This window comes from Methylorubrum sp. SL192 (assembly GCF_026672325.1).
Classification (GTDB): domain Bacteria; phylum Pseudomonadota; class Alphaproteobacteria; order Rhizobiales; family Beijerinckiaceae; genus Methylobacterium; species Methylobacterium extorquens.
The window spans coordinates 1,694,900-1,808,640 of sequence record NZ_JAPPQV010000003.1 but is presented as its reverse complement, the minus strand read 5'-3'; the positions used below and the strand labels follow the sequence as shown (position 1 = coordinate 1,808,640).

Genomic DNA, 113,741 nt, shown 5'->3' with positions numbered 1-113,741 from the left:
CCTTCTGGTGCATCAGGCAGGAGGAATCAGCCGAGACCACGTATTCGGCGCCCGCGCGGGCCTGATCGGTCACCTTGTCGTAGCCCATCTTGGCCGAGACCGCGGGCTCGAACACCGAGAAGGTGCCCCCGAAGCCGCAGCACTCGTCGGGCCGGGTCAGATCGACGATCTCCACCCCCTTCACCTTCTTCAGAAGGTTGAGCGGCTTTGAGAAGAACGGCTGGTTCAGTTCGGTCGGCCGGGCATGGCCGATGCCGCGCAGCGCGTTGCAGTTCGAGTGGTAGGCGACCTTGTGCGGGAACTCCGCCCAGGGAAGATCCTCGATCTTGAGCACGTCGTGGAGGAATTCGACGAGCTCGAACGTCCTGGCCCGCACATGCTTGACCGCATCGGTCTGCGGGATGGCGGTGAGGTGCTCGCGCACCTGATGCACGCAGGAGCCGGACGGGGCGACGATGTAGTCGAACCCGGAAAAATTCTTGACGAACAGCGCCTCGGTCGCGGCGGCCTCCTGATGGCAGCCGGTATTGGTCATCGGCTGGCCGCAGCAGGTCTGATCGTAGGGGTATTCGACGGTGAGGCCGAAGCGCTCCAGCAGTTCCAGCGTGGCGATGCCGACCTCGGGCTCGAAGGCATCGACGTAGCAGGGGACGAACAGTCCGATCCGCATGGCGCTCTTCTGATCGTGATTTGAGACGGTTGCCCTGCTTCTCCACCTTGGAACGGTTTCAAGCGGACAGGGGCTGCATACGCCTCCGATCCCCGGTTTCCAAGCGTGCCGCCTTGTCCCGGTCAGTTGGTCACGGGGGCGGTCCGTCCGGCGGCGCGAATACGCTCCAGCACGCTCGCGTAGTTTTCCGGCGTCAGGATTCCGACGAGCTTGTCGCGGATGCGGCCGTCGGGACCGATGATGAAGGTCTCCGGCACGCCGTAGACGCCGAGGTCGATTCCGGCCCGGCCGCTCCCGTCGGCGCCGACCGCCGCGAATGGCAAGCCGTTGCGCTCCAGCCAGCGCCGTCCGGCGTCGCCGGGATCCTTGTAGTCGATGCCGACGAGGCGGATGCCGGGCTCCTGCGCGAGCCGCATCAGCATCGGATGCTCGATCTGGCAGGGGGCGCACCACGAGGCGAAGATGTTGAGGACGGTCACCTGCCCCTTGAGGTCCGCACTCGACAAACCGGGCACGGGCCGGCCGGCGGCCTGAAGGCCCGGCACCGGCTCCAGCGCGAAAGCGGGAACCGGTTTGCCGATCAACGCCGAGGGCAAAGCCGCAGGATCGGCGCCCGAGCGCAGCCGGACCAGGAAGGCGACGGCCAGGATGGCGAAGACGAGCACCGGCAGCAGCGCGAGCAGCGAGCGGCGGGGGCGCTCCCCGGTGCCGGGCGGGGTCGCTTGCGGGGTCTGCGCGTTCACGGGCGACTTCCCCGCTCGTCCTGCAGCTCGGCGAGCGCGCGGCGCTGCGCCCGCCCGTCCCACCAGCCGTTGAGGGCCAGGGCGCCGAGCACCAGGGCCGCGAAGCCGTAGGAACCGACGATGAAGGGGGCGTAAGGTCCGAATTCCATGGCAGGTCTCAGAGTGATCGTCCCATCGATCGTCCTAGAGCCGTATCCGACTTGATTGCATCAGGCCGGCGTCTCTAGGTCTTAGTGTCAACGCGCTTTCTTCCGCCGAACCGGCGTCCACTTCGTCGGAAAGCGCTCTAGATCGCTTGGCCCACGGGAAGGGTCGTCGCCGCGCGCGTCATCGGTGCGGCATCCTGCACGCCGGCATCGAGCCGCTCCGCCTGCCGGATCAGCAGCGTGCGCACCCGGCGGCGGTAGATCTCGGTGCGCATTGCCTGAAGATGCAGCGTGATGCCGAGCAGGGTCATCGCGAGAACCATCTCGAGCAGCGGGTAGAGCATCGAGGAATCGATGGACGAGCCGCCCATGCGCAGGATCGAGGCCGGCTGATGCAGCGTCGACCACCAGTTCACAGAAAATTTGATGATCGGCAGGTTCACCGCGCCGACCAGCGTCAGGATCGAGACCGCGCGCGCCGCCCGGCTCGGATCCTCGATGGTCCGCCATAGGGCGATGATGCCGCAATAGATCAGGAACAGCACCAGCATCGAGGTCAACCGCGCGTCCCAGACCCAGTAGGTCCCCCACATCGGCTTGCCCCAAAGCGAGCCGGTGACGAGGCAGATCAGGGTGAAGGCCGCACCGATCGGCGCGGCGGCGCGCTGCGACACGTCGGCGAGCGGGTGGCGCCAGACCATCGTGCCGATCGCCGAGAGCGTCATCGCCCCATAGAAGCCCATGCCGAGAATCGCGGCAGGGACGTGGACATACATGATCCGCACGGTGTCGCCCTGTTGGTAGTCGGGCGGCACGACGAAGAAGGTCAGGTACAGCCCGGCGGCAACGAGCAGGGCTGACGCCGCCGCGAGCCAGGGCATGGCCGCACCCGACCAGCGCAAGAAGTGGCCCGGATGGGCGAGGCGGTTCCAGAGAGCGGTCCACATGGACGCCTCCATACCGCCGAGTGCGCTGCAGCAGCAATGCGCGCCAACGTCCCGTCCGGCGTCCGCTTTTTGTGCGGGCGGACTGCGAAACATTTGTGCAACGCGATAACGGAACGCGTGGTAATCATAAGAATTAACGCTTGGTCCCGCTCAGTCTCTATTTTCGGGGATTGAAAATCGAAGTCACGAGCTGCCGCATGCTGATCAAGGCCGGTTACGACATCACCTTCGAGACTGATGCTGCAACGCCGATCTCGCTGCTCCTCAGCCTTCACCCCTCCCGCGAGGGCGATCTGCGCAGCCCGCAAGACATCGTCTTCGATCCGCCGATTCCGCAGCGGCAGACGCTCGATTCCTTCGGCAACGTCTGCACCCGCATCGTCGCGCCGCCGGGCCGCCTTTCGATCTCGGCGGATTTCCTGGTCGCCGATTCGGGCCTGCCCGACGCGGTCGCGCCGGAGGCCGCCCAGATTCCGGTGGAGGCCCTACCCGACGACGTGATGCTCTACCTGATGGCGAGCCGCTACTGCGATACCGATAAGCTGGCCGGGATTGCGTGGCCGCTCTTCGGCCAGACGCCGCAGGGTTGGGCGCGGGTTCAGGCCATCGTCGATTACGTGCACGAGCGCATCCGCTTCAATTATATGCAGGCGGATGCCACCCGCTCGGCCTTCGACGGCTACCAGCAGCAGGTGGGCGTCTGTCGCGATTTCGCGCATCTCGCCGTCGCGTTCTGCCGCTGCATGAACATTCCGGCGCGCTACTGCACCGGCTATCTCGGCGATATCGGCGTGCCGCCCGTGCCCGATCCGATGGACTTTTCGGCGTGGTTCGAGGTCTATCTCGGCGGGCGCTGGTACACCTTCGACGCCCGCCACAACACGCCGCGGATCGGCCGCATCGTCATGGCGCGCGGTCGCGACGCGACGGATTGCGCGATCTCCACGAGCTTCGGCGCGGCGCGGCTGATCAGCTTCGCGGTTCACACCGATGCGGTGGCGGATGGGACGAAGGCCGATCTGGTGCGGGCTGCGTAGCCTTACGCCATCACCTGATCGGCCACCGCCTCAGCCAGCGAGAGCGCGGAGGTGAGGCCCGGACTTTCGATCCCGAAGAGTTGCACCAAGCCTGGCCATCCGTGCTCGCCGGGGCCGTCGATGCGAAAATCCGCAGCCGGCTCGCCGGGGCCGCTGAGCTTCGGTCGGATGCCCGCATAGTCCGGCATCAGGCGTCCATCCGGCAGGCCGGGCCAGTAGCGCCGGATTGCCGCCTCGAAGCGCTCGGCGCGTCCCGGATCGACCGCGTAGTCGGGGGCGTCGACCCACTCGACATCGGGCCCGAACCGCATGCGTCCGGCGAGGTCCAGGGTCAGGTGGATGCCGAGGCCTCCCTCGACGGGGGCCGGGTAGATCAGCCGCGTGAAGGCCGGCCGGCCGCTGCATCCGAAATAGCTGCCCTTGGCCAGAACCTGCCGGGGGATGCCGTCCGCCGCCATTCCCTCGATCCGGCGGGCGATGGCCTGCGCGCCGAGGCCCGCGGCGTTGATGAGACAATCGACCTGCAGCACGTCCGGTGCCTCGCCGCAGAAGCGGACCTCCCAACGACCATCCCGGCGCTCGGCCGCTTCGATCGGGGTACTCAACGCCAGCACGCCGCCCGCATCTTCGACATCGCCGAGGAGTGCCAGCATCAGAGCGTGGCTGTCGACGATGCCGGTGGCGGGGGAATGGAGCGCGGCGACGCAGGACAAGGCCGGCTCCAGAGCCACAGCCTCGGGGCGTTCGAGCCAGGTCAGGCCCTCGACCCCGTTCTCGGCCCCGCGGGACAGGATCGTTTCGAGCGCCGGGCGCTCCGCCTCCTGCGTCGCCACGATCAGCTTGCCGCACAGTCGGTAGGGCACGCCGTGGCTCTCGCAGAATTCGACGAGACGGCGGCGCCCCTCGACGCAGTGGCGGGCGCGCAGCGAACCGGGGGGATAATACATCCCGCCGTGGATCACCTCCGAACTGCGGGCGGACACGCCGGTGCCGATCGCCGCGGCGGCCTCAGCCACGATCACCGCGGTGCCGCGCAGCGCGAGGGCCCGCGCGATCGCAAGCCCCACCACCCCCGCCCCGACGACAAGTGCCTCCATGCCTCCGGCCTGCCTCACGAACGTTCGGGCCGCCGCACCACGACGCGAATTCGGCGGCCTCCGGAAAAACAGGCCTTACGGCCAAGAGGCGGACGAGCTTGCTCGCCTCAGTTCTTGCTGTCGAGCGGGCGTCCGAGGAGGCGGGCGAACTCGGCCTCGATCTCCTCCACCGAGAACGGGTTCTGCGCCTGAGCGGCGGGCTCCGGCGGCTCGGCCTTCGCCGGCTCCGGCTTGGACGGCTCGGGTCTGGCGGGCTCCGGCCTCGGCGGCTCAGCCTTGAAAGGTTCGGACTTCACCGCATCCGGCTTGGGCGGCGCCACGAACGGCGGGGGTGCGACGGGCTTGGCGGGGGCCGCAGGCTTCGGTTCGGGCCGGGGCGCTGCCACCACCGGGGTGGGAGCCGGCTGCGGCCGAACTGGCGGCGGCGGGGCGGGCATGGGCGGGGCCGGCTCAGCTGCCATCGCCGCGGCGACCGGATCGATCGGCGCGGGCGCCGGCTCGGCCGGTTTCCGTGCCGGAGGGGGCACCTCGACAGGGTCCGCAGGCGGGGGCGTGACCGCGGACGAGGGCCGCTTCAGCGCCACCTGAAGCTGCCGGGCCATATCCGAGAGAACGGCCGGATCGACCGAGCGCGGCCCACGGCTGGCCATGACCGGCGGCTCCGGCACCGGTTCCGGCACCGGCTCGACCGAGGCCGGTTCCGGTCGCGCGGAGCGCTCGGACGCGACCTCCGGGCGGGGGGAGACCACCGGCGGCGCCGTGCGTCGCATCAGGCGGCTGACCGGCGAGACCGGCCGCGCCGGAGCGTCGGCGGGCAACACCTCGGGCTCGAACAGGCCGGGATCGAGCGGCGGCGCCCGGTCGAGGGCGGCCTGGGCGCCGGACACCGCCGAGGGCACCACCTCCGGCATGGCGAAGGTCGGGGGCATCGGAGAGTCGAGGAAGGGATCGGTGCGCGGCTCCAGCGCCGGATCGCTGATGCCGGCCTCGCCGCCGGGCCGGGCGCTCCCGTCCGGCGCATAGCGGCTGCCCGCGCCGCGCTGGATGTGGCGCTCGATCACCACGTCGTTGGGGCCACCGACCAGCAGCAGGTGCTCCACGTTGTCCCGCCGCAGCAGGATGAGTTGGCGCTGCCGGTCGAGTTCGTAGATGTCGACGATGCCGAGCCGCGGCTGGCGTCCGCGCTGGCCCGCATTCGCGGAGAGCGTGAGCCCGCGCCCGGACAGCCGCATGAACAGCAGCGCGGCAATCAGGAACAGCACCAGGATGGCGAGGAAGATCACCAGGAACTGCAAGGCGTAGGAGCCCTCGGAACTGAAGAACGCTTGCAAGACCCGCGTCTTTCTAAGTCGGGGCTCCGACGCCGCCGCGCGACGTCCGGCGGTGACCGAAGCCGGCGGAGACGCAATCTCGGCCCCACGCATTACACGGCCCGATTATCGCCGCCGCTTCACGCCCCGGCAACGTATGTTGACACTCCGTTAACAACTCGGTGCAGCCGGCCGCGGCCATTCCGGCATCCGCGGCGGCGTGCGGCCTCACGGGCACCCGGCAGGTTTTGCCGAGTTAACGGCTCCTTAACCATGTCAGCGGCAGATTCTGCCGGGTTCGGACCTGTGGCTTTCCGAAATCCATCACCGGCCCCGCCGACCCCGAGGCACCATGTCGCTCACCGACCTGCCCCTGCTCGGCATGCTGCGCACCCGGATGCACTGGCATCAGGCCCGCCAGGCCCTGCTCGCCGAGAATGTCGCCAATGCCGACATGCCGGGTTTTCGCCCGCGCGATCTCGCCGAGCCGTCCGCGGCCTCGATGAAACTCGCGACGCCGGTCGCGGCCTCGGTCGGCGGCGACGGGATCGCCCGCACCGATTCCACGCATATCGGGATGACGGCGAGCGCCGGACCGAACGCCGACCCGCGCCGTTTCAAGGGCTTCGAGGTCCGCCCTTCCGGCAACGGGGTGAACCTGGAGGAAGAGATGATGAAGGCCGGCGACAACCAAGCCGATTACCAGCTCGTCGCCTCGCTCTACCAGAAGAGCCTCGACGCCCTGAAAATCGCCGTCGGCAAGCGCTGACATCGCTCGCTGACATCGCTGAACGGGGACCGTCATGGATTTCTTGAAGAGCCTCGGCATCGCCGCCTCCGGCCTGAAGGCGCAGTCCGGCCGGATGCGCATCATCGCCGAGAACATCGCCAACGCCGATTCCACCGCCCAGACCGCGGGCGGCGATCCCTATCGGCGCAAGATCCCGACCTTCACCAGCCGCTTCGACAACGAACTGAACGCCAGCGTCGTCGAGGCCGGCCGGGTGCGGCGCGATCCCACCCCGTTCCGCACCAAGCACGATCCCGGCAACCCGGCTGCGGATGCGCGCGGCGAGGTGCGCTTGCCCAACGTCAACGGGCTGATCGAGAACATGGACATGCGCGAGGCCCAGCGCTCCTACGAGGCCAACCTCAACATGGTGACCGCCACCCGGCGGATGATCTCCCGCACCCTCGAGATCCTGAAGGCGTAGCCCCGATGACGACCTCCGCCTTCGCCGCCGGCGCCTACGGCGCGGCCCAGAGCCTCGCCCGCCCCGGCGCTGTCAAACCCGTTCAGGGCATGGCCCAGGGCCTGACCGCACCGGGCGGCTTCACCGGCTTCCTGCAGCAGAGCCTCGACAACGTCGCGCAATCCGGCGCGCAGGCCGACCGCGCCGCCCTCTCGGCGGCCACCGGCAAGGCCAACGTGGTGGATGTGGTGACGGCGGTGGCCGAGAGCGAAACCGCCCTCCAGACCCTGGTTGCCGTGCGCGACCGCGTGATCTCCGCCTACGAAGAGATCATGCGGATGCCGATCTAGTTTTTCGGCCCCTCGGCCCGCAGGCGGGACGAGGGGAGGCCGTCGATGCCCCGCAGAGCAGACGAAAAGTCCAAAGCCCCATGACCGGCCTCGCCATCCTCGACATCGCCCGCGACGGCATCTTCGTCTTCCTGAAGGTGGCGGGGCCTATGATGATCGTCGCCCTCGTCGTCGGCTTGATCGTGTCGCTGTTCCAGGCGCTGACGCAGATCCAGGAGCAGACGCTCATCTACGTGCCGAAGATCGTCGCGGTGTTCGGGGTGATGCTCTTGATGCTGCCCTTCATCGGCGACGCCATGGCCGCCTACATGGCCCGGATCGCCGCCCGGATCGCCGCGGGCGGATGATGCGGCGGCAGCGCCGACCGGCCCAAGCGTGTAGGATGAGCCGGCATGACCACGCCGCTCGACTTGCTGCTGCCCGGCCTCGCGGCGGCCTTCCTCATCACTTTCGCCCGGGTCGGCACGCTGATGATGCTGATGCCGGGATTGGGCGAGCAGCTCATCGCGAGCCGCCTGCGGCTCGCCCTCGCTCTACTCGTGACACTGGTCCTGTTCCCGACCGTGCGACCGATGCTGCCGACCGGCAATGCGGCCTTGGCGGCGCCCTCCCTGATCGGACTGCTGATCGGCGAGATCCTGATCGGGCTGATGCTGGGCCTCTGCGTGCGCATGATCGTCGCCGCGCTCCAGACGGCGGGCGTGGTGATCTCGCAGCAGCTCGGCCTGTCCTACGCCATGACCGTCGATCCGACGATGGGCGGCCAGCAAGCGGCGATCGGCAATTTCCTGGCGATGCTCGGCGTCACGCTCATCCTGGCGACCGATCTGCACCACGTCGCCCTCGAAGCGATCGGGCGCAGCTACCTCCTGCTGCCGCCGAGCGGCGTGCCGGCGATGGCGGATGCGGCCAAGCTCGCGCTCGATGCCTTCAGTCGCAGCTTCGCCCTGGCGGTGCGGATCTCCGGGCCGTTCATCGTGTTCGGCATCCTGTTCAATCTCGGCCTCGGCGTGCTCTCCCGGCTGATGCCGCAATTGCAGGTGTTCTTCCTCGCGGTTCCCGCTTCGGTGATCATCGGCATGATGCTGCTGGTCGGAGCGCTCGGCCTCATCATGGGGCTGTTCCTCGACGATCTCGGCCGCTATCTCGGCGCGTTCCTCGGGCGCTGATGTTTCAGGCGCCCGCCTCTTGTGTCCGCATCGTCTTTCTCCGAAAGCCGGAGACCACCTTTCGGGACGATGCGCTGATCCGGAACCGGGGAGCCTGAGCCGGTGTCCGACGAGACCGACGACGAGGACAAGACCGAAGACCCGACGCCACGGCGCATCGAGCAGGCGATCGAGCGCGGCGACGTTCCCAACTCGCCTGAGATCAACACCTTCTTCATCCTAGCGGCCTTCACCCTCGCCCTGATGCTCTCGGCCCGCCCGGTGGCGGAGGGACTGACCCGCGACATGCGCGGCTTCCTCGAACATGCCGGCGGCCTGCCCTCGGATTCGGGCACCTATCTCGGCGTGGCTTTGCGCGCGGCTTGGGTCTGTGCCAAGGCGCTCGCCGTGCCGCTGGGCATCGCGATGCTCGCGGCCATCGCCGCCGGCCTGATCCAGCACCGGCCGATCTTCACCGCCGCGAGCCTGATGCCGAAATTCGCGCGCATCTCGCCGATGGCGGGCGCCAAGCGCCTGCTCGGCATGGATGCCTGGGTGAATTTCGGCAAAGGGCTCGCCAAGATCATCGTGGTGGGCACCATCGCCGGGACGATCCTGTGGAGCGAGCACGACCGGGCGGAATCCTTCGCCCAGCTCGATCCCGGCGTCGCGCTCCAGGGCACCCTGACGCTCGCCCTCAAGATGATGGGCGGCATGCTCGCGGTCTACGCGGTGATCGCGCTCGGCGACGCGCTCTACCAGCGGAACCGCTGGCACAAGCGCCTGCGCATGACCAAGGAGGAGATGAAGCAGGAGCACAAGGAGAGCGAGGGCAGCCCCGAGGTGAAGGCCCGGATCCGGCAGTTGCGCCAAGCCCGCGTGAAGAAGCGGATGATGGCCGCCGTGCCCACCGCCACCGTGGTGGTGACGAACCCGACCCACTTCGCTGTGGCCCTGCGCTACGAGGCCGGGATGGCCGCACCGATCTGCGTCGCCAAGGGCGTCGACTCGCTGGCGCTGCGCATCCGCGCCGTCGCCGCCGACCACGACGTGCCGGTGATGGAGAACCCGCCGCTCGCCCGCGCCCTCCACGCCACGGTCGAGGTCGATGAGGAGATTCCCGCCGAGCACTATCGCGCAGTTGCGGAGGTCATCGGTTTCGTGCTTCGCCTTCGCCGAGCCGCCTGAGGCTCGATGCGGTTCCGCATGGGACGGCGAAGTCGTTCAGGCGCCACGGTTTATGCACCATTGTCCGGCAATGCTCCGGCAAAAGGCGCGGCATTTGACGACCCACAGGGCTCGCAGCAGCCATGTGCCGTCCGTGTGCGAGGGATGGGTAGGGCCTGATGGCTGAGGTCAGCGGACCAGCGGTGCCGGCGTCCGGTTCGATCGATCGTTCGGAACGGCCCGGCCGGGTCGGCCTGCTGCTGATGCTGGCGGGCCTGCTCGTCGGCGCGGTGGTGGGCTTGTCTTTCGTCGCCAACGAGCAGGCGCAGCCGCTCATCCTCGCCCTGCTGGCGCTGCTCGCGATGGCGGGCGTGTTCTTCCTGTTCGCCCTGGCGATCGGCGCGCTTCAGCTCGCCGGCCCGGCCTCGCGCGACGACATCACCCGCGCCATCGTCGACGCTGCCCCAGAGGGCAAGCTCGTCGTCGAGGATAACGGGCGGATGATCTACGCCAACGAGGCCTATATGCGCCTTGCCGGCGGCGACAGCTTCTCGAATCTCCGCTCCATCGAGCGCATCTTCGTCGGCGCGCCGGAAGTCTCGGAGGCGGTCTATCGGCTCGCGCAGGCATCCCGCGACGACCGCGCCTATGCCGAAGAGATCCGGATGTCGCCGCCGCCGGGTGGCGCGGCGGACCGCGACTTCGCGTGGTACCGCATCGCAGTTCGGCCGATCCCACGCCACCGCGGCTCCGCCGCGCTCTGGACGGTGAGCGACATCACCCACGAGCGCGAGCGCCAGGAAAACGTCTTCCAGGAACTCCAGCACGCGATCGACTATCTCGACCACGCCCCCGCGGGTTTCCTGTCGATCGATGCGGCCGGCTCGATCGTCTACATGAACGCGACGCTCGCCTCCTGGCTCGGCTACGACCTCGCCACCGTCGGCTCCGGCGGGCTGAAGCTCCTCGAGATCGCACCCGGCGCCGACATGCTCACCGCCTCGCCGGGCCTGCCCGGCGAAGTGCGCACCGACCGCTACGATATCGACCTGCGCCGCCGCAACGGACAGCCGCTGCCGACGCGGCTCTACCATCGCGTCGCCTACGGGCAGGACGGGGCGCCCGGCCCCTCGCGCACCTTCGTGCTCAACCGCTCCGCCGGATCGGATGCCGACGAGCCGCAGCGCGCGGCCGAGGTGCGGCTCGCCCGCTTCCTCAACAATAGCCCGATCGCCATCGCCACCCTCGACCGGGACGGCCGCGTGATCCGCGCCAACACCTCGTTCGTTCGCCTGTTCGCCGGCATGCCGCGCCAGCCCGCGGCGGAGGGTGGCCGCGACGCACCCGATCCGATGATGCGCGACGCGGTGCTGGAGCGCGACCGTGGCGTCATCGAGGGCGCGCTCGCCCGCGCCGCCAACGGCTTCGGCGGCCTCGATCCGATCGAGGTCGGCCTGTCCGGGCCGGGTGATCGCTCGGCCCGCGTCTGGATGAGCCCGGCGGATTCCGACGGGACACCGAGCCCCGATGCCGAGGCCCGGGCCGGCAGCGATGGCGACCATGAACGGGTGATTCTCTACGCCCTCGACACGACGGCTCAGCGCCAGCTCGAACAGCAGGTCGCCCAGACCCAGAAGATGGACACGGTGGGCCAGCTCGCCGGCGGCATCGCCCACGACTTCAACAACGTGCTCCAGGCGATCATCGGCTACTCGGACCTCCTGCTCGCGAGCCACCGGCCGACGGACCACGCCTTCCAAGACATCATGCAGATCAAGCAGAACGCGAACCGGGCCGCATCCCTGGTGCGCCAACTGCTGGCCTTCTCCCGCCGCCAGACTCTGCGTCCGGAGGTGATGGATGTCGGCGAGGCGCTCTCCGACCTGACGCTCCTGTTGAAGCGCCTGCTCGGCGAGCGCGTGCAGCTCGATTTCCGCCACGGCCGCGAGATCTGGCCGATCAAGGCCGACGTGAACCAGTTCGAGCAGGTGATCGTGAACCTCGCGGTCAACGCCCGCGATGCGATGCCGGGCGGCGGAAGCCTGACGATCCGCACCGCCAACTGCCCGGTCGATGGCGAGCGGCCGGTCGGTATCCCGGCGGGCGATCACGTCATGATCGAGGTGACCGATACCGGCGAGGGCATCCCGCCAGAGGTGCGTCAGAAGATCTTCGAGCCGTTCTTCACGACCAAGGAGATCGGCAAGGGCACCGGGCTCGGGCTCTCGACGGTGTTCGGCATCGTCAACCAGTCCGGCGGGGCGATCGACGTGCAGTCGACGGTGGGCGAAGGCACCACCTTCCGCATCTACCTGCCGCGCCACGAGCCCGGCATCGAGGCCCTGCCCGAGCCGCTGCCGCCACCGCGAACCGCCTCCGGATCGACGACGATCGGCGCTTCCGAGCGTTCCGAGCCGAAGCCCGCTGCCGGCGACGAGACCGAACCGAAATCGGCGACGGAGTCCGGCTCTCCCGCCACTCGTCCCCCGGAGCCGCCGCCGAAGCCTGCGGCGGACCATACCGGCCAAGGCACCGTCCTGCTCGTCGAGGACGAGGACCCGGTCCGTGCGGTCAATTCCCGGGCGTTGTCGGCCCGCGGCTACACGGTGCTGGAGGCGGCCTCCGGCATCGAGGCGCTGCGCCTGATCGAGGAGCATGCCGACGGCATCGACGTGGTGGTCTCCGATGTCGTGATGCCGGAGATGGACGGGCCCACCCTGCTGCGCGAGCTGCGCAAGCACATGCCCGACCTCAAGGTGATCTTCGTCTCCGGCTACGCGGAGGACGCCTTCCGCAAGAACCTGCCCGAGGGCGAGACCTTCAACTTCCTTCCCAAGCCGTTCAGCCTCAAGCAGCTCGTCGAGACGGTGAAGCAAACGATGGCGAGCTGATCGCGGCGGGGGAAGTTCCACTTTTCGCGACAGGCGATCGGCCCCCGAATTCGCTCAAGGCGACATCCGGGCGGGGCGTTCAACGGTCGGCGTCGTCGCGGTCCATTGCGACCGACGGGCTCGCTTCCACGTTCTCTTCATCGGTGCGTAAGCCGCAACGACGGGCTTGCGCATTGAGAACAAAACAAGTACGAAATCCATCAGCTCCGGCGGATTGAGCGCCGTGCCCCTCCCATGCATAAGGAAGCCTTGCGATGGCCCAGCCTGCGCTGAAGATGGTGGATTCCTCGACAATGGCAGCAGCCGACAAGGACAAGTCCAAGGCGATCGAGGCTGCGCTGACGCAGATCGAGCGGGCCTTCGGCAAAGGCTCGATCATGCGCCTCGGCAAGTCCGACAAGGTGCAGGAGGTCGAGACCATCTCCACGGGCTCGCTCGGCCTCGACATCGCGCTCGGCGTCGGCGGCCTGCCGCGCGGCCGGGTGGTCGAGATCTACGGGCCCGAATCGTCGGGCAAGACGACGCTCGCGCTCCACACAATCGCCGAGGCCCAGAAGAAGGGCGGCGTCTGCGCCTTCGTGGATGCGGAGCACGCCCTCGACCCGGTCTATGCGCGCAAGCTCGGGGTCAACCTCGACGACCTGCTGATCTCGCAGCCCGATACCGGCGAACAGGCGCTCGAAATCACCGACACGCTGGTGCGCTCCGGTGCCATCGACGTGCTAGTGGTCGATTCGGTCGCCGCGCTGACGCCGCGTGCCGAGATTGAGGGTGAGATGGGCGAGAGCCAGCCGGGCCTCCAGGCCCGCCTGATGAGCCAGGCCCTGCGCAAGCTGACCGGTTCGATCTCGCGCTCGAACTGCATGGTGATCTTCATCAACCAGATCCGCATGAAGATCGGCGTGATGTACGGCAGCCCCGAGACGACCACCGGCGGCAACGCGCTGAAGTTCTACGCCTCGGTGCGCCTCGATATCCGTCGCGTCTCGACCCTGAAGGATCGCGACGAGGCCATCGGCAATTCGGTGCGCGTCAAGGTCGTCAAGAACAAGGTCGCGCCACCGTTCAAGCAGGTCGAGTTCGACATCATGTTCGGCGAGGGCGTGTCGAAGGTCGGCGAGCTGATCGATCTCGGCGTGAAGGCCGGCATCGTCGAGAAGTCGGGCGCGTGGTTCTCCTACGACAGCCAGCGCCTCGGCCAGGGTCGCGAGAACTCGAAGGGCTTCCTTCGCGACAACCCCGACATCGCCAACAAGATCGAAGCCTCGATCCGCCAGAACTCGGGCCTCGTCGCCGACCGGATTCTCGAGACGGCCAAGCCGACCGCCGACGATCTCGATGAGGGTGAGGCCTAAAGCGCCTCGCGTCACGGGTAGAACGACAAAGCCCGCCGCGAGCGATCGCGGCGGGCTTTCTTCTGCGCCGAAGGCGAGCGGTCAGGCCGCCGCGTGCCTCGCGTCGAACTCGGCCGCGAAACGGGCGCCCGGCCGGTCCGTGCAGCGATCGACCCAGGCATCGATGGTCGGCTCGCCGGGCTTGCCGAACCAGGCATAGGGCGAGTGCAGAAGGAGGTCGGCGGCACTGAAGTGCTCACCGAGCAGGAAGGGCCTGTCCTTCAACGTTTCCGCGAGCCGTACCTTGATGTCGGCGCTCGTGCGGAAGGTGCGCGCGATGGCGGGATGATCGAGCCCGATGGCCTCCAGCGTCAGGACCGGCTCGACGACGCCGGCGTACCATGCGAGCCAGCCGAGATAGGCACCGCGCTGCGGGTGGCCGGCGGGGATGCTGAGGCCGGTCTTCGGAAACAGCTCGGCCAAATACTGGATGATGGCGCTCGACTCCCGCACCAGGACGCCGTCGTGGTCGAGGAGCGGCACCTTGCCTTCCGGGTGCGGGTTGCGCGGGTCGCGTGCGCCCGAGCCGTCCATGCGCGGGATCGTGACGGTTTCGATCCGCACGGCATCGAGCGCGTCGAGGTCGTTGAGGAGCGCGACGATGCGGGTCGAGCGGCTCTGCGGGGCGTGGAACAGCGTGATCATCGGTGGCCTCTGGCTGGCGGGTTGCCGAGCCAGGGTTTAGTCCAGGGCACCTGCCAGTTTCCGTCAGTTGGGCGATGGCGCGAACCGATCGACTGTTCCGGCTGCTGCACGCGATGCGCGTCCTGCCCTCGCCGGTCACCGCCGCGCGGCTGGCCGAGGAAACGGGCGTGTCGCTGCGCTCCCTCTATCGCGATATCGACAGCCTGCGCGCCGCCGGCGCCCGGATCGATGGCGAGCGCGGCTACGGCTACCGTCTGATCGAGGACGTTGCCCTTCCGCCGCAAACCTTCGATCGAACGGAGATCGAGGCCCTGGTTCTGGGCCTCGCCGAGGTCTGTCATATGGGGGACCCGGCCCTGGCCCAGGCCGCCGTGTCGGCGCTGGCCAAGGTCGCTGCCACCCTGCCCGACCGGGCCGAGCAGCACCTTCTCCACGCGGTCTCGCAGGTTCGCCGCTCCGAGGCCCGTTTCTCCAAGATCCCCGACATGGAGACGATCCGGGCCGGGTGCTGGCGGGAGGAGGCTCTGGCGCTCCGCTACAGCGACAAGGACGGTGCGGTCACCGAGCGGCAGATCCTGCCGCTCTCCATCGTCTACCTCGACAGCAAGATGACCCTGCTGGCGTGGTGTTGCCTGCGCGAGGCGTTCCGCATGTTTCGGCTGGATCGCATCGAAGAGGTGCGGATGGCGGGCACCAGCTTCCGCCCGCGGCGGGTCACGCTTCTGCGCAGCTACCTCGCCGAACTGAGGGGTCGCGCTGGGCCGCGCAATGAGCCGACGTGACTCGCAAAGCTTGGGCCCGTATGAGGGCGCGAGACTGACCGCCGTGCTGTCCTCAGCCGGCTCCCCGACGCGACATGATGTTCGAGCCTATCCGATGAGCGGCGTCAACGAGATCCGATCGACCTTCCTGGACTACTTCCGGGATGCCGGGCACGCGGTGGTACCCTCGTCCTCGCTCGTGCCGAAGAACGACCCCACGCTGATGTTCACCAACGCCGGCATGGTGCAGTTCAAGAACGTCTTCACGGGGGTCGAGAAGCGTCCCTACGTCAAGGCGACCTCTTCGCAGAAATGCGTGCGCGCCGGGGGCAAGCACAACGACCTCGACAATGTCGGCTACACCGCGCGGCATCACACCTTCTTCGAGATGCTCGGCAACTTTTCGTTCGGCGACTACTTCAAGGCCGATGCGATCGAGCTGGCCTGGACGCTGATCACCAAGGAGTTCGGCCTCTCGCCGGAAAAGCTCCTCGTCACCGTCTATGCTGACGACGAGGAGGCCGCGGGCCTGTGGCGGAAGATTGCCGGCTTCTCGGATGAGAAGATCATCCGGATCGGCACCTCCGACAATTTCTGGCAGATGGGCGATACCGGCCCCTGCGGCCCCTGCTCGGAAATCTTCATCGACCAGGGCCCGACGCTGGCGGGCGGACCGCCCGGTTCTCCGGATGAGGATGGCGACCGCTTCCTCGAATTCTGGAACCTCGTGTTCATGCAGTATGAGCAGGTCGAGCCGGGTGTACGGAACTCGCTGCCCCGGCCCTCGATCGATACCGGCATGGGCCTGGAGCGGATGGCCGCCATCCTTCAGGGCGTCCACTCGAATTACGACACCGACCTGTTCCGCGCGCTGATCGATGCGGTGGCCCACGCCGTGTCGCGGGCGCCGGAGCCGTCGACGCGCGCCTCCTACCGTGTCATCGCCGACCATCTGCGCTCGACCTCGTTCCTGATCGCCGACGGCGTGCTGCCGTCGAACGAGGGCCGCGGCTACGTGCTGCGCCGGATCATGCGCCGTGCCATGCGCCACCTCGAACTGCTCGGCGCCCGCGATCCGGTCATGTGCCGGCTCGTGCCGACCCTCGTGCGCGAGATGGGGCAGGCCTTCCCCGAACTCGCCCGCAGCGAAGCGCTGATCTCCGAGACCCTCCGGCTGGAGGAAGGCCGCTTCCGCAAGACCCTGGAGCGCGGCCTCGCCATCCTCGACACCGAGACCCGCGATCTCGCGGCCGGCCAGAACCTGTCCGGCGAGACGGCCTTCACGCTCTACGACACCTACGGCTTCCCGCTCGACCTGACGCAGGACGCGCTGAAGGCGCGCGGCATCGGCGTCGATACGAAGGCCTTCGACGCGGCGATGCTGCGCCAGAAGCAGGCGGCGCGGGCCGCGTGGCAGGGCTCGGGCGAGGCCGCGACCGAGACGGTCTGGTTCGGCATAAAGGAGCGAACCGGCGCTACCGAATTTCTGGGATACGACACGGAAGCGGCCGAAGCCGTCGTCGGCGCCCTGCTGCGCGACGGCAGCGAAGTCGAAACGCTGAAGGCGGGCGAGAACGGCATCGTCGTCGCCAACCAGACCCCGTTCTACGGCGAATCCGGCGGTCAGGTCGGCGATACCGGCACGATCTCCGGACCCGGCCTCCGGGCGCGCGTCACCGGTACGGAAAAGAAGCTCGGCGACCTGTTCGTGCATCACGTCACGGTCGAGGAGGGTACGCTCGCCGTAGGTGCGGCGGTGGAGCTGAAGGTCGATCACGCACGCCGCGCCGCGATCCGCGCCAACCACTCGGCGACCCACCTCCTCCACGAGGCCCTGCGTCAGGTGCTCGGCGACCACGTCGCCCAGAAGGGCTCGCTCGTCGCGCCCGAGCGCCTGCGCTTCGACATCAGCCACCCCAAGCCCATCGACGAGGCGGAGCTGAGCCGCGTCGAGGAGATCGCCAACGCGGTGCTGCTCCAGAATGCGCCCGTGGTCACGAAGCTGATGGCCGTGGACGAGGCGATCGAGTCGGGCGCCCGCGCCCTGTTCGGCGAGAAGTACGGCGATGAAGTCCGCGTCGTCTCCATGGGCCGGCCCGTGGACGACGAGGGCCGTGAGGTCGAAGGCCGCCTGCCGAACTTCTCGATCGAGCTGTGCGGCGGCACCCATGTCTCGCAGCTCGGCGAGATCGGCCAGATTACTGTGCTCGGCGAGAGCGCGGTCGGCGCCGGCGTGCGCCGGATCGAGGCGATGACCGGCACCGCCGCCCGTCGCCACCGCGCCACCGAGAGCCGCACGCTGAGCCAGCTCGCCGGCCTGCTCAAGGCGCCGGTCGCGGACGTGCCGGAGCGCCTCTCCACGCTCATCGAGGAGCGTCGCCGCCTCGAAAAGGAGCTGGCGGATGCGCGCAAGAAGATCGCCATGGGCGGAGCCTCGGGCGGCGGCGACGAAGCCCGCGAGATCAACGGCGTGAAGTTGATGGCCCGGGTGGTCGAGGGCGTTGAGATGCGCGACCTGAAAGGTCTCGCCGACGAGGGCAAGACCCGCCTCGGCTCGGGCATCGTCGCCCTCGTCGGCGTCTCCGCGGACGGCAAGGCCGGGCTCGTGGTCGGCGTTACCGAGGATCTGACCGAGCGCTACGACGCGGTCGGGCTGGTGCGCGCCGGTGCCGGCCACCTCGGCGGCAAGGGCGGCGGCGGACGGCGCGACATGGCCCAGGCCGGCGGCCCGGACGGCGCTGGAGCGGACGCCGCGCTTGCCGCGATCGGGGAGGCCTTGGCCGCGGGCTGACCGGCCTCCGCGCACACGGCGGTCGGGGGGAAGAAAAACATCGTCGCTCGCGGAACGGTGAGCGTGTTCGCGGCTTGGTTGGCGGCCAATCCCCGCCGCCTCCGAGCCTTGTGCCCGGCGCGTCCCGTTTCCCGATCCGGCCCGCACCGGATTCGGGACAGGACGTCAATGTCCTGTGAGCCGATGAAACTCTTTCGCTGCCAGTCCTGCGACAACGTCCTCTATTTCGAGAACCGCTCCTGCGAGCGCTGCGGCCATCGGCTCGCCTACCTGCCGCAGCTCGGCCGTATCTCGGCCCTCGAGCCTGCGGGGGACAACACCTGGACGCCGCTCGCTGCGCCGGATCGCCCGGGCTTCTTCTGCACCAACGCCGCGCACGACGCCTGCAACTGGATGGTGCCGCCGGGTACGACCGACGCCTTCTGCCTCGCCTGCCGCCATAACGGCACCGTGCCGGATGTGAACGACCCGGTGAATCTGGAGCGCTGGCGCGAGATGGAGCATGCCAAGCACCGGCTGTTCTACACTCTGCTGCGCTGGAACCTGCCGCTGAAGACCCGCGCCGAGGATCCCGAGCACGGGCTGATCTTCAACTTCCTGGCCGACTCGCCGGATTCGAGCGGCCCCAAGGTGATGACCGGCCACGAGAACGGCATCATCACCATCGCGCTGGTCGAGGCCGATCCGGCCGAGCGCGAGAAGCGCCGCACCTCGATGGGCGAGCCCTACCGGACGCTCCTCGGCCATTTCCGCCACGAGGTCGGCCACCATTACTGGGACATCCTCGTGCGCGACGCCGGCAAGCTGGAGCCGTGCCGGGCGGTGTTCGGAGACGACTCGCAGGATTACGGCGCTTCGCTCCAGCGCCACTACAATCAGGGTCCGCCGCCGAACTGGCAGGAGAACTTCGTCTCGGCCTACGCCACCACCCACCCGTGGGAGGACTTCGCCGAGACCTGGGCCCACTATCTCCACATCGTCGATACGCTGGAGATGGCGAGCGCCTTCGGCATGCAGGTGAAGCCCAAGGCCGATGTCGAGGGCGAACTCGCCACACGGGTGGATTTCGATCCCTACGCGGCCGAGACGGTCGAGCAGATCATCGATGCGTGGCTGCCCTTCGTCTTCGCGATGAACAGCGTCAGCCGCACCATGGGCGAGGGCGACCTCTATCCGTTCGTGCTCGGTCCGGCGGTGGTGACGAAGCTCGGCTTCATCCACAACCTCGTGCACGGTCGGGTGTAGAAACCCCTCGCAACGATCGCCGACGGACGGGCCTCGCGTCAGGCTCGCCCGGCTTCCGCCGACAGCATGGCGGGATCGATGCCGATCGCCTTCAGGACCTGATCGTACTTGGTGCCGAGCCCCGGATCGAAGATCAGGTCGGGATCGGCCGGGCAGTTCAGCCAGCCATTGGCCAGAATCTCGTTCTCCAGCTGGCCCGCCTGCCAGCCGGCATAGCCGAGCGCCAGCACGGCGTTCGAGGGTCCGCGCCCGTCGGCGATGGCGCGCAGGATCTCCACCGTCGCCGTGAGGCACACGCCCTCGTCGATCTGCAGCGTCGATTGATCGATGTGGAAGTCGGCGGTGTGGAGCACGAAGCCGCGCTTGGCATCGACCGGACCGCCCATCAGCACCGGCATGTGACCGACGCGCTCGCGCAGGCGGATCGCATCGGACTCGCTGGCGATATCGAGCTGGATCAGGAGATCCGGCATGCTCAGATCCGCGACCGGCTTGTTGACGATGATGCCCATCGCCCCGTCCGCCGAGTGCGCGCAGAGATAGATCACCGAGCGCGCGAAGCGCTCGTCGCCGATCCCCGGCATGGCCACGAGGAACTGGCCGTCGAGATAGGCCGTGTCTTTGAGCGAGGGATCGGGCGTCTGCATGGGACTATGCTACTGCGCTGGCCGTCATTGATCCATAAGGCAAACGCGCACGCGGCGCGGCCGTGCCTCGACAGTCGCGCGAAGCGCGTCTAACGGTTCGTGGCTTTTGCGAGGAGAGCACGGATGACGATTCAGGTTGGCGATCACCTGCCCCAGGCCACCTTCCGGGTGAACGGGCCGGACGGTCCGCAGGCCAAGACGACCGACGACGTGTTCAAGGGGCGCCGCGTCGTGCTGGTCGGCGTGCCGGGCGCCTTCACCCCGGCCTGCCACCGCAACCACCTGCCGGGCTTCGTCGCCAAGCGCGAGGAGATCCTGGCCCGCGGCATTGATGCGATCGCCGTGACCTCGGTCAACGACATCTTCGTTCTCAACGCGTGGCAGCAGCAGAGCGGCGCCGAGGGCATCGAGTTCCTGGCCGACGGCAATGCCGAATTCGCCAAGGCGATCGGCCTGGAGATGGACGGCTCGGGCTTTGGCCTCGGCCCGCGCTCCCAGCGCTACGCGATGCTCGTGGATGACGGCGTGGTGCGGATCCTCAACGTCGAGGACACCCCGTCCAAGGCCGAGGTCTCGGGCGCCGAAGCCCTGCTGAAGGTGCTCTGAGCCACCCGACATGAGCCCTCCCCGGCACCGGGGAGGGTTCGAACCGTCTTACTTCTCCCAGCCGTAATCCCGCGCATCGGTCGCGGTGCGGTGGAAGGCGAGACGGCGGTCGTATTCCAGCGGGTCCTTGGGCTGCACCAGGGCGCCGGGCGGCACGTTGAGCCAGTCCACGAGGCGGGTCAGCATGAACCGCATGGCCGCGCCCCGCGCCAGAATCGGCAGCGCTGCGATTTCGGCCGGTTCGAGCGCCCGCACCGCATCGTAGCCCGCGATCATCGCACCCGCCTTGTCGCGGTGGAACGTGCCGTCGGCATCGAAGCACCACGCGTTGAGGCTGATCGCCAGATCGTAGGCGAAGGCGTCGGTGCAGGCGAAGTAGAAGTCGATCAGGCCCGACACGGCGTCGCCGATGAAGAACACGTTGTCGGTGAACAGGTCGGCGTGGATGACGCCGGCCGGCAGCCCTTGCGGCCAGGACGCCTCGAGCCAATCGAGGTCGCCGCGGGTGCGGGCCGCGAGGCCGGGTGCCACGGTGTCAGCCTGCGCTTCGGCCTGCACGAAGAGCGGACGCCACGCTTCCACCGACAGATTGTTCGCGCGCACCATCGGAAAATCGCGGCCGGCGGCATGAAGCCCGGCCAGCGCGGCTCCGAGCGCCCGGCAATGCTCGGCATTCGGGCGGCTCAACGACACGCCTTCGAGGAAGGTGACGATCGCCGCAGGCCGGCCGCAGAGATGCCCGAGGGCCGTACCGGCGCGGTTGCGGACTGGTTGCGGACAGGCGAGGCCGGCCCGTGCCAGATGGCTCATCAAGTTGATGAAGAATGGCAGATCCGCCGCGTTCACCCGCTTTTCGTAGAGGGTGAGGATGTAGTTGCCCGTGCTCGTATGCAGGAAGAAGTTCGAGTTCTCGACGCCTTCCGCGATGCCCTTGTAGGAGAGCAATTCGCCGAGTTCGTATTCTCTGAGGAAGGCGCGCAGCGCCTCGTCGGATACGTCGGTGTAGACCGCCACGGTGCCGCTGCCGGTTTCAGACAAGAGAAAGGGGCGCCATGGGCGCCCCTGGAGGTCGTTCGGCCGGCCTCCGCTCGGGGGCCGGCGTGTCGTCCGCCCTATTCGGCGGCTTCGCTGCGCAGCTCGCGCGGCAGCGGGAAGGACATGTCCTCGACGGTGACCGACACCTGATCCACCGTCACGTCGAAGCGCGCGGCGAAGGCGTCGATGATCTCTTCGACCAGAACCTCCGGCGCGGACGCGCCGGCGGTGAGACCGAGGCGGCGGATGTCCTTGAAGGCATCCCAATCGATCTCCTCGGCACGCAGGACGAGGCGGGTGATGGGACAGCCGGCCCGCTCGGCGACCTCGCGCAGGCGCTGCGAGTTCGAGGAGTTCGAGGAACCCACCACGATCAGGGCATCGACCCGCGGCGCGACTTCCTTGACCGCTTCCTGGCGGTTGGTGGTGGCGTAGCAGATGTCGTCCTTGTGCGGGCCGTGAATGCCGGTGAACTTGGCCTTCAGTGCCTCGACGATATGCTTGGTGTCGTCGATCGACAGGGTCGTCTGCGTCACCCAGGCCAGCGCCTGGTCGGCCGGCGGGTTAAGCGCATCGATCTGGTCGATGTCCTCGACCAAGGTGATCGAACCCTTGGGCAGCTGGCCCATGGTGCCGACGACTTCCGGATGGCCGGAATGGCCCACGAGCAGAACGTGGCGCCCGCGCTTGTGATGGATCTCGGCCTCGCGGTGGACCTTGGTCACCAGTGGGCAGGTCGCGTCGATGGTGGTGAGGCCGCGCGCATCGGCGTTCTGCGGCACGGTCTTGGCGACGCCGTGGGCAGAGAAGATGACGGGAGCGCCGCTATCGGGCACCTCGTCCAGCTCGCGCACGAAGACGGCGCCCTTCCGCTTCAGGGTCTCGACCACGTATTTGTTGTGGACGATCTCGTGGCGGACGTAGACCGGCGCTCCGTAGATCGCCAGCGCCCGCTCGACCACGTCGATGGCGCGCACCACGCCGGCGCAGAAGCCGCGGGGGGCGCACAGGAGGATCTCCAGTGGCGGCTTGTCGCCCGTCACGGCCGGATGCGGGACCCTGTTCGGGTCGGCGGTGAGGTTGATGGTGTCAGCGCTCATGATCCGACGGATGTGGAGAGGGGTGGCCGGGTCTGTCAACTGCGGCCAGCCCGAAAGCCGCGACAGGCCTGCGCCTGTCCGTCATCATTTGCTTAGCACACACGACGCGATCCGTGACCCCCACCCTCCGCCCGGGGGGCCTGCATCGACGCTCCTGTGGCAACGGTGCCGGCCCGGTGCCACCGGAACCGTAGCGGCCGGGCATGTGACGAACGACACGCGAATCGCCCTCGCGAGGCGCACGGCTCTTGTTTTGACATCGTCTTTTTCCGAAAGCCGGTGGCCAGCTTTCGGGACGATGTCCTAAGGGAAGCCCTTCTCCCATCTGGAACCAGCGAGGCAACGGGCTTTCATGGCGAGCGCCACGGACCACGCCAGCTTCCTGCCGCCGGTGCTGACCTTCCTGTCGGCGGCGGTGATCGGCGTGCCACTCGTGCGCCTGCTCGGCCAGAGCGCGGTGCTGGGCTATCTCGTTGCCGGCGTGGTGATCGGCCCGGCCGGCTTCTCGTTGATCGCCGAGCCCGAGACGGCGGCGAGCGTCGCCGAGATCGGCGTGGTGCTGCTGCTCTTCATCGTCGGGCTCGAACTCGAGATCTCGCGGCTCGTCTCGATGCGGCGCGACATCTTCGGGCTCGGCGCCGCGCAATTGGCGCTGTGTTCGCTCGTCATCGCGGGCGCCGCTCTCGCCTATGGCCTGACGCCGGCCGCAGCGAGCGTCGTCGGCATCGCGATCGCGCTCTCGGCCACCGCGGTCGCGCTCCAATTACTGGAGGAGCGCGGTGATCTCGGCTCGTCCTATGGCGGGCGCTCCTTCGCGGTGCTCCTGTTCCAAGACATCTCGGTCGTGGCGATCCTGGCGCTGCTGCCGCTGCTCGCCTCGGCCGGCGCCACGCCGAAGGACGGCTGGCTCGACGAGGGCCTGCGCTCCACCGGCCGCGCCGCGGTCGCGGTCGCGGGCGTGGTGCTCGTCGGGCGCTACGGCCTGAACCCGTTCTTCCGCCTGCTCGCGGCGGCGGGCGGACGCGAGGTGATGACGGCGGCCGCGCTTCTCGTGGTGCTCGGGACGGCGCTGGTGATGGAGAAGGCCGGCCTCTCCATGGCGATGGGCGCCTTCCTCGCGGGCGTGATGCTCGCCGAGTCGAACTTCCGCCATCAGCTCGAGGCCGACATCGAGCCGTTCCGCGGCATGCTGCTCGGCCTGTTCTTCATGAGCGTCGGCATGTCGATCGACGGCGGCCTGCTCACGAACCACTGGCTGGCGCTGCTCGCCGCGACCATGGCCGCGATCGCGGTGAAGATCGCCCTGGTCGCCGGGCTGTTCCGCCTGTTCGGCTCGCCCTGGCTCGACGCCCTACGCGGCGCGGCGGTGCTGGCGCCGGCCGGCGAGTTCGCCTTCGTGATCCTGCCGGCGGCGGGCGACCTGCGCATCCTCGCCTCGGACGTGACCCGCTTCTGCGTCGCGCTTGCCGCCCTCACCATGCTGGTCGGGCCCATCGCCGCCAAGGGGCTCGACGCCCTCATCGCCCGCCGCCCGAAGGAGGCCGAGCCGCCCTCCGACGTCGGCGAGGCGCAAGAATCCGGCGATACCCGGGTGCTGGTGGTGGGCTTCGGCCGCTTCGGCCAGATCCTGGCGCAGGTGCTGCTGGCGGAAGGCATCAACATCACCGTCATCGACAAGGACGTCGAGCAGATCCGCAACGCGACGAGCTTCGGCTTCCGGATCTATTACGGCGACGGCACCCGGCTCGACGTGCTGCGCGCCTCCGGCCTCGCCAAGGCGGACCTGATCTGCGTCTGCATCGACGACGCGCCGGCCGCTTTGAAGATCGTCGACATCGTCCACGAGGAATTCCCGAACGTGCGCACCTATGTGCGGGCCTATGACCGTACGCACGCCATCGAGCTGATGAACCGCGACGTGGATTTCCAGCTTCGCGAGACCGTCGAATCCGCCCTCGGCTTCGGCCGCGCCACTCTTGAGAGCCTGGGATTGACCGCCGAGGCCGCCGCGCGGCGCGTCGAGGACGTGCGCAAGCGTGACGTCGCCCGACTCGTGTTGCAGCAGGCGGGGGCGATGCCGGACGGCTCCGGCTGGCTGCGCGGTACGCCGGAACTGCGGCCCGAGCCGCTCACCGCGCCGAAAAGCCCCTCGCGGGCGCTCAGTGCCGAGACCCGCGGCCTGATCGAGCAGCAGCCGCACGAATCCGCCGCCCGCGCGCTCGAGCCCGAGGATGCCGAGCCGAATGCCTGAGGCGGGCACAGGCGCCGTGCCGGACCGGGACGGGGGCGCAGCGCGCTTCGTCTCGGGCTCGATCCTGCGACACGTCGTGGTGATGAGCGCGACCGGCTCCGTCGGCCTGATGGCGATCTTCGCTGTCGATCTGCTGTCGCTGTTCTACGTCTCGAAGCTCGGCGACCCGGCGCTCACCGCAGCGGTCGGATTCGCCTCGATCGTCCAGTTCTTCGCCATCGCCTTCAATATCGGCCTGATGATCGCGGCTGGCGCCCTTGTCTCGCGGGCGATCGGAGCGAACGATCCGGCCGACGCGCGGCGGATCGCGACCTCGGTCACCGTCCATTGCGTGATCGCCTCGGCTCTGCTGGCCGCCTTCCTGCTCGCCGTGCTAGACCCGCTGCTCTCGGCCATCGGCGCGGAGGGGCACACCCTCGACGTCGCCAAGCGCTATCTCTGGATCAGCCTGCCGTCGAACCTGCTGCTCGGGCCGGGCATGCTGTTCACCGGCCTCCTGCGCGCGGTCGGCGCGGCGCGGGAGGCGATGTACGTCACGCTTGGCGGCGCCGTCATCACCGTCTTCGTCGATCCGCTGCTGATCTTCGGCCTCGGGCTCGGCGTGGACGGAGCCGCGCTCGCAGTCTGCGTGGCCCGCATCACCTTCGTCGCCGTCGGCTGGGTCGGCGTCCGCCGCTACCGATTGCTCGAAGCGCCCCGCCTTACGGCGGTCCTCGGCGATCTACCGCTGGTCACCCGCATCGCCGGGCCGGCAGTGCTCACCAACCTCGCCCCCTCGATCGCCAGCGCCTTCGTGGCCCACGCCTTGTCTGGCTTCGGGCCTCCGGCGATCGCCGGGAACGTGGTGATCGAGCGCCTCGCCCCGGTCGCCTTCTGCGGGCTGTTCGCGATGTCGGGCTCGATCGGTCCGATCCTCGGCCAGAACTGGGGCGCCGGGCGCTTCGACCGGATGCGGGGCGTGCTCCGGGTCGGTGCGGCGGTGACCGCGCTCTACGTCGTCGTCGTCTGGCTGCTCCTCGCCCTGGCGCGGGCGCCGCTGGCCGGTGCCTTCGAGCTTCAGGGCGTGGCGGCCGATCTGTTCGCCTTCTTCTGTCTGGTGAGTGGGCCGGTCTGGTTCTTCAACGGGCTGCTGTTCCTTGCCAACGCTGCGTTCAACAATCTCGGCTTCCCCTTCCTCTCGACTCTGCTGAACTGGGGCCGGGCGACGGTGGGCACCGTCCCGCCCGCTCTTCTGGGGGCGGCGTGGTACGGACCGGAGGGCGTGATCGCCGGCACCGGCCTCGGCTCGATCGCCTTCGGGGTGGCCGGCCTCGCCCTCGCCTTCCGCACCGTGGGCCGGCTCGAACGCGGCATGAGCCTCGCGGCAGGCCCCGCACCCGAGCCACCCTCCGCCGACGCGGCGGTGCAGGCCGCCCCCGCCAGCGGAATGATCGCTGCAGTCGGAAAAGCGAACGTGGAAGCCGGCACGGGCTGATTGTCGGCTATTCCAAGGGAAATCGCCGCGGAATCGGGGTTATCGCTGGCCAGCCTCGCCGGGTTGCGACACACTCTCGACCGAGGCCGTTCCGGCGAGCCTTCGGACGTGAGTGTCGGCAGTCATCACCGGTGCGCGTCCGGAATGCGGATGGGCTCGCATCATGGACACGTTGTCATGGTGAGCCCGGAGGCGTTCGGCACCCGGACCGTTGCTGCTCGCTGAGGCGCCCGGCCATGTACACGATGTTCGACATCCTGCAGAGCCAGGGCGACGCAAGCGTGCGGGCCTTCGGGCAGCAGTTCGGTCTCTCGCCGGAGCAGACCCGCCGCGCCATGGAGGCGCTGCTGCCGGCCTTGTCGATGGGCATGCAACGCAACGCTGCGGCCGATCCGATGGGGTTCGGGCGCATGTTCGGGTTCGGCCAGCCGGGAAAAGCGCCGCCACAGGCCGGTGCGGATCTATTTTCAGGCCTGTTCGGCTCACCCATGATCGCTCAGGCGGTGATCCAGCAAGCGTCGGCGGCGAGCGGCGTCGGGAGCCAGGCCCTCAGGCAGATGCTGCCGATCATGGCCGGCATGATCGTGGCCGGCATCGTCCACCTGCTCCTTAACCCGCCTGCCGGGGCACCGGCCGCCGAGCCCGCGCCACCCACCTACCCGGTCGGCACGCTCTGGACGGACTGGCTCAACGGCCTCACCGCCGCGGCGGGACAGATGGCCTCCCCTCCTCCGCCTGCGGCGCGCAAGCCCGAGCCGCGCCCGGCCATGCGGAAAGCAGAGGCGGCGCCGGCACCGGATGCGACCAAGGCCTCGATGGAAGTGATCCAGCAGATGCTCCAGACGGGAGCCGAGGTTCAGGAGCAGAACGTCAAGGCGATGAAAGACGCGTTCGACGCGTTCTGGAGCCAGCCCAAGCCGGAGGATCCGAAGCCCAGAGCCGGAGCCGCTCCCACCGCCGGACGGGACGCAGCTTCCGCAAGGCGCAAGCCGGTCGGGCCGAAATAGGGATTCGTAGGAAGGCTGGTTTTACTAGACCGGCAACGCTCGGCTTCGTCCGGTCGCGGCGCCGGACGACAGGTCATTTCGCTGTCTCGATGGAGAGATCATCTGGCCGGCGCCGCATGAGCAAGCCGGCGTGATTCCGCCCGCATCGGGCTACTCGAACACAAACAGTTCGAAGATCTTGGGAAAGAAACTTCCCAGGGCGGTTCCGTACGCGCGGAAGGCACCGATGACTGCGATCCCGACGAAGGTGCTGACCAATCCATACTCGATGGCAGTCGCCCCCGATTCATGACGCGCGAAGCGGACGAGAGACCGGTACAAAGGCCGGGCGGATTTCGGGACGGGCGCGGATGGAGGAAGCAGAGACACGGCGCATCGTCCCGGACGTGTGGCAATGACCAGATTCTGCCAGCCTGAACTTGCAGCGAGCTTAAGGGAATTGAAGAAAACGGCGGCATTACCCGCCGACACGTCTCATTCGACGGCCACTGTGTTCGCGAACGGGGCAGCGGGCGATGGATCGCCGAACCTGTGTCCCGCTCCCATCGCCCGCTCGCCTCGGGGCCGCTTCACCCCGCGAAACGGTCGAGCATCATCCCGAAAAGCGGCCAACGCCTTCCGGAATGATGCCCTTGGCCGATTCAGGCCTTGCCGGTGTCCTTGCGCAGGGCGTCGATGCGCTTGGAGGCCTCTGCCTTGTCGAGATCGGCTTCGAACGCTTCCGGTGCCTTGGCCTGCTCGGACAGGGTCTTGAGGTAGGAGGCCTGCGCGCCCGTCATCGGCTCGGCGCCGGTCGTCCACTCGTCGGGATCCTTGATCCGGTTCGACTCGTCGGTCGGATCGACTTTCGGATTCTCGGCCGCAGCCTGGTCCTTGGTGGTCTTGCTGGTCGTCTTGCCGGTCATCGGGGCACCCCTTCGTTCATGGATTGTTCCAAAAAACGCGGGGCTCTCCGCTAAGTTCCGGGCACGGTGAGTCGCGCCCGGAACCGTCGATCCAGATAATCCTCAGGCGGCGGCCGCCCGCGGCTGCACCTCGGCGAGGTAGTCGTCCATCAGCGTCTTGGTCAGCGCCGCCGGGGTGAAGCGGTAGGGGCCGATCTCGGAGACCGGGGTCACCTCGGCAGCCGAGCCGGTGATGAAGCACTCCGAGAAGCCCGTCATTTCCTCGGGGCGGATGCGCCGCTCGATCACCTCGATCCCGCGGCGCTTGGCCAGCTCGATCACGGTCTGGCGGGTGATGCCGTTGAGGAAGCGGTCGGCCTGGGGCGTGTGGATCACGCCGTCGGCGATGAAGAACACGTTGGCGCCGGTGCATTCGGCGACGTTGTCCTCCCAGTCGAGCATCAGCGCGTCGGCATAGCCCTTGTTCTCGGCCCGATGCTTGGAGATCGTGCAGATCATGTAGAGACCCGCCGCCTTCGAGGTGGAAGGCGCGGTGCGCGGATCGGGGCGGCGGTAATCGGCGATGTCGAGCCGGATGCCCTTCATCTTGGTCTCCGGATCGAAGTAGCTCGGCCATTCCCAGGCGGCGATGGCGAGATGAATGGTGTTCTTCTGCGCCGCGACGCCCATCATCTCCGAGCCACGCCACGCCACGGGGCGCAGATAGGCGTCCTGCAGGCCGCTGGTCGCGAGCACCTGGGCTTTAGCCGCCTCGATCTGATCGACCGAGTACGGGATCTCGAAATCGAGGAGCTGGGCCGACTGGCGCAGGCGCTCGGAATGCTGGCGGCTCTTGAAAATCCGGCCGCCATAGGCCCGTTCGCCCTCGAACACCGACGAACCGTAGTGGAGGCCGTGGCTGAGCACATGGATCTTCGCCTCGCGCCACGGCACCATGGCGCCGTCGAACCAGATCGTGCCTTCGCGCTCATCGAAGGGAATCACGGACATCTCTCGAAGTTCCTCTGCGCGGCCTCGGCGAAGCGCGGGGTCGTCGGGTGGGGCAAATGCCGGCGCGCGGACGCAGAACGATGCAGCGAGCGGCTGGACCGGCAGGGTTGACGGGTAACAACGGGGCTGAGATATGTCAACAACACTGACTTATCTTCCCGGGTCATCCGGAGCCCCGCGATCCGCAGCCGACCGAGGTTTTCACGACGTGAATCGTGTAATGACGCCAGATGCCGACATGGCGGTACAGGCTCCCGGTGAGGCGTCCCTCCCGAGCTGTCCCGCCGCGGGCGGCGACAGCGACGACCTGATCGAGCTCTTGTTCTTCGCCTACCGCGATTTCGTCGGCGACCCCGATCGGATTCTGGCGCAGTACGGCTTCGGCCGGGCGCATCACCGGGTGCTGCACTTCGTCGATCGCTATCCCGGCCTCACCATCGCCGAACTCCTCGATATCCTGCGCATCACCAAACAGAGCCTCAACCGGGTACTCAAGGATTTGATCGATCAGGGCTATGTCGAGCAGCAGACCGGCACGAGCGACCGGCGCCAGCGGCTCCTGTTCTGCACCCCGTCCGGCCGGGCGCTGACGGCCGACCTGACGCGGGTTCAGGTCCGGCGGATCGTGCGGGCGCTCGATGCGCCCTCTGAGGATGACGAGGCCGAGAGCGGGCGCGAGGCCCGCGCGGCCTCCGCCCAGGATTTCCTGCTCGCGATGATCGAGCCGGCCGAGCGCGCCGCGATCCGCCGGCTGATGGCACGCCGCACGACGGGGCGCGCCTGATGTCGGCCGAAAGCGCCCTTAAGGCGCGCCCCGAGCTACCCGACCACGCGCCCCATATCCTGCTCGTCGATGACGACCGGCGGGTGCGCGAACTCCTGTCCCGCTTCCTCTCGGAGCAGGGTTTCCGGGTCACGGCGGCGGCAAACGCGGCGGAGGCGCGCCTGCGCGGGCAGTGCTTCGTGTTCGACGCCCTCGTGCTCGACGTGATGATGCCCGGCGAGAGCGGTTTCGACTATGCCCGCTCGGTGCGCGAGACCTCTCGGGTGCCGATCCTGATGCTGACGGCCCGCTCCAACCCCAACGACCGGGTCACGGGCCTGGAGATCGGCGCCGACGACTATCTGCCCAAGCCCTTCGAGCCGCGCGAGCTGATCCTGCGGCTCAATAATATTATCCGCCGCCACGCTGCCGTGCCGGAAGCCCGCTTCTCCGGCGAGGACGCGGTCAGCTTCGGCCCGTTCAGCTTCCGCATCGACCGGGGCGAGTTGCGCCGGGAGAACGAGCCGGTGAAGATCACCGAGCGCGAGCGCGAGATCCTGACCATGCTGGCCCAGACCCGCGGCGGCAATGTCGAGCGCGAGACGCTCGCGGGCAATGGCGGATTGGCGGCCGAGCGGACCATCGACGTGCAGATCAACCGTCTGCGCCGTAAGATCGAGCCGGACCCGGCCAATCCGAGCTTCCTGCACACCGTCCGCGGCGTCGGCTACCGCCTCGCCATCGATTGAGGCCTTCATGGCGGCCCCCGCCCGCCCCTCCACGACCGCACCGTCTCGAACCGGCACCCTCGCCGGGGCGCTCGGTCGCGTTCGGAAGACCTGGCGGCGCCTCAGCCGCGCCATCGGCGACGCTTTGCCGAAGGGCCTCTACGCCCGCTCACTGATCATCATCATCGCGCCGATGGTGCTGCTACAATCGGTGATCGCCTACACCTTCATGGAGCGGCACTGGCAGCTCGTGACCCGCCGCCTTTCGGCGGCCGTCACCGCCGACGTCGCCGCGCTGATGGACATCTACGAGTCCTATCCGCAGGACCGGAACGCGGAGACGCTCTCGCGCATCGCCGGGGAGCGGCTGAACCTCGACATCGACATCCTGAAAGGCGCCAAGCTGCCGAATCCGGGGCCGCGCCCGTTCTTCTCGATTCTCGACGAGGTCTTGTCGGAAGAAATCCGCCGCCAGATCCGGCGCCCGTTCTGGATTGATACGGTGGGGCGCTCCAACCTCATCGAGATCCGGGTGGCGATCCCCGAAGGCGTGATGCGGGTCACCGCCCGGCGCAACCAAGCCTACGCCTCGAACTCGCACATCTTCCTGCTCTGGATGACCGGCTCCTCGCTGGTGCTGCTCGGCGTGGCGATCTTGTTCCTGCGCAACCAGATCAAACCGATCCTGCGGCTCTCGGCGGTGGCCGAGGGGTTCGGCAAGGGCCGCGAGATCGAGTTCAAGCCTCGCGGCGCCCGCGAGGTCCGGCAGGCGGGGCACGCCTTCATCGAGATGAAGCGGCGCATCGAGCGGGCCATGGAGCAGCGCACGGCGATGCTCAACGGGGTGAGCCACGACCTGCGCACCATCATCACCCGGTTCAAGCTCTCGCTCGCCCTGGTCGAGCAGACGCCGGAGGTGGAAGATCTCCAGCGCGACGTGGACGAGATGAGCCGGATGCTCGAAGGCTATCTCGCCTTCGCCCGGGGTGATTCCGCCGAGACCGCCGCCGAGACCGACATGCGGACCCTGCTGGAAGATCTGCGCAGCGACGTGGAGCGCCTCGGTGCCCATGTCGAGGCGGTCGAGATCGAGGGCAGCCCGCTCGTCACGGTGCGGCCGGATGCGATGCGCCGCTGCCTGTTCAACCTCGCCGCCAACGCCGCGCGCTATGCCGACACCGTCGCGATCTCGGGCAAACGCGAGCATCGCGCCTTCCTCATCGCGATCGACGACGACGGGCCCGGCATCCCACCGGAGAGCCGGGAGGACGTGTTCAAGCCGTTCGTGCGCCTCGACGATGCGCGCCAGGATGCCGGCGGCTCCGGGCTCGGTCTCGCCATTGCCCGCGATATCGCTCGGGCGCATGGCGGCGATGTCGGCCTGCACGACAGCCCGCTCGGCGGCTTGCGGGCGACGGTGCGCATCCCCGCCTGATCGAAACGCTCACCGAGCCGAAACACCCGCCTGGCTGAAACCTTGGCGGATCGATCGGAGATTCTGACGCGGCGGGAGTTTCCTCCGGCGGAACGGCGATGCTAAGACCGCTTCGCATTATTCTTCGGGCCGCGCTGCGGTCCCTCAACGAACGCGAGTGACGTCGAATGAACCCGCTGGTGCCGCTTTCCATCGTGCTGCTCCTCCCGATCGCAGCCGTCTGCGCCGTTCTCTTCACGGATTCCGGGATCGAGCCGGCCCTGTTCTACGCCGCGGTCAAGACCTTCGCGATCCTGTTCGTCGTCGGCGGCGCGATCTCCTTCGCCGCGAGCCGCCTCGCCGCGCGCACCCACGGCTGAGCCTCTCCAACGAAACGCCCGCCGCTCTGCCGTGCCCCCTGAGGCCCGTTCAGTGAACGGGTGTTTCATGAGGCACGGCCGAATCCCGGCACCGGCCGGCGTCTGACGGAAGGTCGAGGCCATGCTGCGTGTCGTGCCCTCCTTCGATCGGATCGGCGAGGAGAACGCCTTCGCTGTTCTCGCCCGCGCCAGCGCGCTCGCGGCGCAGGGCCGCGACATCGTCAATCTCGGCATCGGCCAACCGGACTTCGCGACGCCGGCCCATATCGTCGAGGCAGGCATCAAGGCCCTGCGCGACGGCCATCACGGCTACACACCGGCGATCGGCATTCCACCGCTCCGTGAGGCGGTGGCGCGGGACCTCTATCGCCGCCACGGGGTCGAGGTCTCGCCGGATGCGGTGATGATCGTGCCGGGCGGCAAGGTCACCATGTTCATGGCGATCCTGATGTTCGGCGAGCCCGGCGCCGAGATCCTGTATCCGGATCCCGGCTTCCCGATCTACCGCTCGATGATCGCGTTCACCGGGGCCACCCCGGTGCCGGTCCCGATCCGTGAGGCCAACGGCTTCGCCTTCTCGGCGGAGGAGACGCTCTCGCTGATCACGGAGCGCACACGCCTCCTGATCGTCAACTCGCCGGCCAACCCGACCGGCGGCGTCACGCCGAAGGCCGAGATCGACGCTCTGGTGCGGGGTCTTGCCGTCCATCCCGGCATCGCCGTGCTATCTGACGAGATCTACGGCTCCATGACCTATGACGGGGAGGCGCATGTCTCGCTCCTCGCCTATCCCGAAATCCGCGACCGGCTGATCGCGCTCGACGGTGCCTCGAAGACCTATGCAATGACGGGGTGGCGGCTCGGCTGGTCGGTCTGGCCGAAGCCGCTCTACGACGCCGCCCGCAAGCTCGCCGTGAACTCCTTCTCCTGCGTGAACGCCGCCACGCAATGGGCCGGGATCGCCGCCCTCGATGGCCCGCAGGACTGCGTCACCGCAATGGTCGCCGCGTTCGATCAGCGTCGAAGCCTGGTCGTGGACGGGTTGAACGGCCTGCCGAACGTCTCCTGCATCACTCCCAAGGGCGCCTTCTACGCCTTTCCGAACATCGCGCACACGGGCTGGAAGGCGAAGGCCCTGGCCACCGCACTCCTTGACGCGGCGGGGGTCGCGGTGATCGGCGGCCCGGATTTCGGCGTGTACGGCGAGGGCTACCTCCGGCTGTCCTACGCCAACTCCGCCGAGAACATCGCTCGGGCGCTGGAGCGGATGGATCGGTTCCTCTCGGACTACGCGCCGAGCTGAGATCGAAAGATGTCATTCGCCTGTGCGACAGCTTTCGCGAGATCGGCCTCCGTTTCGGGCACCGGGCGATAATCTCGGCCTTTCTCGATTTTCGATGCATCCGAATTCGAGGCTGCGGCGTTATCCGGCCATGCTTCGCTGTGCCTGATCGCGGCGAACCTCACAACGATGGAGATGCTGTAATGAAGATCAAGACCCTTCTCGCTGCTTCGGCTATCGCGCTTGCTCTGCCCATGGCCGCCCAGGCTCAAGGCACGCTGCGCGGCGCGGAGCGCGGCGCTCAGGAAGGCGCCGATGCGGCTGGTCCGATCGGTGGCATCGTCGGCGGTGCGGTCGGTGCGGCGACTGGTACGATCGGTGGCATCCTCGGTGTCGAGGATCGTCCGCGCTTCCGCTCCTATGTTCGCGAGCGCAACGTCCGCTCCTACGACTACGACGGTCGCGTCGTCGTCGGTTCCACGCTGCCGTCCTCGGGCGTGACGTATTACGACGTCCCGAACGACTACAACGTGACCCGCGGAACCCGCTACACCGTGGTCAACGACCGTCCGGTGCTGGTGGATGGTCGCCACCGGATCATCGAAGTGCTCGACTAACCACGCAGCGCATGGGCCGCCCGCAAGGGCGGCACCATCCGGCCCCGGCACCCATTGCCGGGGCCTTTTTCATGTTCAGACCTGCTCCAAAAGGTTCGCAGAGAGGCGGACCGGCGCGCTATCTCGTCAACGACACATCGCCTGAGCGCGATGGCCCCTCTCTTGGAAGATCAGTGTTCGATCGGTTGCCGTGATGCTGTCGAAGGCAGGCGAGAACGTCCGACGCAACGCTCCCGGTGTTCCGTTCGTTTATCCATTTGAGACGATGTTTGCGCCTGGACAGGACTGACGATGACCGGCTCCGACACATCCGCCGAAAACCTTCCCGAGAACCCGCCGCTGCCAGAATCGGTGCGCGACCATCTCGGTCATGAGCTTCGGAGCGTCTATACCGAGCCGACCCCCGAGCCACGCTTCCTCGGCGACGAACCGAGCGTGCCGCAGGAATTTGAGCCGCAGCTTCGCCGGCTCGAGACGCGGCTGAAGACGCATGAGGAAGGCACCGAAGCCGTCGAACAGGCGCTCGACCGGATCCTCGATGCCTTCGGCGTCACGCCCGATGGGGGCGATCCGAAGAAGTAGGACGGTTCAAACCCGTCGCGCCGCCAGCAGATCGCGGATTTCACCCAGCAGCTTCACATCGGCCGGCACCTCGGCCACAGGCTTCGGCTTGGCCTCTTCCCTGGATTTCAGGACGTTCATGGCGCGGATCACCATGAACAGCACGAAGGCGATGATGGTGAAGTTGACGGCGAGCGTCAGGAATTGACCGTAGCCGATCACCGCGCCGACCTTCTTCGCGTCGGCATAGGGCATGCCGTCCTGCACCTTGGAGGACAGCGGGATGTAGTAGTTCGAGAAATCGAGCCCCCCGGTCACCGCGCCGATGATCGGCATGATGACGTCCTGAACCAGCGAATTGACGATGGCGCCGAACGCCGCGCCGATGATCACGCCGACGGCGAGATCGACCACATTGCCGCGCAACGCGAACTTCTTGAACTCTTCCAACATACTCGGGCTCCTTGAACCGCCGGCTCCGCTGCAGGCCGTTGCGTGCAAAGCTATGCCGCAAGCGGTGGTCGCCAAGGGGAGCTGCCAAAAGGGGAGCCGCCAAGAGGAGCTGCGCCGATCGCCGACTTACGGTGGGAGAGGGCAACCGGTTTTCCGCTTCCGCGCACTTGTGCGCATAGCGAGCCGGCCTGGCGCAATTCAAACGGCCAAGCTGGAAACAGATTGCTGAGCGCCGCAATCTTCAGCCGGCCTCATGCCCCGGTCCGGTAATCCTTCAGAAAAACTTCGAAACATATCTTAAGGGTTGCGTGGGTGATTTGCTCTGACGGCTTAGGGGGAATGGGGCTTTTTCCGTCGCCGTTTAGCATCAGTTCATTTTTCAATTGCTACCGAGGGGTGACTACTTCAAACACCCTGCCCTATCCCGAGGTGCCCTTTCGGATGCCGGACGAACTGATTCGCAGTGAATTGCCGGATGATCCCGGCTCCGTACGGGTCGAAGCGGTAAAAGCCGTTCCGCGCCAGTTGGCGCTTGCCTTGCGGGACTACTTCGACCTGGCGGAGCAGGCTCCGTTGCCGAGCCCGCTCGCGGCACTGTTGCGACAGTTCGAGACGGCGCTCGCCGCCCATGGCGGAGAGGTCGAAACCATCTTCCGCGACGATCTGGTGAAGGCGCTGCCGATGCTGCGCACCTTCGCGATCTCGCTTACCGCCAACCCGACCCGGGCCGACGATCTCGTTCAGGAGACGATGGTGAAGGCTTGGGCCAACCGGGAGCGGTTCACGCCGGGCACGAACTTCACGGCGTGGCTGTTCACCATCCTGCGCAACCAGTTCTACACCGAGATCCGCAAGGGTCGCCGCGAAGTCGAGGATGCCGACGGCGTCCACGCCGGCACGCTGACCGCTCACCCGGATCAGGAGCACGCGGCAGGCCTGCGGATGGTGATGAACTTGATCGGCACCCTGCCGCTGCCGCAGCGGCAGGCGCTTCTGCTGGTCGGTGCCGAGGGCTTCACCTACGAGGAAGCGGCAGAGCAGCTCGGCTGCCAGGTCGGCACGGTCAAGAGCCGCGTCAGCCGCGCGCGGGCCTTCCTCGTCGATTCCTTCGAAGGCTTGCCGAACGGATTGTCGGCGGCACGGGCCTGACCCGCGCCGCTCTGGGCAGCCGCATTGCCCCGAGAGGCCGTCACCGGCCCTCGGGGCGACACGTCACACGTCGAGATTGGCGACGCTGAGCGCGTTCTCTTGAATGAACTCGCGGCGCGGCTCCACCACGTCGCCCATCAGCTTGACGAACAGATCGTCGGCGTCGGTCGTATCCTTGACCTTCACCTGCAGCAGGGAGCGCACGTCGCGATCGAGCGTCGTTTCCCAAAGCTGCTGGGCGGTCATCTCGCCGAGGCCCTTGTAGCGCTGGAGTTGGAGACCCTTCCGGCCGAACGCCATCACCGCCTCGAACAGGCCCACTGGGCCATAGAGTTCGGTCTCGTCCCCCTTGCGGGCGAGCGTCACCGGCTCCTCGTAGATCTCGCGCAAAGTCTCCGCCCGCTCGGCAAGACGGCGGGCTTCCTGCGAGGCGAGCAGGGTCGCATCGAGATTGGCGACCTGCGTCACGCTGCGAAGCGTCCGGCTGAAGACGTAGCCGCCCTCCGAGGCCGCCCCGGTCCACCCCTTCTCGATCTCGTCGGCGATCCGGTCGAGGCGCTTGGCGGTTCGGTCGGCCAGCACTTCCGCCTCGCCGAGATTCTCGGCCACATCCTTGGCGAAGGCGCCGGCCAGAACCGATTGCTCGACCACCGAGCGGTCGTAGCGGGTGTGGAGGCCGTGCAGGATGCCGCGGAAGGCGCGCGCTTCCTCGACCAGCGTCTTGAGCTGGGCACCCCCGAACTCGGTTCCGGAGGCCAGCCGGAGCACGGCGCCCTCGACGCCCTGATCGATCAGGTAGTCTTCCAGCGCCCGCTCGTCCTTGAGGTAGAGGACGCGCCGGCCACGCTCCGCTTTGTAGAGCGGCGGCTGGGCGATGTAGAGGTGCCCGCGCTCGATCAGCTCCGGCATCTGCCGGAAGAAGAACGTCAGCAGCAATGTCCGGATATGCGAGCCGTCCACGTCCGCATCGGTCATGATGATGATGCGGTGATAGCGCAGCTTGTCCGGGTTGAAGCCTTCGCGGTCGGTGCTCGACCGCCCGATGCCGGCGCCGAGCGCCGTGATCAGCGTGCCGATCTCGGCCGAGGACAGCATCCGGTCGGCGCGCACCCGCTCGACGTTGAGGATCTTTCCGCGCAGCGGAAGCACCGCCTGGAAGGTGCGGTCACGGCCCTGCTTGGCCGATCCGCCGGCGGAATCGCCCTCCACCAGCAGCAGCTCGCACTTGCTCGGATCGCGCTCCTGGCAGTCGGCGAGCTTGCCGGGCAGCGAGGCGATGTCGAGCGCGCCCTTGCGGGTGATGGTCTCGCGCGCCTTGCGCGCCGCCTCGCGGGCAGCGGCCGCGAGCACGACCTTGCCCATCACCGATTTCGCCTGGGCCGGGTTCTCTTCGAGCCAGGTCGAGAGGCCTTCGTTGAGGATGTTCTCGACCGCCGGGCGGACCTCGGAGGAGACGAGCTTGTCCTTGGTCTGCGACGAGAACTTCGGGTCCGGCACCTGCACGGAGATGACCGCGGTCAGCCCCTCGCGGCAATCGTCGCCGGTGAGCGAGACCTTCTCGCGCTTGGCGATGCCCGAGGATTCGGCATAGCCGGTGAGCTGGCGCGTCAGGGCGGCGCGGAAGCCCGCCATGTGGGTGCCGCCGTCGCGCTGCGGGATGTTGTTGGTGAACGGAAGGACGGTCTCGTTGAACGAGTCGTTCCACCACAACGCCACCTCGACGCGGATACCGTCGCGCTCGCCCAGCACGGTGACGGGCTTCGTCATGCCATCGACCGGCTTCCGGGAGCGATCGAGATAGCGCACGAAGGCCTCGACGCCGCCCTCGTAGCAAAGCTCCTCGCGCTTGTGCTCAGCATGGCGTGCATCGGTGACGACGATGCGCACGCCCGAATTCAGAAAGGCAAGCTCGCGCAGACGCTTCTCCAGCGTCGGGTAGTCGAACTCCGTCATCGTGAAGGTTTCGGTCGACGGCAGGAAGGTTACCTCCGTGCCGCGCCGATCACCCGCAGGACCGACAACCTCCAGCGGCGCCACCGCGTCACCGTGGCGGAACTCCATGCGGTGCTCTTTGCCACCGCGCCAGATCCGCAGCTTCAGGCTGGTGGAGAGCGCGTTGACGACGGAGACGCCGACGCCGTGCAGGCCGCCCGAGACCTTGTAGGAATTCTGGTCGAACTTTCCGCCGGCATGGAGCTGGGTCATGATGACCTCGGCCGCCGAGACCCCCTCCTCCCGGTGAATGTCGGTGGGGATGCCGCGCCCGTTGTCGGAGACCGTCACCGAGCCGTCGGCGTTGAGCGTCACCGTCACGAGGTCCGCGTGGCCCGCGAGCGCCTCGTCGATGGCGTTGTCCACCACCTCGTAGATCATGTGGTGAAGGCCGGAGCCGTCGTCGGTATCGCCGATATACATGCCGGGCCGCTTGCGCACGGCATCCAGGCCCTTGAGCACGCGGATGGATTCCGCGCCGTAGCTGTCGGCGTGTTCGGTGTTCGGGGAGTCAGCCATGAAATTCCTCGGGCAGGCGGCTCGGAAGCCTTGTTTCGAGCCCGGACGGGCCGGGCATGCCTGCTATTTCCGTCTCGTCTTCATATAGGCGTTCCCCCCTGATTTTGCATCGCTTTTTGCGTCGGTAAAGCGCTGCGACACCGCGCTTTGTGACGTGGTTCCGTTAATCCTCCGTTAGGCCTCGCGGGCCGGTCGATCACGTCCGGCCTGAATGCCCCTCGGCTGCTCTCGTCGCCGATCACCCTTGCAGGAACGGGTTCGTCATCCGCTCCTGTCCGAGCGTTCCGGTTGGCCCGTGGCCGGGGATGAAGGCGACGTCGTCGCCCAGCGGCAGCACCTTCTCGCGGATCATCCGGATCAGCTGCTCGTGGCTGCCGCCGGGCAGGTCGGTCCGGCCGACCGACCCCTGGAACACCACGTCGCCGACCAGAGCGAAGCGGGCATCGCGGCTCATGAAGACGACGCTGCCGGGCGAGTGGCCGGGGGCGTGCCAGATGTCGAAGGTCAGGCCGCCGACGGTGACGGTCTCGCCCTCGTTGAGCCAGCGATCCGGCGTGATCGCGCGGGCGCCGTCGATCCCGTAACTCGCGCCGGTCTCGGGCAGGGAATCGAGCAGGAACTTGTCGGCTTCGTGCGGGCCCTCGACGGGAACGCCGAGGCGCTCCTTCAACTCCGCGGCACCGCCGGCATGATCGATATGGCCGTGCGTGAGCAGGATCTTTTCGACCGTGACGCCCTGCGCCCGAATCGCCGCCTCGATCCGGTCCAGGTCTCCGCCGGGATCGACCACGGCGCCGACCTTGGTGGCATCGTCCCAGATCAAGGTGCAGTTCTGCTGGAACGGGGTGACCGGGATGATCGCGGCGCGGGGCGTGGCGGGCATACGGACTCGGCAGTTTGAGGATGAGGATACTGCGTACAGTTCTAGACCGTCGCGCCCGCAAGCGCCAATGCGAGGCGCCTCATCTCCGGTCCGGTTGATCCCTCGGACTGACGGATCGGGCTTCGCTCAGTCGCCGCGCGGGCTGCCCAATTGGGCGGCTTCACTCAGGCGGATGCCACTTCACCCTCGACCGGGATCGGGCGCGGACGGCCCACTTCGTCGATGGCGACGAAGGTGAAGGTCGCCTCGGTGACCTTCTCGCGGAACTGGGTCTGGAAGCGCCGCGCCCAGGCCTCCAAATGGATTTTCATCGAGGTCCGTCCGACCCGGCCGATCCGGGTGTAGACGCACAGCACGTCGCCGACCCGCACGGGCCGGATGAAGGTCATCGCATCGACGGCCACGGTCACGACCCGCCCCTGCGCCCGCTCGACCCCGGCGATGCCGCCGGCCTGATCCATCTGCGAGAGAACCCAACCGCCGAAGATGTCGCCGTTGGCGTTGGTGTCGGCCGGCATCGCGATCGTGCGCACCGTCAGGTCGCCGATGGGATGCTCGTCGCTCAAATCGATCGCATGCGTCATCGATCCCCCCATTCGCGCCGATTCGATCGCGCGTTGTCCGACAGCCAAGCACGGGCGCCGGTCCCGCGCCAGAGGCGGAACCGGGTCAGGGCATCAGGCCGAGAAGCTCCAGCCCGGCCGCGAGAAAGATCGCCGCGGCGCAGACGAACAGCTCGAGGGGGATGTCCTGCCAGGACAGGGTACGAGGCGGCGCCATCGCGCACCGCTGCCGCGTCACGAGATCGATCATGGGACGTCCTCCGGAGCGGCCCGTCTCACGCGGACCATACTCGCTCGAACGCCATCCTATATCGCCCCGCGGGTTTTCGAAAAGCGCGGGACGTGATCGGCCGGTCCAAGAGGCAGACACGAAAAAGCCCGGAGCGGTGACACTCCGGGCTCAATTCGGAAACGATCGTCTTCAGAAGTCCGGCGGGGACCCCAAGAGATCCGTTCGGATCAGTAGTAGAAGCGACGCGGGCCGTAGAAGCGACGCGGGCCGTAGAAACGGCGCGGGCCGTAGTACGGGCGACGGTAGAACGGGCGCGGGCCGTAGAAGCGGCGGCCGTAATGACGGCGCGGCCCCCAGCCACCGCCGTAATACTGCGCCTTCTCGATGGTCGCGGGCGCGGTCTCGGTCACGAGCGCAGCCGACGGGCCGACCGGGGCGGCCGACGCACCCTGCGGCGACGCCGCGGCGAGGCCCAGGACCATCAGCGCGGCAAGGAGGAGTTTTCTGAGCAAGTGGGCATTCCCTCTTCGGCATTCGCGAACGGACACGCCGAACCCGGCGCACCGCGCGAGCGAGAACGCACGAGGCCGCGAAACGGTTTCGTCAAAAGAGCGCCCGCAGGGGCTGTGAAAAGGGGGTCAGGCGATCTTCGTCGTCATGTCGACGACGGACGCCTCGGCGCTGCCCTTCACCAGTTCGATGCCGCGCTCGCAATCCTCGCGGCGAACATAGCTCTCACCGGAATCCGCGATGACGTTGCCGTTCTGGACGCGAAGGCGCCAGCGCCACTGCCCACCCGCATCTCGATAGAGTTCGTAGCGCATTCCGCCTGATCTCCTGACAGACCGTGCTCCGAACGAGAACGGCGCGGAATGAACGCATCCCGCGCCGAAAAGATCGATGTCAGAGGCCCGTTAAGACGCCGACGATCGGTTGCGTCCCCTCCCGCCCCGCGATGGGGCGGGCGTTCGACGCGGGATCGTCAGGCCGTCCCCGGCTCAGGTGCGCGGTGCGCGGTCGAGCCAGCCGATCGCCCGGCCGCCCTCGCCACCGGAGCGCGCGGGCCGACCGTCGCGACGGCCGTCGCTCGGACGGGCTCCTTGCGGACGCGCACCCTGCGGACGGGCCTCGCCGGCCCGCTCGGGACGGCGCTGGTCCTGACGCTGACCGTCGGGACGCGGTGCGCCGGCGGCGCGCTGGTCCTGACGGTGACCCGGCTGTCCACCGGGACGCCCGCCGCGGGCTTCGTGGGCGCGCGGCTCGCCGCGTCCCTCGCCACCCTGGCCGCGACCGCCGCCGGGACGACCCTGGCGCTGGCCGGGGCGACCCTGGGGCTGACGCGGCGGACGGCGCGCCTCCTCAGCGGCGTTGTCCTGCGCTTCCTGGCGCGACGGCGGCACGAAGCCCTCGGGGAACCCGCCGACGGGAATCTTCTGGCGCGTAGTGCGCTCGATGTCGCGCAGGTAAGCGCGCTCTTCGTCGTTGCAGAACGAGATCGCCTGACCTTCCGCACCCGCACGCGCCGTACGGCCGATGCGGTGGACGTAGGATTCCGGCACGTTCGGCAGATCGTAGTTCACGACATGAGTCACGCCATCGACGTCGATGCCGCGGGCGGCGATGTCGGTCGCCACCAGCACGCGGCAGGAACCGTCGCGGAAGGCGGCAAGCGCCCGCTCGCGCTGCGGCTGGCTCTTGTTGCCATGGATCGCCGCGCTGACGACGTTGGCCTTGTCGAGGCCGCGCACGACCCGGTCCGCGCCGTGCTTGGTGCGGGTGAAGACGAGCACGCGCTCGATCTTCGGATCACGCAGAACGTGGTTGAGCAGGGCCTGCTTAGCGCCGGTGTGGCAGAAGATGACCTGCTGATCGACGCGCTCGGCGGTGGTCGCAACGGGCGTGACCGCCACCTGCACCGGGTTGCTGAGATACTGGTCGGCGAGCCCGGCGATGTTCTTCGGCATGGTGGCCGAGAAGAACAGGCTCTGGCGCTTGGCCGGCAACATCTTCACGATGCGCTTCAGCGCGTGGATGAAGCCAAGGTCGAGCATCTGGTCGGCCTCGTCGAGGACGAGGATTTCGACGCCCTCGAGCGTCAGCGCACGACGATCGACGAGGTCGATGAGCCGGCCCGGCGTGGCGACGAGGATGTCGACGCCCGGCGCGATCGCCCGCTCCTGGCGAGTGATGTTCACACCGCCGAAGACGACGGTGTTGGTGTAGGGCAGGTGCCGGCCATAATCCGAGAAGCTGTCGGCGATCTGGCTCGCGAGCTCGCGGGTCGGCGACAGCACGAGCACGCGGCAACCGCGGCGCGGCGCACGGCGGCTGTCGAGCGACAGGCGATGCAGGATCGGCAGGGCGAAGGCGGCGGTCTTGCCGGTGCCGGTCTGAGCGATGCCGCAGAGGTCGCGGCCTTCCATCGCGGGCGGGACGGCCTGCGCCTGAATCGGCGTCGGCGTGACGTAGCCGGCCTCTTCCAGCGCGCGGAGCACGGGCTGAGCGAGGCCGAAATCGGTAAATTGGGTCAAGTCGTTACTTTCAAGGCAGCGGAACCCGCAATCCGGCGCATCAATTCGCGCGGGACTATCAAAGGCGGGTCCATCGGTCCGGGAGGCTGCCCGCGTGATGGAGCGGCCTGGGGTGCATACACGTTGAAGAGAGGGGCCGGGGCACAACCTTGGAAAAGGCGCGAACCGTCACGCAGCCCCCTCAAGCGACCCCGTTCGGTCGCTGACGCTGCAGATGCGATATGCGACGTTGCACCTGCGAAGTCAATGCGCCCGACCTCCCGATCCCTTCGATCACGGCGCGCCCTCTCAGGGGCGGGTGCAGATCCCGCGGCGCCAACCTGTCCAGCGAGCGGGGTCTCGGAACTGATGAGAGCAGACAGGCAAATTGACGGTTTCGCAAAAACCTTCGCAACTTGCACCGCCAAGCTTTTGCACCGCAAGACGCAGCACCTTTGCTATAATTTTTTATCAAGTGGCGTAGCAACGGAAGACCCCGCGTCCGGCCCGTTTCAATCCGCCGGCGCGCCGTCCATCATGTGGAATAATCGGGCGGTAAAATTCCTCTCTCACAACATTTTATAGTTTCGAATAAAATCATCCCTGCGGCGGGAACATTGCTAGGTCTGCCAGGGATGCCCGTTGGTCTGCTTGGCAACCACCAGGGCGGGAGTTTTGCAATGGCCACGATTTCGGGAACCAACGGCGACAACGTTCTCAACGGCACCCTTCAAGATGACGTGATTCTCGGTCTCCTCGGAAACGATGTCATTACGGACCCGGGTGGATTCAACCGGATCGACGGTCAGGACGGAAACGACACCATCACCGGCGGAAACAACGTCGATTACATTGCCGGTGGGCCGGGTAACGACACGATTTACGGTGGCAACGGATCCGACCAGCTGATTGGCGAGATCGGCAACGACACGATCTACGGTCAGGACGGCGATGATTACGCAGCCGGCAATCCCGGCGACGACGTCCTGTACGGCGGCCGGGGCAACGACTTTTTCGTCGGCGAGCAGGGCGCTGACCTCGTCTTCGGCGAAGAAGGCAATGACTTCGTCGCGGGCGGCGAGGACGACGACACCGTCTATGGCGGCGACGGCAACGACCTCGTCGATGGCGATCTCGGCAACGACGTTCTGTTCGGCGACGCCGGCAACGACGTCCTGTTCGGCGATTACGGCAATGATCGGATGTCGGGCGGAACGGGCACCAACACGCTTGATGGCGCCCTCGGCATCGACACGGCGGTGTTCAACTTCAATTTCGCTCAAGCGGGCGTGACGTCCGCGGGCACGCTATCGTCCATCGCCGGACAGAACTCGCTCGACACGGTCAAGAACACGGAAGTGTTCGCCTTCGCCGACCGCTCGATCCTGCAGGGTGACGGCAACCAGGCCGTGGACGACCTGTTCTACCTCAGCCAGTACGGCGACGTTTACCGGAACGGGAACGACGCCGAGCAACACTTCAGCGATTACGGCTGGAAGGAAGGCCGCAACCCGAACGCCTTCTTCGACACGAAGGGGTATCTGGCTGCCTACGCCGATGTGGCGGCGGCCGGCATCAATCCCCTCGAACACTACCTCACCTACGGGTGGAAGGAAGGCCGCGATCCCTCGGCCCAGTTCGACACCAAGCAGTACCTCGCAGCCAACGGCGATGTTGCGGCGGCCGGACTCAATCCTCTGCTGCACTACCTCGAATACGGCGCCGTCGAGGGCCGCGCGACGTTCAACGACGGCACCTTCGCCTGATCTCGGCGTCGAGGCCGGAACATCGACCAGGCAATCGATGCGGCCCCGCGGGCGACAAGCCCGCGGGGCCGCCCTGCGTCAGGCTCGCAGCCGCGCCGGCAAGCGACCGGTCAGCCTTCGTCGAACCGGCTCATCCGGAAGACCTCGATACCCGCCCCGTCGATCACCCGCACCGCCTCCGCCGCGGTGCGGGAGCGCTGCGGCACGCGGGCCCGGGCGAACAGGCGGCGCGCCCGCTCCTCCGCCCCCTCAAGGCTGTCCATCCGGACGGAAATGCGCTGCTGCACGCCTCCCGGCGCGCCGGCCTCCTCGGGGCCGAGCACTTCGATGTGGTAGGTCTCACGCACGTCGCTTCCGCATCCTCAGATCTGTCATGTCGCGCCCGGCGGATCCCGACCGGTCGGCTTTGGCAGGGGCTACCGATGATCAATCCCGACCATCGCCGAGCCGGTCCCAATCGGGACTTACCCGAACATCGGTCCGCTGACAGTCCGGCGAAAGGGTCACAGCCCCCGCCGACCCGGTGACGCGCAGGCTTTCCGATCCTTGGACTTGCCGAAACCCCGCCGATGCCGGATGTGGTGTCTTCCCCGCGAAGACCCGCGCAGCGAGGACATTCATGACCACATCGCCCTTCGTCACGGTGGAATGGCTGCATCAGCGCCTGAACGCGCCGGACGTCGTCGTGCTCGATGCCTCGTGGTACCTGCCAGCGCAGGGGCGCGACGCCGCGGCGGAGTATCAGGCGGCCCACATCCCCGGTGCGATCCGCTTCGATCTGGACGCGATGAGCGACACCGAATCCACCCTCCCCCACATGCTGCCGCGGCCCGAGGTGTTCTCCTCGAAGATGCGCGCGCTCGGGGTCGGCGACGGTGCGCAGGTCGTGGTCTATGACGGGATGGGGCTGTTCTCGGCGCCGCGGGTTCGCTGGATGCTCCAGACCTTCGGCATGCGCGACGTCAAGATACTGGAAGGCGGCATGCCGGCATGGGTCGCGGCGGGCTACCCGACCGAGGATGGCGAGGGCCGCCCGCGCGACCGGCGCCATTTCACCGCCCGGCTCAACAACGGCGCCGTGGCGGATGCGGGCGACATCGCCCGCGCCCTGGCCAGCGGCACGACGCAGGTGGTCGATGCCCGCTCCGGCCCGCGCTTCCGCGGCGAGGAGGCGGAGCCCCGTCCCGGCGTGCGCCCCGGCCACATGCCCGGTGCCAAGAACCTGCACTACGCCGCCCTCCAGGCGAACGGCCGCCTGCGGGACGAGGCCTCGCTGCGCGCCGCGATCGCGGAGGCCGGCGTCGATCTCGACCGCCCCGTCGTCACCACCTGCGGCTCGGGCGTGACCGCGGCCATCGTCGCGCTGGCGCTCGAGACGTTGGGCAAGGAGCCGCGGGCGCTCTATGACGGCTCGTGGTCGGAATGGGGCGCCGATCCCGCCCGCCCGGTCGAAACTGGCCCCGCCTGAGCGGCGAAGCGCCGCCGCGTCGGGTCGGTGCATTCCGGGGATGCCAGCCCCGGCGAGGACGACACAGCGTTAAAGGGCGGTTAAGAGGACGGGCATAAGCTTGGCCGAAGCCGGCTGCCGGGCGCCCCATCGGGCGGCTCCGGGCGGCAACCCGTACGGCCCGTCTCGAAGGCTCGGAGGATACGGCTTGGGCAGGGGCCCCGAACGCTTGCAGCTCTACCGCCTGCTCGGTCACGAGATCGTCCGCGCGGTTCGCGAACGGACGGCACAGCTCACGGCGCGGCCCGAGATCCTCACCCGCGCGCGGGTGACCGGCCTCGTGATCGCGCCGCACGACCTGCGGACCAGCGACGCCTCGCTCGCCGACGACATCTATTCCGGCCTGTTCGTCTTCGCCGGCCGCTCGCTGGTGGTGAGCGGACGCTCGCCCTTTGACTACGATCCCCCCTCCCCCGAATGGGCGGACGCGCTCTACGGCTTCGGCTGGCTGCGCCACCTGCGCGCCGCCGACACGGCTTTGGCCCGGGCCAATGCCCGCGCCTTCGTCTCGGATTTCATGAGCGGGCGCGGCGAGGCGGCTCGCGCCAGCCCGGTGCCGGTCGCCTCACGCCGGCTGATCTCGTTCCTGTGCCAATCGCCGCTGGTGCTGGAGGGCGCCGACCACGCCTTCTATCAGGCCTTCCTCAAGGCGGTCGGCAAGGGCGCGCGGGAACTGGAGCGCTCGTTGCGGCGCTCGTCACCGCCGCAATCGCGCCTGCTGGCAGCGGTCGCGCTGACCTATGCCGGGCTATGCTGCGAGGGCATCGAGCCGATCCTGCGCCGGGCCACCCGCATCCTCGTGCGCGAACTCGAAGCGCAGATCCTGCCGGATGGCGGCCACCGATCCCGCGATCCGCGCTTTGCCATGGAGCTGCTGCTCGATCTGCTGCCCCTGCGCCAGAGCTTCCTCAGCCGCAGTGTCGATCCGCCGGAAGCGCTCCTGCGCGCCGTCGACCGAATGCTGCCGGCGCTGCGGCTCCTGCGGCACGGCGATGCCTCGCTCAGCCACTTCAACGGCATGGGCGTGACGGCGGCCGACCATCTGGCGACGCTGCTGGTCTATGACGGGGCCGGCACCGAGCCGCTGATGTACGCCTCCCATTCCGGCTACGCCCGGCTCGAACTGGGGCGGGTCGTGCTCGTCTGCGATGTCGGCGCGCCGCCGCCGATGGACCAGTCGCGTGAGGCTGCCGCCGGCTGCCTCTCCTTCGAACTGACGAGCGGGGCGCAGCGCATCGTCGTCAATTGCGGCAGTCCCGCGAGCGGCGGCGAGCTGCGCCGGGCAGCGCGGAGCACCGCCGCACACTCGACGGCGACAGTCGCCGACACCTCTTCCTGCCGCTTCCTCGACGAGCCGGAGGATTGGTGGATCAGCCGGATCGCCGCCCGGTGGCTGCTCTATCGCCGCGGCCCCGTGGTCCTGCGCGGTCCCGGTCCAGTCGCGGTCGAGCGGCGCACGGAGAACGGGGCCGCGGTCCTGGCCGCGCGGCATGACGGCTACGTCACCGAATTCGGCATCCTGCACGAGCGCCGCTGGCGTCTCTCCGACAGCCCCGTGCGGCTGGCGGGCGAGGACGCGTTCCGGCGCGACAGCAAGCGCCCGCGCTCGCGGCCCCAGCCGGTGGCGGTGCGCTTCCATCTCCACACCGCCGTCGCGACGCAGCCTCAGGAGGACGGCAGCGTGATGCTGGGCCTGCCGACCGGCGAACGATGGCGCTTCACGGTGGAGGGGGCGACGGCGGCGATCGAGGAGAGCGTCTATTTTGCGGGCGTCGTCGGAGCGCGGCGGACCGCGCAGATCGTCCTGCACCTGACGGTGGACGAGGACGCGCTGGTGCGCTGGCAGATCGAACAGGTCTGACTCAAATTGCGTAGCGACGGGCCTTCGCCGGATACGGGAGCCCCCCGACGACCGCTTCGGTGCCGCTCGGCAGGACGCGGCTCTTAAGTGTAGCGGGTGAAACACCCGCCTCTGTAGCCGGACATCGTCTGCTTCAACTGGCCGCCCCGGCCGGTTCCGTGCTACCGCGCGCGCAAATTCCCTCACTGACGACACAGGCGATCCCCATGCCGCGCGACCAGATCCGGGTCACCCGCGCCCTCCTTTCCGTTTCGGACAAGACCGGGCTCACGGACTTCGCTGCGGCGCTGAGCCAGCGCGGCGTCGAACTGGTCTCGACCGGCGGCACCCACCGCGCGTTGACCGAAGCGGGTCTTGCCGTCCGGGAAGTCTCCGAGCTGACGCGCTTTCCCGAGATGATGGACGGCCGGGTGAAGACCCTGCATCCGGCCGTTCATGGCGGCCTGCTCGCGGTGCGCGATAACCCCGAGCATCAGGCGGCTTTGGCCGCCCACGGCATCGGCGCGATCGACCTGCTCGTGGTCAACCTCTACCCGTTCGAGGAAACGCTGAAGGCCGGCAAGGCCTATGACGATTGCGTCGAGAACATCGATGTCGGCGGCCCGGCGATGATCCGCGCGGCGGCCAAGAACCATGCCGACGTCGCCGTGGTGGTGGATGTCTCGGACTACGGCGCCATCCTCGCCGAACTCGCGGAGCATGACGGCAACCTCACCGCCATCACCCGCCGCCGGCTGGCGCAGAAGGCGTTTTCGCGCACCGCCTCCTACGACGCGGCGATCGCCAACTGGCTCGCCGAGGTCGAGGGGCGCGACAAGGCCCCGACCTTCAAGGCGCTCGGTGGAACGCTCGCCCAGAGCTTGCGCTACGGCGAGAACCCTCACCAATCCGCCGCCTTCTACCGCCTGCCCGGCACCCTGCGCCCCGGCATCGCCACCGCTCGGCAGGTCCAGGGCAAGGAACTGTCCTACAACAACCTCAACGACACCGACGCCGCCTACGAATGCGTCGCCGAGTTCGACCCCGCCCGCACGGCGGCGGTGGCGATCATCAAGCACGCCAACCCCTGCGGCGTGGCCGAGGGGCCGGATCTGCTGGCGGCCTATGAGCAGGCGCTGGCCTGCGATCCGACCTCGGCCTTCGGCGGCATCGTCGCCCTCAACCGGCCTCTCGACGCCGCGGCCGCGAGAAAGATCGTCGAGATCTTCACCGAGGTCATCATCGCCCCCGATGCCTCCGAGGAGGCGCTCGCCATCGTCGGCGCCAAGAAGAACCTGCGGCTTCTCCTCGCCGGCGGCCTCGCCGATCCGCGGGCGAAGGGCGAGGTCATCCGCACGGTGGCGGGCGGCTTCCTGGTCCAGGGCCGGGATGCGCTCAGCGTGGACGACATGGACCTGAAGGTCGTGACTAAGCGCGCCCCGAGCGAGGCGGAACTCGCCGACATGCGCTTCGCCTATCGGGTGGCCAAGCACGTGAAGTCGAACGCCATCGTCTACGCCAAGGGCGGCGCCACGGTTGGCATCGGCGCCGGGCAGATGTCGCGGGTGGATTCCTCGATCACCGCCGCGCGGAAAGCAGCCGAAGCGGCGCAACGCCTCGGCCTGTCCGAGAGCCTCGCCAAGGGTTCGGCGGTGGCCTCCGACGCCTTCTTCCCCTTCGCCGACGGCCTGCTCGCCGCCGCCGAGGCCGGTGCCACCGCCGTGATCCAGCCCGGCGGCTCGATGCGCGACGATGAGGTGATCCGGGCCGCCGACGAGGCCGGGCTCGCCATGGTGTTCACCGGCGTGCGCCACTTCCGGCACTAGAGCCGTATCCACCTGATCGCATCAGGCCGCCGTCTTTCAATTCCTGTTTCGACGCGCTTTCCCATGCCGAACCGACGTCCGGTTCGTCGGAAAGCGTTTTAAGGCGGCGCGCTCGGCACATCCCTTAACCGGAGCCGGGGAGGCTTTCGAAATGAAAAAGGCCCCGCCTCTCGGCGGGGCCTTTTCCGTATGGTCGGTCGGCTCCGAAACCGTCAGGACAGGATGTCCCGGTCCTTGGTCTCGGGGATGAAGATCAGGCCGATCACGAAGGTGAAGAGCGCGATCACGATCGGGTACCAGAGGCCGAAATAGATGTCGCCGGTCTGGGCCACCATCGCGAAGGCGGTGGCGGGCAGAAGGCCGCCGAACCAGCCGTTACCGATGTGGTAGGGCAGCGACATCGAGGTGTAGCGGATCCGGGTCGGGAACAGCTCCACCAGCGCGGCGGCGATCGGGCCGTAGACCATCGTCACGTAGAGGACGAGGATCGTCAGGATGCCGACGACCGCGAGCTTCTGACCCGTGAAGATGTCGATCGGGTTCGCGGCCTTGATCACGGTCGGATTGGCTGACGCGGACGGATAACCCGCCTCGGTCAGCGCCGCCGGCACCGCCTTGGCGAAGTTTGGATCGGCGACGGGGAAGTCCTTGCCCTTGATGCTGACCACGGTCGGCGTACCGGCCGGCTGGTTCTCGGTGGTGTAGTTCACGGCGGAGCGGGCGAGCAGCGCCTTGGCGACGTCGCACTCCTTGGTGAACTTGGCGGTACCGACCGGATTGAACTGGAACGAGCAATCGTCCTTGTTCGTCTTCACCACCACCGGCACGTTCGCCTGGGCCGCGTGCAGGGCCGGGTTGGCCTGGGCGGTCAGCATGTTGAACAGCGGGAAGTAGGTGAGCGCCGCGATCAGGCAGCCGCCGAGGATGATCGGCTTGCGGCCGATCCGGTCCGAGAGGCTGCCGAAGAACAGGAAGCCGCCGGTGGCCAGAATCAGCGACCAAGCGATCATGATGTTGGCCGTGAACTGATCGACCTTCAGGATGCTCTGCAGGAAGAACAGCGCGTAGAACTGGCCGGTATACCAGACCACGGCCTGACCGGCGGTGAGGCCGAGCAGGGCCAGCAGCGCCCACTTGGCGTTCTTCCACTGGCCGAAGGCCTCCGAGAGCGGCGCCTTGGAGTGGGTGCCCTCCTCCTTCATCTTCTTGAAGGCTGGGCTCTCCTGCATCTGCAGGCGGATCCAGACCGAGATGGCGAGCAGCACCACCGAGACGAGGAACGGAATGCGCCAGCCCCAGACCTGGAAGGCCGTCAGCGTGGTCGTGGTCCCGTCCGCGTTGGTCACCGTGGTCGCCGGATAGGCGCTGTTCACGTAGCCTTGCGTCGAGAGGATGATGATCAGCGAGAGCAGCAGGCCGAGCGTCGCGGTGGTCTGGATGAAGGCGGTGTAGAAGCCGCGTCGTCCCGCCGGAGCGTGTTCGGCCACGTAGACCGCCGCGCCGCCGTACTCGCCGCCGAGCGCGAGACCCTGGAGCATGCGCAGCGCCAGCAGCGTTACCGGCGCAATCCAGCCGACATTGTAGGCCGCAAGGGTCGTATAGGAGGGCAGCAGGCCGACCGCGAAGGTCGAGATGCCCATGATCAGGATGGTGACGAGGAAGGTGTACTTACGACCAACCATGTCGCCGAGCCGGCCGAACACCAGTGCGCCGAACGGGCGCACAAGGAAGCCTGCGGCGAAGGCCAACAATGCGAAGATGTTGCGGGTCGCCTCCGGGTATGCGGAGAAGAACTGCGCGCCGATGATCGCAGCGAGCGAGCCGTATAGATAGAAATCGTACCACTCGAAAACGGTCCCGAGCGAGGAGGCCATGATGACCTTCTTCTCACCCGCAGTCATCGGCCTGACTGCGTCCCCGGACCGCGGTATTGCGGTTGCCCCAGCCATCTCTGTCGTTCCTCCAGGTCACACGTGCAGGTCACACGCGCGCGGGCGTCCGGTTCGCCGGCTTCAACCCGCTCCATGCGCTCGGCGCATGCACACGCATGTGTTACCGCATGCCTTGAAGCTGCCCAATAGGTAAATCGCGGTGCAGGATGCGTAGTTGACAGAATTCGGGCTGCGGTAACGGGCGAAGACTTGGCGGACGCACAAAGGGCGCAGCCTCGTCGGCTGCGCCCTCTACGGTTGGCCTACGCCCGAGGCTCAGTGCGCGTGGGCGCCCGAGGCTCCGATGCCGGTCTCCGAACGCACGAACTGGGCGTCGAACGCGGCCCGCTCGCGGTCGGCTCGACGGGTCCTGTCGATCTTCGAGACCGCCCAGATCGTCACGAAGGCCAGCGGCATCGAGAACAGGGCTGGGTTCGCGTAGGGGAACAGGGCCGCCGGATGACCGAAGGTCTTCACCCAGACCGCGTCGGACAGCACCACCATGACCACCGCCGCCAGGAGTCCGACGAGGCCGCCGATGAGCGCGCCCCAGGTCGTGGTGCCGCGCCAGAGGATCGACATGGCCAGGACGGGGAAGTTGCAGCTCGCCGCCACGGAGAAGGCGAGCCCGACCATGAAGGCGACGTTCTGGTTCTCGAACACGTAGCCGAGATAGATCGCCACGATGCCGATGCCGACGGCGGAGGCCTTGGAGAGGTTTACCTCCGCCCGCTCCGTGGTCCGCCCGCGGGCGAAGACCTGCGCGTAGAGGTCGTGGCTGATCGCCGAGGCGCCGGCGAGCGTCAGGCCCGCCACCACCGCGAGGATCGTCGCGAAGGCCACCGCCGAGATGAACCCGAGGAAGTACGGCCCACCCACCGCGTTGGCGAGGTTCACGGCCACCATGTTGGTGCCGCCGACCATGTCCTTGATCTTGTCGTAGGTCGTGCCGTCCGCGCCGAGCTTGAAGTAGCTCGGGTCGGACATCAGCAGGGCGATGCCGCCGAAGCCGATGATGAAGGTGAGGATGTAGAAGTAGCCGATCAGGCCGGTGGCGTAGAACACCGACTTACGCGCGGCCTGGGCGTCCGACACCGTGAAGAAGCGCATCAGGATGTGCGGCAGGCCCGCGGTGCCGAACATCAGGCCGACGCCGAGCGAGAGCGAGTCGATCGGGTTCGAGACGAGGCCGCCGGGCGCCATGATGGCGTCGCCCTTCGGATGGGTTTGCACGGCGGTCGCGAACAGCTTTTCCGGGCTGAAGCCGTACTTGTAGAGCACGGCGCCGGCCATGAAGGTCGCACCGCCGAGCAGCAGGCAGGCCTTGATGACCTGCACCCAGGTCGTCGCCTTCATGCCGCCGAAGGCGACGTAGATGATCATCAGCGCGCCGACGATCACCACCGCGTAGAGGTAGGGTAGGCCGAACAGGAGCTGGATCAGCTTCCCGGCGCCGACCATCTGCGCGATCAGGTAGAACGCCACCACGACGAGGGTGCCGGTCGCCGAGATGATGCGGATCGAGGTCTGGTCGAGGCGGAAGCTCGCCACGTCGGCGAAGGTGAACTTGCCGAGGTTGCGCAGACGCTCGGCGATCAGGAACAGCACGATCGGCCAGCCGACGAGGAAGCCCGTCGAGTAGATCAGGCCGTCAAAGCCTGAGGAATAGACGAGTCCCGAGATGCCGAGGAAGGATGCTGCCGACATGTAGTCGCCGGCGATCGCCAGGGCGTTCGTGCGCGCCGAGATGCCGCCACCGGCCGCGTAGAAGTCGGCCGCCGACTTCGAACCCTTCGCCGCCCGGTAGGTGATGCCGAGGGTGAACAGGACGAAGAACAGGAACATGAAGATCGCGGGCCAGTTCGTGGCCTGCTGCTGCACGGCGCCGAGATCCGGCCCGGCTGCGAGCGCCGGGGTCGCGCCGACAAGGGCGGCGCCGAGAAGGGGGACGAGGCGGATCATTTCGCGAGGCTCCGGATGAGGTCGGCCGAGAGCCGGTCGTAGCGGGTGTTGGCGCGGGCGACGTAGATCCCCGTCAGCACGAAGGCGAAGACGATGACGAACATGCCCATGTAGAAGCCGAGCGAGCCCGTGCCGCCGACCTTGGTGGCGAGCAGCGCCTTGTCGAAGGCGATGAGGCCGATGAAGCCGAAATAGACGAACAGCATCAGGCCGGTGAGGATCCAGCCGAAGCGTGTGCGTTCGTGCACCAAGGTCTTGAAGGTCGGGTGCTCGGCGATGCGGTCGAGCCGGTGATCGGGCTCGGGCATGTCGAGGGCTCCTGCCCCATGGAGCGAGCGGGCGTCCGACGTCGCGGATGGTCCCACCGTCTGGATGGTGCTCATGAATCTCCTCCGGCGCGATCGTGGCCCCGCGCGGCGAGGGCCAGGATCGGCTGCTCATTCTTTAAGGACGACAATCAGGGCGCTGGCGCTCGCCCCGTCAGGACCCGCGACCGGCGCGTCGGAAGCGGACGCCCGGCACGCCGGTTTCCGGCAAAAGTCGTTGCGTGAGACGGCTCCGGCCGCGCGAGACGGCCGGAGCCGTCGGCACCGCTCAAGCCGAGCGGTTCTGGCGGTTCTCGATCAGGTCATCGACCACGGCCGGCTCGGCCAGGGTCGAGGTGTCACCGAGCGAGCCGAAATCGTCCTCGGCGATCTTGCGCAGGATGCGGCGCATGATCTTGCCGGAGCGGGTCTTCGGCAGCCCCGGCGCGAACTGAAGCAGATCGGGCGAGGCGATCGGGCCGATATCCTTGCGAACCCAGGTGACCAACTCCTTGCGCAGCTCGTCCGTGCCTTCCTCACCCTCGTTGAGGGTGACGTAGGCGTAGATGCCCTGGCCCTTCACGTTGTGCGGATAGCCGACGACCGCGGCTTCCGAGACCTTCGGATGGGCGACGAGGGAGGATTCGACCTCCGCCGTACCCATGCGGTGTCCGGAGACGTTGATGACGTCGTCCACGCGGCCGGTGATCCAGTAATAGCCGTCCGCGTCCCGCCGGGCCCCGTCGCCGGTGAAGTAGAGATCCTTGTAGGTCGAGAAGTAGGTCTGCTCGAAGCGCTCGTGGTCGCCGTAGACCGTGCGCATCTGGCCGGGCCAGCTGTCCTTGATGCAGAGGTTGCCCTCGCAGGCGCCGTCGAGAATCTTCCCCTCGGCATCGACCATCACCGGCTGCACGCCGAAGAACGGAAGCGTGGCCGAGCCGGGCTTCAGCCGCGTCGCCCCCGGCAGCGGGGTGATGAGGATGCCGCCGGTTTCGGTCTGCCACCACGTGTCGACGATCGGGCAGCGGGAATCGCCGACGACGCGGTAGTACCAGTCCCAGGCCTCCGGGTTGATCGGCTCGCCGACCGAACCCAGCACCCGCAGGGATTGGCGCGAGGTCTTCTTCACCGGGCCCTCACCGCCGCCCATGAGCGAGCGGATCGCGGTTGGCGCGGTGTAGAAGATGTTGACCTTGTGCTTGTCGATCACCTCCCAGAAGCGGGAATTCGACGGATAGGTGGGGATGCCCTCGAACATCAGCGTGGTCGCGCCGTTCGCGAGCGGACCGTAGACGATGTAGCTGTGCCCGGTGACCCAGCCTACATCGGCCGTGCACCAGTAGACGTCGCCTTCGTGGTAATCGAAGACGTATTGGTGGGTCATCGAAGCGTAGACGAGGTAGCCGCCAGTGGTGTGCACCACGCCCTTCGGCTGGCCGGTCGAGCCCGACGTGTAGAGGATGAAGAGCGGGTGCTCGGCCTCGACGGCCTCCGCCGGGCATTCGTCGGTCACCTGTTCGGCGGCCTCGTGGTAATAGACGTCGCGGCCTGGCTCCATCGCCACGTTGCCGCCCGTGCGCTTCACCACGATCACGTGGTCCACGAGATCCTTGTCGAGGCGCTTGATCGCCTCGTCCACGTTGGCCTTGAGCGGCACCTTGCGCCCGCCGCGCAGGCCCTCGTCGGCCGTGATGACGAGTTTCGAGCCGCAGCCCTTGATCCGGCTCGCCAGCGAGTCGGGCGAGAAGCCGCCGAAGACGATGGCGTGGATGGCGCCGAGACGCGCGCAGGCCAGCATCGCGTAGGCGGCCTCGGGGATCATCGGAAGGTAGAGCGTGACGCGGTCACCCTTGCCGACGCCGCGATTGCGCAGAACGTTGGCCATCCGGCACACTTCGGCGTGCAACTGCCGGTAGGTGATGTGCTTCGACTCGTTGGGGTCGTCGCCCTCCCAGATGATCGCGGTCTGGTCGCCGCGGGTCGCGAGATGACGGTCAATGCAGTTTAGCGCGACGTTGGTCTTGCCGTCCTCGAACCATTTGATCGATACGTCACCCGGCGCAAAGCTCGTATTCTTGACTTTGCTGAACGGCGTCGACCAGTCGATCCGTTTGCCATGCTCGCCCCAGAACGTCTCAGGATCAGAAACGGAGGCCTCGTACATTTCCTTGTACTTGGCTTCGTCGATCAGAGCCCGGTCCCGCCAGGCATCTTGAACGTCGATGACCTTCTCGCTCATTTGGTTTCTTCCCTGCCGGTGCCCGATCGTATCGCGAAGGTCCGCGCAGCCGGGGCTTCCTCAGAACTCTTAAGCGCACATGAATACACCCGGCAAGCACCAAAAAGTCGAGGTCGGCAGTTTTGCGCAATCGAGTTGCACAGTAATTCATTGGAGGCGTCGCGCACACTGACGGTCTTCCGGAACAAGTCCGGGAAACGCTTGTCGTATCATGGGAATTGGGCGGGCGCCGCCGCGGTTCCCACCGGCGCGCCGTGTGTCAGGCGGCCGGAAACAGCATCTCGACGAGGGTGCCTTCGTCCTTGCGGCTGCTGATGCGGAACCGTCCGCGATTGGCCTCCACGAGCGCCTTGGTCAGCGTCAGGCCGAACCCCTTCTCGTCCCCCTCCGAAACAGCGCCGAGATCGGCCCCGAACGGCTCGAGTGCGCTCATCAGCTCGTCTTCCGTCATGCCCGTGCCGGTGTCGCGCACACGCAGGGCGACTTCTCCCTGCTCGGCGAGCGTGGTCGAGACGATCACCTGTCCGCCGGCCTCCGTCACGCGGATCGCGTTTCCAAGTACGGTCAGCGCCGCCTGCCGGATCGAACGCTCGTCCGCCTTCATCGCCGGCAGGTTGGGGGCGAGGCTGGTGCGCAGGACGATGCGGTCACGCGCCGCCTGGGGCTGCTGCGCGGCGATGCACGAAGCGACCAGCTCGTTCAGCGCAAGGTCGGCGAAGGTGAGCTTGCCGCGGCCGGCCTGAATCTCGGCTAGATCGCGCAAGTCGTCGATCAGGCCAGCGATCCGGCCGCCGGAGAGACGCACTTCACGTAAGTAGGCCTCCAGACGCTCCGCATCCGCCCGGTCGAAACGGTCGGAGAGCATCATGTCGGTGAGGCCGAGGATCGCGTTGAGCGAAGGGCGGATCTCGCGGCTGACCCGCGCGAGCGCGTTGGCCTTCCAGACACCCTCCGCCTCGGGCTCGCTCCGCCGCGCGGGTTCCGCGACCGGAGCCGGAGGCGCCACGTCCTCATCGCGGATCTCGCGCAGGCTGGCACAATAGCCCGGCGCGTCCTCCCCGAGCAGGCGGGCGATGCGCAGGCGCAACGCCGCCGCTCCGGTGCGCACGGTCACGCCGTGGACCTCGCTCGTCCCCGAGCGGCGGGAATCCGTGACGGCGGTCTCCAGCGCCGACAGGCTCTCGGGCGCGAACAGGTCGGCAAAGCGACCGCCCACGACCTCCTTGGGATGGGCATGGACGAGTTCGGCAGCGCTCGGGTTGAGGCCGACGACGCGGCCCTCGGCATCGAGGGTGACGACGCCGTCCTCCAGACTATCCAGCACCTTCTCCGCCCGCAGCCGCGCGGCATTGGCCGGAATGGCCGGAAGTTGGATATCGCCGGCAGCGGGCATGGCCCGCGCAAGGCAGATTTCGGCCTGCGCGCCCTCCCAGACGAGGCCGGCCCGATCGACGAGAAGCGCCACCGTGCCGCCCTCGGGCCGCGCGAAGGGCACCGGCCCGATGATCTCCCGATCCCTGGGCGGCAGCCCGCGGAAGAGATGCGCGAGGCCCGCCTGACGCAGGGCCGGCAGATCCGCATAGCCGGTGAGATCGAGGAAGGTGCGGCTGGCGAACAGCATCTCGCTGCCGCGGTAGACGAGCACGCCGAGAGGCAAGCTCTCGAGCAGCTCGGTGAGTGCGAGCCGCGCGCGCGTCTCGGCCTCCGAAAGGCGGCCCTGCGGGATCGGGAACGGCATCACCGAGCCGCTCGGCGCGGATTCGGCGCGCGCCGGCATCGGCGCCGCGTCGTCCCCGTCTTCGTCGGGAGCGAACCGCAATCCGAGAACGCGTGCGACCTCGCGGAAGGCGGCATGCTCGTTCACCGACAGGCCGGATTCCGCCTCCGTCTCATCGACCGGGGCCTCCTCCTGCAGGCTCTCCGGTCCGTCTTCCTCATCCTCGACCGCACGCTCCATCAAACGGGCGTGGCGCTCGCCGAGGATTGCGAAGCCGCCGAACCCGGAGAAGTCGTCGGTCGAACGGCCCGCAGGAGCGCCCGAGATTTCGAGCGCGTGCTCGTAGGCACGACCGCGCACCAGCAGCGGCAGGGTCCGAAAGGTGCGCCGGCCCGCGAGCGCTTCCGTCAGCGCCGCGCCCTCGATCACACCGTCGGCGGCGAGCATCGCCCAGGAGCGGCCGGACAGGGCTTCGGCGAGGTCGGGATGGGTGCGCGAGACATGGGTCAGCACGCCATCGGCATCGCTGCGCCAGATCACACGGAGCGGCAGCTCGGCCGTTTCCACTTCCGGCGCCGGGGATGGCACCGGGGATGGCGACGAGGCCTCGGGCTTCGCGACATCCGGGCCCACATCCGCCGGGGGCGGATCGGCCTTGGCCGGCCCGCTGTCGAACGGCCGCAAGGCCGGTAAGGATCCGATCGGGGCGAGGAGCAGGACCGGATGCCCCTCGCCGATCTCGACCCGCGCGGCAAGGGCGACCACGGGCGGCGCGACACCGCGGGGATCGAAGCGCAAGCGGATCATGCGGGGCCGCGTGCCCAGGGCACCGGCGCGGCGGATCTGCTCGGACAGGCGAAGAGCTGCAAGGACGGTGCCGTCCGATCCGGCGACGCCCGCCCGCAACGGGACCGCCGCACCGGCGGCGTAAAGGATCCGCTCGGCTGTCTCGTCGAGAACGAGCAGACCGCTGCCCTCGCGAACGAGATGCGCGATCGATGCGTCGTCTCTCCAGCGCGCCAACGCGTCACGAATGGCCGCATCGTCGCCCGGATAGGAAGCCTGCACTGCGCGGTCCGACATCCGAACCCTGGTCATGAACCCCTTCATCGCCCTGTCGCCGGTCGTTCGGGGCATGAACACCTGAGCCCTGTGTAACTTAACTGCGGCCAGACGTGGACACTGAAGCCTGCCGCCACACGTTTATCAACTGGTAACCTCAATTGGTCCCCCGGGGCTGGAAAAAAGGTTACCCCTGCGCTATTGTGCAGTGCACATTGTGCGCCGCACAACGAGCGCCCGATGCCAACATCAGGAGAGAGACGTGACAAACACTCCGAATTACGAAGTCCCGACCGAGATGCGCGACTTCGCCGAGAAGAGCGTCGAGCAGGCCCGTAAGGCGTTCGATTCGTTCATCGGCGCGGCCCGCCGCACCGCCGACACCGTCCAGGGCTCGACCGAGCTCGCCCGCAGCAACGCCACCAGCATCTCCTCGCGCGGCTTCGAGTACGCTGAGCAGAACGTCAACGCCGCGTTCGACCTGGCGCAGAAGCTCGTGCGCTCGCGCGATGTGCAGGAGGCCATGCAGCACCAGGCGGAGTTCGTGCGCGCGCAGTTCGCGGCGATTCAGGCGCAGGCCAAGGAGTTCGGTGGCCTCGCACAGAGCGCCTTTCAGCAGAGCGCCGAGAACGCCAAGAGCGTCATGCAGCAGGGTGCCGCCGACGCTCGCCAAGCCTACGAGCAGGGCGTCGAGACGGCCCGCGAGAATGCCAACGACGCGCAGAAGTCTTCTTCCTGACGCACCCTCCGCACTACGGTTCGGATGGCACGTAAGGCCGACGGCCCGCTCCCAACGGAGTGGGCCGTCCTCGTTTCGGGACTTACCCCTCTGGTTTCATCCAGAAAGGCGGTCTCCCGCTCCGCCTCTTTTCCGCCGTCGGGGCGCCGCAAGGCTCCCCGCCTCGCCGGCTCCGTGTGAGGCGGCCCAGCGGAGGTTTTGGACACAATGCGTTCCGTTCGTACTCTCGGTCTCGCGGCCCTGATCGCCGTCGCGGCCGGAAGCCTCGCGCCCGCCCAGGCACAATATTACGACGACGGCTACGATGCGCCTCCGCCCCGCGCGCGCGCCTATCGCGATCGCGACTGGGGTGGCCCGCCGCCGCGCCGAGCCATGGGCCTCAATTGCGATGCGGTGCAATCGGGCATCAGCGGCCTGCAGCCGTTCTCCTGCCCTCTGCCGGGCCCGCGCCCGCTGGGCGCCCGCTGCTTCTGCGATATGCCGGTGTCGTTCCTGAACGGTCCGCGTACGGCCGTCGGGCGCGTCGCACCGTAAACGCCTTCTCGCACGCCGGCGGTTGGCGGGCCGCGATGCCCGGACACCGAGCCAAGACGAGAACAGCCGCGCCGGGATGACCGGCGCGGCTCTTCTCTGAGGTCTCGATGATCCGGCGCGTCAGTTGACGATGACGGTGGCTCCAACCTTCACGCGGGAATAGAGGTCGGTGACGTCCTCGTTGGTCATGCGGATGCAGCCCGAAGAAACGGCCTGCCCGATCGTGTCCGGCTCGTTCGAACCGTGGATCCGGTATTCCGACTTGCCGATATACATCGCGCGGGCGCCGAGCGGGTTCTCGATGCCGCCAGCCATGTAGCGCGGCAGGTCCGGACGACGGGCGATCATCGCCGCCGGAGGCGTCCAGCCCGGCCATTCGCGCTTGGCGGTGATCTTGTTCACGCCGCTCCAGGTGAAGCCCGGACGTCCGACGCCCACACCGTAGCGAACCGCCTGGCCACCCGGCATCACGTAGTAGAGACGGCGCTCGGCCGTGGAGACAACGATCGTGCCCGGCGCGTAGCGGCTGTTGTACTCCACGACTTCGCGGGGAATACGCGCCACCTGCGCTTGAGCGGCCTCGTCCTCTCCGTAACCCTGGCTATAGCCTCGCGCGCTGGAGCCGCGCTGCGTGGCATAGGGGTCGTAGACCGGCCAGCCGCCTCGCGACGATTGCTCCTGGTAACCATCGTCGTCCGAGCCGAACGGATCGTAGGGCGCAGCGTTTGCAGCGCCCATCGTGAGAACACAGACGCCGACAACGCCGGCGAGAACAGATGCCAAGGTCTTCATCGCAGGGGCCTACCTGTGCAGTAATCTTTGCCATTACAAGCGTGACTGTGCTTGGTCGGTTCCCTGCTGTTTACGGATTTTCCACGACTCGGCCGTCCGGCGGCTCACGTCAGCTTGGCCATAGCGATGTGGTTACTCCCGAATCGGCCACGGCCCGGCGTGACGCGCGACCCGCCTCGGGCCGTCATCCGAGAGCCACGGCACTGCCAAGGACGGTCGGCCGCCGAGTCGCGGCAGCTCGTAGCGGTCGCTGTGCGTCAGGCGCGCCGCGGGAAGTATTGCTCGGGTTACCGGTTCGGCGAAGCCTCCGGCCCGGTGCTTGCCGGAAAGGCCGTGGCGTTCCGCGAGAGTGTCCATCGCTAAGGCTGGCTCAATGCTCTGACGTCGCGCAGCAAATCCGCGTCAGAGCCCAATCAAACCATGGTTCATTTTATTTCTTGACCCGCCCCGCCTCACCTGATCGCCTCGAAACCCGAAAGAGGTCGGAGGGATGGTCGGCTTGCTTCTCGAAAAGCGGAAGTGACTTACGGTTCTCAGCTCGATCGGCGGACCGACCTCAGCTTTCGCCTGCTGGCAGGATTACCTTGGACGACACCGCGCATCAGGAGCGGACCGACTGGGAACTCGTCTATGCCGGCATGGGCGTGGGCGTCGTCGGCCTGATCGGGGCGGCCCTGTTCTTCCGTCGTCGGCGCGACGCGGTCGCGGCCTGACGATCACCCAGCACGGCGCCGATAGCTCAAGACGATGCTTCCCGCGCGGTCAGCTGACCGGGGGTGACGGATCGCGGGCAGCCCGCTCGGCCTCAACCAGCACGTCGAAGGCGCGCCACGGTTTCGGGATGAACACCGCCCCTTCCGGCAAGGACGTCCCGTGCTCCGGTTCGACGCCGGAGGTCACGACCAGCCGGGTGCGCGGCCAGAGGGTGGCGATGGCTCGGGCAAGCTGAAGTCCATCCATCGCCCCCGCCAGACGGATATCGGCGAAGACCAGAGCGACGTCGCCGCCTCTCTCCTGCAGGACGCTCAAGGCACGCTCGGCGCTGTCGCAGCCGATCACGCGCAACTCGGTCTCTTCCAGTACGCTCTCGGCCAGTTCGCGGGTGTCGCGCTCGTCCTCGACCACCAGGGCGATGCGGGCGTCCGGACGCTCGACCTTCGCCGGCGCGGCGCGTTCGGCGTGATCGACCCGCCGAACTAAGGCGGCGAGATGGTCGGGAATGCCCTCTGCGACAAGGTTGTCGTAGCAGGAGGCGAGCGCCTGCCCGATCTGATCGAGTTTCATGCTCGGCAGAAGCGGATCATCGGCGAGCCCCCGATGCGATCGGTCTCGAAACGTGTCGTTCAAGGCGAAACGATCCTCCCCTGCGCGTCCGGGCCGCACCACACCACAACAAAGCGGTCGGGCGCCGCTCAGTTGCGTCGAAGGAGGATTTTCACCGTCGCGGGCCCGCCGCGCGGCGGGCGGCCGCAGCTCTACTGAACGGTCTCGGCGTCGGCGAGCGCGACAAGGCCGGCCACGGTGCGGACGTCGCGGTAGCGGTCGCCGCGGGCGTTCATCATCGCCTCGAACTTCTGGTGCACCTGGGCGACCGAGAGGCTCGCGGGCTTGCGGTGGCGGCCCCGGCCGGTGGTGCCGGCAAAGAAGATCGACCGGTTGGCCCGGGCCGGGCCGGGCAGCAGAGTCGCGGCGGCAGCGGTCGGTTTGTCGACCACCTGGGACAGGAAGTTCTCGGCGTCCTCCGGCCCGAGGAAGTGCGCGAGGTAGACCTCGCCGAGAGTCAGCTCGCGGCCGATCTTCAGGGCGATGCGTCCGGCGTCGCGCTTCAGCATCTCGCCGGCCATGACGGCCGAGAGGTAGGGGTCGCGGCGCAGGTCGAGGATGCGGGAACGCTCGGCCTGATCCTGGATCGACGGCCGGTCGTTGCCGTCCGGGACGATCAGGCCGGCCTCCTTCTCGTATCCGTATCGGGGTCCGAAATCGCGGATCACGCCGAGCCAGGTGCGCTCGATGAACTGGAACAGGCCGGTGGCCGAGGAGGTCTTGGCCTGGACGGCGGTGATGAAGCTCGACTCCTTGTCGGCCACCGCCATGAGCAGGACCGGATCGGTCTGCACCGCCTGAGCCGCCTTCACGATCGTTTGCACGAGGTGGCGGCGGATCTTCATCGGCCCGAATTCGAGGATGTCGTTCGGGTCGCCGGTCGAGGTCTGCGAGAGCAGGAAGTCGTAGGAGACGCGGTCGACCGTGTTGGTGCCGAGTTCGGTGTCGAGATCGCCCACGGGGTGGAAGCTCGCGGAGGCAGCCAGCACGCTCGACACCGGCATCTCGGGCGCGAGCGCCTGAAGGCGCGGCTTCGGCATGGCGAGATCGGACACCTTGGTCGAGGCCTCGGCCCGGCCGAAATCGGTGCCGGCATTGAGCAGAACCGCGCTCAAGCCCCCGGCGAGCAGGGTCATCGACAGGATGGAGCGGACCAGAGCCGTGCGGCTGCCGTGATCACGCCCCGTCCGGGAATTCAGGGTGATGGCGTCGGAGGACGGGGTGGGACGCCCGCTCTTGCGAGGAGCGTGGGAAGAAATCTTGGTGGTCCGCGGCGATCCAATCGAACGGCCCTGCATCGTTGTCGTCGCTCACTCTTCGTGATGGCGCCAGCGGCGTATGGGCAACAGTTACGCCGCCGGATGTGGCGCAAACACGGCCGAGGTTGTGGCATCCCCAAGGCAGTGCGGGGCAATTTGCGGGCAAGCTGAGCCATTTGGGGGGTTATCCCCGGACTTGTCCCCAAGGAACGCGCGAGGGCTCGACCCTGGGGGCTGCAGCGTCCATCGCGGAGCGATGTCACCGGACGGAGACAAGGGCCGGGGCGCACATCCTTCTACTTTTACTTCTACTCTGACAGAGACATCGAAAACGCTGTCCGACGAAGTGGTGACCGGTTCGTCGAAAGACGGCTCCACCAATCAAGCGCCTGGCGACGCCAGCCTAATCCAATCAGGTCGGATACAACGCCAACAACGAGCATTATAAATCCGATTTCGAAAAACCTCTACAAATTATGAAATTCTTCATCGTCTTGATTTTTTCCACTCGAAGCGGCGTTGATACGACATAAACTGCGAAAACCCTTTAACTCCGTGTACTGATTCTTGAGGCAATAGAATGCCCGCCACACCCGGGGTTACCCATGCCAAAAATTTCACTCAGCGTTCGAGCATCCCTGGGATGCCTCTTTGCAGCGATGCTCGTCGTGTCGATCCTGCAGGGTGCTGCCGCCTATTAGAAGATCAACAGCATCTCTACTGTCACGAATGATATTCTCGAGAATACTATTCCCTCCATCAACGAAGCACATGCAATCAACGCGCTCATTCTGCGCACGCGACTTTGGCAGGCTCGCTACATGACGCCCGAGAATGAGGCGTCGAGGGAGCAGAGCAGAGCCAGAATTGTCGAGTTCGCGACAGAACGCGACCAAAGGGTTGCGGCATACCAATCGCTCGTCGCGAGCGCGGACGAGCAGCAGACGTATGACGAGTTGAAGGCGAAGCTTGATCTGCTGAGAGCCGATGGCGAACGCCTTCGGGCTTTTCCGAATGAGCGCTACGAAGAAGCCATCGCGTTCTTCCGCGGCTCGATGTACGCGAACTACCTCGCCGTCTCGGCCGCAGCACGCAAGCTCGTCGATATCAATATTGCGAATGGCAAGAAGGCCGATGCCGCCGTCCGGTCGGAGCAGGCTTCGGCGATGCGGAGTACGCTGCTCATCCTCGGCCTTGCCGTCCTGATCGCCCTGAGCGCGATGACCTTCTGCTTCCTGGGTGTCTCGCGTCCGATCGAGCGGATGACCGCGGCGATGCGGCGCTTGGCCGGCGGGGACGCAGCCTCGGAGATTCCCTATGCCAGCCGCCAGGACGAGATCGGTGCGATGGCCGGCGCCGTGCAGGTGTTCCGCGACAATCTCGTTCGGACCCGCCAGCTCGAAGAGGAGACTGCGCTCGCGCGTGCCTCGGCTGAAGAGCAGCGCAAGGCCGGCATGCGGCAGATGGCCGATGGCTTCGAGGCCGCGGTCGGCGGCATCGTCGGCATGGTGTCCTCGGCCGCCAGCGAGTTGCAGGCCACGGCCCAGAGCATGAGTTCCACCGCCGGACAGACCGCCACCCAATCCACCAGCGTGGCGGCGGCTGCCGAGCAGGCTGCGGCCAACGTCAACACCGTGGCGGCGGCCGCCGAAGAACTCGGCTCGTCGGTAGCCGAGATCAGCCGGCAGGTTTCCGGCTCGGCCGACCTCGCCCAAATGGCGGTGGCGGAGGCCAATGCCACGGCGGGCCTCGTGCAGGAGCTGGCGCAATCGGCCAGCCGCATCGGCGACGTGGTGGCTCTGATCTCGCAGATCGCGGGGCAGACGAACCTCTTGGCGCTCAACGCCACGATCGAGGCGGCCCGTGCCGGCGAGGCGGGGCGAGGCTTCGCGGTCGTGGCCGCCGAGGTCAAGGAACTCGCCAACCAGACCGCGCGCGCCACCGAGGAGATCGGGCGGCAGATCGGCCAGATCCAGGGATCGACGGATCAGGCGGTCGGCGCGATCGGCGGGATCGGCACGCGCATCCGCGAAATCGCGGGCGTCGCGGCCTCGATCGCGACGGCGGTGGAGGAGCAGGGCGCGGCGACCCAGGAGATCGTCCGCAACGTTGCTCAGGCGTCCGCCGGGACGAGCGAAGTGACGACAAACATCGCGGGCGTGGCCGGTGCGGCCGAGGAGACGGGTGCAGCCGCCGCGCAGGTGCTGGCCTCGGCCTCCGAGCTGTCGCGCCAGTCCGAGCACCTCAACGCCGAGGTCGGGAACTTCCTCGCCACCGTGCGCGCCGCCTGACCGGAACAGAGTAGACTTCTAAGCTACGCTACGGCCCTCGCTCGATGAGCGGGGGCCTTTCGCAATCTGGGCCTTTAGCGATCGATCGACGACGCGAATTGTGCCGTCCACGATGCGGTCAGCAGACGATCGAGTGGATCGAGGCTGACCTTCGATCCTTCCGATCTCACAGCCGCCGGAGCGCCACGCTCTCGATGCGGTGGCTCGGCCCCTTGGCCAGGATCAGACCGGCCCTCTGGCGCGTGGGCAGGATGTTGTCGCGCAGGTTCGGTAGGTTGATCGTCGTCCAGAGCCGGTCGGCGATCTCCAACGCCTCGGTCTCGGTGACCTCGGCGTATTTGCGGAAATAGGAGAGCGGATCGCGGAAGGCGGTCTGGCGCAGGCGCAGGAAGCGGTTGACGTACCAGCGGTGCAGGTCGTCCTCGTGCCCGTCGAGATAGATCGAGAAGTCAAAGAAGTCGGAGACGAAGGGAATCGCGGTGCCGTCCCGCGGCAGGCGCGCCGGCTGGAGGACGTTCAGGCCCTCGACGATGAGGATGTCGGGCGATTCGATCACCTGCTCCTCGCCGGGCACCACGTCGTAGACGAGGTGTGAATAGACCGGGGCGGCAACGCGCCTGTGCCCGGCCTTGATGTCGGCAAGGAACCGCAGAAGCGCCGCGCTGTCGTAGCTCTCGGGAAAACCCTTCCGCTCCATCGCGCCCATACGCTGCAATTCGGCGTTGGGGTGGAGGAAGCCGTCGGTCGTGATGAGATCGACCTTCGGCGTGTTGGGCCAGCGGGCGAGCAGCGCCTTCAGCACCCGTGCCGTGGTCGATTTGCCGACCGCCACCGAGCCGGCCAGGCCGATGATGTAGGGCACCTTGGTGTCGTGGTCGGCGAGCAGGAAGCGCTGCGTCGCCTTGAACAGCCCCTGGGTTGCCGCAACGTAGAGCGAGAGCAGGCGGGAGAGCGGCAGGTAGATCGCCACGACCTCCTCGATCGAGATCGGGTCGTTGAGCGATTGCAGGCGGCCGATATCCTCGGCGCTCAGCGTCAGCGGAGCGTCGGCACGTAGCTGCGCCCATTCGTCCCGCGAAAAGATCCGATAGGGCGAGAGGCGGCCCGGCCCCTGGCCGGTCACCGGATTCTGGCGCTCCTCCGGTTCGATCCCCGCCGAAGGGATCGGGGCGCCGATCATGTGTGCCTCCGCGCCGCCTTCTCGGCGAGCCCGCTCTGGGCGGTGCGCCGACCCAGCTCCGCCATCACGTCGTCGAGCGGTACGCCCGCCGCCTTGAGCGTCACGACGAGATGATAGAGCACGTCCGCCGCCTCCGAGACGAGCGCCTTGGGGTCGCCCTGCACCGCGGCGATGACAGCCTCGACCGCCTCCTCACCTAGTTTCTTGGCAGCCTTGGCTGGCCCCTCGGAGAGCAGCTTTGCCGTGTAGGAGGTCTCGGGGGGCGTGCCGGCGCGGCTGTCCACGAGGGCGGCGAGGTCGTCGAGGCTGAACTTCGTCATAAGGCGCGCAAGCGGAAACCGTATCATGCGGCATCGCCTGATCGGATACCGGCACTTTAAACCCTGCGCAGGCTCGGGCCCCCGGTCAAGGGGCGCGGGCATCCGCCCACCGGATACCCGTTACGGATCGAGTCGCATCGCAAGTCCGGCGGCAGCCATATGGGCCTTCGCCTCGCCGACCGTGTGGTGGCCGAAATGGAAGATCGAGGCGGCCAGCACCGCGCTCGCGCCGCCGTCACGGACGCCCGCCACGAGGTCGTCGAGCCCGCCAACGCCGCCGGAGGCGATCACCGGCACCCGCACCGCATCGGCGATGGCGCGGGTGAGCGCGATGTCGTAGCCGGAGCGGGTGCCGTCCTTGTCCATGGAGGTGACGAGGAGTTCGCCCGCGCCCCGCTCGGAGACCGTGCGGGCGAATTCGACCGCGTCGATCCCGGTCGGGTTGCGGCCGCCATGGGTGAAGATCTCCCAGCGCGCGGCCTCGTCCGGACCGGAGACCCGCTTGGCGTCGATCGCCACGACGATGCACTGGTCGCCGAACTTCTCCGCCGCCTCGGCGACGAAGTCGGGGTTCTTCACGGCGGCGGTGTTGATGCCGACCTTGTCGGCGCCCGCGAGCAGGAGCGTGCGCACATCGGCCACATTCCGCACCCCGCCGCCGACGGTGAGCGGCATAAAGCAGGCTTCCGCCGTGCGGCTCACCACGTCGAGCAGGGTGCCGCGCGCCTCGTGGCTCGCGGTGATGTCGAGGAAGCAGAGTTCGTCGGCGCCGGCCGCATCGTAGGCCTTGGCCGATTCGACCGGATCACCGGCATCGCGCAGCTCGAGGAACTGCACGCCCTTCACGACGCGCCCGTCCTTCACGTCGAGGCAGGGGATGATGCGGGTCTTGAGCACGCGTGAATGCCTTCAGGCTGTCGGGGCCGGCGGTCGGAGGGTCGCGATCACGCGGCACTCCCCGCGTCACGGCTCTTGTCACGGCCCTTGGCACGGGCGATGGCGGCGAGCGCTTCCTTCGGGTCGATGCGGCCGTCGTAGAGGGCGCGGCCGGTGATGGCGCCGGCCAGCACGGCGCAGTCCGGCTCCAGCAGCCGCTCGACGTCGGCGATCGAGGCCAGGCCGCCCGAGGCGATCACCGGGATGCTGACGGCTGAGGCCAGCGCCAGCGTCATCTCGATGTTGAGGCCCTTGAGGATGCCGTCGCGGGCGATGTCGGTGTAGATGATGGCGGCGACGCCGGCATCCTCGAAGCGACGCCCGAGCTCTTCCGCGGTCATGCTGGAGGTCTGAGCCCAGCCCTCCACCGCCACGCGCCCGTCCTTAGCGTCGATGCCGACGGCGATGCGCCCCGGATGGAGGCGGGCCGCCTCACGCACGAAGGCGGGATCGCGCACGGCCGACGTGCCGATGATGACGCGGCTCACGCCCTTTTCAAGCCAGCCTTCGAGGGTGCGCATCTCGCGCACGCCGCCGCCGAGCTGCACCGGCAGGCGCACCCGCGCCAGGATCGCATCGACCGCCGCGGCGTTGCGGGGCTCGCCGGCGAAGGCGCCGTCGAGATCAACCACGTGGAGCCAGGAGAACCCCTGAGACTCGAAGGCCGCCGCTTGCGCAGCGGGGTCGTCGTTGAAGACCTTGGCCTGGGCCATGTCGCCTTGAACGAGGCGGACGCAGCGCCCTTCCTTGAGGTCGATGGCCGGATACAGGATCACGCGTCAGCTCGCGAATACGATGTGTCGGACAAAGGCGGCCCTCAGGGGCGCCAGCGCAGGAAGTTGCCGAGGAGCGCGAGACCGAGGTGCTGGCTCTTCTCGGGGTGGAACTGGGTGCCGGCCATGTTGTCGCGCGAGATCATCGCCGTGACCCGGCCGCCATACTCGGCATGGGCGACCACATCCGCCGGCTCAGAGGCCTTCAGCGCGAAGCTATGGACGAAGTAGGCGTGGAGCCCGCCCTCCCCGATCGCGATGTCGCGCAGCAGGGCGTGCTCGCGGTCGAGATGCAGGGTGTTCCAGCCCATATGCGGGATCTTCAATGCCGGGTCGGCCGGCTCGATCGGGGCGACGTCGCCGGGAATCCAATTCAGGCCCGCGGTCTCCTCGTATTCGAGGCCGCGGCTCGCCATGAGCTGCATGCCGACACAGATGCCGAGGAACGGCTTGCCCTGCGCCCTGACGGCCTCGGTCATGGCCTCGACCATGCCGGGCACCGCATCGAGGCCGCGGCGGCAATCGGCATAGGCGCCGACGCCGGGCAGCACCACACGGTCGGCGCCGGCCACAGCTTCCGGCACGTCGGTGACGACGATGCGGGTGCCGTCGAGCCCGGCCTCGCGCGCCGCGCGCTCGAAGGCCTTCGCCGCCGAGTGGAGATTGCCCGATCCGTAATCGATGATCGCGACGGTCTGCTCGCTCACCGTCCACCCTCGCTCGCGGGGAAAAGGCCGATCACCGCATCATCGCCGCGGCGATGCGCCGGGCGGCTCACGGCCGTCGTGGCAAAACCCGTCGTGGCGGCGCCGGGAACCGGCGCGGCATCGAGCCAGCGGGTGGCAGCCTTCAGTTCAGCCTCCTCCTGCGAGCCGGCCATCACCGCGTCCTGGGCGGGCTTGCCCCGGCGGCCATAGGTCCAGCGGCGCAGGCTCGACGCCTCCATGCCGATCAGCAGGCTCACCAGCAATGTGACGATCAGCGCGGCGAAGGGCGAGAGGCCGAGCGCCCGCCCCGCCAGTCCAAGGGCAACGAGCCCCACCAGCACGAGGAGCGCGGCGAGCCAGAGGCGGTGGCGCAGGAACCAGAGCACCGTGAAGGCGAAGGCGCTCCACGAGAAGCCGTCGCGCACGAGATGCGCCTGTTCCAGCGCCCGCGGGTCACCCCGAACCGAGCCCTCGGGAACGTGCAGCGTGTAGGTCCGCATCCTCGCTCCTCCTCAATTGGTCTCAGAGCGATCCCTTGGTGGAGGGAACGCGGCCATCCTCACGCGGGTCGATGGCGACGGCCTTCCGCAAGCTCCGGGCCAGCCCCTTGAAGACGCTCTCGGCAATATGGTGCGCGTTCTCGCCGTAGAGAGTCTCGACATGCAGCGTGATGCCGGCATTCATCGCGAAGGCCTGGAAGAATTCCCGCACCAGTTCGGTGTCGAACCGGCCGATCTTCTCGACGCGGAAGCTCGTGCGGAACACGAGGAAGGGACGACCGGAAATGTCGATCGCGATGCGGCTCAGCGTCTCGTCCATCGGCAGGTGGATGTCGGCATAGCGGGCGATGCCGCGCTTGTCGCCGAGCGCCTGAGCCACCGCCTGGCCCAGCGCGATGCCGGTATCCTCGGTGGTGTGGTGCTGATCGACGTGCAGGTCGCCCTCGACCTTGATCGTCACGTCGAACAGGCCGTGCCGGGCGAACAGCTCCAGCATATGGTCGAGGAAACCCACGCCGGTCGCGATCGTGGCCTTGCCGGTGCCGTCGAGATCGATCGAGACGGACACGTCGGTCTCTGCCGTGCGGCGGCTGATGCTGGCTGTACGCATCGGATACGGGTGTCTGATCCTGAAACGGGCAGCAGGCCTTAGCGGCCGGCCGGGCCTGCCTTGTAGTGTGGTTTTGCCCGGCGGGGGAAGGGTCTTGAAGGGTGGTCTTGGCGGCGATCCTGCCTTAACCGGCATGGGACGGCTCTCGACGTCATCCGCCGGTCATGCCGGCGCGCCAGCCTACCGGGGTCACCGATGCCGAGAAGCCGCATGCTGTCCCGCCGTTCCGTCCTCGCCGCCAGCGCCGCGCTCCTTGCTGCCCGAGCCGGAGCCGCCGACGGGCCGCTGCGCTTCGGCGTGATCGCCGATCCGCAATATGCCGAGGCGCCGCCCAACCCCACGCTCGGCCGCTACTACGCCAACAGCCTCGACAAGATGCGCGCGGCCGTCGCCGTCCTGAACGGCGAGGATCTGCGCTTCGTCGTGACCCTGGGCGACATCATCGACCGCGACGTGGCGAGCTACGACCGCATCCTGCCGATCTACCAGACGCTGCGCCACGAGACCCGGTTCCTGCTCGGCAACCACGATTTCGAGGTGGCGCCCGAACATCGCGGGCGGGTGCCGGGCCTGCTCGGCATGGAGGGGCCGAACTACGACTTCGTGGCGGCCGGCATCCGTTTCGTCGTGCTCGACGGCAACGACGTTTCGCTGTTCGCCCCGCTGCCGGGCGATCCGCGCCGGACGCTGGCGGCGGAGCGCCTGGAGCAGGCCAAGGCGGCGGGGGTCGTCAACGCCAAACCCTGGAACGGGTCGCTCAGCGAGTCGCAGTTCGCGTGGCTGGAGCGAAGACTGGCAGCGGCGCGGACGGCCGGCGAGCGGGTCGTCGTGCTCAACCACTACCCCATCGCACCCGAGAACCCGCACAATCTTTGGGATGCCGGCCGGCTCACCAGTCTTCTCGCGGGGCAGCCGCACGTGATCGCCTATTTCAACGGTCACAATCATGCGGGCAACTACGCCGAGCGCGAGGGAATCCACTACGTCAACTTTCACGGCATGGTAGACACGCCGGACAGCTCGGCCTTCGCCGTGGTGGAGATCACGGGCGACCGCCTGGAGATCCGCGGGTTCGGCCGCGAGCCGAGCCGCTCACTGACCCTCAAGACCGCCTGAGGACGCCCGGCTCCGACGGCTCGGAGCACCCTCCATGCGTTTCCTCGTCGCCGCAATTCTCGCGTCGCTCACGGCCTCGCCCGTCCTGGCGGACTTCCCCTGCGACGAGCTGTGGGGCGAGCGCAACGCGATCTACAAGGACGCCGGATACTGCTTCCGTACCGAGCGCGCGATCCGCGCCTTCGGCAATTCCGGATGCAAGTACGACAAACTGGCCGACGTGCCGCTCTCCGCCCGCCAGCGCGCCGACATCGCCGACATCCAGCGCCAGGAACGCGAGAACGGCTGCGCGCGCTGATTTCTTTGCAGGCGCTCTCCGTTACGGCGAGCACCCGCCTCTCCCCGCATCCTGGGAGCGGCGGACGCATCATCGAGCGATGGGGCAGTCCGCCGCAGCAGCCGTCAGCCGTTCAGCACACGCCCGGCCACCGCATCGAGCTTGGCCAGCAGCTCCGGGTCACGGTGCGCGGGCGCCGTCATGATCGCGCCGTCCAGCGCCCGGTGCGAACCCGCCGGGCACTCCTCGCGCTCTTCGGGGAAGTCGCGGGCGACGCGGGACACGAGCTGGGCTGCCTTGTCGGCGTTGGCGCGGGCGACGGCGATCACCGAGGCCACGTCCACGCTGTCATGGCTCGGGTGCCAGCAATCGTAGTCCGTCACCATGGCGATGGTCGCGTAGGTGATCTCGGCCTCGCGGGCGAGCTTGGCCTCCGGCATGTTGGTCATGCCGATGACGTCGAAATTCGCGGCCTTGTAGTGCTTCGACTCGGCCATGGAGGAGAATTGCGGCCCCTCCATGCAAACGTAGGTGCCGCCCTTGTGGACCGTGATGCCCTCGGCTTCCGCCGCGGCGGCGATGCGCCGCTGCAGCAGCGGCCCGACCGGGTGGGCGAAGGGCACATGGGCGACGCAGCCATTGCCGAAGAACGAGGTCGCGCGCCCAACGGTGCGATCCACAAACTGATCGACCAGCACGAACAGGCCGGGATGCAGCTCGTTGCGGAACGAGCCGCAGGCCGAGAGCGAGACGATGTCGGTCACGCCCGCCCGCTTCAGCACGTCGATGTTGGCGCGATAGTTGATGCCGGTGGGGGAGAAACGGTGGCCGCGCCCGTGGCGGGCGAGGAACACCACCTTGGTCCCACCGATGCGGCCGATCCGCAGCGCGTCGGAGGGCTCGCCCCAGGGCGACGTGATCGCCTCTTCGCGGACATCCTCCAGGCCGGGCAGGTCGTAGACGCCCGAGCCGCCGATCACGCCGAGAACCGCTGCCGTCATGCAATAATCCCTTGTGTGTAGATTGTGGCCAAGGCCGAGAGGCACGCGGCGCATCCGCTCTGCGCAACGCGTCGTAAGTCCCGGCGATGACGTTTTAATTGCGCCCGAATCGGTTCGTCCGGGGCTGCGGAACCTTTACCGTACGCGTTCCCCCACACGCAAACGGGCCCGCGAGGGGCCCGTTCGTCGGTTCGGTCGTGGGAGCTTTCGCTCAGTAGGTCTTGTGCAGCTCGGGCTGGAGGCCGTGCACCTCGCCGCCGACCTTCTTCCAGACCTGCTTCTTCACGTAGAACAGCAGACCCGCCAGGACGAAGAGGAACAGGATCACCCGGAGGCCCAGGGACTTGCGGGCCATCATGTGCGGCTCGGCCGCCCAGGCCATGAAGGCCGACACGTCGCGCGAGTACTGGTCCGCCGTCTCCGGCACGACCGGCTCGCCCTTGTCGTTCTTCGGATAGGTGAGCTGGCCGTCGCTGAGCGGCGGCGGCATCGCGATCACGTGGCCGGGATAGTACTTATTGTAGTAGCCGCTATCCGGCATCGTGAAGCCCTTCGGGGCCTCCTCGTAGCCGGTCAGGAGCGCGTGGATGTAATCGACGCCCTGCTCGGAATAGCCGGTGAAGGGCAGCGCATCGAACACGAAGAGCGGGAAGCCGCGCTCGTAGGTGCGGGCCTTGGCCAGCACCGAGAAGTCCGGCGGCGCCTTGCCGCCATTGGCCGCGGCGGCAGCCTTGTCGTTCGGGAAGGGCGACGGGAAGCGATCGGCCGGACGAGCCGGGCGCTCCTTCTCGGCACCGGAATCGTCGAGTTCCTTGACGCTGTAGGTCTCGGCGAGCGCCTTGACCTGCCCTTCCGTGAAGCCGGGTCCGCCCGGCTCCGCGAGGTTGCGGAAGGCGACCAGCCGCATGGAGTGGCAGCTCGCGCAGACTTCCTTGTAGACCTGGAAGCCGCGCTGGAGCTGCGCCTGGTCGAACCGGCCGAACATGCCGGCGAAGCTCCACTTCTCCCGCGGCGGGTTGGTGCCGTGTCCGTCCTCGGCCAGGGCCGAGCCGGCGCCGAGGGAGGCCGCGAGCAGGGTCGCGGCGAAGAGGCGTGCGATGCGCATCGTTGTTCTCTCCCTCGGGCCTTAGGCGCGCTTGGCCGGTTCGGCCGCAGCACCCGCGGGCATGCCGGACCCGCTCACCTGCTTGCCCGGACCAGTCACGGTCTCGAGGATCGAGCCCGGCAGGCGGTCAGGCGTCTCGAACAGGCCGACCAGCGGCATGACGATGAGGAAGTGGGCGAAGTAGTAGATGGTGCAGATCCGCGAGGCGAGGACGTAGCCGCCTTCCGGAGGCTTCGCGCCGAGCCAGCCGAGGATGATGGCGTTGACCAGGAACACCCAGAAGAACACCCGGTAGACCGGACGGTAGTTGCAGGAGCGGACCCGCGAGGTGTCGAGCCAGGGCGCGAAGGCCAGGATCAGCACCGCGCCGAACATCAGGATCACGCCGCCGAGCTTGTCCGGCACCGCACGCAGGATCGCGTAGAAGGGCAGGAAGTACCATTCCGGCACGATGTGCGCGGGCGTCACCGACGGGTTGGCCGGGACGTAGTTGTCGGCGTGGCCGAGATAGTTCGGCTGGTAGAAGATGAACCACGCGAACAGGATCATGAACACCACCACCGCGAACACGTCCTTGATGGTCGCGTAGGGGGTGAAGGGCACGGCGTCCTTGCTCGACTTGATCGGGATGCCCGCCGGGTTGTTCTGGCCCGTCACGTGCAGCGCCCAGACGTGCAGGACGACGACGCCGGCGATCATCCACGGCAGCAGGAAGTGCAGCGAGAAGAACCGGTTGATGGTCGGGTTGCCGACCGAGTAGCCGCCCCAGAGCAGGCTCTGGATCGTATCGCCGACGACCGGGATCGCCGCCAGGATGTTGGTGATGACAGTGGCGCCCCAGAAGCTCATCTGGCCCCAAGGCAGGGTGTAGCCGAGGAAGGCGGTGGCCATCATCAGGAGGTAGATGATGACGCCGAGCAGGTAGAGCACCTCGCGCGGGGCCTTGTAGGACCCGTAATAGAGGTTGCGGAAGATATGGGCGTAGACCGCCACGAAGAACATCGACGCGCCGTTGGCGTGCGCGTAGCGCAAGAGCCAGCCGTAATTCACGTCGCGCATGATGTGCTCGACGCTCTCGAACGCGTTGCCCGCGCTCGGATCGTAATGCATCGCCAGCCAGACGCCGGTGATGATCTGGATGCCGAGGAAGGCGATCAGGATCGCGCCGAAGGTCCAGAAGTAGTTGAGGTTACGCGGAACCGGAAAGGCGACGAAGGACGAGTGCACCAGCCCGACCAGCGGCAGCCGTGACTCGAACCACTTCGCGAGGCGGCTCTTGGGTACGTAGGTCGAGGTCGCGTGTGCGCTGCTCATCGGTTTGCCCGCTCCGGCTTCTCGTGTCCTGTTGTCAGGCGACCGCCTTGCCGCCTTCTTCGCCGATCTTGATCTTGGTATCGGACTCGAAGGCGTAGGGCGGAATCGGCAGGTTGGTCGGCGCCGGGCCGCGGCGCACGCGGCCGACAGCGTCGAACTGCGAGCCGTGGCAGGGGCAGGACCAGCCTTCGTAATTGCCGGAATGGCCGATCGGCACGCAGCCGAGATGGGTGCAGTTGCCGTAGCTTACGAGCCACTGATCGTGGCCCTTCTTCACCCGCGTGTCGAAGGCGGCCGGGTCGATCATCTCGGAGAGCGGCACGGCCTTCATGTCCGTGACTTCCTTCTCCGTCAGCTTGCGCACGAAGATCAACTTGCCGCGCCAGAACACGTTGACGATCTGGCCGTCCTGGATCGGGCTGAGGTCCACGTCGAGCGGCGCGCCGGCCGCGACGGTGGCCGCATCGGGCGCCATGGAGGCCACGAAGGGCCATGCCACCGCGCCGGCCCCGACGGCCAATCCCGCGCCTGTCGCGAGGAACAGGAAATCTCGCTTGGTGCCCTGAGGCCCTTCGTCCGCCAAGGTGGTCCTCCCGTCAGCCGCCGCGCCGAGCCTTTCCGGGCAGCACTCCGGCGATTTCGCCTGCGCGCACCTTGAAGGCTTTCAAATTCGAAATCTGACGCAACGGCAGACACCATCGCGCCGGGGCAATCAATGCGACCGTGGGTCACCGGATTACCGTTTGGGTCGCGCGGCTCTGTGACATGGCAGATGCGAACATGTCTAGACTGCTGCGCTTGAGCGCTGTGCAGTGCCGCAACGTTCCCGATCGATCGTTACCCCGGCGCACCATTCGGACGTTTCGGCCGCCGTCGGGGCCGGCCCGGCACGGGGGCCATGGGCCGATGCGCAAGGTCGCAGGCCGCGGAGCGACCGCGCCGCTTTCTTTTCTCCGGCCTCAAGCGCCGGCGGCCGCCTCCGCGGCCTCAGGCTGCCGCACCGCTCGATGCTTTTCAGGACCGAAGTCCTGAAAAGCCCGCTCCGCGCCGCACACTTCGCGCGGCGAAGCCGCCCCAAGCGGCTTCGGGCGCTTGCACCGCCGAAGAGCACGGGCGTAAACGACGCGTCTTGAGGAGTTTTTCGATGACCGACCGCCAGCCCGGCTTCAACACCCTCGCGATCCACGCCGGCGCGACCCCCGACCCGGCCACGGGCGCGCGGGCGACGCCGATCTATCAGACGACGAGCTTCGTCTTCGACGACGTGGACCACGCCGCCTCGCTGTTCGGGCTCCAGGCCTTCGGCAACATCTACACCCGCATCACCAACCCGACGAACGCCGTGCTGGAGGAGCGCATCGCCGCGCTCGAAGGCGGCACTGCCGCGCTCGCCGTCGCCTCGGGCCACGCTGCCGAATTCCTGACCCTGCACGCGCTGATGCAGCCGGGCGACGAGTTCATCGCGGCCAACAAGCTCTACGGCGGCTCGATCAACCAGTTCAATCACTCCTACAAGAACTTCGGATGGCAAGTGGTCTGGGCCGACACCGACGATCCGGACTCGTTCGAGCGCGCCATCACCCCGCGCACCAAGGCGATCTTCTGTGAGAGCATCGCCAATCCGGGCGGGGTCATCACCGACATCGCCGCGCTCTCGGTGATCGCCAAGCGTCACAACATCCCGCTCATCGTCGATAACACGATGGCGACGCCGTACCTGATCAAGCCGTTCGAGCACGGCGCCGACATCGTCGTGCATTCGGCCACCAAGTTCCTCGGCGGCCACGGCAATTCCATCGGCGGCCTCATCGTCGATGGCGGCACGTTCCAGTGGCAGGGCGATGCGCGCTACCCGATGCTGTCGGAGCCGCGGCCGGAATATGCCGGGATGGTGCTAGCCGAGACCTTCGGCAATTTCGGCTTCGCCATCGCCGTGCGCGTGCTGAGCCTGCGCGATCTCGGGCCGTCGCTGTCGCCGTTCAACGCCTTCCTGATCCTGAATGGCATCGAGACCCTGCCGCTCCGGATGCAGCGCCACTCCGACAACGCCCTGAAGGTGGCGACCTTCCTCAAGAACCACGCCAACGTCGATTGGGTGAGCTATCCCGGCCTGGAGAGCGATCGCTACCATGCGCTCGCGCAGCGCTACACGCCCAAGGGCGCGGGTGCCGTGTTCACCTTCGGCCTCAAGGGCGGCTACGAGGCCGGCGTGAAGCTGGTCTCGAACCTCCAGCTCTTCAGCCATCTCGCCAATATCGGCGACACCCGTTCGCTGGTGATCCACCCGGCCTCGACCACGCACCGCCAGCTCACGGACGAGCAGAAGCGGGCGGCGGGCGCCGGTCCCGAGGTTGTGCGCCTCTCGATCGGTATCGAGGATGCGCAGGATCTGATCGACGATCTCGACGCCGCCCTGCGGGCGTGAGCCTCACCCCTTGCGGGACAGCGTCAGCGCGTCCCGCAGGTCCTGCCCGTCGGTGAGGAGCCGGCCCTCACGGCGCATCCGCGCCAGCAGGGCCCGGTCGGGAAAGCCGCGATAGGGCAGCACCGGAACGGTTCGACCCGCCGGAATCGTCCCCTCGGCGGCGATCTCGCCGAGCACGCGATCGACCAGGAGGCGACCGTGCTCGTGCAAGCGCACGGCTGCGCGCGTGGCTGTGGTGCCGTCGGGTAGCGCGACCGCTTCCTGAGCCAGGATCGCCCCGGCATCGATCGCAGGCGCGAGGCGATGGATGGTGACGCCGAACTCCCCCTTCCCGTCCGCCAGCGCGTGAATCGTCGGCACGGGGCCGCGATGGAGCGGCAGCAGGCTCGGGTGGAGGTTGATCCCGCCGAGCCGCGCACGCGCGAGCGTCGCCGCGGACAGAATCTGGTCGAAGTGGAAGGTGACGATCAGGTCAGGTGCGTGCGCCGCAAAGGCCTGGGCCACCTCGTCGCCATTCACATCATCGACCCACAGTGTCGGAATCCCGAGTTGGTGACACAAAGCGGCGAGCGGCGTCGCTTCGGGCGTCTCGCGGCTGCCGGAGAGGCGCTGGGTCAGGGGCGCGAGCGGGCGCAGCAGATCAGGCAGCCCGAAATTGACGCCGAGATAGGGCAGGAAGCCGGGGCCGGACCGGGCGAGATGCCGCCGGACCTGACCGACGAGGCCGCCGGTCGCCGGCCGCTCGGCCTTGGAGAGGCCGACGAAGGCGATCGCCGCGGCGTGATCCGCCACGAAGCGACGCACGGCGCGGGCGTTCGGCAGCGCCTCCAGCGCGAACAGGGCGATCCGGAGGGGCGGCATCAACGCCGCGGCCGGTTGCGGAAGCGGAAACCGCTGAGACCGGCGCTGCGCAGCCATTCGGGCACCAACAGCGCACCACGGGCGAGCGCGGCGAGGATCGCCGGGAAGGCGATGACGTCGAGGTCGCGCTCCAGCCCTCGGGCGATGCGGGCGGCGGCCTCGTCCGCCGTCATTTCCAGGGGGCGCCAGCCCTTGATGACCCCGCCCATCGGCGTCTTGACGTAGCCGGGCGTCACCACGCTGAGGCGCACGCCGAGCGGCTTCAGCTTCTGGCGGAGCGCAAGGCCGTGGGCGAGGAGCGCCGCCTTGGCGCCGCTATAGGCCGGGGCGTCGGGCAGCGGCGCGTAGGCGGCCAGCGAGGAGATCAGCGCGATCTGCCCCCGGCCGCGCCCGCTCATCAGGGTCACGCAGGGCAGCATCACGTTGAGCGCGCCGGTGAGGTTGATGTCCGCCGTCTCGAAGGCCGTCGCCTCGGTCTCGAGGCCGCCGGACGGGTGCCCGCCGTTCACCGCAGCGTTGACGATAACGAGGTCGAGCGGCGTCGCCGCGTCGGTCTCGCGGATCCAGGCGCCGACCGCCTCCCGCTCGCGCACGTCGATCAGCCGGGTCAGCACCGCGGCCCCGCGCGTCCGGCACGCCTGCGCCACCGCCTCCAGCCGCTCCCGATCGCGGCCCGTAAGCACGAGGCTCGCACCGGTCCCGGCGTAGAAGCGCGCGAGGGCTGCGCCGATGCCGCTGGAGGCGCCGGTGATCAGGATGACGGGCAAGGAGAGGGGGTCTTTCCGCTGATGAGCCGGGTCGTGACCGCGTCGAAGGCCGGCGGTCAATAGGCGGGGGAGAGGTTTCCGTCGCGGCCGGCCTGCTCCAGCGTGTCGCGGGCGGCGGCCAGGGCGGCAGGCGGAAGTGCCGCCTCGAGACGTGGCACAGCCCCGGCCACGGCGCGCTCGATCGCCGAGCGGGAGAAGTAGCCGCCATTGATCTGGGTGCGGTGCATGACGACCCGGAAGAAATCCTGCATCAGCGCCGCGTCGGGTGCCTGCGGGGCACCCCAGAACGTGTCGATGTCGCCCTGATGGGTCAGGCCCGGCATGTTGTAGACCGCCGAGCCGAAGGCCAGCGTCGGCCGACCGCGTTCGAGGGCGAGCATCCCGACGGTGGAGTTCACCAGCACGACGCCGCGGCTGCCGTCGATGAGCTTGGGCAGGTCGCCGCCGTCGATGAAGTCGAGCCGGTCGTTGCAGCCGTGGCGCTTGGCCGATTGGCGGGCGCGCTTGCGCCAGTTCATGATGCCGCTGTCGAGCGGGTGCAGCTTCACCAGTAGCCGCGTCGGCGCCTGCGAATGCTTGGCGAAGGAGGCGATCACCCGGTCCATGAAGCCCTCGACGCCGAGGAACGGCGAGTGGACGCGGATCTGGTAGTCGCTGTCGAGCTGGAGCGGCAGCAGGAAGTAATCGGCGTTGATCGCGTGATAGATCTCGTTCAACCGCGCGGCCTCGCGGCGGGTGCGGCGGCGGCGCACGAACTTCCGGATCCAGCCGGCATATTCGGCGGCGATGTGGTTCGGCCGGTGGGTGCGAAAGCCCGGATAGAGGTACGGAAAGCCGATATTGGCGATGTTGAAGCTGATATCCCACAGGCTGCGCCGGCCCATATCTCCGGTGAGCGGCATGGCCCGTCCGGGCTGCGGCAGCTTGCGCGCCAGTTCCCGGATCTCCTCCGCCCGCTTCGGCAGGGTCGAGTTGCCGTTCACCCCGCCGGCCTCGCACGTGATCCAGTAGGGCCGGATGTAGCCCTCCTCGAACACGTGGATGCGCACGCCCATCGGCTTGGCGACGAGCACCGCCGCCTGATGGTAGGGCCGGCAATCGCCGAACAGCACGATGTCGGTGACGGCATGCGTGCGGATATAGGCTTCGAGATAGGCGTCCCAGCCGTCGCGCTTGCCGCGGTAGTGGTCGGCGGGAAAGGGCCAGAACAACCAGTCGCCGGCCGAGAAATTGATGCGGCGAACCCCGTGGCCGCGCTCCCGCAGGGCGCTTCCGAGGACCGAGAAGAACGGGGAGGCGATCCCCTGCAGGAACAGGAAGGTGGCGGCGCGGGGGCCTATGGCATGGGCACGAGGCTGCGTCATTCCCAGGCGCTCAATCCCTAGTCGTGAAGCGGTGTGCGTTGCGTCATCTGGCCGAACGCCTCTCACGATAGTCCCACGAACGGCAACCGCTGCGCGAGGCGACCGGGAGAATTTGCAGCCTCCGTTGCCGATCGATCACGCCACGACTGTGACGATCGGTCGAGGCACCTCTCGCGCCAGATTGCGGCTCCGTTGTGTCCGGTGCCAATCCATCCCCGGAAAAGTGCGTTCTTCACAGCCGTGGCCGAAGCGCGCCGTACCGCCGGTGTCGGCGCATAGGAAGTTGCAGCCCATGCTCGGACCGGCCTGGGCCCAGGACGAGGCTTGGGCTATGGAGCAGGCCCCGCCATGATCGACCGGCCATGACCGACCTGCGCCCCATCGAGCCGCAAGGCGATACCGGGCTGCCCCGCACCTACCTGCCGCTCGGCCGGACGGTCCGGCTTCTGCGCGCGCAGATCGAGGCGGCAACGGGCGCGTCGCTGACCTTCCGCTCCCCCGGCCCGCCGGCCCTGTGGTCGGCGACGGCAGCGGACGGCAAGGCGGTTCTGCGGGTCGCGCCGGGCCCGCTCCTCAGCCCCTACGATTCGCCGGAAACCGGCCTTTCGAGCCTCCGCCTCAGCTATGCCGGCCGGCCCCTCGGAGGCGAGCCCCCTTCCCCGGACTTCGGCGACCTACTGCGCGCACGCGGCCTCGCCGGCTGCAACCGCTTCGCCCGCTCGCTTCCGGATGGAGCGGCCGATCTTTTCTCAGGGCAGACGCGGCCCAACCTCGCCCTGATCGATCCGCAAACCGCCGCCTCCGGCGCGGCCCAGCGAAGCTTCCTGACGCGGCTTCTCGCCGAGAATCCGGGGACGCGCTTCGTCGCCGCCGGCCCCGACGGATGCCCGCGTGATGGCGTGCCGACCGATCCGCGGCTCACCGTGATCGCGGACCCGGCCGATCCGTGGCTGCTATTTCCCTTCGTGGCGCGCATCCACGTGGCGCGATGGGACGCGGCCTGTGAGCCGGCACTGGCCGGCTTCGAGACCCATTGCCCCGACCCGGCCGCGGGCCCGCGCCCGGCGGATGCGGCGGCGTTCCTGGCGCTCCGTTACGGCATCGGCGTGCACGGCTTCGATCCGTGGACGCGCCGGCCGATCCCGCTCGCGGATGCGGTGGAGCGCGTGGCGTGGCTGCGCGACCGCTTCCTCGGCAACGACCGCCGCGTCGTCCTCGTCGGCGTGTCCGGCTGGAAGCGCGCCGCGCTCGATGTCTTCGCCACCGGGCCGGCGGGACCGCCGCTCCACACCATGATTGCGGACGAGGCGGTAGCGCTCGCTCGCGCGCAGGGCGGCCGGGTCCAGGCCTGGGCGACCCGCTGCCCGGAGCAGCTCCCGCGCCTCTGTGCGGAGGCTGGCTTGCCCTTCGCGCGGATCGAGGACGGCTTCCTGCGCTCGGTCGGGCTCGGCGCCAGCCTGCAGCCGGGCGCCTCCATCGTCGTGGACGATCTCGGCATCTACTACGACCCGCGGGTGGAGAGCCGGTTGGCCCGCACGCTGAAGGAAGCCGAGTTCCCAGCCGGGCTGACCGCCCGCGCCGCCGCCCTGCGCGAATCGATCGTGGCGCGGCGCCTGAGCAAGTACAATGTCGGCCTCGAAGGCGTTGGCGAGGACTGGCCGACGGACCGGCGGATCGTGCTGGTGCCGGGCCAGGTCGAGGACGACGCCTCGGTGTTGACCGGTTCGCCGCAGGTGCGCGGTAACCTCGCCCTGCTGCGGGCTGCCCGCGCCCGCAACCCGGACGCCTTTTTGCTCTACAAGCCGCATCCCGACGTCGAGGCCGGGTTCCGTCCCGGTGCGATCCCGGAGGAGGAGGTGCGGCGGCTCGCCGACCGTGTCGTCGGCGGCCTCTCCATCGTCGACCTGCTCGACCGTTGCCACCATGTCGAGACCATGACCTCGCTGGCGGGCTTCGAGGCGCTGATCCGGGGGCTGAGCGTCGCCGTCCACGGCCGCCCGTTCTATGCTGGCTGGGGTCTGACCGAGGATCTGGCACCGGGGGCGGACCGCGGTCGCACGCTGTCCCTCGACGCCCTGGTGGCGGGTGCGCTGATCCTCTACCCGCTCTATCTCGATCCGGTGGCGATGAAGCCGTGCACGCCCGAGCAACTGCTCGACCGGCTCAGCGAGGCCCGAGCCGCCGCACCGCCCTCGCGTCTCGCCCTCGGCGCGGTCCGTCACGCGACGATGCGGCTGCGCTACGCCCTGATCAATCCGGTCATCCGCCGCCTACGCGCTCGCCGCGGCGTGCGCAGTGAATCCGGCCGCTGAGACAGCATGAGCCTCGCGACCTATTTTGTGCCCCTCGCGGTCGCGCTGACCGGTGCCTTTGCGATCGAGGCGGCGGCCTCGCCGCAGCGCCCGAGCCTCCGGCCCGGCGATCTGGCGATCCGGGCCGCCGGCTACGCGCTGATCACGCTGTTCTGGTTCCAGTTCTCGTGGCGACCCTGGCTCGCGGCCTCCTCCTGCCTGCTGACGCTCGCCATCCTCTCGGTGGTGGACCGGCTGAAGCGCCGGGTGATCGGTGAGCCGGTGGTGTTCAGCGATCTCGCGCTCCTCGCCCAGGTGCCGCGCCACCCGCAGCTCTACTACACCCTGCCGCTCACGGACCTGCGGATCGCCGGGCCTCTGCTGCTCGCCATCGCCACCGTTGTCGCTTGGTACGTCCTGGAGCCTACCGCGCTGCCGACCGGGGCGGGCGCATCCCTCCTCGCGATCCTCGGTTTGCCGGCGGCGCTTACGGCTCTCGCGCTCGCAGGCCTGACGTCGCCCGGGCAGAGAGCCCTTCGCCGCATCTTCCCGCACCCGGACCTCGCCCGTGATGTCGCCCGCTACGGGCTCGTCGCGACGATGATGGGCTACGCGCTGCGCCGCCTCGGCGAAGACGATGCGCGGCCGGTGCCAGCGCGTGGCGAAGGCAGCTCCGACGACGAGGTCGTCGTCGTGGTCCAGCTCGAATCCTTCCTCGACCCCGCCCGCCTCGGCGGTCCGGATCTCCCGGTGATGGCGCGGATCAGAGCGCAAGCGGCGCAGTACGGCCGCCTCGCGGTCCCCGCGCACGGCGCCTACACCATGCGCTCCGAGCACGCCGTCCTTACCGGCCTCGACCCGGAAAGCCTCGGCTTCGGCCGCTACGACCCCTATCTCGCGCGCAAGGGCGAGGAGCCGACCAGCCTCGCCCGGCTCGCCCGCGCCGCCGGGTTCGAGACCGTGTTCGTGCACCCCTTTCACCGCGACTTCTTCGACCGGGCTCGGGTGTTTCAGCGCCTCGGCTTCGAGCGCCTCGTCATGGAGGAGGATTTCGCCGGCGCGCCTCGGATCGGACCCTATATCGGCGACGTCGCCGTCGCTGACCGCATTCTGGCGGAAGTGGCAGAGCGCCAAGGGAGCACAAAAGGCCGCACGTTCGTGTTCTCCGTCACGATGGAGAATCACGGCCCCTGGAAGCCGGGCCGGCTCACCGGCATCGACGAGCCGCTGGCGCAGTACCTCCACCACGTCGCCCATACCGGCCAAGCGATCGAGCGGCTGATCGACGGGCTCGCCGGGCGGCGGGCGACGCTCTGCGTGTTCGGCGATCATGCGCCCTCGCTGCCCGACCTCCGTCCACCTGAATCCCGCCCGATGGCGACGGATTACGCGCTGTTCCGTTTCGGCCGGGACGGCGGCTCGCCCCCCGCCCGGGTCGATCTCACCGCGGCACAGCTCGGCTGTGTCCTGCGGGACGCCGTCACCCCGAAACGTTGAGGATTTGGGGGATAAGCGTAGCCGTGCCACGGTGGTGACGCATTGCTGCGTGAGCCCTCGCCGGCCGTCGGCGCATCGTACGCGTCAATCAAGCATTAGGCCGGGGCCCGTATTCAATGGATCGCAGTGACTGCGTGACGATCGGAAAAGGGACGGACGTGGCTCTGCGCCCCGCCTCGACCCGGATGGAGTCTCCGATGAAGTGCGCTGCGGCCTTGGCAATCCTTGCCGCTGCCCTCGCCCTGCCGGGATGTTCAGTCCTGCCGGCTGCGGGGCCGACGACCTCGGCGATCGAGAGCGGCGCCGACGTCGCCACCGCCGAAGGCCTGTTCGCCCGCTACGAAATCATCGACATCACCCCCGCCCTCGTCGAGGCCCTGCGCACCCGCCCCCTCGACAGCCTCCTCGTCACCTTCGGCGACCATCGCCCCTCGGTCGAGCCGGTGATCGGCGTCGGCGACTCGGTGGCGGTTCAGGTCTGGGAGGCCGGTGCCGGCGGCCTGTTCTCCGGGCCTCTCGTCTCCGACCGCTTCTCGGCCGGCTCGAAGTCCGCCACGATCCCCGAGCAGGTGGTCGGGCCCGATGGCGGCATCACCGTCCCCTATGCCGGCCGCATCAAGGTCGTCGGACGCCGCACCCAGGACGTCCAGTCGCTGATCGAGACCGAACTCGCCGGCAAGGCGATCCAGCCGCAGGTGCTCGTCTCCGTCACCAAGCCGGTCTCGCAATCGGTCACCGTCTCCGGTGAGGCGGCCATGGGCAAGCGCGTGCCGCTGTCGGGCCGTGGTGACCGCCTGCTCGACGTCATCGCCCAGGCCGGCGGCGTGCGCACCCCGGTGGCCGAGACCTTCGTGCGGCTGTCGCGCGGCAACCGCACCGTCACCGTGCCGATGACCACGGTGGTTTCGAACCCGCGCGAGAACATCTTCGTGCGTCCCGACGACACGCTGACCCTGGTGCGCGACCCGCAGACCTTCCTGGCCGTGGGCGCGCTTGGCAACACCACCGAGGTGCCGTTCACGGCGGACGGGCTGACGCTGTCGCAGGCGCTGGCGCGCGCCTCCGGCCTGCGCGAGTTCCAGGCCGATCCGGCGGGCGTGTTCATCTTCCGCTACGAACCGGCGGCGGTGGTGCGGCGGCTGCGGCCGAACTCGCCGTTGCTGTCCTCACCGCAGGTGCCGGTGGTGTACCGGGTGAACCTGCGCGACGCGCAAGGCATGTTCCTGACCCAAAGCTTCCGCATGCGGAACCGCGATCTCGTCTACGTGTCGAGTTCGCCGTTCGCGGAGCTCGGCAAGGTGCTGGGCGTGTTCTCGACCGTGGCCTCGCCCATCGCGGCGGGCGCCTCGGTCTACACCGTCACGCGGTAGAGCATCGTCCCGAACCGTGGCCATCGGCTTTCGCAAAAAGACGATGCAAGAACGAAAGCCTAGCGCATCGTCCGGGTGGCGTGTGGGTGCGGATGGACCGTACACGCCCCCTCCCCTGCGAAAGTCCGCCCCGTTTCGTCGAGATCGCGACTTGCCAAAGGCACAGCCGGCGTCATTCCATGCAGCGAAGGTGATGTCGGATGCGCGGCCGTGCCGGTCCCGAAACGGGAGCCGATACAGGACGGCCGTCCTGACAGACGACAACGGTCCGGACCGGCAGACCTTGGCAAAGGGGCAGCGGGCTGGGAAAGAGGCGCCATGACGGTCCGACGCCCCCTCGCCCTCGGTTCGGCCTCGCTCGCCCTGCTGGCCGGGCTCCTACTCTCGGCTGTTCCGGCGATGGCGGAGGTCAAGGTCGGCGTCGCGGTGCCGCGCACCGGCCCCTACGTCACCGTCGGCGCGCAGGTGCTGCGCGGCGTCGAGGCGGCGGCGCGGGACGCCAATGCGAAGGGCGGCATCAACGGCGAGCCCATCGTGCTCGACGTGCAGGACGATTCCTGTGATTCGAATCAGGCCGTGGCGGTGGCCAACCACTACGTGAACACGGGCGTGCGGCTCGTTGTCGGCCATGTCTGCTCGAATGCGTCGCTCGCGGCCTCTGATGTCTACGCCGCCAACGGAATCGTGATGATCACCGCGGCCTCGGTCGCCGCCAAGCTGACCGACCGCGGCCTGCCGACGATCTTCCGGGTCTGCGGCCGGGACGACGACCAGGCCAAGCTCTCGGCCGCCATCCTCGCCGAGCGGTTCCGCGACCGGCGGATCGCCATCCTCAACGACCTCTCGCCGGCCTCGCGCACCCTCGCGGCGGCGACCAAGGACAACCTCAACCGTATCGGCGTCAACGAAGCGATGGCGGCGGCCTTCCAGCCGAGCGATGCCGACGACGTGGCCCTCGCCGACCGGTTGAAGGCGGCGAATATTGACGTGGTCTATTACGGCGGCGACGCGCAGGAGATGGGCCGGCTGGTCCGCATCGCGGCCGAACGGGGCTTTCGCCCGCAATGGTTCGGCACCTCGGCCATCGCCACGCCGGATTTTGCCAAGATCGCAGGCCCCGCCAGCAACGGCGTGCTGATGACCTTCTATCTCGATCCGAGCCGCAAGCCGGAGGCGCAGGGCGTGGTAGCCGAGTTCAAGGCGCAAGGCGTCGAGGCGGACGGCTCGATGATCTACGGCTATGCCGCGCTTCAGGCCCTGGTAGAGGCCGGCAACTTCGCCCACAGCACGGAGCCCGCGGCGATCGCCAAGGCCCTGCACGGCGAGCGCTTCGATCTGGTGCTTGGCCCCGTCGGCTTCGACGCCAAGGGCGACATCACCGCCCAGGGCTACGTGCTCTACGTCTGGCGCGACGGCAACTTCACGCCTGCCAAATCGAACTGAGCAAATCGAACGGAGGCGGAACGTCAGTCCCGCAGGGCCGCATCCACCTCGGCGCCGCGGCCGAGGTCGCGCATCACCCCATCGAGATGCGGGCGCTTGCGCAGTTGCAGCGCGTGCAGGCGGCGCACCGCCTCGCTGAGGCTGCCCTGCCGCCCCAGCATCACGTCGGCAAACGCGATCATGCGCGCATTCGGCCACGCCTTCTCCCGCTGGGCGTGGAGGCGGGCGATGAGGTCTTGCGCCGGCGTGTCGGGCTCGGCCTCGGCGAACAGGGTCGCGAGCGCCGCGGTCGAGCGCGAGATGCCGACATGGCAGTGGACGAGGATGTGGATCTCGCCGCCATCGGCGATGGCGTCGCGGCCGAAGGCCAGGATCTTCTCGACGTCCTCGCGCTCCGGCAGGACGACGCCCGGTGCCGGCTCGATGGCGTCGTGGAAGCGCAGGATGGTGCGCCGGTGGGTGCCGTAGGCGCCGAACGCCTCCGGGTCCGCCCGATCGGGATCGAGGATCGACAGGACGTGGCTGACGCCGCGGGTCTGATGCTCGACGAGTTCGTCGAGGCCGCAGACAGTGTGGAGGTGGAGCTTTTCGGTGTTCACGCCGAGCCTGCTATCACGCCGCGCCGCGCGAGGCGACGGGGCCTGCCACGGTTTCCGGATGGCAGGCTTCACGTGTATGGCAACGGTCTGCCCACGGAAGGGCGGCCGAGCGATCGGGACGAGCCGGGAGATCCATGGAAAAGTCCGTGCCAAAGTCCGTGCAACGCCGCGCCCTGTTGACCGCCGGCCTCGGTGCCGGATTGAGCGCCGCCGGATCCCTGGGGAGCCCGGCCCAGGCTCAGCAACCGACACCGGAGCTGCGCTGGCGCCTGACCTCGGGCTATGCGCGCAACCTCGACATCCTGTTCGGTGCCTCCGAGAGCCTCGCCAAGGCGGTGGCCGAGGCGACCGACGGGCGCTTCCAGATTCAGGTCTCGGCTGCGGGCGAGTCGATCCCCGCCGACGGACTGCTCGACGCGGTCGGAGGCGGCAAGACCGAGATGGGCCATGCGCCGGCCAGCTTCGGCATGGCGAAGAACGCTGCCTTTGCCCTCGCCACCGCGATGCCGTTCGGGCTCAACGCCCGCGGCCAGAACGCGTGGTGGCTCCAGGGCGGCGCGGCGGAGCTGTTCGCCGAGATCTTCGCCAAGAACGGCTTGGTGGCGTTGCCCGGCGGCAATACCGGGGCGCAGATGGGCGGCTGGTTCCGCAAGGAGATCAAGACGGTCGGCGACCTCCAGGGGCTCAAGCTGCGCATTAGCGGGCTCGGCGCCACGGTGCTGGCCAAGCTCGGGGCGGCGGTGCAGACGACGCCGGGGCCGGAGATCTACGCCGCGCTGGAGAGCAAGGCGCTCGATGCGGCCGAATGGATCGGCCCGCACGACGACGAGAAGCTCGGCCTCCAGAAGGTCGCGCCGATCTACCATTACCCCGGCTTTTGGGAGGGCGGCGCCCTCCTGCACTTCTGGATCAATGCCGACGCCTGGAAGGGCCTGCCCAAGACCTACCGCGCCATCCTGCAGGCGGCGGCCGCGCAGGTGAATGCCGATGTCCAGGCCCGCTACGACGCGCGCAACCCGCAGGCCCTACGCCGGCTCGTCTCGGGCGGCGCGCAGCTCCGCCCCTTCCCGCAGGAGGTGATGGAGGCGGCCTTGAAGGCGTCGAACGAGGTCTATGCCGACCTCTCGGCCAAGAACCCGGACTTCAAGCGGATCTACGACGCGATGAAGACCTTCCGGAACGAGGAATACCTCTGGTTCCAAGTGGCCGAGTACACCTACGACAACTTCATGATCCGCGCCCGCGCCCGCGGATGATCGGACCTGAACTCAAAGCGCATTCCGACGAAGTGGTCACCGGTTCGTCGAAAAAATGCGCGTCAAAACAAGGACCGAGAGGCGCCGGCCTGACGCAATCAGGTCGGATACGGCTCTAGAACAAAAAAAAGCCGCCCCTAAGGGCGGCCCGAAGTCTAGGGAGGAAACGCCCAAAGAGGGCAGCGGGAGGCAGACGCCGTCTGCGTTCCCGCAATGCACAAAATGATCTTCGCTCAGGATTTTGCAAGTCGCTTCGTCGGCAATGATCGCGTTTGCGCGTGTGGAGGCACACGTCGGCCGAGGTCTGTCACTCAAATGCCGCAGACGATTTCGAGGCCCGGCCGCAATGAATCGCCGCGGCCTATGCAGTAAACGGGGCGGCGCACATTGTTTTCGCGCACGCCAGATCCTTGAACCGTTTAGCGATTTCTGATCCGCGCCGGGCGACGCCCGGAGGTGGAGGGTGCGTCGGGCCCGAGCCCGATGCAACGTTCTTGGCCCTGATGCATTCCCTGCCCCGAACGGGACGTCCGACCCGCGGAATCAAGGCGGGGCCCGAATCGGCGCGACCGGCCGCCTCGGCGGAGACGGACCGAATAGAAGCAGCCGAGACGGGGCGTTTTCGAGCGATGGCGATCCAACCGGCCCGCATCCGGATGCTGAACGACGTGAAGCCGCGCGAGGGCGCCGGTTACGTCCTGTACCTGATGCAGCAGGCCATGCGCGTCCCGTTCAATCCGGCGCTGGAGCTGGCGATCGAGGAAGCCAACCGCCTCAAGCTTCCGCTCCTCGTCTGCTTCGGCGTGCTCGACGGCGCCAACGGCTTCCCCGAGGCCAATGCCCGGCACTACGCCTTCCTGCTGCAAGGGCTCGCCGACGCGGCCGCCACCCTGGAAAAGCGCGGCATCGCCTTTCTCCTGCGCCGGGCAACGCCGGCAGAGGTCGCCATCGATCTCTCGGCAGACGCCGCGCTGCTGGTGCTCGACCGCGGCTACCTCGCGATCCAGAAACGCTGGTACGGCGAGATCGAACGGGAGGCGCAATGCCGGATCGTTCAAGTCGAGGGCGATGTGGTAGTGCCGCTCGAGACTGTCTCGACCAAGCACGAATACGCCGCGCGCACCCTGCGCCCGAAGCTCCGGAAGCTCTGGGATGACTATCTCGAACCCGTTGAGCCGCGCACGGTCGATCACCCGGCCGAAGGGCTGATCCAGCGGCTGAAGCTGAAGGATGGGCTCGACGTCTCCGACCCGGAAAAGCTTCTCGCGACGCTGACGCTCGACACGACGGTCGGCCCGGTGAAGCGCTTCCGCGGCGGCTACACCGAGGCTGCCGGGCATCTGAAGCGCTTCCTCGAGCACGCCTTCGCTGGCTACGGGGCCGGGCGCAACAAGCCGGAGGCCGGGGCGGCCTCGCATATGAGCCCCTACCTGCATTTCGGGCACATCTCGCCGGTCGAGATCGCGCTGGCGATCCGCGCCGCGAAGGACGCTGACGATGACGACCGCTCGGCCTATCTCGAGGAGCTGATCGTCCGGCGCGAATTGGCGATGAACCACGTCTTCCACACGCAGGGCTATGACGACTACGCCCGCGCCGTGCCCGACTGGGCCCGCAAGACGCTCGCCGAACACGCCGACGACCCGCGCCCGAAACTCTATTCCGAGGAGGAGTTGGCGGAGGGGCAGACCCACGACCATTACTGGAACGTCGCCATGCGCGAGATGCGCGAGACCGGCTACATGCACAACCAGCTCCGCATGTACTGGGGCAAGAAGATCCTCGAATGGTCGCCCTCGCCGGAGGAGGCGTTCGCCCGGACGCTGCGACTCAACAACCGCTACTTCCTCGACGGGCGCGACGCGAACTCCTTCACCAACGTCGCCTGGATCTTCGGTCTGCACGACCGCCCGTGGCAGACCCGCCAGATTTTCGGGAGCGTGCGCTATCAGAGCGAGAACTCGCTCCGGAAGTTCGACGCGAAGGGCTACGAGCGGGCGGTGACGCGGCTGTGCGAGGCGGAGAAGGGCTGAGCGCTGCCGCCGACAGTGATAGGCGACCCTTCATCCCCTCCCGTATGGAACACCTCACACAATTTAAAAATATTTCACCGAATCACTTATTTTTAGGACGATATCTTATGTCTTTCAATAAAATATTTGAGTTGAGTCCGTCAATTCGCTACGTTTCACTATATGCAGATGGAAATCTATCCACCGCGCAGAGACAAGATCTTGCTAATGCGTCCTCTTCGGATTCAGACAAATACGAGGAGCTTCTCGTCAATCCCACGCTCTTGAAGCTGGCGAAGCAGCGGGGCGACATCGATTGTGGCGGCGCGCGTTACGTGATCGTCGGATACGGCCACTTCCATCAGCTCGTCATCGATAGGCCGAACGGCCACGTCTCGGTCTGTTTCGAGCTCGACGAGAATCCGATTCCGTTCGTTGAAAGAATACTTTCGCTCCTTTGACCCTCGCGGACTTCGTCTACCGCTTCAAACACCCCATCAGCCCATCGACCTGACCCATCCGGCTCTGGATGCGTCCGGCGATCGCCCTCACCCCGCGGGTCGGCTTGCCGGCGCTGCGCAGGATCGGGTTCGGCAGGACGGCGGCGAGGAGCGCGGCCTCGTTGCGGCTCAGGTCGCGCGCGCTCTTGCGGAACCAGTGGCGGGCGGCGGCCTCGGCCCCGAAGATGCCCTCCCCCCACTCGGCGACGTTGAGATAGATCTCCATCGTCCGGCGCTTGCCCCAGATTGCATCGGCCATCACCGCGAGCGGGATTTCGAGCCCTTTGCGGATGTAGGAGCGGCCGGGCCAGAGGAAGACGTTCTTGACCGTCTGCATGGTGATGGTCGAGGCGCCCCGGCTCGGGCCCTCCTCGTCGTCCACCACGTCGCGCAGGGCGCCCCAATCGACGCCGTTATGCAGGCAGAAGCGCTGGTCCTCGGAGGCCATCACTGCCTGGACCAGGGCCGGGGCGATTGCCTCCAGCTTCACGCTGTCCCGCTGCGCGCCCTGGAGCGTCAACCAACGGCCCAGCATCAGGGTTGAGGGCGGGGTCGCCACGCTATAGACGAGCGCGAGCGTGAGCGTGAAGGCAAGAATGGCAATGGGAGCGAGCGTGATCAGGGTGGCGGCGCGCCGCAGCCCGGTTCGACGCCTCGGGGCGGGGTTCCGCGGCGCGGGGGTCCTCGCGAGGGGCTTCGGCGAAGGAATCCTCCGCAGGTCGCGCCCGTGCCGTTCGGCTTCACTCTCCTCCGGCACCGCCACGTCGCGTCCGCCCCTCCCCGATCCAGGCCCCTTCCGATGACCTCAACGCAGGCTTCCCACCCCTCGGTCAAGGCGGACGCCTATACGGGTGACTTTACCCACAGGCTCGCTCAGGTCGCCGACACCGTCGAGACCTTCCTCGTCGATCTGCTCGGGCCGACGCTCCAGGCAGGCGAGATCGCCCGCCCGCCCCGGCTGATGGAAGCGATGCGCCACGCCGTGCTCGGCGGCGGCAAGCGGCTGCGACCCTTCCTTGCCATCGAGACCGCGCGGATGCTCGGCGGGGCTGAGGATGCGGCGCTCGCGGCGGGTGCCGGCGTCGAACTCGTCCACTGCTACAGCCTCGTCCACGACGACCTGCCGGCCATGGACGACGACGACCTGCGCCGCGGCAAGCCCACCGTCCACAAGGCCTACGACGAGGCCACCGCGATCCTCGTCGGCGACGCGCTCCAGACGCTGGCCTTCGAAGTCACCGCCGATCCGCGCTGGCAGCCCGATCCGGCGATCCGGGCCGAACTGGTGCTCGGGCTCGCCCGCGCCTCCGGCCTCGGCGGCATGGTCGGTGGCCAGCTCCTCGACCTCTCGGCCGAGGGACGCTTCGGCCCGGCCACCATGGATATCGACGACACCCTGCGGATGCAGGCGATGAAGACCGGGGCGATTCTCGCCTTCTCCGTCGAAGCCGGCGCTCTCGTCGGCGGCGCGAACGCGGACGAGCGGGCGGCGCTGCTGCGCTACGGCAAGGCGCTCGGCCAAGCCTTCCAGGTCGCCGACGACATTCTGGACCGCGAGGCCTCGCCGGAAGCGATGGGCAAGGCCACCGGCAAGGACAAGGATGCCGGCAAGGCGACGCTGGTCGATCGCCTCGGCCTCGACGGCGCGCGGGCCGAGTGCGACCGGCTGGTGGCTTTGTGCGAGGAAGCCGTCGCTCCCTGGGGCGACCGGGCGCAGGTGCTCAAGGACGCGGCCCGCTTCACCGTGGCCCGCAAGGCCTGATCTCGCATCATCAGCCCTCATCCTGAGGTGGCCGCGTCTGCGGCCCTCGAAGGATCCTCCAGATCCCGCGCGATCCCTGGACGATCCTTCGAGGCCGCCGCTCCGCGGCGGCACCTCAGGATGAGGCGATTGGATGGGATGACGCGCGGTGACGCCGCCTATGGCCAAGCGGGTCAATTAGTCCGACCGAGCCGGCGCGTCGGCCGCACGCCGTGGAAGCGGTGCTGCTGGTCCGGCGGTACCCGGGCGCAATCCTCTCGACGGCCGAACACGCGGTAGCGGGTGCGCGCGACGAGGCTGTAGAGGCGGTCGCGCATCGGCTTCGGAACGATTGCGAACACACCGCACCACCGCCACGGCGCCCTGAGATGCCGCACCACGGCGAGCGCGGCATCCGAGCGCGTCAGCGCCCGCCCACCCTGAACCAGCAGGAAGGTGCCGTTGAGATCCGCTTCGGTGAAGCCGTGGCGGGCGGCCAGGTCGAGCCCCTCGCGCGACCACGCGCCCATGAAGTGCAGGCTGTGGTCGCGCTCATGCGCCAGCACGAAGCGCAGCATCCCGGCACAGAGCACGCAATCCGTGTCGAAGACGAGGGTCGGCGGCATCGGCCGGGGCGTTGAGGCCGTCACGCGGCGCTGACGACCACTTCGACGAGGTTCGGCGCGCCGGAACGAATACCCGCCTCGACCGCGCCGGCGATGTCCGCCGCCCGCTCGACCCGGCGGGAGGGCACGCCCATCGAGGCGGCGAGCGCCAGGAAGTCGATGCGCGGCTCGGTGAGGTCCATGGCGATGAAGCGGTTCGCGCGGACCGAGGCGTAGTGCGTCTGCGATTTCATGAACTGCTTCAGGATGTTGTACTCGGCGTTGTTGATGACGACGAAGGTCACCGGCAGCCCCTCGTGCGCGGCGGTCCAGAGCGCCTGGGGCGAGTACATCGCCGCCCCGTCGCCGACGATGCAGACCACCGGCGCCCGGTCGAGCCCGAGCGAGAAGCCGACCGAGGCCGGCATGCCCCAGCCGAGCACGCCGCCGCGGATCGACGAGTATTGCCGCGTCCAGGTGCTGTGCAGGATCGTGCGCAGATGCCCGAGCGTTGCGGGCGCCTCGTCGATGATGGCGATGTCCGACCCCACGGCCCGGCCGATCTCGCGGGCGGCGACGAGGGGGTGGATCACCGGATCGGCGAAGGCGGCATCCGCCTTGGCCTCGAGCGCGGCCCGGCGCGCATCGTAGGCGGCGACGGCTTCGCGCCTTAGGCGAGCATAGGTCTCGGCGCGGGGCGCGAGGCGCGCTTCCAGGAGCGGCAGCAGCACGTCGAGGGAGGCGCGCACGTTGCCCACCGTCGAGAGCTGCGTCGCGTAGGTGCGGCCGAGGTCACGCGCATCCGCCGAGAGCTGGAACACCTGCGTGCCGGGGGGCACGGCCGAGCCCTCGGTGTAGAGCACGGTGATGAGCGACTTGCCGCCGAGCGCGAACACCGCGTCGTAGCGGCCCAGGATCTCGGCGATGCCGCTCGCCTTGGTCGGCAGGTTGCCCATCCAGAGCGGATGGGCGGTCGGGAACGGGATATGCGCCGGCCAGGACGAGCCGTAGACCGGCGCGGCCAGGAGGTCGGCGAGCCGCACCGCCTGGGTCGAGGCGTCGCTGGCATCGACCTCGTCGCCGGCGATCAGCGCGAGCCGGCCCGGTGCGATGCCCGCGAGATGATCCGCGAGCCGGTCGAGGGAGCCGGCGACCGCACGGTGGTCGATGGTCGAGATTTCGCCGAGCGGCGCGGCGGTCATCTCCTCCATCACGTCCATCGGCAGCGACAGGAAGACCGGCCCGGACGGTGCCGCCGCTGAATCGTGGAAGGCGCGGCGCAGCAGCACCGGAAGCTGGTCGGCATGGGTCACCTCGCGCGCCCACTTCACCGTGGGCGCCGCGATGGTGGTCAGGTCGCCGAACAGCAGCGGGTCGGTGATGACGTGCCGCGAATCCTGCTGGCCGGCGGTCACGACGAGCGGCGTGCCCGAGATCTGGGCGTTGAGCAGGTTGCCCATGCCGTGGCCGAGGCCGCCCGCCGTGTGCAGGTTGAGGAAGCCCGGCCGACGCGCACCCTGCGCGTAGCCGTCGGCCATGGCGACGGCGCTCGCCTCCTGAAGGGCGAGCACGTAGGCGATGTCGGGCGCGTCCGTCAGCGCATCGATCAGCGGCAGCTCGGTCGTGCCCGGATTGCCGAAGATGTAGCGGACGCCCTCCGAGCGCAGCACCTCCAGCAGAACGTCGGCGCCGCGCCGCTCGGACAGGGAGTCGAGTGTCGTGACCGTCATGGCCTGCTCCTTCCGCACCTTCGAGCGCCGATCGCACCGCGCACCCGCGCCGGAACGATGTCCCGCCCGGCGACGGGCGTTCAAGGTCTCTCGAACATCGACGGCGTCGCGGGCGACATCCACCCCTCTGTCGAACGTCGGGCCGGAATCGTCACGCGATCACGGTGCGGCGGCGCGTGGGCGAACCGTCCAGGTCGCCCAGTAGACGGGCCGGCCGTAGAGCGAGGAGGCGTCGCTGCCGTCGATCCGCGGGGCCCGGCGGTCGAGCCAGGTCAGGAAGCCGCCCTTGTCGGGGTAGATCGTCGGCGCGTCGAGGTTGCCGTAGCGGTCGGTCATCCAGCCGAAGCCGTCCCGGGTGAACCGCCCCAGCGCGTCGCCGCCGGAGCGCAGGCCGAGATAGGCGGTGGAGTGGCCGGCCGCGACGGGCTCGGCATAGAGCGTCAGGGCGGTGAGGCTGCCGGGCGAAAGGTCGGCGGTGTAGTGCAGGCAGATATCGGCGACGGGCCCACCCGAGACGGTGACCGGTCGCGAGCAGGAATAGGCCACGGCCCAACGGTCCATCCCGCGTGCCTTGGCGACGCGCATTTCGGTCTCGGCCGGCAGGCCCTCGATCAGCGTGACGGGCGCCGACCACGTGCGCTCCGCCAGCGGGTCGCGGCTCGTGCGCAGGTAGAGCGCCATGCGCCGCCGGTTCCGCGGCGCATCGCAATCGGCGGGCAGCACGTCGGTGTAGAAGTAGTGGTAGACGCGATCGACCACGCTGATCGACCCGGTCAGGCCGCGCGCCTCGAAATCCGGTGCGGCGCAGTTGCCGACGATCGGCTTGCCGGTGTCGTCGAGCACCGGGGCGGGCTTCATCGCCGCCGGCCGTGTGCGCCCGCGCCGACGCCCCTGCCCCTCGGCGGCGGGCGCTCCGAACGGCCGCCACTCGGTGCCGGGATCGGCCTCGACCCGCAGATCGAGGCTCTGGAAATCGTAGGTGCGCGCCTGGACCAGCACCCGGCGACGCCCCTCCCCGGAGGGCTCCGTCGCGGTGGCAAGGATGGCGTAGTACGGGTCACCCGCCCAATCGCGCCCCGCGACCATCATCGCGTTGCCGGACGGATCGTCCTCCGGCGCGGAGGCCTGGGCGCGGAAGGTCATCCTGTCCGCCTGCTTGTCCCCCTGCCTCGCCTCGCGCGCCGCCCGGCGGGCCTCCCGCCGCGCCTGACGGGTCGCCCGGCTGCGGCGGCGCGGCTGTTCGGCCCGCGCCGCACCGTCGCCCTTGAGGCCTTCGCTCCAGAAGCGCGGATCGGTCGGCGGCAGCATCGTCGCCAGCGTCTCGATCTGCCGACCGATGCGCACGGCGCCGCCCGCCGCGGGATCGGTGGCCCGCAGGTCGGTCCGGCAGGCCTCCTCGCCGCGGCCACCGCTCGGCCGGCTCCCTTGGCGCGGTGGCTCGGCCCGGTAGATCACCTGAAGCGGGCCCGGCGGCCCGGTATCCTTGAGCCGCAGGATCTGAACGTCGTGGACGAAATGGCAGGGCGGCGGGACGGCGTAGACGCCCTCGGCCTCGTCGGCCGAACGGCAGATCTCCAGGGCCCCGCCCCCGGTGAGATAGCAGGCACTGGCACCGCCACGCGGCGCGCCGGCCTGGGACGGCCCTGCCCACGCCGCGAGCACGACGAGCGGGACTGCGATGATCCCCATTCCGCGTCGAGCGGGCCCGGACTCGGGCGAGAGGAAGCCGCGTCCGGCGGCGATGGGGTCGGGAAGGCTCGGTTTGTGCACGGCGAAACCTTAGCCCTTCCGGCCCCGGCTCGGAAAGCACTCCCGGCAAGCCTTCCCATCACGATCAGGTCGTTTTCGGCACGCGAGAACCGAACATGGTGAAAGGATTGGCTCACCAAGACGGATTACCGTAGGCCTCCGTTCGATAATGAGGGTATTCCATCGATGAGCAGCGGTCTCTCGGCACCGGCCGGTCTGTCGGAGGTCTCCCGCCTCGCGACGTTGCTGGCCGATCAAGCGCTCGATGCGCAGATCATGAGCCGTCCCATTCCCGACGATCAGGTCCAGGCCCTGCTGGACGCCGCCGTGCTCCTCGACGAGTACGGCCAGGAAATCCCGCCCCTGCTCGAGCAGATCGTGCACGAGATCGGCTCCTCGGCGCCGGAGCGCGCCGTGCGCCCCGCCAAGCGTCCGGAGGAGGACGAGGTCGGGCGCATGGCCTGGATGCTGCGCCCGTTCCGCTCGGGTAAGCGCGCGGGTTAAGCCTGGGTTCGGTCGCCGACGGAGCGAGCGACGGACTTGCAGGGGCCGAGCCGCGCCGATAGAGCGCGGGCGACGTGGCGCGTGCCATCAGCCCGGATTCCAGCCCCATGACCACCTACAAGCTTCTGCTCCTGCCCGGCGACGGCATCGGCCCCGAGGTGATGGCCGAGGTCGAGAAGGTGGTGGGCTGGCTCAAGCGCGCGGGCCTCGCCGATTTCGAGACCGAGCGCGACCTCGTCGGCGGCGCGGCCATCGACGTGCACGGCAAGCCGCTCGCTGACGAGACGCTCGCCCGCGCCGACGCGGCCGACGCGATCCTGCTCGGCGCGGTCGGCGGGCCGAAGTGGAACGGCGTGACCTACGACATCCGCCCCGAGGCGGGTCTGCTGCGCCTGCGCAAGGATCTCGGCCTGTTCGCCAACCTGCGCCCGGCGATCTGCTACCCGGCGCTGGCCGACGCCTCCGCGCTCAAGCGCGAGCTGGTCGAGGGCCTCGACATCATGATCGTGCGCGAGCTCACCGGCGGCGTCTATTTCGGCGAGCCGAAGGAGATCACCACGCTGGAGGACGGCTCGAAGCGGGCGGTCGATACGCAGGTCTACACCACCGCCGAGATCGAGCGGATCGCGCATGTGGCCTTCGACCTCGCCCGCAAGCGCTCCGGCCGGGTCGCCTCGGCCGAGAAGAACAACGTGATGAAGACCGGCGTCCTGTGGAAGGAGGTCGTCACGCGGGTCCATGCCGAGCATTACAGCGAGGTTGAGCTGGAGCACGTGCTCGCCGACAACTGCGCCATGCAGCTCGTGCGGCGCCCCAAGCAGTTCGACGTGCTGGTGACCGACAACCTGTTCGGCGACGTGCTTTCGGACGTCGCGGCGATGCTCACCGGCTCGCTCGGCATGCTGCCCTCCGCCTCGCTGGGCGCCACCGACGCGCGCGGCACCCGCAAGGCGCTCTACGAGCCGGTCCACGGCTCGGCGCCCGATATCGCCGGCAAGGGTTTTGCGAACCCGATCGCGATGATCGGCTCGCTCGCCATGTGCCTGCGCTACTCCTTCGGCCTCGGCGAGGCCGCCGACCTCGTGGAGAGCGCGATCACCCAGGCGCTGGCCGCCGGCGCCCGCACCCGCGATATCGTCGGCGAGGGCCAGACCCCGATCAGCACCGGCGAGATGGGCGACGCGATCCTGCGCGAGCTAGAAACGCAGGCGGGCTGAGGGCTCCGAATCCCGCGTCTCCTCTCGCCCCCCCTGCAGTGACCGTCCCCCCTCCCCGCAAGCGGGGAGAGGGGTTGCACTGCCGAGTTAGCGTTCATCCGGAAGCCGCGGTCACGTCTCCCCCAACGGCAGCCACGAGCGCCCGTCGCGGGCGAGCAGATCGTCTGCCTCCTTCGGGCCGGGACTGCCGGCCGGATAGAAGCAGACCGGCGCGTCCTTCCACGCCTTGAGCAGCGGATCGACGGCGGCCCAGCTCGCCTCGATGGTGTCGGCGCGCTGGAACAGGGTCGGGTCGCCCATCATGCAATCGTAGATCAGGCTTTCGTAGCCGACGGTGGGCGCCGGGTCGAAGAAATCGCCGTAGCAGAAGCCCGTCTCGATCGCGGCGAGATGCATCTGCGGCCCCGGCCGCTTCACGTTGAAGCGCGTGGCGGAGCCGGGCGCCGGGTCGATGCGCAGGCGCATGACGTTCGGCGCGAGATCGCCGCCATCCGCCCCGCGGAACAGCGTGAGCGGCGTCGGCTTGAAATGCACCGCGATCTCGGTGCGCCGTTCGGCCAAGCACTTGCCGGTGCGCAGAAAGAACGGCACGCCGGACCAGCGCTCGTTCTCAATCTCAAGCTTGAGGGCGACATAGGTTTCGGTGCGTGAATCCTTGGCCACGTCCGGCTCGTCACGGTAGGCCGGGACATCCTTCCCGTCCTCGTGTCCTGCCGCGTACTGGCCGCGCACGGCATTCTCGGGCGTGACCGGGCGGATCGCCCCGACCAGCTTCGTCTTCTCGTCGCGCACGATCTCGGCGTCGAAGGCAGAGGGCGGCTCCATCGCCACCATGGTGAGAAGCTGGAACAGGTGGTTCGGCACCATGTCCCGCAGCGCGCCCGTCGGCTCGTAGAAGCGGCCGCGCTCCTCGACGCCGATCGTCTCGGCGGCGGTGATCTCGACGTGATCGACGTATTCGCGCCGCCAGATCGGCTCGAGCATCGCGTTGGCGAAGCGGATCGCCAGGATGCTCTGGACCGTCTCCTTCCCGAGAAAATGGTCGATCCGGTAAAACTGGCTCTCGTCGCCCTGCGCCAGGATGGTTTCGTTGAGCGCCTTGGCGGAAGCGAGGTCGGAGCCGAACGGCTTCTCGATGACGACGCGGCGGAACGCGTCCTCCGTCTGCTTTAGCAGGCCGGCCTTGCCGAGGCCTTCGACCACGGGGCCGAAGAAGCGTGCGGAGACCGCGAGGTAGAACACGACGTTGCCGGTGAGGCGTCCGGCGAGCTCCTTGAAGGTCGCTTCCTCGGAGAAATCACCCTGCATCACGTGCAGGCGCCCGCGGATGAAATCCCAGGGGCGCGGGTCGATCCGCTCGGCGTGAAACTCGGCGGACGGATCCTTGGTGAAGGATTCCATGGTCTCGGTGAGGTCGTCGCGCCAGCCCTCGTCGGTCAGCGGGTTGTGATCGACGCCGAGAACGGAAAAGCCGTCATCGAGCAGCCCGCCGCCCGCGAGGTTGTAGAGGGCCGGCATCAGGAGGCGCTTGGTGAGGTCGCCGCCGGCACCGAAGATCACGAGGGTGCAGGCCGGGGTCTTCGGCGTGTCGGGCGTGTCGTGAACGCAGGCGTCGGGCATGGACCATCCGGGGCTCTCGGCCGGCGAGGGGCTGACCGCTGGAATCCCGGTTCAACAGAGGCCGGCGGTTCCTGTTCCGGCCGAGCTGCCCTGCACGGGCCTACTCGTCGGTACGGACGGCCGAGCCGCCATCGATCGGCAGACGCACGCCCTTCAGCTCCTCGCCGGTCGGCAGCGAGCGAGCGTCCCAGCCGCCGCCCAGCGACCGGATCAGCGCCACGGCGGTGGTGAAGCGGTTGAGGCGAATCTGGAGCGCGGTGACCTCGTTGTTGATGAGCAGCGCCTGCGCGGTCACGACGGTGGTGTAGTTCTGCGTGCCGGCCCGGTACTCGTTGAGGGTGATCTCGACCGCGCGCCGCGCCGAGGCCACCGCCTCGTCCTGCTTGGCCTGCTGCCGGGCGAGGATGCGCACGCCGGCCAGCCCGTTCTCGACCTCGCCGAAGGCGGTCAGCACCGTCTGCCGGTAATTGGCCACCGCCGCCTCGTAGGCGGCCCGGGCCGTTTGCAGCACCGCGGCGCGGGCGCCGCCGTCGAAGAACACCTGAGAGCCGTTCGCAGCGATCGACCAGACGCGGTTGGCGGCCGAGAACACGCCGTTGCTGGTCGCGCCCGAGAAGCCGCCCGAGGCCGAGAGCGTCACCGTCGGATAGAAGGCGGAGACGGCCACGCCGATCTGCTCGCTCTGTGCCTGCACCAGCCGCTCAGCCCCGGCGATGTCGGGGCGGCGTTCCAGGAGATCGGACGGGATGCCGACCGGCACCGAGGGCGGACGCGCCGGCAGGGGCGCGAACGGCAGCTTGACCTCCGAGGGCGGGCGGCCGGTGAGAATCGCCACCGCGTGCTCGAACGTCGCCCGCTGGAGATCGACGGCGATCAGCGAGGCCTGCGTCGTCTGGAGCTGCGTCTGTGCGGTGATGACGTCGGAGCGGGCGGCGACGCCCGCATTGTACTGGTTCTCGGCGATGCTGAGGCTGCGCTTGAAGCCCTCGACATTCTCCTCCAGCACGCGCTTCAGCGAATCCTGATAGCGCAGTTGGAGGTAATTGGTCGCCAGTTCCGCCTGAAGGCTGAGACGCACCAGGGCGAGGTCGGAGGCCGAGGCCTGGGCGGAGGCGACATCGCTCTCGATCTGGCGGCGGATGCCGCCGAACAGGTCGAGTTCCCAGTTCGCCTGCCCCTGGAGCGAGACGGTGGTGCGCTCGGCGCCCAGCGCCCGCGACCGGGTGATGCCCGGAGCGCCGATCACCGTGGGGAACAGGGCGGCGCGCGCCTGCGCGACGAGGGCGCGGGCCTGATCGTAGACCGCGACCTGGGCGCGGAGATTCTGGTTGTCGACGTCGATGGAGCGAATCAGCCGGTCGAGCGTCGGGTCGTTGAAGGCCCGCCACCAATCGCCGCGCTCGGCCGCATCGTTCGGCGACGCCGGGCGCCAGCCCTTCTGCGCCTGGACGTAGGCGAGGCTGTCCTCGCGCATCCCGCCCTGCTTGAAGCCAAGCGGCGTCTCGACGGAGGGACGCGAATAGTCGGGGCCGACGAGGCAGCCGGAGGTCAGTGCCGCGACCGCGCAGACGGTGGCGAAGCGGAACAGGAGCCTCGACCTCAACCCTCTCCCCTCTGCGGGAGAGGGTGGCCCGCGAAGCGGGTCGGGTGAGGGGCAGCGCGACGTCCGGAAACGTGGCTCCCCTCTCCCGCCCTGCATCCGCAGGGCACCCTCCCCCGCGGAGGGGGGAGGGTTATGGCGCACGTCACCTGTCACGAAACAACCATCCTCACTCGGCCGGCACCGCCGCCGCTCCGCCCCGGCGACGCTTCGCCCAGAGCCGGAGACGGTCGAGATACAGGTAGACGACCGGTGTCGTGTAGAGGGTCAGGATCTGGCTGACGATGAGTCCACCGACGATCGCGATGCCGAGGGGCCGGCGCAGCTCGGCCCCCTCGCCGCCCGCGACGATGAGCGGGGCTGCGCCGAGGATGGCGGCGAGCGTCGTCATCATGATCGGACGGAAGCGCAGGAGACAGGCCTCGTAGATCGCTTCCCCCGGCGTCAGGCCACGGCTGCGCTCCGCATCGATGGCGAAGTCGATCATCAGGATGGCGTTCTTCTTCACGATGCCGATCAGCAGGAACACCGCGATCAGGGCGACGATGGTGAATTCGGTTCCGGTGGTGAGCAGCGCGACGATGGCGCCGATCCCAGCCGAGGGCAGGGTCGAGAGAATCGTGATCGGGTGGATGTAGCTCTCGTAGAGGATGCCGAGCACGGCATAGACGGCGAGCAGGGCGGCGAGGATCAGCAGCGGCTGGCGCGACGACGATTCCTGATAGCTCTTGGCCGCGCCCGCGAACTCGCCGTGGATGGTCTGCGGCAATTGCAGATCGAGCATGGTCTGGTCGATGACCGCGGTCGCCTCGCCCAGACTCTTGCCGGGCACGAGGTTGAACGAGATGGTGGTGGCCACGAACAGGCCCTGATGCGCCACCTGGACCGGGGCGTTGCCGGTCTCGAAATGGGCGAAGGCCGAGAGCGGCACCATCGTTTCCTTGGCGCTCGACACCGGCGCGCTCGACGAGGCGCTGCCCCGGCTCGCGGCGATGGCGTTGCCCGCGGCGTTGCGGGCCGAGTCGGCGGCGATGGTCGCCGCCGTGTCGGTGGTGGACGTGCCGGAGGTGGAGGCTTGCGAGGCGGTGGTGGTCCCGCCGCCCGCCACCGTGCCGGCGACCGCGTTGGTGGTGGCCGAGCCCCGTGCGCGGCCGCCCGTGGTCGAGACGTAGATCGTCTTCAGGACTTCCGGGTTCTGGAGGTATCGCGGCGCGATCTCCATCACCACGTGGTACTGGTTGAGCGGGTTGTAGATCGTCGAGACCTGCCGCTGCCCGAAGGCGTCGTAGAGGGTGTTGTCGATCTGGTCCGGGGTGATGCCGTAGCGGAAGGCGGTCGCCCGATCGATGACGAGGCGGCTCTCCAGCCCGCCCTCCTGCTGATCGGAGGTCACGTCGGCGAAGATGTCGGTGCGCTTCTGCAGCGCTTGCAGCAGCTTCGGCGAGGCGGCGTAGAGCTCCTCCGACGTGTCGCCCTGGAGCGTGTACTGGTACTGGGCGAAGCTCTGGCGCCCGCCCATCCTGAGATCCTGGCGCGGGAACAGGAACAGGCGCGCGCCCGCGACCTGGGCGAGCTTCGGCCGTAGCCGGGCCATCACCGTCTCGATGGGCTCGCGTTTGCCGCGCGGCTTGAGCCCAACGAAGACGTTGGCGGAGTTGGTGCCGCGCCCGCCGGTGAAGCCGACGATGCTCTCCACCGCCGGGTCGGCCTGCACGATGGCGCTCGCGCGCTCCAGCTTGTCCTTCATCGACTGGAACGAGATGCGCTGGTCGGCCTGGATGCCGCCCATGAGCTGGCCGGTATCCTGATCGGGGAAGAAGCCCTTCGGCACGATGATGTAGCCGTAGACCGTGAGCCCAATCGCGATGAACACGCTGAGCGCCGTCAGCCGCCGGTGATAGAGCGCGAAACGGAGCGTCCGTTCGTAACTCCGCAGCAGCGCGTCGAAGCCGCCCTCCAGCCCCCGCAGCAGGATGTTGGGGCGCTTGCCCGCATGCATCTGCGCCTCGGGCTTGAGGAGCAGCGCGCACATCATCGGCGTCGTCGTCAGCGAGAGCACGAGCGAGACGAGGATCGCCATCGACAGCGTGACCGCGAATTCCTGGAACAGCCGGCCGACGATGCCGCCCATCAGCAGGATCGGCAGGAACACGGCGATGAGCGACAGGCTCATCGAGACGACGGTGAAGCCGACCTCGCGGGCGCCGAGCAGCGCCGCCTCGACCCGTGGCTTGCCCGCCTCGATGTGCCGCTGGATGTTCTCCAGCACGACGATGGCGTCGTCCACGACGAAGCCGGTCGCGATGATGAGCGCCATCAGCGACAGGATGTCGAGGGAGTAGTCGAGCATCCACATCGCCGCGAAGGTGCCGATGATCGAGATCGGCACCGCCACCGCCGGGATCAGCGTCGCCCGCCATGAGCGCAGGAAGATGAAGGTGACGAAGATCACGAGGATGACCGCGATGATCAGCGTCTCCTCGGTGCTGGCCAGCGAGGCGCGGATCGTGGCGGAGCGGTCGCCGGAGATGTTGAGGTCGATGTCGCCGGGCAGCGCCGCCTTCGCCTGCGGGATCGCCGCCCGCACCCGCTCCACGGTCTCGACGACGTTGGAGCCCGGCTCCTTGTAGATGAACAGGATCACGCCCGGCTTGCCGTCGACCAGGCCGAGGTTGCGCTTGTCCTCGACCGAATCGACCACTTCGCCGACATCGGCGAGCCGCACGGCGGCGCCGTTGCGGTAGGCCACGACGATGTCGCGATAGTCGGAGGCCTGCCGACCCTGGTCGTTGGCATAGAGCTGGTAGCGGCGGTCGCCCGCCACGATGTCGCCCTTGGGCGAGTTGGCGTTGGCCGAGGCCAGACCCGCGCGGATGCCCTCCAGGCCGATGCCGTAGTGGAACAGCGCCGTTGGATCGAGTTCGACCCGAACCGCCGGCAGCGAGGAGCCGCCGATATCGACGTTGCCCACGCCCTCGATCTGGCTCATCCGCTGCTGCACGATGGTCGCGGCGGAATCGTAGAGCTGCCCCGGCGTCAGCGTATCGGAGGTGAGGCCGAGGATCAGGATCGGCGAATCGGCCGGGTTGAACTTGCGGTAGGTCGGGTTGGTGCGCAGCGAGGTCGGCAGATCGGCGCGCGCGGCGTTGATCGCCGCCTGGACGTCACGGGCAGCGCCGTCGATGTCGCGGTTGAGGCCGAACAGCAGGACGATCCGCACCGTGCCGGTCGAACTCGTCGAGGTCATCTCGTTGACGTCGGCGATGGCCCCGAGCCGCCGCTCCAGCGGCGCGGCGACCGTGGTCGCCATGGTCTCCGGCGAGGCGCCGGCCATCTGCGCCTGAACCAGGATGACGGGGAAATCGACCTGCGGCAGCGGCGCCACCGGCAGGCGGACATAGGCGAACATGCCGGCGAGCAGCAGGCCGATCGTCAGCAGCGTCGTGGCGACCGGACGGCGGATGAAGGGTTCGGAGAGGTTCAAGGCACCGCCCCGCCCGGCGCCAGCCCATCCCGCTCCCGCCGCCGCATGATCCGGCGCTCCAGCCGGTCGAAGGCGAGATAGATCACCGGCGTCGTGAACAGCGTCAGCACCTGACTGACGATAAGGCCGCCGGCGATGACGATGCCCAGCGGCTGGCGCAGTTCCGAGCCGACGCCCGAGCCGACGATCATCGGCACCGCCGCGAACAGGGCGGCGAGCGTCGTCATCAGGATCGGGCGGAAGCGCAGCAGGCAGGCCTCGTAGATCGCGTCGCGCGGGGCCTTGCCCTCCTCGCGCTCGGCCTGGAGCGCGAAGTCGATCATCATGATCGCGTTCTTCTTCACGATGCCTATCAGGAGCACGATGCCGATGATCGCGATGATGTCCAGCGAGAGCCCGAACCACATCAGCCCGAGCAGCGCGCCGATGCCGGCGGACGGCAGGGTCGAGAGGATGGTGATGGGGTGGATGAAGCTCTCGTAGAGCACGCCGAGCACGATGTAGACGGTGATGATCGCCGCGCAGACGAGGAACAGCTCGTTGGAGAGCGCCGACTCGAAGGCGAAGACCGAGCCCTGCGGCACCACGTTGAAGCTCGCCGGCAGGTTGATGTCTTTTCGCGCGGTCTCGAGCGCCTCCACCGCCTGCCCGAGGGCGACGCCGGGGGCGAGGTTGAACGAGACGGTGGTGGCCGGGAACTGGCCGAGATGGCCGATCAGCAGCGGCGCGCGACGCTCCTCGATCTTCGCCACGGCCGAGAGCGGCACCTGTCCCGACGGTGCGGTCGAGGACGGGAGATAGAGGTTGTCGAGGGAGGCGAGCGAGGTGTGCAGCTTCGGGTTCGCCTCCAGGATCACCCGGTACTGGCTCGATTGGGTGAAGATGGTCGAGACGATGCGCTGGCCGAACGCGTCGTAGAGCACGTTGTCGATCGTGGCCGGCGTGATGCCGTAGCGCCCGGCTGTGGGCCGGTCGATGGTGACGTAGGCGGCCAGGCCGTTGCCCTGGTAGTCGCTGGTCACGTCGGCCAGCAGCGGTGAGCGGCGCAGCGCCTCGACGTAGCGCGGCACCCAGGTCTCGAAGTCGCCGAGGTTCGGGTTCTCGAGGATGACCTGATACTGCGTCGCCGAGACCGCGGTATCGATCGTCAGATCCTGCACCGGCTGCATGTAGAGCCGCACGCCGGGCACCGTGCTGGTCGCGGCGTTGAGGCGGCGGATGATCGCGCTGGCATCGGCGCCGCGCGCCTCGCGCGGCTTCAAGTTGATGAGGAAGCGGCCGGAATTGAGCGTGACGTTCTGGCCGTCCACCCCGATGAACGAGGACAGGCTCGCGACGTCCGGATCCTGCAGGACGATGTCGGCCAAGGCCTGCTGCCGCTCGGCCATGGCCTCGTAGGAGACGCTCTGGTCGGCCTGTGAGATGCCCTGGATCACGCCCGTGTCCTGCACGGGGAAGAAGCCCTTGGGGATCACCACGAACAGGTAGGCCGTGAGCGCCACGGTGCCGAGGGTGACGAGCAGCGTCAGGCCCTGGTTGGCCAGCACGACGCGAAGCGCGCGCCCGTAGAGAGCGATGACGCCGTCGTTGAGGCGCCGGCCCGCGCGAGCAATGGGGCCTTCGCGGCGCGCGGCCGGCGTGTCGGCGCCATGGGCGACGGGCTTGAGCAGGCGCGCGCACAGCATCGGCACGAGGGTGAGCGAGACCACCGCCGAGATCACGATGGTCGCCGCCAGCGTGATCGCGAATTCGCGGAACAGGCGGCCGACCACGTCGCCCATGAACAGGAGCGGGATCAGCACCGCGATGAGCGAGACGGTGAGCGAGATGATGGTGAAGCCGATCTCGCGGCTTCCCTTCAGCGCCGCCTCGAACGGGCTGTCACCCTCCTCGACGTGGCGGGCGATGTTCTCGATGACGACGATGGCGTCGTCCACGACGAAGCCGGTGGCGATGGTGAGCGCCATCAAGGAGAGGTTGTCGAGGGAGAAGCCCCAGGCATCCATCGCCGCGAGCGCGCCGATCAGCGAGAGCGGAACCGACAGGCTCGGGATCAGCGTCGCGGAAAAGCTGCGCAGGAACAGGAAGATTACCATCACCACGAGGCCGATGGCGAGCATCAGCTCGAACTGCACGTCGTGCACCGAGGCGCGGATCGTCGTCGTGCGGTCGGTGAGGATCGCCACCGAGACCGAGGCCGGCATCGTCGCCTGGAGCTGCGGCAGCAGCCGCTTGATGCGGTCGACCGTGTCGATGACGTTGGCGCCGGGCTGGCGCTGGATGTTGAGGATCACCGCGGGCGTGCGGTCGGCCCAGGCGCCGAGCCGGGTGTTCTCGGCCCCGTCCACGACCTCCGCCACGTCGGTGAGATGGACCGGCGCGCCGTTGCGATAGGCGATGATCGCGCTGGCATAGACCGCCGGGTCGCGTACCTGATCGTTGGCGTTGATGGCGTAGGACTGGGTCGGCCCGTCGATATTGCCCTTGGGCGTGTTGACGTTGAGGTTGGCGATCGTGGTGCGCAGGTCGTCGATGTTGAGGCCGTAGGCGGCCATCGCCAGGGAATTGAACCGCACCCGCACCGCCGGCCGCTGCCCTCCGCCCATGCTGACGAGGCCCACACCGGCGATCTGGCTGATCTTCTGGGCGAGCCGCGTCTCGGCGAGGTCGCGCACCTGGGTGAGCGGGATCGTCGCGGAGGTGAGCGCCAACGTCAGCACCGGTGCGTCGGCCGGGTTGACCTTTGCGTAGATCGGCGGTGCCGGAAGGTCGGTCGGCAGCAGGTTGCCCGCCGCGTTGATCGCCGCCTGGACCGACTGCTCGGCGATGTCGAGCGGGATGTCGAGGTTGAACTGAAGCGTGATGACCGACGCCCCCGCCGAACTCTGCGAGGACATCTGGTTGAGGTTGGCCATCTGGCCGAACTGGCGCTCCAGCGGCGCGGTGACGGCCGAGGTCATCACCTCCGGGCTGGCGCCGGGATAGAAGGTCTGCACCTGGATCGTCGGGTAATCGACGGCAGGCAGCGCCGAGACCGGCAGGTTCAGATACGACACCGCGCCGACGATCAGGATCGCCAGCATCGACAGCGTCGTCGCGACGGGCCGCAGGATGAAGAGGCGGGACGGGTTCATGGCCGCATCCGCTTACGGGGCCGGGCGCCGGCGTCCCCGGCGCTCCTGACCGCCGTGGGTCGAGCCGGTATCGGCCGGCGTGCCGGCTGCGGGCGTCGTCGGAAGCGTCGCGCCAGGCGCGCCCGCTGCCGGGCCGCCGGCCTGGGGTCCGGGGGCGTTGGCGACGACGCGCACCGGCGCGCCCTCGCGTAGCCGGTCGGTGCCATCGGTGACGACGCGGTCGCCCGCCGCAAGCCCCGACAGAACCACCGTGTTCACCCCATCGGTCTCGCCGGTCTTGATCGGGCGCACGGTGACCTTCTCGTCGCCGTCCATTAGGTAGACGTAGGTGCCCGGCGTACCGCGCAGGATCGCGGCGTTCGGCACCAGGGCCGCGTTCTGGATCGTCTCGACGGTGAGGCGCGCGTTGACGAACTGGTTCGGGAACAGACTCTCGTCCTCGTTCTCGAACATTGCCCGCAGCTTCACCGTGCCGGTCGTGGTGTCGATCTGGTTGTCCACCGTGTCGAGGCGGCCGACCGCGATCTCGTGTTGGTCGCTGCGGTCGTAGGCGCGCACCGTCAGCTTCGCGCCCGCGCGCACCCGGCGCATCACCCGCGCCACGTCGTCTTCCGGCAGAACGAACACCACCGAGATCGGACGCAACTGCGTGACGACGACGATGTTGGTCGAGCCGGCGGTGATGTAGTTGCCGAGATCGACCTGCCTCAGGCCGACCCGGCCCTCCACCGGCGAGACGATCCGGGCATAGGTGAGATTGAGCTTCTGCTGATCGACGAGCGCTTGGTCGGCGGCGACCGTGCCCTCGTTCTGCTTGACCAGGGCGGCCTGGGTGTCGACGTTCTGCTTCGAGATCGAATCCTGGCGGTTCAGGGTCTGGTAGCGCTGGAGATCGAGCTTCGAGTTCTGCAGCAGCGCCTGATCGCGGGCGAGCTGGCCCTGATACTGTGCGAGCAACGCCTCGTAGGGCCGCGGATCGACCTGGGCGAGGAAGTCGCCCTCCTTCACCATCTGGCCCTCGCGAAAGCCGATCTTGGTGAGGTAGCCGCTGATCTGCGAGCGGATCGAGACGGTGGCGAGCGGCGTCACAGTGCCGAGGCCCTGGAGCACGACCGGCATGTCGCCGGTCACGATCGGCGCGACGCCGACCGCCTGCTTCATGTCGGCCGGCCGTCCGCCGTGACCGGGACGGCCGCTGCCCGGCGCCTGTGCCGTCTCCCCGGCCGGCTTCTGCCGGGCATCGTAGGTGCGGTGGGCGACGGCGCCGGCCCCGCCGAGGATCAGCAGCGCGAGCATCCAGCGGCCGAACTTACGGCGCCGGCGGACCGGCGCGGTCGTCACCGGGTCCGCGGTCCGGTACTCCCGGGCGGTCTCCCTGCGTATCGGCGAACTCTCGTTCATCCCTCACACACTCATCGACGGCATCACGGCCAAAAAACGCGGGCCGGTTCGCGATCACGATCCGGCCGGCGGAAGATTCGCCCGGCTCGAACCCGTTTCGAACAAAGCTGGCTGGATTCGGTACGGCCGGCGAGCCTTGCCGGTCATTGCGGTGTTCCTACGGCGGCGACGTTTCCAGCGTGTTGCTGCCGGTCGGCGCGCCCTGCGACTGATAGAGGCGCACCACGTCGCGAAACGACGCATCGACCGGCGCCACCGGAAGCGTGAGACGCAGAATCAAGCCCAGGACACCGGACATCACGGCGAGCAGCAGGCAGGTTCCCAGACGCATGATCCGCCGAAGGTGAAGGGGCCGCCGCAGGAGCGTGCGCCGCCCGATCGGACATGAAAAAGGCCGCCGTGTCGAGCGGCGGCCTTTTTCATGAAGCACGACCGGACCGGCCTGCCACTCCCAAGAAACGAGGGGGCGAAGTCCCTTGAGTGCGGCGGCCGGTCCGACCGTGGGGTGAACATGCGCTTACGACTGATGATCGTCAACATTCGTCACCCCGGGGACACCGCGCAAAAACGGGATTTTGCGGTTCATCCGCAGGCTCGTGTGCGTGAGCGCACGTTGCGCAGGCGATGCCGCACCGTTCTCGTCAAGGTTCGACAAGACGCCTCTTGTCTTGGCAGGCGGCGATACCAACCGCGGCCCCGTTCTCTTCTCCATTCAATCTTGCGTAGAGGCACTTGGAGTGGGGCGGTCGCTCTGCAAAGACATCGCGCATGAGTCCTGCCGCGAATCGCATCCCCCCGCTCACCGGCCATCCCGTCTTCGCCGAGCTGCCGGAAACCGTGTTCGAAGCGATGTCGCGGCTCGCGCGGCAGCACGGGGCGATCAATCTCGGCCAGGGCTTTCCCGACGGTCAGGGGCCCGACGACGTACGCGCCGCTGCCGCGCGAGCGCTGGAGAGCGTCAGCAACCAGTACCCGCCGATGATGGGGCTGCCCTGGCTCCGCTCGGCCATCGCCACGCATTACCGGCACCACCAGGGTCTCGACCTCGACCCGGAGCGCGAGGTGATGGTGACCTCGGGCGCGACCGAGGCGCTGGCCGGCGCGCTGATGGCGCTGGTTCGGCCGGGCGACGAGGTCGTGCTGTTCGAGCCGATGTACGACGCCTACCTGCCGCTGGTGCGGCGCGCCGGCGGAGTGCCGCGCTTCGTCACGCTCAAGCCGCCGCATTTCCGGATCGAGGAGGCGGCGTTGGCCGACGCGTTCTCCGAACGCACCCGGATCGTCCTGCTCAACAACCCGCTCAACCCGAGCGCCACCGTCTTCGAGGAGGACGACCTCGCCCTGCTCGCGGCGTTCTGCCGGCGCTTCGACGCGGTGGCGGTCTGCGACGAGGTGTGGGAGCACGTGATCTTCGATGGCCGGCGCCATCGGCCGCTGATGGCGCAGCCGGGCATGCGCGAGCGGACGGTGAAGATCGGCTCGGCCGGCAAGATCTTCAGCCTGACCGGCTGGAAGGTTGGCTTCGTGATGGCGGACGAGCCGCTGATGCGGGTGCTGTCACGGGCGCACCAGTTCCTCACCTTCACCACGCCGCCGAACCTTCAGGAGGCGGTCGCTTACGGCCTGGCCAAGGACGACGCTTACTTCGAGGGCATGCGGACAGAACTCGCCCGCTCCCGCGACCGGCTGGCGGCGGGGCTGTCACGCATCGGGTTCACGGTGCTGCCGAGCGCGGGCACCTACTTCCTCAGCGTCGACATCGCGGGGCTCGCCGCCGACGACGTCGCCTTCTGCGAGCGGATCGTGTCCGAGCACGGCGTCGCGGCCATTCCCGTCAGCGCGTTCTACGAGGGAGGAAGCGTGAACAACCTCGTGCGCTTCTGCTTTGCCAAGACGGACGCCACGCTCGACGCGGCGGTCGAACGCTTGGCGGGATTATTTCCCGGGACGTGAACGACCGCGCGATCCGTTTCCTTGTGCAGCGGTTGGGCCGGGGCCACATCCTCGTCATGAGCACCTCCGTTCACACCACCAGCACGGCCT

The 113,741-nt window shown here is 68.2% G+C and carries 102 protein-coding genes (2 of these 102 running past the window's edge); 47 read left to right on the top strand and 55 right to left on the bottom strand.

Annotated features, from left to right (window positions below):
* The 4 genes from OVA30_RS09230 to OVA30_RS09215 form a co-directional block, all read right to left on the bottom strand.
* Window positions 1–670 carry the 5' portion of a (Fe-S)-binding protein gene (locus OVA30_RS09230; protein WP_056120732.1) on the bottom strand. It extends 74 nt beyond the left edge of the window, so the window shows 670 of its 744 coding nt (coding positions 1–670); the start codon lies at window positions 668–670; its stop codon lies off the left edge, out of view.
* A gap of 122 nt (window positions 671–792) precedes the next feature.
* Window positions 793–1,413 carry a DsbE family thiol:disulfide interchange protein gene (locus OVA30_RS09225; protein WP_268175262.1) on the bottom strand — a complete coding sequence of 207 codons (621 nt, stop codon included), beginning with the start codon at window positions 1,411–1,413 and terminating at the stop codon, window positions 793–795.
* Window positions 1,410–1,562: a heme exporter protein CcmD gene (gene ccmD / locus OVA30_RS09220; RefSeq protein WP_182567295.1), complete on the bottom strand. Its 153-nt coding sequence runs from the start codon at window positions 1,560–1,562 to the stop codon at window positions 1,410–1,412. The genes OVA30_RS09225 and ccmD overlap by 4 nt, the downstream gene beginning before the upstream one ends.
* 137 nt (window positions 1,563–1,699) lie before the next feature.
* Entirely contained in the window at window positions 1,700–2,506 is an 807-nt protein-coding gene (locus tag OVA30_RS09215; RefSeq protein ID WP_268175261.1) for a heme ABC transporter permease, read from the bottom strand.
* A 197-nt stretch (window positions 2,507–2,703) separates the two neighbouring features.
* Between OVA30_RS09215 and OVA30_RS09210 the strand changes: the two genes are divergently transcribed.
* Entirely contained in the window at window positions 2,704–3,543 is an 840-nt protein-coding gene (locus OVA30_RS09210; protein WP_268175260.1) for a transglutaminase-like domain-containing protein, read from the top strand.
* Between the two features lie 2 nt (window positions 3,544–3,545).
* Here OVA30_RS09210 and OVA30_RS09205 read toward each other — a convergent pair whose 3' ends face one another.
* Together OVA30_RS09205 and OVA30_RS09200 are read right to left on the bottom strand one after the other, a co-directional pair.
* Window positions 3,546–4,640, bottom strand: coding sequence for an NAD(P)/FAD-dependent oxidoreductase (locus OVA30_RS09205; RefSeq protein WP_268177476.1), 1,095 nt, complete (start codon window positions 4,638–4,640; stop codon window positions 3,546–3,548).
* 107 nt (window positions 4,641–4,747) lie between these two features.
* Window positions 4,748–5,971 (bottom strand): hypothetical protein, encoded by a 1,224-nt coding sequence (locus OVA30_RS09200; RefSeq protein ID WP_268175259.1) that lies wholly within the window; start codon window positions 5,969–5,971, stop codon window positions 4,748–4,750.
* Window positions 5,972–6,302: 331 nt separating this feature from the next.
* Here OVA30_RS09200 and flgB point away from each other — a divergent pair, with 331 nt between their 5' ends.
* From flgB to recA, 8 genes are all read left to right on the top strand, one after another.
* Complete coding sequence (gene flgB / locus OVA30_RS09195; protein ID WP_015822945.1) at window positions 6,303–6,719, top strand: flagellar basal body rod protein FlgB; 417 nt, start codon at window positions 6,303–6,305, stop codon at window positions 6,717–6,719.
* A gap of 34 nt (window positions 6,720–6,753) precedes the next feature.
* On the top strand, window positions 6,754–7,164 hold the full coding sequence (gene flgC, locus OVA30_RS09190; protein WP_003603420.1) for a flagellar basal body rod protein FlgC: 411 nt from the start codon (window positions 6,754–6,756) through the stop codon (window positions 7,162–7,164).
* A 5-nt stretch (window positions 7,165–7,169) separates the two neighbouring features.
* Window positions 7,170–7,493 (top strand): flagellar hook-basal body complex protein FliE, encoded by a 324-nt coding sequence (fliE, locus tag OVA30_RS09185; RefSeq protein WP_003603419.1) that lies wholly within the window; start codon window positions 7,170–7,172, stop codon window positions 7,491–7,493.
* Window positions 7,494–7,573: 80 nt separating this feature from the next.
* Window positions 7,574–7,840, top strand: coding sequence for a flagellar biosynthesis protein FliQ (gene fliQ / locus OVA30_RS09180; protein ID WP_003603418.1), 267 nt, complete (start codon window positions 7,574–7,576; stop codon window positions 7,838–7,840).
* A gap of 45 nt (window positions 7,841–7,885) precedes the next feature.
* The gene (gene fliR / locus OVA30_RS09175) at window positions 7,886–8,662 is read left to right on the top strand and encodes a flagellar biosynthetic protein FliR (RefSeq protein ID WP_056458832.1); all 777 of its coding nucleotides are present in this window, start codon (window positions 7,886–7,888) and stop codon (window positions 8,660–8,662) included.
* 102 nt (window positions 8,663–8,764) lie between these two features.
* Window positions 8,765–9,829 (top strand): flagellar biosynthesis protein FlhB, encoded by a 1,065-nt coding sequence (flhB, locus tag OVA30_RS09170; RefSeq protein ID WP_253396102.1) that lies wholly within the window; start codon window positions 8,765–8,767, stop codon window positions 9,827–9,829.
* Between the two features lie 158 nt (window positions 9,830–9,987).
* On the top strand, window positions 9,988–12,699 hold the full coding sequence (cckA, locus tag OVA30_RS09165; RefSeq protein WP_268175258.1) for a cell cycle histidine kinase CckA: 2,712 nt from the start codon (window positions 9,988–9,990) through the stop codon (window positions 12,697–12,699).
* Window positions 12,700–12,974: 275 nt separating this feature from the next.
* A complete protein-coding gene (gene recA / locus OVA30_RS09160; RefSeq protein ID WP_373691185.1) occupies window positions 12,975–14,054 on the top strand; it encodes a recombinase RecA in 1,080 nt (359 codons plus the stop codon).
* Window positions 14,055–14,135: 81 nt separating this feature from the next.
* Here recA and OVA30_RS09155 read toward each other — a convergent pair whose 3' ends face one another.
* Window positions 14,136–14,738, bottom strand: a complete 603-nt coding sequence (locus OVA30_RS09155) for a glutathione S-transferase family protein (RefSeq protein WP_268175257.1) — start codon at window positions 14,736–14,738, stop codon at window positions 14,136–14,138.
* A gap of 74 nt (window positions 14,739–14,812) precedes the next feature.
* Between OVA30_RS09155 and OVA30_RS09150 the strand changes: the two genes are divergently transcribed.
* From OVA30_RS09150 to OVA30_RS09140, 3 genes are all read left to right on the top strand, one after another.
* Window positions 14,813–15,520 carry a helix-turn-helix transcriptional regulator gene (locus OVA30_RS09150; RefSeq protein WP_268175256.1) on the top strand — a complete coding sequence of 236 codons (708 nt, stop codon included), beginning with the start codon at window positions 14,813–14,815 and terminating at the stop codon, window positions 15,518–15,520.
* A 94-nt stretch (window positions 15,521–15,614) separates the two neighbouring features.
* Window positions 15,615–18,290, top strand: coding sequence for an alanine--tRNA ligase (gene alaS / locus OVA30_RS09145; RefSeq protein WP_268175255.1), 2,676 nt, complete (start codon window positions 15,615–15,617; stop codon window positions 18,288–18,290).
* A 183-nt stretch (window positions 18,291–18,473) separates the two neighbouring features.
* Entirely contained in the window at window positions 18,474–19,535 is a 1,062-nt protein-coding gene (locus OVA30_RS09140) for a zinc-binding metallopeptidase family protein (protein ID WP_182567286.1), read from the top strand.
* A gap of 38 nt (window positions 19,536–19,573) precedes the next feature.
* Here the strand turns inward: OVA30_RS09140 and OVA30_RS09135 are convergent, their stop codons facing one another.
* The gene (locus tag OVA30_RS09135; protein WP_003600708.1) at window positions 19,574–20,182 is read right to left on the bottom strand and encodes a YqgE/AlgH family protein; all 609 of its coding nucleotides are present in this window, start codon (window positions 20,180–20,182) and stop codon (window positions 19,574–19,576) included.
* Window positions 20,183–20,305: 123 nt separating this feature from the next.
* Between OVA30_RS09135 and OVA30_RS09130 the strand changes: the two genes are divergently transcribed.
* Entirely contained in the window at window positions 20,306–20,788 is a 483-nt protein-coding gene (locus OVA30_RS09130; protein ID WP_003600710.1) for a peroxiredoxin, read from the top strand.
* Window positions 20,789–20,836: 48 nt separating this feature from the next.
* Here OVA30_RS09130 and thrB read toward each other — a convergent pair whose 3' ends face one another.
* Complete coding sequence (thrB, locus tag OVA30_RS09125; RefSeq protein WP_268177475.1) at window positions 20,837–21,802, bottom strand: homoserine kinase; 966 nt, start codon at window positions 21,800–21,802, stop codon at window positions 20,837–20,839.
* Between the two features lie 98 nt (window positions 21,803–21,900).
* Entirely contained in the window at window positions 21,901–22,923 is a 1,023-nt protein-coding gene (gene ispH / locus OVA30_RS09120) for a 4-hydroxy-3-methylbut-2-enyl diphosphate reductase (protein ID WP_003600714.1), read from the bottom strand.
* A 352-nt stretch (window positions 22,924–23,275) separates the two neighbouring features.
* On the opposite strand from ispH, the gene OVA30_RS09115 reads away from it, so the two are divergent.
* The 3 genes from OVA30_RS09115 to OVA30_RS09105 all read left to right on the top strand — a co-directional run bounded on the left by OVA30_RS09115 (window position 23,276) and on the right by OVA30_RS09105 (window position 27,655).
* Window positions 23,276–25,174 (top strand): monovalent cation:proton antiporter-2 (CPA2) family protein, encoded by a 1,899-nt coding sequence (locus OVA30_RS09115; protein WP_268175254.1) that lies wholly within the window; start codon window positions 23,276–23,278, stop codon window positions 25,172–25,174.
* Window positions 25,167–26,648: an MATE family efflux transporter gene (locus OVA30_RS09110; RefSeq protein WP_268175253.1), complete on the top strand. Its 1,482-nt coding sequence runs from the start codon at window positions 25,167–25,169 to the stop codon at window positions 26,646–26,648. Before OVA30_RS09115 ends, OVA30_RS09110 begins: the two co-directional genes overlap by 8 nt.
* A 236-nt stretch (window positions 26,649–26,884) precedes the next feature.
* Window positions 26,885–27,655: a DUF937 domain-containing protein gene (locus tag OVA30_RS09105; protein WP_268175252.1), complete on the top strand. Its 771-nt coding sequence runs from the start codon at window positions 26,885–26,887 to the stop codon at window positions 27,653–27,655.
* Window positions 27,656–27,805: 150 nt separating this feature from the next.
* Here OVA30_RS09105 and OVA30_RS09100 read toward each other — a convergent pair whose 3' ends face one another.
* The 3 genes from OVA30_RS09100 to OVA30_RS09090 all read right to left on the bottom strand — a co-directional run bounded on the left by OVA30_RS09100 (window position 27,806) and on the right by OVA30_RS09090 (window position 29,550).
* Window positions 27,806–28,024, bottom strand: coding sequence for a Flp family type IVb pilin (locus tag OVA30_RS09100; protein WP_309248317.1), 219 nt, complete (start codon window positions 28,022–28,024; stop codon window positions 27,806–27,808).
* A 272-nt stretch (window positions 28,025–28,296) separates the two neighbouring features.
* Window positions 28,297–28,560, bottom strand: coding sequence for a DUF3072 domain-containing protein (locus OVA30_RS09095; protein ID WP_003600718.1), 264 nt, complete (start codon window positions 28,558–28,560; stop codon window positions 28,297–28,299).
* Between the two features lie 102 nt (window positions 28,561–28,662).
* Window positions 28,663–29,550 carry a branched-chain amino acid aminotransferase gene (locus tag OVA30_RS09090; protein WP_015951107.1) on the bottom strand — a complete coding sequence of 296 codons (888 nt, stop codon included), beginning with the start codon at window positions 29,548–29,550 and terminating at the stop codon, window positions 28,663–28,665.
* A gap of 220 nt (window positions 29,551–29,770) precedes the next feature.
* Here OVA30_RS09090 and OVA30_RS09085 point away from each other — a divergent pair, with 220 nt between their 5' ends.
* The 7 genes from OVA30_RS09085 to OVA30_RS09055 all read left to right on the top strand — a co-directional run bounded on the left by OVA30_RS09085 (window position 29,771) and on the right by OVA30_RS09055 (window position 35,316).
* Window positions 29,771–30,334, top strand: coding sequence for a MarR family winged helix-turn-helix transcriptional regulator (locus OVA30_RS09085; protein WP_210279011.1), 564 nt, complete (start codon window positions 29,771–29,773; stop codon window positions 30,332–30,334).
* The gene (locus tag OVA30_RS09080) at window positions 30,334–31,062 is read left to right on the top strand and encodes a response regulator (RefSeq protein WP_015951105.1); all 729 of its coding nucleotides are present in this window, start codon (window positions 30,334–30,336) and stop codon (window positions 31,060–31,062) included. Before OVA30_RS09085 ends, OVA30_RS09080 begins: the two co-directional genes overlap by 1 nt.
* A gap of 7 nt (window positions 31,063–31,069) precedes the next feature.
* A complete protein-coding gene (locus tag OVA30_RS09075; protein WP_268175251.1) occupies window positions 31,070–32,476 on the top strand; it encodes an ATP-binding protein in 1,407 nt (468 codons plus the stop codon).
* Window positions 32,477–32,643: 167 nt separating this feature from the next.
* Window positions 32,644–32,835, top strand: coding sequence for a hypothetical protein (locus OVA30_RS09070; protein WP_003600725.1), 192 nt, complete (start codon window positions 32,644–32,646; stop codon window positions 32,833–32,835).
* Between the two features lie 121 nt (window positions 32,836–32,956).
* The gene (locus tag OVA30_RS09065; RefSeq protein ID WP_268175250.1) at window positions 32,957–34,138 is read left to right on the top strand and encodes a pyridoxal phosphate-dependent aminotransferase; all 1,182 of its coding nucleotides are present in this window, start codon (window positions 32,957–32,959) and stop codon (window positions 34,136–34,138) included.
* 182 nt (window positions 34,139–34,320) lie between these two features.
* Window positions 34,321–34,734 (top strand): DUF1236 domain-containing protein, encoded by a 414-nt coding sequence (locus OVA30_RS09060; RefSeq protein WP_003600727.1) that lies wholly within the window; start codon window positions 34,321–34,323, stop codon window positions 34,732–34,734.
* Between the two features lie 291 nt (window positions 34,735–35,025).
* The gene (locus OVA30_RS09055; protein ID WP_268175249.1) at window positions 35,026–35,316 is read left to right on the top strand and encodes a hypothetical protein; all 291 of its coding nucleotides are present in this window, start codon (window positions 35,026–35,028) and stop codon (window positions 35,314–35,316) included.
* Between the two features lie 6 nt (window positions 35,317–35,322).
* Here OVA30_RS09055 and mscL read toward each other — a convergent pair whose 3' ends face one another.
* Window positions 35,323–35,748, bottom strand: a complete 426-nt coding sequence (mscL, locus tag OVA30_RS09050; protein ID WP_268177474.1) for a large conductance mechanosensitive channel protein MscL — start codon at window positions 35,746–35,748, stop codon at window positions 35,323–35,325.
* A 441-nt stretch (window positions 35,749–36,189) separates the two neighbouring features.
* On the opposite strand from mscL, the gene OVA30_RS09045 reads away from it, so the two are divergent.
* Window positions 36,190–36,897: a sigma-70 family RNA polymerase sigma factor gene (locus OVA30_RS09045; protein ID WP_015822929.1), complete on the top strand. Its 708-nt coding sequence runs from the start codon at window positions 36,190–36,192 to the stop codon at window positions 36,895–36,897.
* A gap of 63 nt (window positions 36,898–36,960) precedes the next feature.
* Here the strand turns inward: OVA30_RS09045 and gyrB are convergent, their stop codons facing one another.
* The 7 genes from gyrB to OVA30_RS09010 form a co-directional block, all read right to left on the bottom strand.
* The gene (gene gyrB, locus OVA30_RS09040; RefSeq protein ID WP_003600732.1) at window positions 36,961–39,408 is read right to left on the bottom strand and encodes a DNA topoisomerase (ATP-hydrolyzing) subunit B; all 2,448 of its coding nucleotides are present in this window, start codon (window positions 39,406–39,408) and stop codon (window positions 36,961–36,963) included.
* Between the two features lie 238 nt (window positions 39,409–39,646).
* Window positions 39,647–40,291 carry an MBL fold metallo-hydrolase gene (locus tag OVA30_RS09035; RefSeq protein WP_012253978.1) on the bottom strand — a complete coding sequence of 215 codons (645 nt, stop codon included), beginning with the start codon at window positions 40,289–40,291 and terminating at the stop codon, window positions 39,647–39,649.
* A 164-nt stretch (window positions 40,292–40,455) separates the two neighbouring features.
* Window positions 40,456–40,875 carry an acyl-CoA thioesterase gene (locus tag OVA30_RS09030; RefSeq protein ID WP_056458789.1) on the bottom strand — a complete coding sequence of 140 codons (420 nt, stop codon included), beginning with the start codon at window positions 40,873–40,875 and terminating at the stop codon, window positions 40,456–40,458.
* An 85-nt stretch (window positions 40,876–40,960) separates the two neighbouring features.
* A complete protein-coding gene (locus tag OVA30_RS09025) occupies window positions 40,961–41,104 on the bottom strand; it encodes a hypothetical protein (protein ID WP_268175248.1) in 144 nt (47 codons plus the stop codon).
* 209 nt (window positions 41,105–41,313) lie between these two features.
* Window positions 41,314–41,598, bottom strand: coding sequence for a hypothetical protein (locus tag OVA30_RS09020; RefSeq protein WP_268175247.1), 285 nt, complete (start codon window positions 41,596–41,598; stop codon window positions 41,314–41,316).
* Between the two features lie 126 nt (window positions 41,599–41,724).
* Window positions 41,725–41,910: a YegP family protein gene (locus OVA30_RS09015; protein ID WP_003600744.1), complete on the bottom strand. Its 186-nt coding sequence runs from the start codon at window positions 41,908–41,910 to the stop codon at window positions 41,725–41,727.
* 174 nt (window positions 41,911–42,084) lie between these two features.
* Window positions 42,085–43,617: a DEAD/DEAH box helicase gene (locus OVA30_RS09010; RefSeq protein WP_015822927.1), complete on the bottom strand. Its 1,533-nt coding sequence runs from the start codon at window positions 43,615–43,617 to the stop codon at window positions 42,085–42,087.
* Between the two features lie 659 nt (window positions 43,618–44,276).
* Between OVA30_RS09010 and OVA30_RS09005 the strand changes: the two genes are divergently transcribed.
* On the top strand, window positions 44,277–45,362 hold the full coding sequence (locus OVA30_RS09005; protein WP_015822926.1) for a calcium-binding protein: 1,086 nt from the start codon (window positions 44,277–44,279) through the stop codon (window positions 45,360–45,362).
* Between the two features lie 110 nt (window positions 45,363–45,472).
* Here the strand turns inward: OVA30_RS09005 and OVA30_RS09000 are convergent, their stop codons facing one another.
* A complete protein-coding gene (locus OVA30_RS09000) occupies window positions 45,473–45,709 on the bottom strand; it encodes a hypothetical protein (RefSeq protein ID WP_012253973.1) in 237 nt (78 codons plus the stop codon).
* A gap of 272 nt (window positions 45,710–45,981) precedes the next feature.
* On the opposite strand from OVA30_RS09000, the gene sseA reads away from it, so the two are divergent.
* From sseA to purH, 3 genes are all read left to right on the top strand, one after another.
* A complete protein-coding gene (sseA, locus tag OVA30_RS08995; protein WP_268175246.1) occupies window positions 45,982–46,830 on the top strand; it encodes a 3-mercaptopyruvate sulfurtransferase in 849 nt (282 codons plus the stop codon).
* Window positions 46,831–47,017: 187 nt separating this feature from the next.
* A complete protein-coding gene (locus OVA30_RS08990) occupies window positions 47,018–48,730 on the top strand; it encodes a heparinase II/III family protein (protein ID WP_182567275.1) in 1,713 nt (570 codons plus the stop codon).
* Window positions 48,731–48,936: 206 nt separating this feature from the next.
* A complete protein-coding gene (purH, locus tag OVA30_RS08985) occupies window positions 48,937–50,535 on the top strand; it encodes a bifunctional phosphoribosylaminoimidazolecarboxamide formyltransferase/IMP cyclohydrolase (protein ID WP_268175245.1) in 1,599 nt (532 codons plus the stop codon).
* Between the two features lie 212 nt (window positions 50,536–50,747).
* Here the strand turns inward: purH and OVA30_RS08980 are convergent, their stop codons facing one another.
* From OVA30_RS08980 to OVA30_RS08960, 5 genes are all read right to left on the bottom strand, one after another.
* Window positions 50,748–52,484, bottom strand: coding sequence for an MFS transporter (locus OVA30_RS08980; protein WP_003597384.1), 1,737 nt, complete (start codon window positions 52,482–52,484; stop codon window positions 50,748–50,750).
* Between the two features lie 258 nt (window positions 52,485–52,742).
* Window positions 52,743–54,428 carry a cation acetate symporter gene (locus tag OVA30_RS08975; RefSeq protein WP_003597383.1) on the bottom strand — a complete coding sequence of 562 codons (1,686 nt, stop codon included), beginning with the start codon at window positions 54,426–54,428 and terminating at the stop codon, window positions 52,743–52,745.
* Window positions 54,425–54,811: a DUF485 domain-containing protein gene (locus tag OVA30_RS08970; protein WP_003597382.1), complete on the bottom strand. Its 387-nt coding sequence runs from the start codon at window positions 54,809–54,811 to the stop codon at window positions 54,425–54,427. The genes OVA30_RS08975 and OVA30_RS08970 overlap by 4 nt, the downstream gene beginning before the upstream one ends.
* Before the next feature lie 211 nt (window positions 54,812–55,022).
* Window positions 55,023–56,972: an acetate--CoA ligase gene (acs, locus tag OVA30_RS08965; protein ID WP_012752884.1), complete on the bottom strand. Its 1,950-nt coding sequence runs from the start codon at window positions 56,970–56,972 to the stop codon at window positions 55,023–55,025.
* Window positions 56,973–57,231: 259 nt separating this feature from the next.
* The gene (locus tag OVA30_RS08960) at window positions 57,232–59,772 is read right to left on the bottom strand and encodes a sensor histidine kinase (protein WP_268177473.1); all 2,541 of its coding nucleotides are present in this window, start codon (window positions 59,770–59,772) and stop codon (window positions 57,232–57,234) included.
* Between the two features lie 241 nt (window positions 59,773–60,013).
* On the opposite strand from OVA30_RS08960, the gene OVA30_RS08955 reads away from it, so the two are divergent.
* Both OVA30_RS08955 and OVA30_RS08950 read left to right on the top strand, forming a co-directional pair.
* Window positions 60,014–60,490, top strand: coding sequence for a phasin (locus tag OVA30_RS08955; RefSeq protein WP_268175244.1), 477 nt, complete (start codon window positions 60,014–60,016; stop codon window positions 60,488–60,490).
* A 207-nt stretch (window positions 60,491–60,697) separates the two neighbouring features.
* On the top strand, window positions 60,698–61,024 hold the full coding sequence (locus OVA30_RS08950) for a hypothetical protein (protein WP_268175243.1): 327 nt from the start codon (window positions 60,698–60,700) through the stop codon (window positions 61,022–61,024).
* A gap of 120 nt (window positions 61,025–61,144) precedes the next feature.
* Here the strand turns inward: OVA30_RS08950 and OVA30_RS08945 are convergent, their stop codons facing one another.
* Window positions 61,145–61,816, bottom strand: coding sequence for a L,D-transpeptidase (locus OVA30_RS08945; RefSeq protein WP_147018490.1), 672 nt, complete (start codon window positions 61,814–61,816; stop codon window positions 61,145–61,147).
* 584 nt (window positions 61,817–62,400) lie between these two features.
* Here OVA30_RS08945 and OVA30_RS08940 point away from each other — a divergent pair.
* Window positions 62,401–62,529 (top strand): LPXTG cell wall anchor domain-containing protein, encoded by a 129-nt coding sequence (locus OVA30_RS08940; RefSeq protein WP_268175242.1) that lies wholly within the window; start codon window positions 62,401–62,403, stop codon window positions 62,527–62,529.
* A gap of 49 nt (window positions 62,530–62,578) precedes the next feature.
* Here OVA30_RS08940 and OVA30_RS08935 read toward each other — a convergent pair whose 3' ends face one another.
* Together OVA30_RS08935 and OVA30_RS08930 are read right to left on the bottom strand one after the other, a co-directional pair.
* Window positions 62,579–63,100 carry a response regulator gene (locus tag OVA30_RS08935; protein WP_015822915.1) on the bottom strand — a complete coding sequence of 174 codons (522 nt, stop codon included), beginning with the start codon at window positions 63,098–63,100 and terminating at the stop codon, window positions 62,579–62,581.
* A 191-nt stretch (window positions 63,101–63,291) separates the two neighbouring features.
* Entirely contained in the window at window positions 63,292–64,437 is a 1,146-nt protein-coding gene (locus tag OVA30_RS08930) for a transglycosylase SLT domain-containing protein (protein WP_003597369.1), read from the bottom strand.
* Window positions 64,438–65,102: 665 nt separating this feature from the next.
* On the opposite strand from OVA30_RS08930, the gene OVA30_RS08925 reads away from it, so the two are divergent.
* A complete protein-coding gene (locus OVA30_RS08925) occupies window positions 65,103–66,689 on the top strand; it encodes a methyl-accepting chemotaxis protein (RefSeq protein WP_268177472.1) in 1,587 nt (528 codons plus the stop codon).
* Window positions 66,690–66,855: 166 nt separating this feature from the next.
* On the opposite strand, the gene coaA is transcribed toward OVA30_RS08925, so the two are convergent.
* From coaA to hisB, 7 genes are all read right to left on the bottom strand, one after another.
* Entirely contained in the window at window positions 66,856–67,869 is a 1,014-nt protein-coding gene (gene coaA / locus OVA30_RS08920; RefSeq protein WP_056192762.1) for a type I pantothenate kinase, read from the bottom strand.
* Window positions 67,866–68,189, bottom strand: a complete 324-nt coding sequence (locus OVA30_RS08915; RefSeq protein WP_012752879.1) for a phosphoribosyl-ATP diphosphatase — start codon at window positions 68,187–68,189, stop codon at window positions 67,866–67,868. Before OVA30_RS08915 ends, coaA begins: the two co-directional genes overlap by 4 nt.
* 120 nt (window positions 68,190–68,309) lie before the next feature.
* Window positions 68,310–69,086: an imidazole glycerol phosphate synthase subunit HisF gene (gene hisF / locus OVA30_RS08910; protein WP_003597362.1), complete on the bottom strand. Its 777-nt coding sequence runs from the start codon at window positions 69,084–69,086 to the stop codon at window positions 68,310–68,312.
* 47 nt (window positions 69,087–69,133) lie between these two features.
* Window positions 69,134–69,901 (bottom strand): 1-(5-phosphoribosyl)-5-[(5-phosphoribosylamino)methylideneamino]imidazole-4-carboxamide isomerase, encoded by a 768-nt coding sequence (gene hisA, locus OVA30_RS08905; protein WP_015951085.1) that lies wholly within the window; start codon window positions 69,899–69,901, stop codon window positions 69,134–69,136.
* A 41-nt stretch (window positions 69,902–69,942) separates the two neighbouring features.
* On the bottom strand, window positions 69,943–70,605 hold the full coding sequence (hisH, locus tag OVA30_RS08900) for an imidazole glycerol phosphate synthase subunit HisH (RefSeq protein WP_268175241.1): 663 nt from the start codon (window positions 70,603–70,605) through the stop codon (window positions 69,943–69,945).
* The gene (locus OVA30_RS08895; protein ID WP_268175240.1) at window positions 70,602–71,105 is read right to left on the bottom strand and encodes a DUF2628 domain-containing protein; all 504 of its coding nucleotides are present in this window, start codon (window positions 71,103–71,105) and stop codon (window positions 70,602–70,604) included. Before OVA30_RS08895 ends, hisH begins: the two co-directional genes overlap by 4 nt.
* Window positions 71,106–71,127: 22 nt before the next feature.
* A complete protein-coding gene (gene hisB, locus OVA30_RS08890) occupies window positions 71,128–71,715 on the bottom strand; it encodes an imidazoleglycerol-phosphate dehydratase HisB (RefSeq protein ID WP_268175239.1) in 588 nt (195 codons plus the stop codon).
* 210 nt (window positions 71,716–71,925) lie between these two features.
* On the opposite strand from hisB, the gene OVA30_RS08885 reads away from it, so the two are divergent.
* Together OVA30_RS08885 and OVA30_RS08880 are read left to right on the top strand one after the other, a co-directional pair.
* On the top strand, window positions 71,926–72,831 hold the full coding sequence (locus OVA30_RS08885) for a metallophosphoesterase (RefSeq protein ID WP_268175238.1): 906 nt from the start codon (window positions 71,926–71,928) through the stop codon (window positions 72,829–72,831).
* Window positions 72,832–72,865: 34 nt separating this feature from the next.
* Window positions 72,866–73,129, top strand: coding sequence for a YARHG domain-containing protein (locus tag OVA30_RS08880; protein WP_268175237.1), 264 nt, complete (start codon window positions 72,866–72,868; stop codon window positions 73,127–73,129).
* 104 nt (window positions 73,130–73,233) lie between these two features.
* Here OVA30_RS08880 and OVA30_RS08875 read toward each other — a convergent pair whose 3' ends face one another.
* The 4 genes from OVA30_RS08875 to petA form a co-directional block, all read right to left on the bottom strand.
* A complete protein-coding gene (locus OVA30_RS08875) occupies window positions 73,234–74,109 on the bottom strand; it encodes an S-methyl-5'-thioadenosine phosphorylase (RefSeq protein ID WP_012253953.1) in 876 nt (291 codons plus the stop codon).
* Between the two features lie 211 nt (window positions 74,110–74,320).
* Window positions 74,321–75,214, bottom strand: coding sequence for a cytochrome c1 (locus OVA30_RS08870; RefSeq protein ID WP_003597351.1), 894 nt, complete (start codon window positions 75,212–75,214; stop codon window positions 74,321–74,323).
* A 21-nt stretch (window positions 75,215–75,235) separates the two neighbouring features.
* Window positions 75,236–76,528, bottom strand: coding sequence for a cytochrome b (locus OVA30_RS08865; RefSeq protein WP_003597348.1), 1,293 nt, complete (start codon window positions 76,526–76,528; stop codon window positions 75,236–75,238).
* A gap of 34 nt (window positions 76,529–76,562) precedes the next feature.
* The gene (gene petA, locus OVA30_RS08860) at window positions 76,563–77,111 is read right to left on the bottom strand and encodes a ubiquinol-cytochrome c reductase iron-sulfur subunit (protein ID WP_012253951.1); all 549 of its coding nucleotides are present in this window, start codon (window positions 77,109–77,111) and stop codon (window positions 76,563–76,565) included.
* Window positions 77,112–77,672: 561 nt separating this feature from the next.
* On the opposite strand from petA, the gene OVA30_RS08855 reads away from it, so the two are divergent.
* Window positions 77,673–78,953 carry an O-acetylhomoserine aminocarboxypropyltransferase gene (locus tag OVA30_RS08855; RefSeq protein ID WP_003597343.1) on the top strand — a complete coding sequence of 427 codons (1,281 nt, stop codon included), beginning with the start codon at window positions 77,673–77,675 and terminating at the stop codon, window positions 78,951–78,953.
* 3 nt (window positions 78,954–78,956) lie between these two features.
* On the opposite strand, the gene OVA30_RS08850 is transcribed toward OVA30_RS08855, so the two are convergent.
* From OVA30_RS08850 to OVA30_RS08840, 3 genes are read right to left on the bottom strand one after another with little or no spacing between them, the layout of a single operon-like run.
* Window positions 78,957–79,814, bottom strand: coding sequence for a methionyl-tRNA formyltransferase (locus OVA30_RS08850; protein ID WP_268175236.1), 858 nt, complete (start codon window positions 79,812–79,814; stop codon window positions 78,957–78,959).
* The gene (locus tag OVA30_RS08845; RefSeq protein ID WP_268175235.1) at window positions 79,814–80,581 is read right to left on the bottom strand and encodes an SDR family NAD(P)-dependent oxidoreductase; all 768 of its coding nucleotides are present in this window, start codon (window positions 80,579–80,581) and stop codon (window positions 79,814–79,816) included. The genes OVA30_RS08850 and OVA30_RS08845 overlap by 1 nt, the downstream gene beginning before the upstream one ends.
* A 56-nt stretch (window positions 80,582–80,637) precedes the next feature.
* Window positions 80,638–81,945, bottom strand: a complete 1,308-nt coding sequence (locus tag OVA30_RS08840; RefSeq protein WP_268175234.1) for a capsule biosynthesis protein — start codon at window positions 81,943–81,945, stop codon at window positions 80,638–80,640.
* A gap of 362 nt (window positions 81,946–82,307) precedes the next feature.
* Here OVA30_RS08840 and OVA30_RS08835 point away from each other — a divergent pair, with 362 nt between their 5' ends.
* The 4 genes from OVA30_RS08835 to OVA30_RS08820 all read left to right on the top strand — a co-directional run bounded on the left by OVA30_RS08835 (window position 82,308) and on the right by OVA30_RS08820 (window position 88,546).
* On the top strand, window positions 82,308–84,257 hold the full coding sequence (locus OVA30_RS08835; protein ID WP_268175233.1) for a capsular polysaccharide export protein, LipB/KpsS family: 1,950 nt from the start codon (window positions 82,308–82,310) through the stop codon (window positions 84,255–84,257).
* 6 nt (window positions 84,258–84,263) lie between these two features.
* The gene (locus OVA30_RS08830; protein WP_268175232.1) at window positions 84,264–85,733 is read left to right on the top strand and encodes an LTA synthase family protein; all 1,470 of its coding nucleotides are present in this window, start codon (window positions 84,264–84,266) and stop codon (window positions 85,731–85,733) included.
* Between the two features lie 197 nt (window positions 85,734–85,930).
* The gene (locus OVA30_RS08825) at window positions 85,931–87,103 is read left to right on the top strand and encodes a polysaccharide biosynthesis/export family protein (protein WP_268175231.1); all 1,173 of its coding nucleotides are present in this window, start codon (window positions 85,931–85,933) and stop codon (window positions 87,101–87,103) included.
* A 318-nt stretch (window positions 87,104–87,421) separates the two neighbouring features.
* Entirely contained in the window at window positions 87,422–88,546 is a 1,125-nt protein-coding gene (locus OVA30_RS08820) for a branched-chain amino acid ABC transporter substrate-binding protein (RefSeq protein WP_015951072.1), read from the top strand.
* Between the two features lie 23 nt (window positions 88,547–88,569).
* Here the strand turns inward: OVA30_RS08820 and OVA30_RS08815 are convergent, their stop codons facing one another.
* The gene (locus tag OVA30_RS08815) at window positions 88,570–89,145 is read right to left on the bottom strand and encodes a tyrosine phosphatase family protein (RefSeq protein WP_268175230.1); all 576 of its coding nucleotides are present in this window, start codon (window positions 89,143–89,145) and stop codon (window positions 88,570–88,572) included.
* Window positions 89,146–89,279: 134 nt separating this feature from the next.
* Between OVA30_RS08815 and OVA30_RS08810 the strand changes: the two genes are divergently transcribed.
* From OVA30_RS08810 to OVA30_RS08800, 3 genes are all read left to right on the top strand, one after another.
* Entirely contained in the window at window positions 89,280–90,401 is a 1,122-nt protein-coding gene (locus OVA30_RS08810) for a TRAP transporter substrate-binding protein (RefSeq protein ID WP_268175229.1), read from the top strand.
* Between the two features lie 629 nt (window positions 90,402–91,030).
* Entirely contained in the window at window positions 91,031–92,434 is a 1,404-nt protein-coding gene (locus tag OVA30_RS08805) for a deoxyribodipyrimidine photo-lyase (protein ID WP_268175228.1), read from the top strand.
* 107 nt (window positions 92,435–92,541) lie between these two features.
* Complete coding sequence (locus tag OVA30_RS08800) at window positions 92,542–92,874, top strand: hypothetical protein (protein WP_268175227.1); 333 nt, start codon at window positions 92,542–92,544, stop codon at window positions 92,872–92,874.
* Between the two features lie 16 nt (window positions 92,875–92,890).
* Here the strand turns inward: OVA30_RS08800 and mtgA are convergent, their stop codons facing one another.
* A complete protein-coding gene (gene mtgA, locus OVA30_RS08795; RefSeq protein WP_268175226.1) occupies window positions 92,891–93,676 on the bottom strand; it encodes a monofunctional biosynthetic peptidoglycan transglycosylase in 786 nt (261 codons plus the stop codon).
* 36 nt (window positions 93,677–93,712) lie between these two features.
* Between mtgA and OVA30_RS08790 the strand changes: the two genes are divergently transcribed.
* Window positions 93,713–94,675: a polyprenyl synthetase family protein gene (locus OVA30_RS08790; RefSeq protein ID WP_003597325.1), complete on the top strand. Its 963-nt coding sequence runs from the start codon at window positions 93,713–93,715 to the stop codon at window positions 94,673–94,675.
* Window positions 94,676–94,848: 173 nt separating this feature from the next.
* Here OVA30_RS08790 and OVA30_RS08785 read toward each other — a convergent pair whose 3' ends face one another.
* The 3 genes from OVA30_RS08785 to OVA30_RS08775 form a co-directional block, all read right to left on the bottom strand.
* The gene (locus tag OVA30_RS08785; protein WP_268175225.1) at window positions 94,849–95,280 is read right to left on the bottom strand and encodes a thiol-disulfide oxidoreductase DCC family protein; all 432 of its coding nucleotides are present in this window, start codon (window positions 95,278–95,280) and stop codon (window positions 94,849–94,851) included.
* Between the two features lie 20 nt (window positions 95,281–95,300).
* The gene (locus OVA30_RS08780; protein ID WP_268175224.1) at window positions 95,301–96,989 is read right to left on the bottom strand and encodes a thiamine pyrophosphate-binding protein; all 1,689 of its coding nucleotides are present in this window, start codon (window positions 96,987–96,989) and stop codon (window positions 95,301–95,303) included.
* A 159-nt stretch (window positions 96,990–97,148) separates the two neighbouring features.
* Window positions 97,149–98,678, bottom strand: coding sequence for a hypothetical protein (locus OVA30_RS08775; protein WP_268175223.1), 1,530 nt, complete (start codon window positions 98,676–98,678; stop codon window positions 97,149–97,151).
* Between the two features lie 246 nt (window positions 98,679–98,924).
* On the opposite strand from OVA30_RS08775, the gene OVA30_RS08770 reads away from it, so the two are divergent.
* The gene (locus tag OVA30_RS08770) at window positions 98,925–99,242 is read left to right on the top strand and encodes a hypothetical protein (protein ID WP_003603725.1); all 318 of its coding nucleotides are present in this window, start codon (window positions 98,925–98,927) and stop codon (window positions 99,240–99,242) included.
* Window positions 99,243–99,349: 107 nt separating this feature from the next.
* Window positions 99,350–100,459: a 3-isopropylmalate dehydrogenase gene (gene leuB, locus OVA30_RS08765; protein WP_268175222.1), complete on the top strand. Its 1,110-nt coding sequence runs from the start codon at window positions 99,350–99,352 to the stop codon at window positions 100,457–100,459.
* Window positions 100,460–100,570: 111 nt separating this feature from the next.
* On the opposite strand, the gene zwf is transcribed toward leuB, so the two are convergent.
* From zwf to OVA30_RS08735, 6 genes are all read right to left on the bottom strand, one after another.
* Complete coding sequence (gene zwf, locus OVA30_RS08760) at window positions 100,571–102,079, bottom strand: glucose-6-phosphate dehydrogenase (protein WP_268175221.1); 1,509 nt, start codon at window positions 102,077–102,079, stop codon at window positions 100,571–100,573.
* 100 nt (window positions 102,080–102,179) lie between these two features.
* Complete coding sequence (locus OVA30_RS08755) at window positions 102,180–103,682, bottom strand: efflux transporter outer membrane subunit (protein ID WP_268175220.1); 1,503 nt, start codon at window positions 103,680–103,682, stop codon at window positions 102,180–102,182.
* A gap of 166 nt (window positions 103,683–103,848) precedes the next feature.
* Window positions 103,849–107,163, bottom strand: coding sequence for an efflux RND transporter permease subunit (locus tag OVA30_RS08750; RefSeq protein ID WP_253388568.1), 3,315 nt, complete (start codon window positions 107,161–107,163; stop codon window positions 103,849–103,851).
* A complete protein-coding gene (locus OVA30_RS08745) occupies window positions 107,160–110,297 on the bottom strand; it encodes an MdtB/MuxB family multidrug efflux RND transporter permease subunit (RefSeq protein ID WP_268175219.1) in 3,138 nt (1,045 codons plus the stop codon). Before OVA30_RS08745 ends, OVA30_RS08750 begins: the two co-directional genes overlap by 4 nt.
* Before the next feature lie 12 nt (window positions 110,298–110,309).
* Entirely contained in the window at window positions 110,310–111,698 is a 1,389-nt protein-coding gene (locus OVA30_RS08740) for an MdtA/MuxA family multidrug efflux RND transporter periplasmic adaptor subunit (protein WP_268175218.1), read from the bottom strand.
* Between the two features lie 157 nt (window positions 111,699–111,855).
* On the bottom strand, window positions 111,856–112,029 hold the full coding sequence (locus tag OVA30_RS08735; RefSeq protein ID WP_268175217.1) for a hypothetical protein: 174 nt from the start codon (window positions 112,027–112,029) through the stop codon (window positions 111,856–111,858).
* Between the two features lie 437 nt (window positions 112,030–112,466).
* Between OVA30_RS08735 and OVA30_RS08730 the strand changes: the two genes are divergently transcribed.
* On the top strand, window positions 112,467–113,651 hold the full coding sequence (locus tag OVA30_RS08730; protein WP_268175216.1) for an aminotransferase: 1,185 nt from the start codon (window positions 112,467–112,469) through the stop codon (window positions 113,649–113,651).
* Window positions 113,648–113,741 carry the beginning of a DUF4112 domain-containing protein gene (locus OVA30_RS08725; RefSeq protein WP_012253929.1) on the top strand. 431 nt of this gene lie beyond the right edge of the window, so 94 of the gene's 525 nt are visible here — the first part of the coding sequence; it begins with the start codon at window positions 113,648–113,650; the stop codon falls past the right edge of the window. The genes OVA30_RS08730 and OVA30_RS08725 overlap by 4 nt, the downstream gene beginning before the upstream one ends.

Excerpts from the sequence above, each read along its gene's own strand:
- OVA30_RS09155 (WP_268175257.1), bottom strand. The coding sequence starts at position 14,738 with ATGATCACGCTGTTCCACGCCCCGCAGAGCCGCTCGACCCGCATCGTC.
- cckA (WP_268175258.1), top strand. The coding sequence starts at position 9,988 with ATGGCTGAGGTCAGCGGACCAGCGGTGCCGGCGTCCGGTTCGATCGAT.
- OVA30_RS09130 (WP_003600710.1), top strand. The coding sequence starts at position 20,306 with ATGACGATTCAGGTTGGCGATCACCTGCCCCAGGCCACCTTCCGGGTG.
- OVA30_RS08770 (WP_003603725.1), top strand. The coding sequence starts at position 98,925 with ATGAGCAGCGGTCTCTCGGCACCGGCCGGTCTGTCGGAGGTCTCCCGC.
- OVA30_RS09115 (WP_268175254.1), top strand. The coding sequence starts at position 23,276 with ATGGCGAGCGCCACGGACCACGCCAGCTTCCTGCCGCCGGTGCTGACC.
- OVA30_RS08735 (WP_268175217.1), bottom strand. The coding sequence starts at position 112,029 with ATGCGTCTGGGAACCTGCCTGCTGCTCGCCGTGATGTCCGGTGTCCTG.
- OVA30_RS09070 (WP_003600725.1), top strand. The coding sequence starts at position 32,644 with ATGAACCCGCTGGTGCCGCTTTCCATCGTGCTGCTCCTCCCGATCGCA.
- OVA30_RS09060 (WP_003600727.1), top strand. The coding sequence starts at position 34,321 with ATGAAGATCAAGACCCTTCTCGCTGCTTCGGCTATCGCGCTTGCTCTG.
- OVA30_RS08865 (WP_003597348.1), bottom strand. The coding sequence starts at position 76,528 with ATGAGCAGCGCACACGCGACCTCGACCTACGTACCCAAGAGCCGCCTC.
- OVA30_RS08800 (WP_268175227.1), top strand. The coding sequence starts at position 92,542 with ATGTCTTTCAATAAAATATTTGAGTTGAGTCCGTCAATTCGCTACGTT.
- OVA30_RS08960 (WP_268177473.1), bottom strand. The coding sequence starts at position 59,772 with ATGTCGGACCGCGCAGTGCAGGCTTCCTATCCGGGCGACGATGCGGCC.
- OVA30_RS08840 (WP_268175234.1), bottom strand. The coding sequence starts at position 81,945 with ATGACGCAGCCTCGTGCCCATGCCATAGGCCCCCGCGCCGCCACCTTC.
- leuB (WP_268175222.1), top strand. The coding sequence starts at position 99,350 with ATGACCACCTACAAGCTTCTGCTCCTGCCCGGCGACGGCATCGGCCCC.
- OVA30_RS08950 (WP_268175243.1), top strand. The coding sequence starts at position 60,698 with ATGCGTTCCGTTCGTACTCTCGGTCTCGCGGCCCTGATCGCCGTCGCG.
- OVA30_RS09095 (WP_003600718.1), bottom strand. The coding sequence starts at position 28,560 with ATGACCGGCAAGACGACCAGCAAGACCACCAAGGACCAGGCTGCGGCC.
- gyrB (WP_003600732.1), bottom strand. The coding sequence starts at position 39,408 with ATGGCTGACTCCCCGAACACCGAACACGCCGACAGCTACGGCGCGGAA.
- OVA30_RS09055 (WP_268175249.1), top strand. The coding sequence starts at position 35,026 with ATGACCGGCTCCGACACATCCGCCGAAAACCTTCCCGAGAACCCGCCG.
- OVA30_RS08885 (WP_268175238.1), top strand. The coding sequence starts at position 71,926 with ATGCTGTCCCGCCGTTCCGTCCTCGCCGCCAGCGCCGCGCTCCTTGCT.
- fliE (WP_003603419.1), top strand. The coding sequence starts at position 7,170 with ATGACGACCTCCGCCTTCGCCGCCGGCGCCTACGGCGCGGCCCAGAGC.
- OVA30_RS08870 (WP_003597351.1), bottom strand. The coding sequence starts at position 75,214 with ATGCGCATCGCACGCCTCTTCGCCGCGACCCTGCTCGCGGCCTCCCTC.
- OVA30_RS08850 (WP_268175236.1), bottom strand. The coding sequence starts at position 79,814 with ATGCCGCCCCTCCGGATCGCCCTGTTCGCGCTGGAGGCGCTGCCGAAC.
- OVA30_RS09105 (WP_268175252.1), top strand. The coding sequence starts at position 26,885 with ATGTACACGATGTTCGACATCCTGCAGAGCCAGGGCGACGCAAGCGTG.
- zwf (WP_268175221.1), bottom strand. The coding sequence starts at position 102,079 with ATGCCCGACGCCTGCGTTCACGACACGCCCGACACGCCGAAGACCCCG.
- OVA30_RS08930 (WP_003597369.1), bottom strand. The coding sequence starts at position 64,437 with ATGCAGGGCCGTTCGATTGGATCGCCGCGGACCACCAAGATTTCTTCC.
- OVA30_RS09110 (WP_268175253.1), top strand. The coding sequence starts at position 25,167 with ATGCCTGAGGCGGGCACAGGCGCCGTGCCGGACCGGGACGGGGGCGCA.
- OVA30_RS09035 (WP_012253978.1), bottom strand. The coding sequence starts at position 40,291 with ATGCCCGCCACGCCCCGCGCCGCGATCATCCCGGTCACCCCGTTCCAG.
- hisB (WP_268175239.1), bottom strand. The coding sequence starts at position 71,715 with ATGCGTACAGCCAGCATCAGCCGCCGCACGGCAGAGACCGACGTGTCC.
- coaA (WP_056192762.1), bottom strand. The coding sequence starts at position 67,869 with ATGATCGGCGCCCCGATCCCTTCGGCGGGGATCGAACCGGAGGAGCGC.
- OVA30_RS09090 (WP_015951107.1), bottom strand. The coding sequence starts at position 29,550 with ATGTCCGTGATTCCCTTCGATGAGCGCGAAGGCACGATCTGGTTCGAC.
- OVA30_RS08915 (WP_012752879.1), bottom strand. The coding sequence starts at position 68,189 with ATGACGAAGTTCAGCCTCGACGACCTCGCCGCCCTCGTGGACAGCCGC.
- OVA30_RS08835 (WP_268175233.1), top strand. The coding sequence starts at position 82,308 with ATGACCGACCTGCGCCCCATCGAGCCGCAAGGCGATACCGGGCTGCCC.
- purH (WP_268175245.1), top strand. The coding sequence starts at position 48,937 with ATGCCGCGCGACCAGATCCGGGTCACCCGCGCCCTCCTTTCCGTTTCG.
- OVA30_RS08855 (WP_003597343.1), top strand. The coding sequence starts at position 77,673 with ATGACCGACCGCCAGCCCGGCTTCAACACCCTCGCGATCCACGCCGGC.
- OVA30_RS09210 (WP_268175260.1), top strand. The coding sequence starts at position 2,704 with ATGCTGATCAAGGCCGGTTACGACATCACCTTCGAGACTGATGCTGCA.
- OVA30_RS08975 (WP_003597383.1), bottom strand. The coding sequence starts at position 54,428 with ATGATCCGCCTCGTCCCCCTTCTCGGCGCCGCCCTTGTCGGCGCGACC.
- OVA30_RS08745 (WP_268175219.1), bottom strand. The coding sequence starts at position 110,297 with ATGAACCCGTCCCGCCTCTTCATCCTGCGGCCCGTCGCGACGACGCTG.
- sseA (WP_268175246.1), top strand. The coding sequence starts at position 45,982 with ATGACCACATCGCCCTTCGTCACGGTGGAATGGCTGCATCAGCGCCTG.
- OVA30_RS08820 (WP_015951072.1), top strand. The coding sequence starts at position 87,422 with ATGACGGTCCGACGCCCCCTCGCCCTCGGTTCGGCCTCGCTCGCCCTG.
- recA (WP_373691185.1), top strand. The coding sequence starts at position 12,975 with ATGGTGGATTCCTCGACAATGGCAGCAGCCGACAAGGACAAGTCCAAG.
- OVA30_RS09045 (WP_015822929.1), top strand. The coding sequence starts at position 36,190 with ATGCCGGACGAACTGATTCGCAGTGAATTGCCGGATGATCCCGGCTCC.
- OVA30_RS08945 (WP_147018490.1), bottom strand. The coding sequence starts at position 61,816 with ATGAAGACCTTGGCATCTGTTCTCGCCGGCGTTGTCGGCGTCTGTGTT.
- flgB (WP_015822945.1), top strand. The coding sequence starts at position 6,303 with ATGTCGCTCACCGACCTGCCCCTGCTCGGCATGCTGCGCACCCGGATG.
- OVA30_RS08790 (WP_003597325.1), top strand. The coding sequence starts at position 93,713 with ATGACCTCAACGCAGGCTTCCCACCCCTCGGTCAAGGCGGACGCCTAT.
- mscL (WP_268177474.1), bottom strand. The coding sequence starts at position 35,748 with ATGTTGGAAGAGTTCAAGAAGTTCGCGTTGCGCGGCAATGTGGTCGAT.
- OVA30_RS09140 (WP_182567286.1), top strand. The coding sequence starts at position 18,474 with ATGAAACTCTTTCGCTGCCAGTCCTGCGACAACGTCCTCTATTTCGAG.
- OVA30_RS08830 (WP_268175232.1), top strand. The coding sequence starts at position 84,264 with ATGAGCCTCGCGACCTATTTTGTGCCCCTCGCGGTCGCGCTGACCGGT.
- alaS (WP_268175255.1), top strand. The coding sequence starts at position 15,615 with ATGAGCGGCGTCAACGAGATCCGATCGACCTTCCTGGACTACTTCCGG.
- OVA30_RS08730 (WP_268175216.1), top strand. The coding sequence starts at position 112,467 with ATGAGTCCTGCCGCGAATCGCATCCCCCCGCTCACCGGCCATCCCGTC.
- OVA30_RS08980 (WP_003597384.1), bottom strand. The coding sequence starts at position 52,484 with ATGGCTGGGGCAACCGCAATACCGCGGTCCGGGGACGCAGTCAGGCCG.
- OVA30_RS09080 (WP_015951105.1), top strand. The coding sequence starts at position 30,334 with ATGTCGGCCGAAAGCGCCCTTAAGGCGCGCCCCGAGCTACCCGACCAC.
- fliR (WP_056458832.1), top strand. The coding sequence starts at position 7,886 with ATGACCACGCCGCTCGACTTGCTGCTGCCCGGCCTCGCGGCGGCCTTC.
- OVA30_RS08875 (WP_012253953.1), bottom strand. The coding sequence starts at position 74,109 with ATGACGGCAGCGGTTCTCGGCGTGATCGGCGGCTCGGGCGTCTACGAC.
- OVA30_RS09030 (WP_056458789.1), bottom strand. The coding sequence starts at position 40,875 with ATGACGCATGCGATCGATTTGAGCGACGAGCATCCCATCGGCGACCTG.
- OVA30_RS08780 (WP_268175224.1), bottom strand. The coding sequence starts at position 96,989 with ATGACGGTCACGACACTCGACTCCCTGTCCGAGCGGCGCGGCGCCGAC.
- OVA30_RS08970 (WP_003597382.1), bottom strand. The coding sequence starts at position 54,811 with ATGAGCACCATCCAGACGGTGGGACCATCCGCGACGTCGGACGCCCGC.
- ccmD (WP_182567295.1), bottom strand. The coding sequence starts at position 1,562 with ATGGAATTCGGACCTTACGCCCCCTTCATCGTCGGTTCCTACGGCTTC.
- OVA30_RS09150 (WP_268175256.1), top strand. The coding sequence starts at position 14,813 with ATGGCGCGAACCGATCGACTGTTCCGGCTGCTGCACGCGATGCGCGTC.
- OVA30_RS08805 (WP_268175228.1), top strand. The coding sequence starts at position 91,031 with ATGGCGATCCAACCGGCCCGCATCCGGATGCTGAACGACGTGAAGCCG.
- OVA30_RS09205 (WP_268177476.1), bottom strand. The coding sequence starts at position 4,640 with ATGGAGGCACTTGTCGTCGGGGCGGGGGTGGTGGGGCTTGCGATCGCG.
- OVA30_RS09215 (WP_268175261.1), bottom strand. The coding sequence starts at position 2,506 with ATGTGGACCGCTCTCTGGAACCGCCTCGCCCATCCGGGCCACTTCTTG.
- OVA30_RS09085 (WP_210279011.1), top strand. The coding sequence starts at position 29,771 with ATGACGCCAGATGCCGACATGGCGGTACAGGCTCCCGGTGAGGCGTCC.
- OVA30_RS08880 (WP_268175237.1), top strand. The coding sequence starts at position 72,866 with ATGCGTTTCCTCGTCGCCGCAATTCTCGCGTCGCTCACGGCCTCGCCC.
- OVA30_RS09005 (WP_015822926.1), top strand. The coding sequence starts at position 44,277 with ATGGCCACGATTTCGGGAACCAACGGCGACAACGTTCTCAACGGCACC.
- OVA30_RS08825 (WP_268175231.1), top strand. The coding sequence starts at position 85,931 with ATGAAGTGCGCTGCGGCCTTGGCAATCCTTGCCGCTGCCCTCGCCCTG.
- OVA30_RS08785 (WP_268175225.1), bottom strand. The coding sequence starts at position 95,280 with ATGCCGCCGACCCTCGTCTTCGACACGGATTGCGTGCTCTGTGCCGGG.
- OVA30_RS08895 (WP_268175240.1), bottom strand. The coding sequence starts at position 71,105 with ATGCGGACCTACACGCTGCACGTTCCCGAGGGCTCGGTTCGGGGTGAC.
- acs (WP_012752884.1), bottom strand. The coding sequence starts at position 56,972 with ATGAGCGAGAAGGTCATCGACGTTCAAGATGCCTGGCGGGACCGGGCT.
- OVA30_RS08810 (WP_268175229.1), top strand. The coding sequence starts at position 89,280 with ATGGAAAAGTCCGTGCCAAAGTCCGTGCAACGCCGCGCCCTGTTGACC.
- OVA30_RS08740 (WP_268175218.1), bottom strand. The coding sequence starts at position 111,698 with ATGAACGAGAGTTCGCCGATACGCAGGGAGACCGCCCGGGAGTACCGG.
- OVA30_RS09075 (WP_268175251.1), top strand. The coding sequence starts at position 31,070 with ATGGCGGCCCCCGCCCGCCCCTCCACGACCGCACCGTCTCGAACCGGC.
- OVA30_RS09015 (WP_003600744.1), bottom strand. The coding sequence starts at position 41,910 with ATGCGCTACGAACTCTATCGAGATGCGGGTGGGCAGTGGCGCTGGCGC.
- OVA30_RS09025 (WP_268175248.1), bottom strand. The coding sequence starts at position 41,104 with ATGATCGATCTCGTGACGCGGCAGCGGTGCGCGATGGCGCCGCCTCGT.
- fliQ (WP_003603418.1), top strand. The coding sequence starts at position 7,574 with ATGACCGGCCTCGCCATCCTCGACATCGCCCGCGACGGCATCTTCGTC.
- OVA30_RS08935 (WP_015822915.1), bottom strand. The coding sequence starts at position 63,100 with ATGAAACTCGATCAGATCGGGCAGGCGCTCGCCTCCTGCTACGACAAC.
- OVA30_RS09065 (WP_268175250.1), top strand. The coding sequence starts at position 32,957 with ATGCTGCGTGTCGTGCCCTCCTTCGATCGGATCGGCGAGGAGAACGCC.
- ispH (WP_003600714.1), bottom strand. The coding sequence starts at position 22,923 with ATGAGCGCTGACACCATCAACCTCACCGCCGACCCGAACAGGGTCCCG.
- OVA30_RS08775 (WP_268175223.1), bottom strand. The coding sequence starts at position 98,678 with ATGGGGATCATCGCAGTCCCGCTCGTCGTGCTCGCGGCGTGGGCAGGG.
- OVA30_RS09135 (WP_003600708.1), bottom strand. The coding sequence starts at position 20,182 with ATGCAGACGCCCGATCCCTCGCTCAAAGACACGGCCTATCTCGACGGC.
- flgC (WP_003603420.1), top strand. The coding sequence starts at position 6,754 with ATGGATTTCTTGAAGAGCCTCGGCATCGCCGCCTCCGGCCTGAAGGCG.